This window comes from Citrobacter sp. CK180, assembly GCF_030333655.1.
GTDB classification, from domain to species: Bacteria; Pseudomonadota; Gammaproteobacteria; order Enterobacterales; family Enterobacteriaceae; genus Citrobacter_B; species Citrobacter_B koseri.
Genome location: NZ_JAOWFM010000051.1, coordinates 101,840 through 217,182, shown reverse-complemented (window position 1 = coordinate 217,182; position 115,343 = coordinate 101,840). Strand labels below are relative to the sequence as shown.

106 protein-coding genes (1 of these 106 cut by a window edge) are annotated in these 115,343 nt (G+C 53.1%); 55 read left to right on the top strand and 51 right to left on the bottom strand.

The genetic code is table 11. From position 1 onward, the window contains the following. Positions 1 to 229 precede the first annotated feature (229 nt). The 32 genes from OGV50_RS13610 to OGV50_RS13455 all read right to left on the bottom strand — a co-directional run bounded on the left by OGV50_RS13610 (position 230) and on the right by OGV50_RS13455 (position 31,016). The gene (locus OGV50_RS13610; protein ID WP_032676577.1) at positions 230 to 778 is read right to left on the bottom strand and encodes a restriction endonuclease; all 549 of its coding nucleotides are present in this window, start codon (positions 776 to 778) and stop codon (positions 230 to 232) included. Further along, a complete protein-coding gene (locus OGV50_RS13605; protein WP_115190216.1) occupies positions 775 to 1,305 on the bottom strand; it encodes an integrating conjugative element protein in 531 nt (176 codons plus the stop codon). Before OGV50_RS13605 ends, OGV50_RS13610 begins: the two co-directional genes overlap by 4 nt. Continuing rightward, entirely contained in the window at positions 1,302 to 1,925 is a 624-nt protein-coding gene (locus tag OGV50_RS13600; protein WP_032676575.1) for a transglycosylase SLT domain-containing protein, read from the bottom strand. Before OGV50_RS13600 ends, OGV50_RS13605 begins: the two co-directional genes overlap by 4 nt. Continuing rightward, positions 1,904 to 2,617, bottom strand: coding sequence for a TIGR03759 family integrating conjugative element protein (locus OGV50_RS13595; protein WP_032676698.1), 714 nt, complete (start codon positions 2,615 to 2,617; stop codon positions 1,904 to 1,906). The genes OGV50_RS13600 and OGV50_RS13595 overlap by 22 nt, the downstream gene beginning before the upstream one ends. A gap of 24 nt (positions 2,618 to 2,641) precedes the next feature. Next, a complete protein-coding gene (locus OGV50_RS13590) occupies positions 2,642 to 3,508 on the bottom strand; it encodes a plasmid transfer protein (RefSeq protein WP_115190215.1) in 867 nt (288 codons plus the stop codon). 207 nt (positions 3,509 to 3,715) lie between these two features. Continuing rightward, positions 3,716 to 4,837 (bottom strand): site-specific integrase, encoded by a 1,122-nt coding sequence (locus OGV50_RS13585; protein ID WP_046497123.1) that lies wholly within the window; start codon positions 4,835 to 4,837, stop codon positions 3,716 to 3,718. Positions 4,838 to 6,953: 2,116 nt separating this feature from the next. Further along, the gene (pilV, locus tag OGV50_RS13580; RefSeq protein WP_430381672.1) at positions 6,954 to 8,249 is read right to left on the bottom strand and encodes a shufflon system plasmid conjugative transfer pilus tip adhesin PilV; all 1,296 of its coding nucleotides are present in this window, start codon (positions 8,247 to 8,249) and stop codon (positions 6,954 to 6,956) included. Positions 8,250 to 8,254: 5 nt separating this feature from the next. Next, a complete protein-coding gene (locus OGV50_RS13575) occupies positions 8,255 to 8,923 on the bottom strand; it encodes a prepilin peptidase (RefSeq protein ID WP_000173819.1) in 669 nt (222 codons plus the stop codon). Beyond that, complete coding sequence (locus OGV50_RS13570) at positions 8,920 to 9,399, bottom strand: lytic transglycosylase domain-containing protein (RefSeq protein ID WP_032676569.1); 480 nt, start codon at positions 9,397 to 9,399, stop codon at positions 8,920 to 8,922. The genes OGV50_RS13575 and OGV50_RS13570 overlap by 4 nt, the downstream gene beginning before the upstream one ends. A 4-nt stretch (positions 9,400 to 9,403) precedes the next feature. Then, the gene (locus OGV50_RS13565) at positions 9,404 to 10,000 is read right to left on the bottom strand and encodes a type 4 pilus major pilin (protein ID WP_038162015.1); all 597 of its coding nucleotides are present in this window, start codon (positions 9,998 to 10,000) and stop codon (positions 9,404 to 9,406) included. A 9-nt stretch (positions 10,001 to 10,009) separates the two neighbouring features. Beyond that, complete coding sequence (locus tag OGV50_RS13560; RefSeq protein ID WP_032676566.1) at positions 10,010 to 11,125, bottom strand: type II secretion system F family protein; 1,116 nt, start codon at positions 11,123 to 11,125, stop codon at positions 10,010 to 10,012. Then, positions 11,115 to 12,689 (bottom strand): GspE/PulE family protein, encoded by a 1,575-nt coding sequence (locus OGV50_RS13555; RefSeq protein WP_046497107.1) that lies wholly within the window; start codon positions 12,687 to 12,689, stop codon positions 11,115 to 11,117. Before OGV50_RS13555 ends, OGV50_RS13560 begins: the two co-directional genes overlap by 11 nt. Before the next feature lie 7 nt (positions 12,690 to 12,696). After that, positions 12,697 to 13,194: a type IV pilus biogenesis protein PilP gene (gene pilP / locus OGV50_RS13550; RefSeq protein ID WP_001252747.1), complete on the bottom strand. Its 498-nt coding sequence runs from the start codon at positions 13,192 to 13,194 to the stop codon at positions 12,697 to 12,699. Beyond that, the gene (gene pilO2, locus OGV50_RS13545) at positions 13,181 to 14,461 is read right to left on the bottom strand and encodes a type 4b pilus protein PilO2 (RefSeq protein ID WP_181899699.1); all 1,281 of its coding nucleotides are present in this window, start codon (positions 14,459 to 14,461) and stop codon (positions 13,181 to 13,183) included. Before pilO2 ends, pilP begins: the two co-directional genes overlap by 14 nt. A 3-nt stretch (positions 14,462 to 14,464) precedes the next feature. Then, on the bottom strand, positions 14,465 to 16,138 hold the full coding sequence (gene pilN / locus OGV50_RS13540) for a PilN family type IVB pilus formation outer membrane protein (protein WP_046497099.1): 1,674 nt from the start codon (positions 16,136 to 16,138) through the stop codon (positions 14,465 to 14,467). 19 nt (positions 16,139 to 16,157) lie between these two features. After that, complete coding sequence (gene pilM / locus OGV50_RS13535; protein WP_046497095.1) at positions 16,158 to 16,601, bottom strand: type IV pilus biogenesis protein PilM; 444 nt, start codon at positions 16,599 to 16,601, stop codon at positions 16,158 to 16,160. Position 16,602: 1 nt separating this feature from the next. Further along, complete coding sequence (gene pilL2, locus OGV50_RS13530) at positions 16,603 to 17,952, bottom strand: PFGI-1 class ICE element type IV pilus protein PilL2 (RefSeq protein WP_046497092.1); 1,350 nt, start codon at positions 17,950 to 17,952, stop codon at positions 16,603 to 16,605. Between the two features lie 266 nt (positions 17,953 to 18,218). Then, complete coding sequence (locus OGV50_RS13525; protein ID WP_000155614.1) at positions 18,219 to 18,467, bottom strand: DUF2442 domain-containing protein; 249 nt, start codon at positions 18,465 to 18,467, stop codon at positions 18,219 to 18,221. Beyond that, a complete protein-coding gene (locus OGV50_RS13520; RefSeq protein ID WP_046497089.1) occupies positions 18,451 to 18,693 on the bottom strand; it encodes a DUF4160 domain-containing protein in 243 nt (80 codons plus the stop codon). The genes OGV50_RS13525 and OGV50_RS13520 overlap by 17 nt, the downstream gene beginning before the upstream one ends. Positions 18,694 to 18,771: 78 nt before the next feature. Next, a complete protein-coding gene (locus OGV50_RS13515; protein ID WP_032676553.1) occupies positions 18,772 to 19,320 on the bottom strand; it encodes a single-stranded DNA-binding protein in 549 nt (182 codons plus the stop codon). Between the two features lie 17 nt (positions 19,321 to 19,337). Beyond that, a complete protein-coding gene (locus OGV50_RS13510; protein WP_032676552.1) occupies positions 19,338 to 19,541 on the bottom strand; it encodes a hypothetical protein in 204 nt (67 codons plus the stop codon). A 72-nt stretch (positions 19,542 to 19,613) separates the two neighbouring features. Further along, positions 19,614 to 20,105 carry an STY4534 family ICE replication protein gene (locus tag OGV50_RS13505; RefSeq protein ID WP_032676551.1) on the bottom strand — a complete coding sequence of 164 codons (492 nt, stop codon included), beginning with the start codon at positions 20,103 to 20,105 and terminating at the stop codon, positions 19,614 to 19,616. 628 nt (positions 20,106 to 20,733) lie between these two features. Continuing rightward, positions 20,734 to 22,743: a DNA topoisomerase III gene (locus OGV50_RS13500; protein ID WP_046497084.1), complete on the bottom strand. Its 2,010-nt coding sequence runs from the start codon at positions 22,741 to 22,743 to the stop codon at positions 20,734 to 20,736. 13 nt (positions 22,744 to 22,756) lie between these two features. Further along, positions 22,757 to 23,479 (bottom strand): PFL_4669 family integrating conjugative element protein, encoded by a 723-nt coding sequence (locus OGV50_RS13495; RefSeq protein WP_046497081.1) that lies wholly within the window; start codon positions 23,477 to 23,479, stop codon positions 22,757 to 22,759. A 341-nt stretch (positions 23,480 to 23,820) separates the two neighbouring features. Beyond that, positions 23,821 to 25,053 carry an STY4528 family pathogenicity island replication protein gene (locus tag OGV50_RS13490; RefSeq protein ID WP_115615225.1) on the bottom strand — a complete coding sequence of 411 codons (1,233 nt, stop codon included), beginning with the start codon at positions 25,051 to 25,053 and terminating at the stop codon, positions 23,821 to 23,823. A 78-nt stretch (positions 25,054 to 25,131) separates the two neighbouring features. Next, positions 25,132 to 25,362 (bottom strand): ParE family toxin-like protein, encoded by a 231-nt coding sequence (locus OGV50_RS13485; protein WP_001178480.1) that lies wholly within the window; start codon positions 25,360 to 25,362, stop codon positions 25,132 to 25,134. Beyond that, positions 25,362 to 25,958 (bottom strand): DUF2857 domain-containing protein, encoded by a 597-nt coding sequence (locus tag OGV50_RS13480; RefSeq protein WP_000077899.1) that lies wholly within the window; start codon positions 25,956 to 25,958, stop codon positions 25,362 to 25,364. The genes OGV50_RS13485 and OGV50_RS13480 overlap by 1 nt, the downstream gene beginning before the upstream one ends. 84 nt (positions 25,959 to 26,042) lie before the next feature. After that, positions 26,043 to 26,786: a DUF2786 domain-containing protein gene (locus OGV50_RS13475; RefSeq protein ID WP_000005470.1), complete on the bottom strand. Its 744-nt coding sequence runs from the start codon at positions 26,784 to 26,786 to the stop codon at positions 26,043 to 26,045. After that, positions 26,779 to 27,033, bottom strand: a complete 255-nt coding sequence (locus OGV50_RS13470) for a TraR/DksA C4-type zinc finger protein (RefSeq protein ID WP_046497070.1) — start codon at positions 27,031 to 27,033, stop codon at positions 26,779 to 26,781. The genes OGV50_RS13475 and OGV50_RS13470 overlap by 8 nt, the downstream gene beginning before the upstream one ends. Further along, positions 27,026 to 28,741 carry a ParB family protein gene (locus OGV50_RS13465; RefSeq protein ID WP_046497064.1) on the bottom strand — a complete coding sequence of 572 codons (1,716 nt, stop codon included), beginning with the start codon at positions 28,739 to 28,741 and terminating at the stop codon, positions 27,026 to 27,028. The genes OGV50_RS13470 and OGV50_RS13465 overlap by 8 nt, the downstream gene beginning before the upstream one ends. Continuing rightward, positions 28,738 to 30,105, bottom strand: coding sequence for an SPI-7-type island replicative DNA helicase (gene dnaB-PI, locus OGV50_RS13460; protein WP_000203356.1), 1,368 nt, complete (start codon positions 30,103 to 30,105; stop codon positions 28,738 to 28,740). Before dnaB-PI ends, OGV50_RS13465 begins: the two co-directional genes overlap by 4 nt. Beyond that, the gene (locus OGV50_RS13455; protein WP_000550614.1) at positions 30,102 to 31,016 is read right to left on the bottom strand and encodes a ParA family protein; all 915 of its coding nucleotides are present in this window, start codon (positions 31,014 to 31,016) and stop codon (positions 30,102 to 30,104) included. The genes dnaB-PI and OGV50_RS13455 overlap by 4 nt, the downstream gene beginning before the upstream one ends. A 686-nt stretch (positions 31,017 to 31,702) precedes the next feature. Here OGV50_RS13455 and OGV50_RS13450 point away from each other — a divergent pair. The 11 genes from OGV50_RS13450 (at position 31,703) to OGV50_RS13400 (ending at position 42,962) form a co-directional block, all read left to right on the top strand. Then, the gene (locus tag OGV50_RS13450; protein ID WP_165383406.1) at positions 31,703 to 32,113 is read left to right on the top strand and encodes an ASCH domain-containing protein; all 411 of its coding nucleotides are present in this window, start codon (positions 31,703 to 31,705) and stop codon (positions 32,111 to 32,113) included. Between the two features lie 663 nt (positions 32,114 to 32,776). After that, on the top strand, positions 32,777 to 33,379 hold the full coding sequence (locus tag OGV50_RS13445) for a tyrosine-type DNA invertase (RefSeq protein WP_012134478.1): 603 nt from the start codon (positions 32,777 to 32,779) through the stop codon (positions 33,377 to 33,379). 404 nt (positions 33,380 to 33,783) lie between these two features. Next, the gene (locus OGV50_RS13440) at positions 33,784 to 34,422 is read left to right on the top strand and encodes a tyrosine-type DNA invertase (RefSeq protein ID WP_012134479.1); all 639 of its coding nucleotides are present in this window, start codon (positions 33,784 to 33,786) and stop codon (positions 34,420 to 34,422) included. Between the two features lie 473 nt (positions 34,423 to 34,895). Continuing rightward, positions 34,896 to 35,444, top strand: a complete 549-nt coding sequence (gene fimA / locus OGV50_RS13435) for a type 1 fimbrial major subunit FimA (protein WP_200091116.1) — start codon at positions 34,896 to 34,898, stop codon at positions 35,442 to 35,444. Between the two features lie 72 nt (positions 35,445 to 35,516). Further along, complete coding sequence (gene fimI / locus OGV50_RS13430; protein WP_058668448.1) at positions 35,517 to 36,056, top strand: type 1 fimbrial minor subunit FimI; 540 nt, start codon at positions 35,517 to 35,519, stop codon at positions 36,054 to 36,056. Between the two features lie 56 nt (positions 36,057 to 36,112). Next, entirely contained in the window at positions 36,113 to 36,817 is a 705-nt protein-coding gene (locus OGV50_RS13425; protein WP_047463815.1) for a fimbria/pilus periplasmic chaperone, read from the top strand. An 82-nt stretch (positions 36,818 to 36,899) separates the two neighbouring features. Beyond that, positions 36,900 to 39,524, top strand: coding sequence for a fimbrial biogenesis usher protein (locus OGV50_RS13420; RefSeq protein ID WP_115609730.1), 2,625 nt, complete (start codon positions 36,900 to 36,902; stop codon positions 39,522 to 39,524). A gap of 10 nt (positions 39,525 to 39,534) precedes the next feature. Then, the gene (fimF, locus tag OGV50_RS13415; protein ID WP_049008429.1) at positions 39,535 to 40,065 is read left to right on the top strand and encodes a type 1 fimbrial adaptor subunit FimF; all 531 of its coding nucleotides are present in this window, start codon (positions 39,535 to 39,537) and stop codon (positions 40,063 to 40,065) included. A gap of 12 nt (positions 40,066 to 40,077) precedes the next feature. Next, the gene (fimG, locus tag OGV50_RS13410) at positions 40,078 to 40,581 is read left to right on the top strand and encodes a type 1 fimbrial minor subunit FimG (protein ID WP_012134486.1); all 504 of its coding nucleotides are present in this window, start codon (positions 40,078 to 40,080) and stop codon (positions 40,579 to 40,581) included. Between the two features lie 16 nt (positions 40,582 to 40,597). Further along, positions 40,598 to 41,500 carry a fimbrial protein gene (locus OGV50_RS13405; RefSeq protein ID WP_058668445.1) on the top strand — a complete coding sequence of 301 codons (903 nt, stop codon included), beginning with the start codon at positions 40,598 to 40,600 and terminating at the stop codon, positions 41,498 to 41,500. Positions 41,501 to 41,555: 55 nt separating this feature from the next. Beyond that, positions 41,556 to 42,962: an EAL domain-containing protein gene (locus OGV50_RS13400; RefSeq protein ID WP_200091477.1), complete on the top strand. Its 1,407-nt coding sequence runs from the start codon at positions 41,556 to 41,558 to the stop codon at positions 42,960 to 42,962. A gap of 129 nt (positions 42,963 to 43,091) precedes the next feature. On the opposite strand, the gene OGV50_RS13395 is transcribed toward OGV50_RS13400, so the two are convergent. The 3 genes from OGV50_RS13395 to dcuC all read right to left on the bottom strand — a co-directional run bounded on the left by OGV50_RS13395 (position 43,092) and on the right by dcuC (position 48,436). Then, positions 43,092 to 44,990, bottom strand: a complete 1,899-nt coding sequence (locus OGV50_RS13395; protein ID WP_080750339.1) for a methyl-accepting chemotaxis protein — start codon at positions 44,988 to 44,990, stop codon at positions 43,092 to 43,094. A 356-nt stretch (positions 44,991 to 45,346) separates the two neighbouring features. After that, positions 45,347 to 47,041: an NAD-dependent malic enzyme gene (locus tag OGV50_RS13390; RefSeq protein WP_200091108.1), complete on the bottom strand. Its 1,695-nt coding sequence runs from the start codon at positions 47,039 to 47,041 to the stop codon at positions 45,347 to 45,349. 27 nt (positions 47,042 to 47,068) lie between these two features. Next, the gene (dcuC, locus tag OGV50_RS13385) at positions 47,069 to 48,436 is read right to left on the bottom strand and encodes a C4-dicarboxylate transporter DcuC (RefSeq protein WP_047459531.1); all 1,368 of its coding nucleotides are present in this window, start codon (positions 48,434 to 48,436) and stop codon (positions 47,069 to 47,071) included. A 347-nt stretch (positions 48,437 to 48,783) separates the two neighbouring features. On the opposite strand from dcuC, the gene OGV50_RS13380 reads away from it, so the two are divergent. Further along, positions 48,784 to 49,677: a MurR/RpiR family transcriptional regulator gene (locus OGV50_RS13380; RefSeq protein WP_049010346.1), complete on the top strand. Its 894-nt coding sequence runs from the start codon at positions 48,784 to 48,786 to the stop codon at positions 49,675 to 49,677. Positions 49,678 to 49,714: 37 nt separating this feature from the next. Here OGV50_RS13380 and OGV50_RS13375 read toward each other — a convergent pair whose 3' ends face one another. Then, the gene (locus tag OGV50_RS13375; RefSeq protein ID WP_199971728.1) at positions 49,715 to 51,085 is read right to left on the bottom strand and encodes a class-II fumarase/aspartase family protein; all 1,371 of its coding nucleotides are present in this window, start codon (positions 51,083 to 51,085) and stop codon (positions 49,715 to 49,717) included. 414 nt (positions 51,086 to 51,499) lie between these two features. Between OGV50_RS13375 and OGV50_RS13370 the strand changes: the two genes are divergently transcribed. Continuing rightward, positions 51,500 to 52,537: a porin gene (locus OGV50_RS13370; protein WP_286488586.1), complete on the top strand. Its 1,038-nt coding sequence runs from the start codon at positions 51,500 to 51,502 to the stop codon at positions 52,535 to 52,537. Positions 52,538 to 52,547: 10 nt separating this feature from the next. Further along, complete coding sequence (locus OGV50_RS13365; protein WP_200091106.1) at positions 52,548 to 53,324, top strand: SGNH/GDSL hydrolase family protein; 777 nt, start codon at positions 52,548 to 52,550, stop codon at positions 53,322 to 53,324. Positions 53,325 to 53,445: 121 nt separating this feature from the next. On the opposite strand, the gene OGV50_RS13360 is transcribed toward OGV50_RS13365, so the two are convergent. Then, the gene (locus tag OGV50_RS13360) at positions 53,446 to 55,653 is read right to left on the bottom strand and encodes a TonB-dependent receptor (RefSeq protein ID WP_071257291.1); all 2,208 of its coding nucleotides are present in this window, start codon (positions 55,651 to 55,653) and stop codon (positions 53,446 to 53,448) included. Positions 55,654 to 55,994: 341 nt separating this feature from the next. On the opposite strand from OGV50_RS13360, the gene OGV50_RS13355 reads away from it, so the two are divergent. Continuing rightward, positions 55,995 to 57,062, top strand: a complete 1,068-nt coding sequence (locus tag OGV50_RS13355) for a LacI family DNA-binding transcriptional regulator (protein ID WP_326999281.1) — start codon at positions 55,995 to 55,997, stop codon at positions 57,060 to 57,062. A 38-nt stretch (positions 57,063 to 57,100) separates the two neighbouring features. Here the strand turns inward: OGV50_RS13355 and OGV50_RS13350 are convergent, their stop codons facing one another. The 7 genes from OGV50_RS13350 to uxaC form a co-directional block, all read right to left on the bottom strand. Next, positions 57,101 to 57,520 (bottom strand): RbsD/FucU family protein, encoded by a 420-nt coding sequence (locus OGV50_RS13350; RefSeq protein WP_200091104.1) that lies wholly within the window; start codon positions 57,518 to 57,520, stop codon positions 57,101 to 57,103. Between the two features lie 45 nt (positions 57,521 to 57,565). Continuing rightward, positions 57,566 to 58,330 (bottom strand): SDR family NAD(P)-dependent oxidoreductase, encoded by a 765-nt coding sequence (locus tag OGV50_RS13345; RefSeq protein WP_049011919.1) that lies wholly within the window; start codon positions 58,328 to 58,330, stop codon positions 57,566 to 57,568. Between the two features lie 117 nt (positions 58,331 to 58,447). Beyond that, complete coding sequence (locus OGV50_RS13340) at positions 58,448 to 60,322, bottom strand: TRAP transporter large permease (RefSeq protein WP_200091102.1); 1,875 nt, start codon at positions 60,320 to 60,322, stop codon at positions 58,448 to 58,450. A gap of 76 nt (positions 60,323 to 60,398) precedes the next feature. Beyond that, positions 60,399 to 61,442 (bottom strand): TRAP transporter substrate-binding protein, encoded by a 1,044-nt coding sequence (locus OGV50_RS13335; RefSeq protein ID WP_012134504.1) that lies wholly within the window; start codon positions 61,440 to 61,442, stop codon positions 60,399 to 60,401. Between the two features lie 372 nt (positions 61,443 to 61,814). Next, positions 61,815 to 63,278 carry a mannitol dehydrogenase family protein gene (locus tag OGV50_RS13330; protein WP_200091094.1) on the bottom strand — a complete coding sequence of 488 codons (1,464 nt, stop codon included), beginning with the start codon at positions 63,276 to 63,278 and terminating at the stop codon, positions 61,815 to 61,817. Positions 63,279 to 63,351: 73 nt separating this feature from the next. Beyond that, positions 63,352 to 64,896: an MFS transporter gene (locus OGV50_RS13325; protein WP_047459551.1), complete on the bottom strand. Its 1,545-nt coding sequence runs from the start codon at positions 64,894 to 64,896 to the stop codon at positions 63,352 to 63,354. A 20-nt stretch (positions 64,897 to 64,916) separates the two neighbouring features. Continuing rightward, a complete protein-coding gene (uxaC, locus tag OGV50_RS13320; RefSeq protein ID WP_104867875.1) occupies positions 64,917 to 66,326 on the bottom strand; it encodes a glucuronate isomerase in 1,410 nt (469 codons plus the stop codon). 478 nt (positions 66,327 to 66,804) lie between these two features. Between uxaC and uxuA the strand changes: the two genes are divergently transcribed. The 15 genes from uxuA (at position 66,805) to pmrB (ending at position 84,750) form a co-directional block, all read left to right on the top strand. Next, entirely contained in the window at positions 66,805 to 67,869 is a 1,065-nt protein-coding gene (gene uxuA, locus OGV50_RS13315; protein WP_012134508.1) for a mannonate dehydratase, read from the top strand. 150 nt (positions 67,870 to 68,019) lie between these two features. Next, complete coding sequence (gene hemP, locus OGV50_RS13310) at positions 68,020 to 68,256, top strand: hemin uptake protein HemP (RefSeq protein ID WP_077956852.1); 237 nt, start codon at positions 68,020 to 68,022, stop codon at positions 68,254 to 68,256. A 75-nt stretch (positions 68,257 to 68,331) separates the two neighbouring features. After that, positions 68,332 to 70,314 carry a TonB-dependent hemoglobin/transferrin/lactoferrin family receptor gene (locus OGV50_RS13305; protein WP_115626256.1) on the top strand — a complete coding sequence of 661 codons (1,983 nt, stop codon included), beginning with the start codon at positions 68,332 to 68,334 and terminating at the stop codon, positions 70,312 to 70,314. 45 nt (positions 70,315 to 70,359) lie between these two features. After that, positions 70,360 to 71,388: a hematinate-forming heme oxygenase ChuS gene (chuS, locus tag OGV50_RS13300; protein ID WP_012134512.1), complete on the top strand. Its 1,029-nt coding sequence runs from the start codon at positions 70,360 to 70,362 to the stop codon at positions 71,386 to 71,388. Further along, positions 71,385 to 72,206: a heme/hemin ABC transporter substrate-binding protein gene (locus tag OGV50_RS13295; RefSeq protein WP_286488585.1), complete on the top strand. Its 822-nt coding sequence runs from the start codon at positions 71,385 to 71,387 to the stop codon at positions 72,204 to 72,206. The genes chuS and OGV50_RS13295 overlap by 4 nt, the downstream gene beginning before the upstream one ends. Beyond that, on the top strand, positions 72,206 to 73,198 hold the full coding sequence (locus OGV50_RS13290) for a FecCD family ABC transporter permease (protein WP_047459566.1): 993 nt from the start codon (positions 72,206 to 72,208) through the stop codon (positions 73,196 to 73,198). Before OGV50_RS13295 ends, OGV50_RS13290 begins: the two co-directional genes overlap by 1 nt. Beyond that, positions 73,191 to 73,970, top strand: a complete 780-nt coding sequence (locus OGV50_RS13285) for a heme ABC transporter ATP-binding protein (protein ID WP_200091082.1) — start codon at positions 73,191 to 73,193, stop codon at positions 73,968 to 73,970. The genes OGV50_RS13290 and OGV50_RS13285 overlap by 8 nt, the downstream gene beginning before the upstream one ends. Positions 73,971 to 74,075: 105 nt before the next feature. Continuing rightward, positions 74,076 to 75,029, top strand: a complete 954-nt coding sequence (locus OGV50_RS13280; protein WP_049011927.1) for a nickel/cobalt transporter — start codon at positions 74,076 to 74,078, stop codon at positions 75,027 to 75,029. Between the two features lie 109 nt (positions 75,030 to 75,138). Beyond that, positions 75,139 to 76,770 carry a sensor histidine kinase gene (locus OGV50_RS13275; protein ID WP_024130815.1) on the top strand — a complete coding sequence of 544 codons (1,632 nt, stop codon included), beginning with the start codon at positions 75,139 to 75,141 and terminating at the stop codon, positions 76,768 to 76,770. After that, positions 76,767 to 77,486 carry a two-component system response regulator DcuR gene (dcuR, locus tag OGV50_RS13270; RefSeq protein WP_049011800.1) on the top strand — a complete coding sequence of 240 codons (720 nt, stop codon included), beginning with the start codon at positions 76,767 to 76,769 and terminating at the stop codon, positions 77,484 to 77,486. Before OGV50_RS13275 ends, dcuR begins: the two co-directional genes overlap by 4 nt. A 597-nt stretch (positions 77,487 to 78,083) precedes the next feature. Beyond that, positions 78,084 to 79,424 (top strand): anaerobic C4-dicarboxylate transporter DcuB, encoded by a 1,341-nt coding sequence (gene dcuB / locus OGV50_RS13265; RefSeq protein ID WP_012134520.1) that lies wholly within the window; start codon positions 78,084 to 78,086, stop codon positions 79,422 to 79,424. 86 nt (positions 79,425 to 79,510) lie between these two features. Then, the gene (gene fumA, locus OGV50_RS13260; RefSeq protein WP_058668435.1) at positions 79,511 to 81,157 is read left to right on the top strand and encodes a class I fumarate hydratase FumA; all 1,647 of its coding nucleotides are present in this window, start codon (positions 79,511 to 79,513) and stop codon (positions 81,155 to 81,157) included. 198 nt (positions 81,158 to 81,355) lie between these two features. Continuing rightward, positions 81,356 to 82,999 carry a phosphoethanolamine transferase EptA gene (eptA, locus tag OGV50_RS13255; protein ID WP_200091080.1) on the top strand — a complete coding sequence of 548 codons (1,644 nt, stop codon included), beginning with the start codon at positions 81,356 to 81,358 and terminating at the stop codon, positions 82,997 to 82,999. Further along, entirely contained in the window at positions 82,996 to 83,664 is a 669-nt protein-coding gene (pmrA, locus tag OGV50_RS13250; protein ID WP_200091078.1) for a two-component system response regulator PmrA, read from the top strand. The genes eptA and pmrA overlap by 4 nt, the downstream gene beginning before the upstream one ends. Then, positions 83,665 to 84,750: a two-component system sensor histidine kinase PmrB gene (gene pmrB, locus OGV50_RS13245; protein WP_286488584.1), complete on the top strand. Its 1,086-nt coding sequence runs from the start codon at positions 83,665 to 83,667 to the stop codon at positions 84,748 to 84,750. Here pmrB and pmrR read toward each other — a convergent pair. Together pmrR and proP are read right to left on the bottom strand one after the other, a co-directional pair. Then, positions 84,744 to 84,833, bottom strand: a complete 90-nt coding sequence (pmrR, locus tag OGV50_RS13240; RefSeq protein ID WP_052194426.1) for an LpxT activity modulator PmrR — start codon at positions 84,831 to 84,833, stop codon at positions 84,744 to 84,746. The genes pmrB and pmrR overlap by 7 nt on opposite strands. A gap of 130 nt (positions 84,834 to 84,963) precedes the next feature. Further along, positions 84,964 to 86,466, bottom strand: a complete 1,503-nt coding sequence (gene proP, locus OGV50_RS13235) for a glycine betaine/L-proline transporter ProP (RefSeq protein ID WP_047459579.1) — start codon at positions 86,464 to 86,466, stop codon at positions 84,964 to 84,966. 708 nt (positions 86,467 to 87,174) lie between these two features. Between proP and kdgT the strand changes: the two genes are divergently transcribed. Beyond that, positions 87,175 to 88,173, top strand: coding sequence for a 2-keto-3-deoxygluconate transporter (kdgT, locus tag OGV50_RS13230; RefSeq protein ID WP_012134529.1), 999 nt, complete (start codon positions 87,175 to 87,177; stop codon positions 88,171 to 88,173). Positions 88,174 to 88,190: 17 nt separating this feature from the next. Here the strand turns inward: kdgT and OGV50_RS13225 are convergent, their stop codons facing one another. Both OGV50_RS13225 and crfC read right to left on the bottom strand, forming a co-directional pair. After that, entirely contained in the window at positions 88,191 to 89,084 is an 894-nt protein-coding gene (locus tag OGV50_RS13225) for a diguanylate cyclase regulator RdcB family protein (RefSeq protein ID WP_200091068.1), read from the bottom strand. Further along, entirely contained in the window at positions 89,081 to 91,435 is a 2,355-nt protein-coding gene (gene crfC / locus OGV50_RS13220; RefSeq protein WP_012134531.1) for a clamp-binding protein CrfC, read from the bottom strand. Before crfC ends, OGV50_RS13225 begins: the two co-directional genes overlap by 4 nt. A gap of 431 nt (positions 91,436 to 91,866) precedes the next feature. On the opposite strand from crfC, the gene OGV50_RS13215 reads away from it, so the two are divergent. From OGV50_RS13215 to phnP, 16 genes are all read left to right on the top strand, one after another. Then, positions 91,867 to 92,202 (top strand): zinc ribbon domain-containing protein YjdM, encoded by a 336-nt coding sequence (locus tag OGV50_RS13215; protein ID WP_003031835.1) that lies wholly within the window; start codon positions 91,867 to 91,869, stop codon positions 92,200 to 92,202. 120 nt (positions 92,203 to 92,322) lie between these two features. Continuing rightward, on the top strand, positions 92,323 to 92,769 hold the full coding sequence (gene yjdN / locus OGV50_RS13210) for a VOC family metalloprotein YjdN (RefSeq protein ID WP_047459584.1): 447 nt from the start codon (positions 92,323 to 92,325) through the stop codon (positions 92,767 to 92,769). A 132-nt stretch (positions 92,770 to 92,901) separates the two neighbouring features. Continuing rightward, complete coding sequence (gene phnC / locus OGV50_RS13205; RefSeq protein ID WP_012134537.1) at positions 92,902 to 93,690, top strand: phosphonate ABC transporter ATP-binding protein; 789 nt, start codon at positions 92,902 to 92,904, stop codon at positions 93,688 to 93,690. 23 nt (positions 93,691 to 93,713) lie between these two features. Then, entirely contained in the window at positions 93,714 to 94,730 is a 1,017-nt protein-coding gene (gene phnD / locus OGV50_RS13200; RefSeq protein ID WP_024130817.1) for a phosphonate ABC transporter substrate-binding protein, read from the top strand. A gap of 104 nt (positions 94,731 to 94,834) precedes the next feature. After that, complete coding sequence (phnE, locus tag OGV50_RS13195) at positions 94,835 to 95,614, top strand: phosphonate ABC transporter, permease protein PhnE (RefSeq protein ID WP_012134539.1); 780 nt, start codon at positions 94,835 to 94,837, stop codon at positions 95,612 to 95,614. Between the two features lie 20 nt (positions 95,615 to 95,634). Further along, a complete protein-coding gene (phnF, locus tag OGV50_RS13190) occupies positions 95,635 to 96,360 on the top strand; it encodes a phosphonate metabolism transcriptional regulator PhnF (protein ID WP_024130818.1) in 726 nt (241 codons plus the stop codon). A gap of 4 nt (positions 96,361 to 96,364) precedes the next feature. Beyond that, positions 96,365 to 96,817, top strand: a complete 453-nt coding sequence (phnG, locus tag OGV50_RS13185; RefSeq protein WP_012134541.1) for a phosphonate C-P lyase system protein PhnG — start codon at positions 96,365 to 96,367, stop codon at positions 96,815 to 96,817. Continuing rightward, positions 96,814 to 97,398, top strand: coding sequence for a phosphonate C-P lyase system protein PhnH (gene phnH / locus OGV50_RS13180; protein ID WP_012134542.1), 585 nt, complete (start codon positions 96,814 to 96,816; stop codon positions 97,396 to 97,398). Before phnG ends, phnH begins: the two co-directional genes overlap by 4 nt. Continuing rightward, entirely contained in the window at positions 97,398 to 98,465 is a 1,068-nt protein-coding gene (locus tag OGV50_RS13175; protein ID WP_012134543.1) for a carbon-phosphorus lyase complex subunit, read from the top strand. Before phnH ends, OGV50_RS13175 begins: the two co-directional genes overlap by 1 nt. 46 nt (positions 98,466 to 98,511) lie before the next feature. Further along, positions 98,512 to 99,303 carry an alpha-D-ribose 1-methylphosphonate 5-phosphate C-P-lyase PhnJ gene (phnJ, locus tag OGV50_RS13170; RefSeq protein ID WP_286488589.1) on the top strand — a complete coding sequence of 264 codons (792 nt, stop codon included), beginning with the start codon at positions 98,512 to 98,514 and terminating at the stop codon, positions 99,301 to 99,303. After that, complete coding sequence (gene phnK / locus OGV50_RS13165; RefSeq protein WP_047459591.1) at positions 99,300 to 100,058, top strand: phosphonate C-P lyase system protein PhnK; 759 nt, start codon at positions 99,300 to 99,302, stop codon at positions 100,056 to 100,058. The genes phnJ and phnK overlap by 4 nt, the downstream gene beginning before the upstream one ends. A gap of 107 nt (positions 100,059 to 100,165) precedes the next feature. After that, a complete protein-coding gene (phnL, locus tag OGV50_RS13160) occupies positions 100,166 to 100,846 on the top strand; it encodes a phosphonate C-P lyase system protein PhnL (RefSeq protein WP_047459594.1) in 681 nt (226 codons plus the stop codon). Next, positions 100,843 to 101,979 (top strand): alpha-D-ribose 1-methylphosphonate 5-triphosphate diphosphatase, encoded by a 1,137-nt coding sequence (gene phnM, locus OGV50_RS13155; protein WP_012134547.1) that lies wholly within the window; start codon positions 100,843 to 100,845, stop codon positions 101,977 to 101,979. The genes phnL and phnM overlap by 4 nt, the downstream gene beginning before the upstream one ends. A gap of 2 nt (positions 101,980 to 101,981) precedes the next feature. Beyond that, on the top strand, positions 101,982 to 102,536 hold the full coding sequence (gene phnN, locus OGV50_RS13150; RefSeq protein ID WP_012134548.1) for a ribose 1,5-bisphosphokinase: 555 nt from the start codon (positions 101,982 to 101,984) through the stop codon (positions 102,534 to 102,536). Next, positions 102,523 to 102,957, top strand: coding sequence for an aminoalkylphosphonate N-acetyltransferase (gene phnO / locus OGV50_RS13145; protein WP_114848691.1), 435 nt, complete (start codon positions 102,523 to 102,525; stop codon positions 102,955 to 102,957). The genes phnN and phnO overlap by 14 nt, the downstream gene beginning before the upstream one ends. A gap of 8 nt (positions 102,958 to 102,965) precedes the next feature. Next, positions 102,966 to 103,724: a phosphonate metabolism protein PhnP gene (phnP, locus tag OGV50_RS13140; RefSeq protein ID WP_049011829.1), complete on the top strand. Its 759-nt coding sequence runs from the start codon at positions 102,966 to 102,968 to the stop codon at positions 103,722 to 103,724. Between the two features lie 55 nt (positions 103,725 to 103,779). On the opposite strand, the gene yjdP is transcribed toward phnP, so the two are convergent. Together yjdP and rpiB are read right to left on the bottom strand one after the other, a co-directional pair. Further along, a complete protein-coding gene (gene yjdP / locus OGV50_RS13135; protein WP_012134552.1) occupies positions 103,780 to 104,112 on the bottom strand; it encodes a DDRRRQL repeat protein YjdP in 333 nt (110 codons plus the stop codon). A gap of 69 nt (positions 104,113 to 104,181) precedes the next feature. After that, complete coding sequence (gene rpiB / locus OGV50_RS13130; protein ID WP_024130821.1) at positions 104,182 to 104,631, bottom strand: bifunctional allose-6-phosphate isomerase/ribose-5-phosphate isomerase RpiB; 450 nt, start codon at positions 104,629 to 104,631, stop codon at positions 104,182 to 104,184. A gap of 359 nt (positions 104,632 to 104,990) precedes the next feature. Here rpiB and OGV50_RS13125 point away from each other — a divergent pair, with 359 nt between their 5' ends. The 6 genes from OGV50_RS13125 (at position 104,991) to alsK (ending at position 111,192) form a co-directional block, all read left to right on the top strand. Continuing rightward, positions 104,991 to 105,881 carry a MurR/RpiR family transcriptional regulator gene (locus tag OGV50_RS13125; RefSeq protein WP_012134556.1) on the top strand — a complete coding sequence of 297 codons (891 nt, stop codon included), beginning with the start codon at positions 104,991 to 104,993 and terminating at the stop codon, positions 105,879 to 105,881. A 53-nt stretch (positions 105,882 to 105,934) separates the two neighbouring features. Then, on the top strand, positions 105,935 to 106,870 hold the full coding sequence (gene alsB, locus OGV50_RS13120) for a D-allose transporter substrate-binding protein (RefSeq protein ID WP_012134557.1): 936 nt from the start codon (positions 105,935 to 105,937) through the stop codon (positions 106,868 to 106,870). A gap of 226 nt (positions 106,871 to 107,096) precedes the next feature. After that, entirely contained in the window at positions 107,097 to 108,629 is a 1,533-nt protein-coding gene (alsA, locus tag OGV50_RS13115; RefSeq protein WP_286488583.1) for a D-allose ABC transporter ATP-binding protein AlsA, read from the top strand. After that, positions 108,608 to 109,588 carry a D-allose ABC transporter permease gene (gene alsC / locus OGV50_RS13110; protein ID WP_012134559.1) on the top strand — a complete coding sequence of 327 codons (981 nt, stop codon included), beginning with the start codon at positions 108,608 to 108,610 and terminating at the stop codon, positions 109,586 to 109,588. The genes alsA and alsC overlap by 22 nt, the downstream gene beginning before the upstream one ends. Positions 109,589 to 109,598: 10 nt before the next feature. Beyond that, on the top strand, positions 109,599 to 110,294 hold the full coding sequence (alsE, locus tag OGV50_RS13105) for a D-allulose-6-phosphate 3-epimerase (RefSeq protein WP_047459608.1): 696 nt from the start codon (positions 109,599 to 109,601) through the stop codon (positions 110,292 to 110,294). Further along, entirely contained in the window at positions 110,278 to 111,192 is a 915-nt protein-coding gene (gene alsK / locus OGV50_RS13100; protein WP_200091066.1) for an allose kinase, read from the top strand. The genes alsE and alsK overlap by 17 nt, the downstream gene beginning before the upstream one ends. A 14-nt stretch (positions 111,193 to 111,206) precedes the next feature. Here alsK and OGV50_RS13095 read toward each other — a convergent pair whose 3' ends face one another. Next, the gene (locus OGV50_RS13095; RefSeq protein WP_130028472.1) at positions 111,207 to 113,477 is read right to left on the bottom strand and encodes a hybrid sensor histidine kinase/response regulator; all 2,271 of its coding nucleotides are present in this window, start codon (positions 113,475 to 113,477) and stop codon (positions 111,207 to 111,209) included. Positions 113,478 to 113,591: 114 nt separating this feature from the next. Between OGV50_RS13095 and OGV50_RS13090 the strand changes: the two genes are divergently transcribed. Further along, a complete protein-coding gene (locus OGV50_RS13090) occupies positions 113,592 to 115,112 on the top strand; it encodes a sugar ABC transporter ATP-binding protein (RefSeq protein WP_012134564.1) in 1,521 nt (506 codons plus the stop codon). Further along, positions 115,109 to 115,343, top strand: the beginning of a protein-coding gene (locus tag OGV50_RS13085) for an ABC transporter permease subunit (protein WP_049011261.1). It continues 761 nt past the right edge of the window; only the first 235 of its 996 coding nucleotides appear in the window; its start codon is at positions 115,109 to 115,111; its stop codon lies off the right edge, out of view. Before OGV50_RS13090 ends, OGV50_RS13085 begins: the two co-directional genes overlap by 4 nt.

Genomic DNA, 115,343 nt, shown 5'->3' with positions numbered 1-115,343 from the left:
ATAAAAGCCCTCCCCTGGAACAGAGCAAAAGTTTTATCATTGAGTTTGAGGAATAAATGAGCAGAATCTGTGGCCTTGCGGAATACGGCTAGAAATAAATAAAAGAAAAGAAATAACCCAAACATCAGCAAAGAAATCAATACAGACCGGAATATGAAAATCCGGAAAGAAACCAAAAGCCACACCGAACCAATAAACGGTAATGTTGATGTGGAAAAATTCATCTGTATTACCTCTTTTTTAATGGCCGGAGAACATGTTCAACGGATTCACCAGACAGCAGTAGCAAAAGGGAAGACCCGCTTATGAGCAAAATTTCCGGGTAATCACTGAAATACTTAAAACTGATAAAACCTGTTCGTCCTGTGTGTACAAACAGACCTCTGCATTTTTCTTGTCGGACTAACTCACCAAACTGGCGGACATGTTCAGGACGAACAGCACTGGCAAATCGTTTAGCCTGGACAAGCCACCTTTCCTGACCAATCCAGAACTGACCATCAATACCACCATCACCGCTGTAACTCGGATTACGCCTGACCGGTATTCCTCGCCGCTCTATGGCGGTCAGAATCATCTCCTCGAAAACATAGGGATTAATCTTCCGTAAATATAAAACCTGCTGCCCCGCTTTCAGCTCAGGCAGTTTTAGCAACACCCTGTTAGCCGTCTGTCGATTACGCTGATGTCTGCGGACACGGGCACTTCTTGTATTACACCGCAGCCAAAAAGCTGTGAGTGAAATGAAAGCCAATAATATGAAAACCACTGTGGTCATTGCGCTAATCCATCAGCGGTAATCAGGACAGGGTAATGCGTCAGATTCAATCGCTTTGCCAAATCACCGCCGCGAACAGGGACCATCTCAGTACCTGGCAAGAGTCCTCTAAGCGTGTTGAGCGCACTTTCAGTCGTAACATTCACTACCATTCCTGTGGCGCCCATCCCTTTCAGTTCAGCACCACGCTGCCGCAGCCAGGCTCGGGAAATATCATCATCGCCAATCACAAAAACAGGGGGCAAACCGGGTAACTGCAGAGGGCGAGACGTCACCTTTCCGGGTGTCATTTCCGGTGTATTAACGGGCAACATATCGGAAATAGACAGCGATGACGGTGGTTCAGGCAAGGAAGAAACATCGGACAAATGCGACTCCTCACCTGAATTAATCGCCTCGAATAATGGTCTGGTTGACTCCCCGCCCAGATCCCCGACCACTGTCAGCGAAGCAAAACAACTAAACGCTGCTGTAAGCAGTGATACACAAAAGATGCCATTGAAATATTTATCGATATTTTTTTTCATTGAGGTTCAACCCAGGTTAATGAGTGACTGGCCAGAGCAACCGGCCCCCCTTCAGGGACCTTAATATCAGGTGCGATCTGACTTAGCTTGCGGCGTACGATAGCCATATATTTTGCTGCCGGCTTACCACCGGCCGGGTGGTGATAACAGCCAGCAGCTTTAATCCAGCTTCCAGGCTGAGCGTCATAGCAGGCACGGAGAATTCGGGCCGCTGCACGAAGATTTGTGTAGGGATCAAAAGCATCACGAAAGGATGGGAAAAGATGCCCGTTCCACCCAAGATTGACCTGGGCTACACCGACATCGATACGCTTGAGAGGGTAGCGCTGCATAAATCCAAGAAGTGCCGCAAAGGCCTCCTCGCGGGTTTCAAAGTGGTATCCTTTCCCTGCTACATTAATAGTCCAGGGCCATGGTTTAGACCCCCATGCGGTTTTACGGGTGCTTTCGGCCATCGCCAGCGAGTAAAGCGATTCTGCCGGAACGCGCTCGGCAGCAGCAATGACCCGATAAGCCTGCGGAACTACCTGAACACTGCTATTTACATTCACGACCGCCAGGCAACCAGTGCTGACAAACCATAAACAGCAAGCCAGTTTCAGAATGCGGCAATTTGCCATCCCTCTTCTCCCTGCTGCAAAATAACTGGCATCTGACCTTGCCCATAGCGCTGCCACAAACCGCGATCATGATTTAGGGTAATTTGCCGATTACGCACTTTTTCGACTGGTATGCCATGGCTTATTGCCCATGATCTGATTTTTTCGTCGCTCACGTCATTTCCGACAAGGTAAATATCTACCGGTCTGTTGTCGGCGATAACAGCAGCAAGCCGGGCATCACAGCGTGAACATGACTCTTTGACAAATAACGCCAGTCTTCCTTGTGTGTCATGAGCGATACCCGCGGCATTCCCCATATTCACGGCCAATGTTTCAGGATAAAGACGAAGCCAGGCAGTGTTTATTTCTCGTTGAAATGCGAGTTCTTTCTCGGTACGGGCGTATTCGTGTTTTACCCACAATTCAGCCAGCCGACGGCGCTCAGATGAATTATCTGTCTCGACGCCCAGGGCAGTAAGAGGATCAAGACCAGGGGACATAATGCCTCTGGCTCCTTTCATCAACGACTGATAGCGACTCCAGTCCTCATCTGAAAGCCCCCATTGTTGACCCTGTTGCTGCGTCTGAACCTGGTTTGCTGATGATGCCTGCAGGGATGTTTGCTGACTCTGATTCGATTGAGTGGTAACTGTTGATGCCGCCACACACAGCGGCAAGGAAAGTACACCTGCCATCAAAATTCTTCTCATCTGATGCTTCATATGTCTGGTCTCTTATTGAACCTGTAAACTATGTTGGGTACCGTTCACGCTGAAAACAGCAGTACCACTGTCCTGGATAGAACGAAGCGTCCACCCCAGCATCCCGTCTCCCGGTGAAAGCAACCGCATATCTGATATTTGGGAATTTCCACGGGGGATGACGACTGCGAACATCTGCCCGCCGCGCCGCTCAATGCCGGTCAGTACAAACGGTGCTTCAACAGCTGCGCGCCTGACTGACCGCTCAGGCTTTTTTACGATCTGGCCTGTCCCGGATTTTGAAGATGTTTTGCTCTTAGTGACTGGTTGCTGGTTCTGCTTCGATTCTTTCTGAGAAGTGTTGCTTTCAGCTTTGCTCAGCCCGGCAACTCGCGATTCAACCTGTGACAACCGTGAGTTAATGTCATCAATACGTTCAGAGTGTTCGTCTATCGCGGTACGCCGCGCCAGGGCTTCTGAGGAAAGTTTGTTAATGCTTCCTGTTAATTTTGAATGTTCCCCCTGAAAATCAGCTAACTGGTTTTGTACTGATTCAAGCCCTGATGAGACAGACTCGAGCTGCTTCTCGTGTTTCCGGCTTTGAGCTTCGAGCGAAGTAACCGAACCAGACAACTGGCTCATCTGACCGCTGCGAAAAGCGGCATCCAGGGAGTTCACCCGAATACTCAGATCAGAGATTTGCTGTGCCATGATCACAATCGTGGCCACAGAACCAACAAGAGAAACAATGAGGAATCCCAGACCTCCAATCCGGACTATTTTTTTCAGGTTAATGGGAACCAACCGGCGAGCCTCTGGCTCAGCAGGCACAACTTTCGAAGAAGTAACCTCTGGATTTTCAGGTATAACTTCTTCCGGGACGACTTGACTGACTGACATTTCAAAATCCTTATAGCTGCGCAGAACAGCCATAAGGTGCAAAAAACGTCATTCTATGGCGATGATTAACTCATCTGCCATTTCTGAAGTTTTTTTCGGCGGGGAAACCAGGTCGGAGGGGATCATCTGGAAAGGCCACTATCATAATAGCGCTGTCTAAAAACGTCCTTGTTTTAGATGTGTTTGAATCCAGGGGTTCGCAAAATTTCAGAGCGGATTAATGAGCACACGAGTTGGGTCATTAGCTTTGATATTGCCTGGTGGAGGGAGTCGTTCTCCAGAACGAGCAGCAAGAGCCTGAATTCTGAGAAGCTCAAAAGAGGCTTTCTGGATAACGTCTTCCTTTGTTTGCGCTTCAAGTGAAGGATGTTCAAGATCAGAGAAGCGTAAAACAATACCGTTATTGCTGCTCTCAAGTTCAGCAGGATACGGAACAAAGATCGCCGCCAGTTTCTGCGTCTGTCGTTTACGTATATCAAGTTTACTAACCAGCTGCGTCGCACGAAGGTGGGTATAGCGTTTTAGCATCGTCAGGCTCTTGTGTCCTGATATCGCTGCAATTTCCATGACATTCAGTGTTCCGAGCTCAAAAAGACGGCTTATAGCTTCGTGTCGTAGATCATGAAAATGCAAATCGACAATGCCTAAAGCCTGTATAACTTCTCGCCAGGCGCTTTTAAACCCATTGGATGTATAACTGAAAACAGGTCCGGATAGAGGGCCGGAATACTCTCTTAATACCTTTCTTGCTTTAAACGACAACGGAACATCCCGTACGCTCCCATTTTTAGTGAGAGGTAAATGAGCGATGCCAATGTGCAGGTCGATATTCTCCCAGCGAAGTGAGAGGATCTCCCCCTGACGCATAGCCGTTTCAAGGGCCAAATGAAAAATGGCTGCCAACTCGATATTTCGTTTTGCCAGCGCCCTGCCAATCTTTCGCTCCTCCTGAGATGTCAATCTTCGGGTTCGCCCTTTGGAGGCCGGTGGTTTTCGTACATGCTCAACAGGGTTATGAGTACATGTTCCCCATTCAATTCGAGCAAGGTTATAAAGGGCAGATAGCAACGCAAGTTCAAGTCGGACACTTGCAGGGCTATTAGTTCGCCCCGTTTTACTACTTACTTCAGAGAGTCGCTGATCACGGTATTCTGCAATATCAACCGAAGTAATCTCATGCATGTATCGCCTGGCAAGAGCTGAACGCTTTATAACATTTATCCGATAAAACTCCTGCAGATGGCCCCGCTTTTGCACAGATGCACAACCGTAATATTTATCAAGAGCTACACCCAGCTCCATTTTCTTAATTCGCTGTCTGAGTTGCATCGCATATTCCTAAAAAGATTAGAAATATATCACATACCACTGTCAATCCGGTGCGTGGACTGGAGCTGGAAAAATCAATAATTCTTCCTGTAAATGGGTTTCCGCTCCAAATGCCAATGATAACATTGGCGGTTATAAAACGGCTTCATGCCCTGCGGGATGGATAGTTCAATCTGTCCGTTGGTTTCAGATTCCATCCTATGTTGATGATGAGCATGTCGATGCGTTTTGCTGCCCATTTAGCTAACTGTCAATCCGGTGTGTGGAAATCATTCCAAAACAAGTTCTCGATACAGGCTTTCGATGTGGGGAAAAATGTCACTAACAGTGATATTGGAATCCATGCTTATTGCTCATGGACGAACTTAAATGGTTCACCTTTTGGTGGATTTCAGAAGGTATATGCAGATAGTTCAAATCGCTGGTTTGTTACCAATACGCGATGGGGTGATTACGAATCAGGAGGGACAATCACTGTCACTTGCTTAAATCTACCTGGTGCCGGAATTTGACTGTCAATCCGGTGTGTGGGCAGCCGCATCAAAAATCAAAATGCAAACCGTTTTTGGCGAAACCACCTGTGCCAATAAAGCGGTTGCGTCTGCTTATTGTCCGTCCGGTACAGTGGCTATAGGTGGTTCTTACACTTTAAAAAGTTGGTCTGATGGTTCCAATCATAACTCACCCGATTCCATGGCTCTTGATCCTGTAAATGACCGGTTCTACATCGTCTTACCGAACAATTCAAAAGGTGCAGCGTGCTTCCAGGCTATAGCAAACTGCGCCACTAATTAGACGCCAAATCCTGTGTGTAGTGAACTCAAGGGCTTTGATGTGCCTGACTACACGCCGGATGGAATATCAGTCTACTGCGCATTTCTTCAGTACGATTCTGACGGTATAGCTCCCATAGATTATGAGTATATAGCAAGGCTAAAACTCCCTGGAGAGCATCCATAAGAGGGTAACGGGCTAGACATAACAGTGAAGGAAGAGCCTGCCGGTACGATAAAATTAATCGTACCCGACTTACTCCAGCTTGAATTAGCTGTACCCGCGGCGGTGATAACGCGCCCATCAACACTACCTGACAAAGCCCATGTGTTTCTGCAATTGTCACCATCCTCGACGTGCCGGTTCACTGTGGATACTCCCCCAGATGCATATACTGTCATGGGCTTACCGGTGGTATTGATAGCTGTGTAAGCTGACACAAATGAGCCAAGTGAAGAATAATTCCCGCTGTAGTTTCCGCCAGATACCCACACACCGGATTGACAGGTTTATTTAATTGCTAATGCACGCCACGCAATGTTGTTGCTGCGGCTTGAATCTTTGTTTTTTACGCAAACGCGAAATTGGCTTCCATTTATGACTGTAAAGTAAGCAGAGGTTACTCCAGCATTAGCCAGAGAACTAAGATCAGATACACTTCCTGTAAGCGATAGAACCTGGCTTACCAGTACCGGAAATCCGCTGTTGACACAGCTATCGTCGCCAATACCGTATATGGTTCCGAACATTTCTACATGTGATCCATAGTCAATATATCCTGGGTAAACAGTAGAAATTTCATTTCCTTGCCACACACCGGATTGACAGTCAAATTCCCGCCCCCGGAAGGTTAAGACAAGTAACCGAAACCGAAGAGCCAGTTTGGTATCCATTATAAGGGGTATTGGTGACTCTCCAGCCATTGTTCCCGTCGCTATAGACCTTTTGAGTTCCTCCCAACGGGGCGCTGAAAAGATATGTCCAGGAGCAGTACGCATGTATTCCGATATACTGATCAATAACATTTTGTCCGATGTTATAGGCCTGTGTGGTGAACTTGACTTGGCCCGATCTCCACACACCGGATTGACAGTCAGTTGTCAGAAACACACGGCAACGCAATTTGCTTGCCCATTACCAACCTTTGGAGCCGACAACGTCCATGTGCCATTTGCGTTTCTAACCAAAACGCACGCTCGGTAATTGTTGTAATCGAATCGCGCCTGAGACAATGCACAATATTTATGTTGCCCAATATTACGTGATTGACCGGAGCTGATATCAGGAGAGAAGAACAAATCACCGATTTCAGCATTGCCTTGCCACACACCGGATTGACAGTTCAGTAGTCGAGTATGATTTTCATACAACTGCAATATCCGTTTGGTGTTTGACCTGGATTAATAACAGGGCAATTGTCATCGGTGCGAGGGGTATAACCTACGTAATCATCTGAACGTCCTTTATCGAAGGAAGTCCTTCTACAGTAATATCCTGACCGTCCTTTTCCTGGGCTAATCCACACACCGGATTGACAGGAAAGTATGGCTCCAGTGGCGTCGCGGCTTACAAGGCCGTTTGGTGAACAAACTGCGCCAGCAGTATTGACTCCGTCGAGCTGCAAAACTTCTCCTGTAGAAAGTCTTCCATCAGCCCGCACACTTCCACCACGAACCTGACCGCTTGTATAAATATTCTTATTATTTATGACTCTAACCCAGTCATTATCTGACATATAAAAACCGCCGCCATACGTTTCATTTAGCCATCCCTTACTCCCTCGAGTTATGAACCAGCCATTATTTGAACGTATGTCGTTGTTAGCCGTTATTGTATTTCCTGCGGTGACGTTTGAACCGGCAGTAACATTCTGTCCTGTAACAGTTCCATTCGCAGTTATATTTCCAGTGGCCGCCACATCGCCACTGAAATTACCCGTTACGGCATTAATCGTGCCTGCGTTATTAAGATTGTTACCTCCCATATCAATACTGGTATGCATCGTGTTGAGGTCTGGCTTGCCGGTTACCGAAAAACGATAAAGGCGATCATTTTCACCGCGAGCAGCGCCCAGTTCATCTGTGGTCAGTAAAGCCGCAATATGTCCCTGAGTTGTACTTATCCCAAACTGTGAAAGAGGAATAGTCCAGCTGCCCATAGCGCCGGTAGCAGTTCCTGATGTCCATATATAGCCGCCCATACCAGAGGTGATATCCATTGATATCTGGCGCAGTGCGAGAAAAGGCAGTGCCGCGCCGTTTTGAGTGTAAACCAGTGCCTGCAGCTGATCTGTATTAGTGGCATTACGAACAACAGCAGCCAGGTAAGCCTGTCCGTCTACTGTCGTCTCGCTGAACCCCTGCTCCAGAAATCCGGTGTTTTTCAGCATAGCGGGTGTAACCGTAACCGGGGTCGTGGTGGTGGCACTTGAAAGCAAAGTATCGTAATAACGGCCAGTGTAGCTCTTCACAGCTTGTGTGAAGCGAGATACCTGTGACGCGGTATTCAGCCAGGTCCGTTTTTGCATCCAGTCACTGATAAGGGTAAAGCCCCAGACGCTGACCACCAGGAGAATAATCAATGAAGCACCAGTGCTGAGGATAGCCCAGCCCCGGTCAGTCGTTTTATATGTGAACACAGGCATCACCATGTAATAAGCGGTTGATACAATTTAAACAGGGTCACAGAAATCGCGCCGGCGCACAGCCAGGGTCCCATCGGCCCTCCTTCAGTTATGCGACGAACAGATATCTGCCAGAGCACAAAGAGCACCACGCCGATCAGCAGAGCATAAAGCCCCTCTCGCCCTCCCAACCAGGCCGCAATAGCACCGGCCAACCAGACATCGCCAAGCCCCAGACACTCACGGGCATGAATCCTAAAGGTGACATAACGCCAGACGCCAAAAATCACCAGCGCAGTGGTAGCTGTGAGGAAGTGCCCTATAAAGCCGGGAGCGATAAGAGCGGAAACAAGACCGGCAATAAGACACCTTATCGTCAATTCTCGGGGCAGAAATCCTGTGAACGCATCGGTAAGCGTCAACCTGAAAAGAAAGAGGCAGAACAACAGAGACATCAGTCGCTCCAGTAGCGGCACAGGGGACAGCATCATGCCAGTTGCCGCTGTAGCGTAAAGCCAGATGAAGCCGGTGGATGCAGGGGCGAAAAAAACAGCAAACCATTCCTGATCATCATCCAATATCATCAGGCTGAGACGAACCAGGCTCCTCATAAAACTGAATAAGCTGAGGCATAGAGGAAAAATGATAATGACAGTTGGCCAGGGCATACTCAGCGTCAGCAGTGTCACAGTTTTATTCCCCGTTCATTAAGTAAAAGCCGACGATAAATGGCATAAATCCGGTTGGCATAGGACTCGCGAGTTTCATGCCGGTCCTTACGAAAACCTGCGTTATAAGAGCCAAGACAGTTCCAGCTTATGCCGCATACCTGAAAATGCTTCGCCAGTATCCAGGTACCTATCTGAACGTTGAGGCACGGACGGTTCAGGAGGTCCTGTGAGCTGCGAATGTAACCCTGCGCTATCAGCGAAGCGATATGCGATGAATTGACCTGCATCAGTCCATAATCGGTACTGAGTGCCTGCCCGGTCTTTTTGTCACGATTAATATTTGTGACATCCGGTCGCAGGCTGCTTTCACCTATGGCTATTGCCTTAACCAGTAGCGGGTCAATGTGGTATTTAGCGCCCGCCGATTCAAAGCAGAATGCATCCACCCGTGGGCAAACCAAAATCAGCAGCAGAAAAGCGGACAGGCGCAGCATGTCATCAGCCGTTATGGGTGAAGACCAGTGTATTGTTACCTGTCATTCCGCTGTCTGATGAGCAGGTTTTGCCTGCCTCTTCTGCACTGACCAGACCGTCACTGTAATCAGTACTGTTAATGGTGATAGCACTGAATGCTCCACCGGAACCGAGCTGTGTAGTGATAGAGATGCAGTCTGCCTGCGGAACTTTCTGCGTTGTAACTGAAAATCCATTGTTAAATCCATTCGATGCCACAGGAGCCAGAACGACCTGACCACCATAACCGTTCCACATCGTAGCGGTACCGGAACTGGCTGTTCCCTGGATAGTCCAGCCAGCCTTTGGTGCGCCCCCCTGCTGGATAAGCGTTCCCGTCATAGTTGTACCGCTCGTAAAGTTATATCCCCCCTGCGCCTGCTTAAGCGACTGCGCGTTTGTCACGACGGTCTGGAGATTTGAAACCTCAACGGCAACGGACTTTTTCCCCCAAAGACTCCAGACCAGAGCACCAACCAGAGCCAGTACGATAATCGTCCCGATCGCAATGGTACCGTGTTCAAGAATGCCCCAGCCCCGGTCAGGCTGATGTTGGCGATGTGGTAATGTCTGAGCTGACATGGCGGTTCCTTAATGTAAGTTGAAAGTGTTCATGTCCTGAATCTGCATCACCATCATCAGGATGAGTAAGAAGAAACTCATAATCAGAACGAGAGAAAAGAGTTTGGTGGCATTCGCCCGACGCGCGACGCGCGCGAGCGCCTGCTCCAGCCAGCGGTCCGCATAATTGGTGATGAGCGAAGCAGCACCATCCCCCTTATCCAGAAGAGAGAGATAGTTCACAGCCTCACGGCTCGGAAAATCATATCCGCTGTTACGCAGAGCTCTGCCAAGTGAATCGCCTTCACTCATGCACTCCATCGCGGCCTCGATGCGTTCCTGCAGCCAGGGCGGTGCAAAACCGTTAAGGATCTGCAAAGCTTTGAGTTCCTGGACACCCGAACCAAGAAGCGCGCCAATATTCATAAGAAATACAGCTCCCTGCAGGTCTTTATAAACAGACCATGGTAGTAACCAGTCAGCACAGCGCCTGAGACGGCCGCGCCAGCGGGGCAGCGACCAGAAAGACAGCAGCACAAGCCCTGCGGCTGTAGCGGCAGAAGCAACACCCCACTCGGAACTCCACTTCGCTACTCCATTCATAAACCCGAGTGCACCGGTCCAGCGAGCTGGATCGGACATTTTGCTCATGGTGGGAACAAGTGCGAGATTGTTGGCCAGTAGTAGCCCCGTACTCAGGATGGCAAGCGCGGCAGGAAATACTGAGGCAAAAATTACCTGCCCAAGAATTCGCCGACGGGCAACAATCAACTTATCAGCCTGCATCAGCGCGGCAGGAATATTACCGGTTTCCATCCCGGCGCTGATAAGCGCGGCCTCTTCGTAAGGTGCCCAGGCAGCCAGAACATCCTGCAGCGCGCGGCCAGGACGGTTGTCGTTCACACCCTCGATGCAGTCCTGAACAAGTTCATAATAAGGATGCCAGCGCCTGCCAAAATCAGTATGTACATCGCCGATCATGGTCAGCGCGTCTTTCAGGGCCTTACGGTTTTCAAGAAGAAAGCGCAGCGTTTCGTAAAATGGCTGGCGGTATTTCCCAGTAAAAGTGGCTCTGACAAGCCGGTAGCGAATCCTTTCAGGGAACGACATTTCCCGGGATGGATAAAAATGGCTGTCACTTTCCATCAGGCACCTCACAATCCATGATGTCATCCTCATCCAGCGGACAGATGAGATCGCCTTCCAGCGGATCAACAAGACCCTCTGCCAGATAACGCAACAGATGCATGCGGCGAGTAATCCCACCCTGGTTTACCCAGTACTTTCTGGCAACTGAAGGCCCATGTGAAAGCCAAAGTTGCATCAGGCGAGCATCTGTCCGGACAACTTCGGCAATAGCTGTTCGCCCTGTAACGCCACGACTGATAATGCGTCCGGTCAGTGGTACCGTTTTCCGGCAGTGTTCACATCCCTCATAGTTGCGGAAGAAGAGATTTTTCGGTTCGCACAAGCCCGCGACAGAACAATATTTTTCGAGACGCGCGCGGGTTTCTTCATCAAGCTCAGGGACTTTGACTTCCCACGGTACCCGGCAGTGTTCACACAACAGCGGCACCAGACGCTGGCCAATCAGGCCAGTGATGAGTGCAGCATCCGCCAGAAGGTGGCGATCAATACCGAAATGCTCCATACGACGCAGGGAGCCGATAGGGCTCTGGGTGTGCAGGGTCGACAGCACCAGGTGGCCGGTTTCACTGGCGAAAATGGCGGCGAGAAGGGAATACAGGTCACGGATCTCACCGTTCAGGATGGCATCCGGATCGAGACGAAGTGCAGAGGCGTTTCCGTTACTCCAGGCGCGGCTGATGGCCTCCGGTGAATTGTCTTCCGGCATAACGGGGGTCTGAATACCACCCGGAATACGCCCCTCGGGCGGGTTTTCCAGCGTGAGCAGGCGCTTTTTACCGCCGGTCAGTTTCAGCCAGATATCACTGAACACGCGCAACGTGGCGCTCTTCCCTGAACCAGTAGGCCCGGTCAGCAGCGTCATGCCTTCCGGCATACGCAGGATCTGCAGGATGAGCTTAATCTGCTCAGGCAAAAAACCCAGTTGCGGCAGCGTCGGTATATTGTCCCCGTCATCCGGGATCAGACGCATGACCACTATCAGCCCATCCGGAGTAGGACGGTGTTCGTAGCGGGCGCCATAGAGGCCGGCGCGGCGGGCGAACTTTGCATCGATGCGCCCTGACTGCTCACGACCGGCAAAGAATGACTGCTCGCGCACGTCGCACATGGAAAGATAAGATGTGGAGGCCAGCGTCATACCCTCCACATCTTTCACTTCATCCACCACCTCCAGCTCGCCGTGAATACGCAACTGAACGATGCAAATCTTGCGATCACCGCTTATTTCCATATGAATATCAGAGGCATTAAAGTCGTTACCCAGCCTCATATAGCTGATGACCTTATCCTGCGACACACTGACGTCACGGTTACTTAGATCCGCCTCGCTCACACCCTGGTTAAGCCCACGGCCCTGACGTTCTGCCACTTCACGCCGCCGGTTCAGTTCGCTGAGTGTAACAAACTCAGTTTTTGCATCAGCCCATGTCCGGGTGACATCCATAACCCAGCGCTGTATGCCAGGGTCTTTTCGCCGGTTGCCGTCGATGAGTAGCGTAACCCCTCCAGACGGATGCTGCTCGGCAAAGACAAAATCCATGATTTCTTTATCAGAAGACATCATCACCTCAAAATGAAAGTTCAGAATTGTCGCTGAGGCGTACGATCGTGGAGGTAACCTCCGTGACCCGCTTTGAGGTTCCGGGAAGCTGATCGCCTTTTGCTACTTCTGTGACTCCGCCATCCGGCAGAACAATGCGTGCACGCAACTGCGAGCCACGGCCGTAAATCTCCTGAAGGCGCACACCACCGGTCCGCTTTTCACCGACTGCACTGGCAGTCTGTTGTGAAGGAGCTGGCTGCGCCATAAGCGGCATGGCAGGCTGGGCGGCAGTAGACAGATAATTCCTGTCAGTACTCTGTCCGGACTGGCTTTCACGCAGCTGCTGCTCCAGACGCGCCGTCTGCACTTTCTGCTCCAGAATGAGGTTGCGCGCCTGAGCTGCTTCAAGTTCGCCAAGCGTAACGTTCGGCGGAAGCGCATCACTGGTTACGGTTGCCACTGCCTGCCCGCAGAACAGAGCGGACAGCAGCAGGCCCGTTCCCGCGGGATTAATTCTGCGCATAAATGCTCCCCTTCATGGTGTAGTCGAACTGCCCCTGCGGGCTCATGGTGATTGACACGCTGTTCAGGCGGAGCCCGGTCGCATCAAAATCCTGCAGCAGACGTTCAGGCTGCAAACGCGAGCTGACAGTAAAAGTGAATTCGCGCCAGTCCTGTACGGGCATGGTTTTCTCTTGTCCTGGCGCGACCGCTGGCGGTTTCACTTCACTGAACTTGACTTCCAGGTTGCGGCGCTGCAGGTGCGAAATGAAACGTATCAGTTGGGCATCCGCGCCAGGCAAGGCCTCGTCGGTATACTCACTTACGCTGTATTTCCGGAAGGGAATGAATACGTCGCCGTTTTTACCTCCTTCCTGAAGGTTGAAAACAGCAGAATGCCCAAGAAGCACCCTTGCGCGGTGGGAGAAATCCTCCACCGTCGCACCAGGTGTGGCGAGGTAACGCAAGCGCAGGCCTTCAGGGACACATTCACCGTCCGTAAAGCGCCAGCCAGCCACCGAGGCGAAAAGTGGTTCGCGTGTCAGCCAGCAATTACCAAGTAAAAGCGAAACTGGTGGCTGAGAGGCCCACGGATGCGGCGCTCGGGCTGGCGCAGCTGGCTTATCAGCAGACATCGCCATTCGGGCGCGAAACTCTGCCATTGCAGCAGCCTGTTCCGCTTTTTGCTGAACGTCGTCGTACCAGTAAATTCCTGCTGCTGCCACGAGTGTAATAAGCGCAGCAGGCATAATGAGAGACATCGTCGTCAGGCGCTTACCCAGGCGGCAACGCTTCAGTTGCGAACGGTTCAGCCTGTCAGTGAGCGAGGTTGCATCACAATTATCATCTGCGGTTGCAGCACAGCGCAGACCCGGTGTATCAGCATCGTTAAAACGCAGGAAGTTTTCTGCTGCTGATTCTATCTTCGCGCGTGAACCGGTCACATCACCCATGACAGAAAGTTGCCCACCGCTGGCTGCAAAGAAAACCCAGAGATCTTCGTTGTGGCTGAGACGGTATATCCCCCATGTATTTCCCCCTTCAGACAGCAGGAATGCTACTGCAAGAGAGTAAGGGCTCCGTCGCACACGCCCGGGGGAAACGACCCCCATCATTGATGCGTTACGCCTGCCGGCAACTACTACATGCGTGTCAGGTGAGGCTTTTCCCCGGAATCGCGTTAACAGTGCGCTCCGCTGCTGCTCCCAATGAAGTCCTGCCATCCAGTCGCGACGGTGGTGGGTGACTCGAATGCCGCTACGGAGTGAAGATTTTTTCTTTGATGACATGGATTACCTCAGCAGAACAGGGGTGATCATAATCACGAGCGTGTTACGACCGCGCGTACCGTTCTGGCCACCGCCCAGGATAAAGTTGTCGGGTGTGAATGTTCCCTGCTTGTTTGCAGAAAGGTTCTGTTGCTCAGATCCGGTTAATACCAGTGTCTGGCCTGAGCGCAGGTTAACTTTACGTGCCAGCCCCTGTGTCGAGGTATTCGGTATATCGTTACGGGTATTCCCGTCCCTACTGATAAATTTCTCTATCTGCGGTGGACTGGTATAGCTAAAAGCGAACTGCAGTTGCACGTCACCGTTTTCCTGGATGAACGGCAGCATGGTCATGAACAAACCGGTGGTGATTGTGGTTACGGTCTGTGAGGAAGTAACCCCGACGTTAGCTGTTGCAGTTGAACTGGAACTTGTCAGAACGCCCTGTTGGTTTGAGAGCTGATAAGCTACCGGCGTCAGATTTGCTGTTGGGTCGGTCTGGTTCAGCGCCATGCTGACGTTGCCCTGCTCGGAAAGCGCTTTAATCAGCAGGCTGGAGCCGGAAAATTTGGCGGCATTGCCTGTTGCCGTGTCGAGAATCGAAATGCCGGCACTGCCTGCTGAAGTCGAAGCATTGGCCATTGAACCGGTCAGAGTGGCGCCAAAATTGTGCAGGGATTTGTATACGAGCCCCCAGTCAAGACCCAGTTGCTCATTACGCGTCTGGTTGACGCTGACAATCTGTATGTTGAGCTGGACCTGCCTGCTTAGAACCTTATTCTGATACTCAATGTAACGACCAATACGATCCAGAACGTCCGGTGTGTCAGTAACACTCAACGTGCCAGTAGCTGCTGAAAGCCAGAAACGACCAGATTTTGGCGTCAGCATCTGCTCGATGGTTTTACGAATGTCGTCGTACAGGTCGCTGTTCATGCCATAATCGGTCTTCTGATTAGAGCTAATGTCTCCGCTCGTCCCCCCCGATGTGCCGCCACCGCTGCCCAGCTGATTGCCAGAGCCGGAGTTAATTGATGCGCTACTGTTTACTTTCGTATTCAGGATAACGAGCTGAAAAGTGCGGGTATCCTGTCGATAAAAATAAACTCCGTTTCCGTCACTGCGCCATGACAGCCCGTACCCGCTGGCTTCGACATCGAGCAGATCACGAACATCTCCCTGGAATTTAAGGCCACGCATGAGCGCCGGTGATGGCTGAACGGAGACGGGCTGAGCTGACGTAGCCCCCATCTGTGCCAGGGGAACCCGACCATTGTCATCCGGCGCCGGCAGTTGACCACTCATCTGAGAAGTTACCACGCTGCCGGTACTCACGTTGCTCAGCGCAGCAAATGCATCTGGTGTGATGGAGACTCGTATACCACATAGCGCAGTGATGCGCTGTCCCAGCTCAGGCAGTGAAATGCCGTCAGGACGATTAATCGTTATCTGACAGGGAGGCAGATTCTTTTCGTCCGGAGTGGAGACCACCGGCGTGACTGGCTGCAGGTTTACCCAGGGCTTATCCATCCAGACAACAGTTGGTTGTGATATGGACTGACGACTCTGCAACACTCGCTGAGCCGTATCGGCCTGCCCAACGGCTTCCTTGTCTATTTTGCTGATTTCATTCAGCGAACATGATGACAGCACAAACGCAGCGGTAAGTACTGTCAGGCAGAAAGGTATACGCGGCATCCGCAGCTCCCTGATTCTGTTAGTTAAGATAAACAATGCTGCCTTCCGTCACACCGGACGGCAGAGACAGGTTCATATCAGTGCCATCCGCCATCCGCAGATGACCGCCGCTTACGGTCAGGGCAAGCGCAGAAGTCACTGAGCGGGCGCGCAACGCGGCATAAACACCGTCTGTTTCAGGTACCCAGATCCACAGGCGACCGTTCTGAATAATGCTTTTGATGCGACTGTCTGGTAACGGCAGCATTCCAGTCAGTGCGGTTGATACGGGGCCATCTGTTATGGACCGCCCGTGACGCCAATTATTTACGACATCAGCAGTCCGAAGCATGTCTGCTGCAAGCTGTTCAGGCTGAGTCTGCTGCAGCGCAAGCCGTACATGCTCTGATGAGTGGTGCTGTGCATCACCGGCTATCAAGATGATGACAAGACAAAGCGCGAAAACTGGCAGCGCATATCCCATATCATTTCCCGTCCTGAATCGGCTTATCGTCCACGAATACCAGGCACTGAAGACGATTTGGTGCTGCATAGAGGGGTTTTTCTGCAGGGCGATATAACCTAAACAGCTGCACGATAATCGACTCGAAATTACCGCGCAGCGTAAATGGTACATCGATGCGGTAGTTCACAGGCGTTGGCCAGATAACTACCCAGGTAGGACTACTGCCACTCTCACAGCGAACCGATGTAGCCCATTGGATCAGAGTCTCTTTTAACGTAGTGCCTGCCTGCGCGGTCCAGGCCTGTCCGTCTGGTAACGAGGAAAGCAATGCTCCCGGAGTGAAAACAGTTTTTCCGCTGACCGGAGCAGTAGGAGAGATGACAGTGGACGGTGGATTACTGTTCTGAACCGTTCCACCTGGTTTCACTGCACCAGATGGAGTTAAAGGCACACCAAGTGCAGCTTTATTCAGAGGTGTTGACGCAACTGACAATGCTGACGGCGCAGGCGCAGGAGCCAACTCTGTTGATGGTTTTACCTTGCCAGATGTTAACTTAGCTGCGGGACCTGCCTGTGTTTTCTGCACCGGAACCGTAGATTTTTCCCCAGGCTCGCTGGCAGAGAACGGGTTACGAGGTGTTTTTGCTGTCGTTGCAACAGATAAAGGGGAAACAGCTTGAGAGGTAACTTTTGGTGTCCCTGGTGACAAAATGGAACTTTCTGGCCGAGCCGGAGGCAACGGATAGCTATTATTTCCAGTACCAGAAAGTCCCTTAGAACTGTTAAGTAGTGTGCCTGTAGAAGCAGATTTCCCTGTTCCATGACTTGCTACACTCGCCTGCAAGGGACCTGTTGTTGAGAGGGCAAGATGTCGATATTCATCACGCAGAACAAAACAAATTTCTCGATTCAGGTCATCTACGCGCATACGCCAGGCAGGCCCGGCGAGGATTTGTAAAGCATCTCCAAGCTTCACAGGTCCTATTGAACGCTGCACAGCCGGTAATGGTTTAACGAACAATTCAGAGAATACACCCGGTTCGCCTGAACACAGTGAATAACCTGATTCAAGCATCACGTATCGCATACCTTCCCCAATGGTATTCACCATCTGCAAAGGCATCCTGATATCGATAATCTGATTCAGTGGGTCACGCTGAGCATCTACAGGTCGCGTACTCGCAAGTATGTAACGATCGTATCGAACAACTTCAGGGGAACGGTTTTGATAAAGATCCTGAACACGGGGAGAGCCCTGAAGCCTGCTCATGGGTTCAGAGCGAGAACTAAAGTCTGTGCAGCCAGCGGCAAGCAGACAAAGCGTGATGGCCCCAAGCCGATAACGTGTCTGCAGGTTTATTTTTACCATCAGGAATCCCCAGGAGTTGTCCGAAACAAGTCGGATATTCTGGCGGGGATGCCTTTTCGGACAATGCAAAACTATTACTGCGAACTGAAGAAAATTTCCTCGGTGGGGCAACCGCGAAAGACCAGGATATCCAGTTTCAAGGGTTATCACCGTATTCGGGCGCAGGGAAAGGAGCTACACGAGACCGATTTATCCAGCCAGTTGGCAATACCTTAAAAAGAAAAGCGCCGGAAAATCCGGCGCCTTAGTCTGCGACTTTATGATTATCAGGCTACGCGATGTGGAACATGGGTCACGTCACCACGGCCAGCGAGCAAGCCATCGACTGAGATATCCTCATCGAGATTATCCCAGTGAATACCACGTTTACTCAGTTCATAGTCATTACGTTCTTTGTCTGTGGCATTCAGCAGACGAGGAAACCAGGCGATTGGTACGCCCATCACCCTGCCATCGTTTAATTCGACCCACATGGTGGTCTCATCAAATCGTACATTTTTAGCTGAAATAGTCATTCCAGGCCTCCACAAACATCGTCTGGTTATGTTGAACCATCTTAGTCAACTCTTTAAGAGTCCGGGCATCGAAGCCATCGTTCCTGCTCAGTTTAACTTCATTTTCAAGCCAGAATTTCGCTTCACCATCAGCGTTACGGACATGAATATGAGCGGGTTCTAGAGGATTTCCCTCGTTCGAGTAAAAGAAAAATTTGAATCCGTTAATTCTCAGTATAACTGGCATTAAAAAAGTACCCCGCTCCTGCCATGATTATCTTGAATAAAAAAGCGCCAGTCAAACTGGCGCCTCTGTAAAATCCAATCAGGAAATGGCGTAGATCGCTTTTCGGCAGATCCCATAACCATGCCCCAGAAACGGTATGTCATCATCAAAATCCATCGGAGGTTCATTAGCAGGATTGTGTGGCGCAGCTGACTGCTGAGGCTGAGGCTGCTGAGGCTGCCCCCAACCTCCTTGCGCCGACCCAGGCTGCTGAGCATTACCGGTACCTGCTGGAGCATTACGACTACCCAGCATCTGCATCGTACCGTTCACACCAACCACAACTTCTGTTGTCCAGCGTTCAACCCCGCCGTTATCAGTCCATTTGCGGGTCCGCAGATGGCCTTCAATGTATACCTGTGAACCTTTTTTCAGATATTCACCGGCTATTTCGGCGAGTTTGCCAAACAACACAACGCGATGCCACTCAGTGTTTTCCTTCATTTCACCGCTTTGTTTATCACGCCATGACTCCGACGTTGCAATACTGAACCCTGTAACAGCTGTGCTATTGGGCATATAACGTACTTCGGGGTCCTGACCGAGATGGCCAACGAGAATAACTTTGTTAATTCCGCGACTTGCCATGATGTAATCTCCTGTACCTAATCATATTCACGCTGCGTCCATTCCCCTTTTTCAAGAGCAATATCGGCCTGCAGACTGGTTTTGTAGTATTCGACTGACTCACGGGACACGGGTCCCATTTCGTTCGCGGTTCCGATATAAAAACCGCGCTGACTGGACAGAACCTGGATCTGTAATTGATACCCAGCTTCTGAAGCCAGTAAACCGAATGGATTTCCCATGCGAGAGCTCCGTTACGTTATCGAGAGAGGTAAATCTCCCGAAAGAGATTTACCGGATGTAAGAAAAAAGAATTAAAACGAGTTCGGATCGTAGTCTTTAGGAGCCGCAGAACCTTGTTCCGGGGTTTGAGATGCATTTGGCGCTGTGTAAACGACTTCCTGGCCTTTCTTAATGAACTCGACCTTAATCAGGCGAGCCTTCAGAGAAGGTCTGGATTCACCGGAATGTTCACCCGACTGAAGGGTAAACACGTCAGCTTTCAGGCCGCTCAGCACAAACCCCAGCAATACTTTTTCCTCTTCATCCACGGCCTTCTGGCAGCGGTTGATGAGTTTTGTAGCCTCTGGGCCCGCAACAGTGACATCGAAACGAGTGTATGACGCATTGTCGGTAGGACCAGTCAGGGCATTAATGACAGCGCAGGTAAATTCACCGTTTTGGCCCTGTACACGACGAATCGAGCTCAGGTAGCCGATACCGCTTACGTTAAGATTGAAATACTCTTTTTTCTGGCTGGCAGAGGAAGAGGTGGTGGAAGAAGATGCAGTTGTAGTAGCAGTCATGATGTTATCTCCGGAGTAAAAACTAAACTGGTAGCGGAGAAACATCTATCCCTTGCGGGATAACGTTTCCCGCAGGGAAGTCAGCAAATTATTGCCGACTGGCTGTATTTGTGAAATGGACCTCAACTCGCCAGGAGTACCTGTTCTCAGAGGTTAAACAGGTTTACCACCCGAAGGCGCCACTCTCAGGTTTTATGTGGCATTGGCATGTGATTACCCGAAGGCGCCCTTCTCAAATCACCAGGGCATTGGCAGTTGTCGATGACAACGATTAGCCTCTTTATCATTTATTCAGACGCAGCAGATGTCAACGCCGGTGTGCGTAAAAAATCATCAATGCCAAAAAATAAAAAAAGCGGCACCTTTCGGCACCGCCTGTGAGGTCTGCACCATTAGACCTGATGTTGACCTGCTTACGCAGTTGCTCCGGGGGTGTGTTCAGGACCCGGCACGGTTTCACGGAGTTTTGTGCCTTTTTGACTCACGTTCAGGTGTGGACGCGGCCAACAAGACTGTATCCTGCAAGCACTGCATTTGATGCTCACAGGACCCGCAGTCACGAGGTGCGGCTTCAGAGCCGTCGCAACAATAGCAAAGGCATCCTGTCCCCGCAATGAGAGACAAGGAATTAATTATTCTTTGGTTTTACAGCCTTAGAGCTACGCGCGCTTTTACGTTTCTGGGTGTCGTTGTTGATGATTCCTTTGCAATCAGGATAACGAGTACACCCCCAAAACTCTCCTTTCTGTCCTTTTTTTAGGCGAGTTTTCCCCCCACATAAAGGGCACGATGGTGTGGGTGGTATTCTAATGCTCACCCGCTGCTGTCCTCCCATGCTGACAAGGTTACGGGTCCATCCGACCTGTCGCTGCAAAAAATCATTCAGGGTAAGGCGTCCTTCTGCTACTTCATCCAGAGCCTGTTCCCAAAGTGCAGTCATTCCGGGGTCGGTTAACTGCGAGGGCAGAGCATCAATGACATCAGCACCAAGATCAGTCGCGCGAAGCTGCTTACCTTTACGCACAATAAATCTGCGGTTCAGCAGTTGCTCAACGATACCAGCGCGGGTGGCTTCCGTGCCTAATCCGGCGTTGTCCTTCAGTACCTTACGAAGAGCAATATCGGTAACAAACGCTGACGCGTTCATCATAGCGCCGATGAGTGTTGCGAAAGTATAGTGAGCCGGCGGACGAGTCATTTGCTGCACGACCTCTGCACCGTTTACTCCGCAACGGTCACCCTTCCTGAGAGGAGGAAGTTCAATACTGAGATCATCATCCCCTGCACTATCCTCTTCCTCCTTACTGAACAGGACCTTCCAGCCCATTACAATCTCCGTCCTTCCTGTTGTGCGGAACAGTTGCCCGCCAATGTCAAACTGCAGACGAGTAATATCAGATTCGTGCAGGGGAAGAAATTGTGCCAGATAATTTCGGCGGATAAGGGTGTATACCCTTCGCTCTGCCTCACTTAACGCAGAAAACTTAAACGCGTTTCGGGTAGGGATAATGCCATGGTGAGCTGTGATTTTTTTGTCGTTCCATATACGCGAAACAAACGAAGTATTTAGACCTGAAAGAAGAGAACTACACTCTGGATCAGACAGACCAATAGCGGAAAGAACCGAGGGGATTTCCTCACGCATAGACTCAGGAAGGTATCCACAATCAGTTCGTGGATAAGTGGTTGCCTTGTGTTTCTCATAGAGGCTCTGTGCAGTGTCAAGCACCTGCTGGGGTGACATATCCCAGAGCAGGCCACAGGCCTGTTGTAAAGTGCCGAGCGAAAAAGCCAGCGGCGCTGCCGCTTTTTCACGCTTCGTCTCACATTCTGTTACGGTCGCTGCTCCAGCCTGCCGGCAAAGATGCGCTACCTGCTGCGCTATATTTTGGTGTACACAGCGTTTTTCTTCGTCGGTATAAACCTTTGCAGGTACCCATTGCGCCGGAAAAGTTCTCCCTCCCGCACTCAGAAGCGCCTTAACCTGCCAGAAAGGTTTTGGGACGAATGTCGCTATCTCCCGATCACGCCGGACAACCAGTGCCAGGGTGGGAGTCTGCACCCGCCCGACAGAAATCACACAGTCGAATCCTGACTGTACTGCAAGCAGTGTATACAGACGGGACAGATTCATTCCAATGAGCCAGTCGGCACGAGCGCGACCAAGTCCCGCATGATACATTCCAAGAGTTTCGGCACCCGGTCGCAGATCCTGGAGAGCTGCACGGATGCTCATTTCATCAAGGGCAGAAAGCCAAAGCCGCTGTACAGGACCGTCCCAGCGGCAGTATTCCAGCAATTCACGGGCAATTACTTCTCCTTCCCGGTCCGCATCAGTGGAGATAACCACATCATCGACCTGGCGCAGCAGCCGCTCAATAACCTTGAACTGAGACTGCGTCTCCTTTTTTACCACCACCTGCCATGGGGAAGGCAGGATCGGCAGAGCAGAGAGCGACCATGGTTTGCCATACTGTTGACCGTATGCTTCAGGCGGTGCGGTCTCCAGCAAATGCCCTACTGCCCAGGTAACAGTGACGCCAGGGCCAGTTAGAAAACCGTCGCCACGTCGGGTGGCACCCAAAACATTCGCAAGATCTCGCCCCTGTGATGGCTTTTCGCAGATAAACAACCGCATGGTGGTTCCCCGGTCAGGCAGCCCGATATCGCATACGAAGCAGGTTTACGCTCGATTCATTAACCGGCGGTGAGAAAGCTGAGCGCTTTTCACCAAGAAGAACAGACAAATCTGGCTCTCCCGCCACCTCGCATGCTTGTTTCCATGTTTCGTTGTTTTCCACAGCATCAAACCGGGTAGCATCAATACGGCGATAAGATAAAACAGAGCCATAGATCTGACGAATTAATCTGCCACCTTCGCTAAGATGATGATCACGGCGAGAACGTGTAATTAATCCATAATGCGATGCTTGTAGTGCCTTTTTCGCAAACTGATCGAATCCTACTAACAGAAACACACACCTGTAACCCAGAGGGGTTCGTGTAAATACCTGGATATCGAGTGGCTCAACAGATGCAACTTCTGTCAATGTAATACCAGGCGGCAACATTGACATCTCAGCATCAAGTTGCTGTATCAAAGCAGTCATAGAATCTGATGCAACCTTGATCTTTTCTTCCAGGTTAAACATAGCAACATCAGCCCATGGATTATTTCGCAGGGAATCCTGGTTAATCAGAGTCGCACGGTGGAAAAACTGAGGCATACCGATAATTCCATGCCTTGCAGGCTTTTCACCGTCCTGTTTTTCAGGCTGACGCCCCTGCCATAGCCCGATTGCGTAATTCGTATGCAGTGCGATCGTCATTTCAGACTGCAGCGCACCAGTTCTTTTCTCATTTTTTTCTGCCATCGTTGTCACCTGTGCTCAGTTAAGATGAGCAGGCATAGTCCTGAAACACCGGTATCTCCAACAACGCGAAACTCATAATTCCAAGAACGAAATTGTAAGTTGGTTAAAATTTGTACTTGCTGCGCCCCGCAGCAAGCTCGTTTTTTAACCAACAGCAATACTTTCCCGCAAGACCCCAACCACAACACATCGAAACCTGATTCTTTTTTGTACTTGTTGCGCCCCGCAACAAGGTCATTTTTTAACCACTATTGCGCCCAGTAGTTCTGCTCATTTTTTGTACTTGCTGCGCCCCGCAGCAAGCTCACTTTTTAATCAAAAACAGATTTTTGATGCCATAATCATTTCTGGACCTGTTGCCGAATAGCCGCAATCATAGCCCTTACCTGCCCCTGAGACGGGCGTTTCGCAGGTTGAACAGGGACGTTGGCTGTGGGTACAGTACGTGATTCAACCGGGTGGGAAATTGTTCCACCAGAACTGGCAGTCTCCGTATCCTCTGAAATTTTCAGCTCACCACTTCGCGCCCTGCGAAGCATAGAGAACATCCAGCCCACCGGATTGTTGAGCCTTCCAAGGGCCTGTTGCTCACGCAGCATGTCAGCAAGGGCCTTTGCCATTGTCTCCGGAAGCGAAGCCATCTGCGTACTCAGCATCTGCCTGTCTTCACTGTTCAGAGCGTTCAGAAAATCATCTGGCAGGAATTGCTCACCACACGGTACGTACGTTTTTTTATTCACACTGTGTGTGAAAGAACGTACGTTACAGTCCGAATTTCGGACTCCGGCGTAAGTCCTTGATTTTTTACTGAGTCCATTTTCCGGATTCTGTGAATTATCAGGTTTAAGGGAACTGAGTCCGTTTTCCGGACTCAGTGAATTCGGGCTGTTTTTTATGCGTTTTTTACTGAGTCCTGATTTCGGACTCGGTTGCACAGCCTGTCGCTGACGAGCCATTTGTTCTGGTGTGGCAGGTGCACTTAGCCGGCTCTCAATAATGGCCAAGCGGCTGTGACGGTGGCGCATTCCCGGATCATGAAGGATGTCATTGACTACAGCCAGCGCCGTCATACGGACGGCTTTATTCCTGCTCAGGCAACTCTCTTCAACAAGGGTCAGCCAGCCCGGATCAAAAGTCTCAGCATCACGGTAGCCCAGCGGCTCATCATGCTGTGCATAGATATTGCCCCGCACACGACCATGGTCGTCGCGAACACGCTTACACAGGCTGAGCCAGCCTGTAAGACGCAGCATCAGCAGAACGCGGCTGACCGTATCTCTGGAGGCCTTCTCTGAATGTGCCGACGCCAGTTGAACCTGGAGCTCATCATAAGTCGGGAAAACAGCACCTTCATTCTGCTGTGCATACAACCGGATCATCACCCAGGCGGTTTTATCCAGTGGCGAAAGACGGGTATCCAGAAACAGCTGTCGGGGAAACGCATCATGTACATTTCCCATAAAAAGAAGCCCGCTGCGCTCCTGACCGACATCACCAGTGTCTGTACGCCGTTCGAGACTACGCTGCATCCTGGACAGTGTATGAGCAACTATGCTGTCTGCCGGAATGGTCATTTTCTGCTCTCCTCTTCAACCTGAGACAGCACAATGCCGGGACAAACCCGGCACTGTACGGTCAGCAGCGGCATTCCGTTACCGCCGTATTTCACGGTTATAGGTCTCATGATCCATAAGCCACCAGTGTTTACCTCCATCCTTACTGAGGATGCGCCAGAACGGCCCAACATCTATCTTGAGATAGCCGTTCATCGTCAACCGACGGAACACCTTCTCACCGCAGCACACTGCGCTGAACAGCCGTTGCGCCCTGCGACGAACCGAGGGGGAAACGTACTGACGTGAAGAAAAGTCGGTCATCTGCATCATGCTTCCTTGCGCTGTTGTGATTCACTCTTGCGGGATGGAGTTGTCTCCCGGCACCACTGGCAGACCCTGCTCCAGACTGCGGTCAGTGACAGGCCATGCTGCTCAGCGGCAAGCATCATCGCTTCCAGAGCCTGATGAGAGTCCGGGGATGATAGCCCGGCAGCCTTCCACTCGATCCATAGTGCCGAATCCTGTGGCTCCGTCAGAGACTGTGTGCGGCCCTGGCGAGACTCTATCCCCATCAGACGACGCCGTGCGCTAACCTCTGATGGAGACAGGCCGAAGTATTTATCAATCAGTTCCATTGAACCGCCAAGCTCAAGCGCCCGGTCTATCATCAGCATTCGTTTCTGCTCATTACGTGCCTGGTTGAGCATCAGCCAAAAATTTTCGTGATTCAGGCTAACATCAAGCACAGAAACGTGTGACTGGCTCAAATAATGCAGCTCATCAAGGCTCAACTGACTCAGTGCGCGTATCTCCTCGAGTGACATTCCCAGCGACTCACAGCGGCGAATATTGCCGTTTTTAACATCCATCAGCAGTGATGAAAGGATGGCCGTGGTGGCCTGTGAAAGGTTGTGCTGGCTCATAGGGCCCCTCCTGATATCATCTGATCGGCAACAAGCAGAACATCAAAAAGCCAGCCCGACAGGCAGGCACTCCATAAAATAATGTTACTCATGTGTACAGCCTCCCGCCGTAATCTGCTGTTGAGCCTGCGCACCAGTCAGGCCTTGATGAACTTCGGTATCCCGCCCCGCGAGCCAGCCCGCTACGCGTGCTGCTCTGTCGCCACGGCATTTACCGGCCACCCTGACGTTTACAGTCCCCAGGGTGTCGCCGGTGTGACGCTGGGCAAGCCAGCGCTGAAGCATGGAATTCTCACATTCTGAAGGCGCGAATGACTGCAGTACCTGCCAGACGCCAGATACCCACCCTTCACGAAACTGATCGGCTCTGCGACGAAGCGTGTTCTTAAGAATACGGCGCTTCCGGTATCCGGCAATCTGACCGTCAGTGTCTGCACGAAGTTGCCGCTGTAAAACGGTATAGATATAGAGCGCAACTTCGGCTCTCCCGCTGAAACCATAAAAGTGCAGAGATCGGCGAACGCTTTTTACACCACTGCAACTAGTGTGAATATGCCAGCCAAACCAGCAACGGCAGCCCGTGGCCATGCATACCACTGTTGCGAGTGAACTTAGCCAGGCTGGCACTTTTTCTGCATTACTGGTCAGGTTCTGACAGACGGATTCCTGGATATCATGAAGAGAAAGCATGTCAGGGGTCAGGCCATGACGCTGCATCAGCCGTTGAGCCAGAGCCACTGCACGGGCCGCCTCGTGTGGATTACTGTTCCGGGTACCCAGCGCCATCAGTCGCCGGATACGTGCAATCACTTTTGTAGTTTCAGACATGGTGTAGCCCCCTGCAGCCGGCAGCACGGTGAACATCCTGCTTCTCCTTCACATCCTGACAAGCAGCACACAACTCTACGCCCGGCACTGCCAACTGACGGGCAGCGGGAATGTCCGCGCCGCAGCACTCACAAATTTCTTTTGACGGGCGTAACGAGTGCACTTTTGCCCTGATAGCATCGATGCCGCGCTGGGTGAAAATAGCGGTACTGGCCTGAGCCATTTCATCATTCAGGTCCTCAGACATTTTCCCCTCCCTTCACAGCCAGACGCTGCAGCTCACGCAGACGCCGTATAACGCGGATAAGGCGCATTGTTTTTACAACAGTGACATCATCGAAAACGGCAGTATCTGCAGGTTCCTGAGAGCCAAAAAAATTCAGGCAGAACATGAACATATTGAACTGTTTGTTAGGCAGTGAACCTGATAGCCCGGCGAGGAAAAGAGTAAACTCGCTGGCGTTCTCTGAAATGGAGAAACCAGCTGAATGATGGTCTTTATCCTCCCGAACACAGTCCGCGCAGCCCATCGCTTCGGCAATTTCGAAAGTAAGCCGATAAGCCATATCCTGCAGGTGCTCGATGTCGTCCTGTAATGCGGAGATGTGCCAGATATCATTGACCGGTTCCAACCCGGTTGCGGCGAAGGCCACTGAGCTAACTGAAGGTGTGGAAGTTTCATCCTGTTCGCCAAAAGCAGAAACGAGCGCGTTGGCATTAACATCTGACTTAAATTGCCACTCTCCATCGTTATCAGGATTCTCTGTCTGACCGGTAATCACAGGATTTCCGCCAAACAGGTCATTCTGAACTTCACGACGCGGCTCACTTCCAACAGACATACCGCCGGGAAGTGCAGTATTGTCCTGAAGTTCTGGTACAGCTTCCGGACGCCCTGGAGTAGTCAGCGTACCGCTACGCAGACCAGTAACAGGGGGCTGGGATGAAGTATCTGCTGGCAGAGTCGTAACTGGTGGTGTTGTGCGTTCCCGACCACCTGACTGTTCAGACGCGGGTGTAGGTGCTGGCAGTGGAGGCGGCTCGCCAAACTGTTCCCTGCGTTTTTGCTCACGAGGATCAAGTTCAATTAACCAGCGGTCATAATTCAGGCTTGGATGGGGAAGAGCCTTAACCAGTTGACCGATAAACTCATCCCTAAAAATATCAAGGGCATAGCTTTCAGGTTCATCAAAACACCGGCAAACTGCACCAAACACATCATCAAGAGAACATTCTGGGTTTACGTCACCGCTGAAAGATTTCCAGACCTTCATAGCTGAAGAACGAAGGCTCAGGAGTGGTGTTGCCTGACCACGGCTCATGCCACTCTCAAGCAACTGGGGCATATGTGGATACAGGTAATTAAGCGTATCTTCCATCCGGCTTACGCTGGAGTTATCAATAGGATAACCTTCCTTACCCAACAGATCCGAAAGTTCTCGTAAGGTAACACTCCGGCCCAGTTGCTCTTCATAAATTACACGCGCTTTATGAACACCGAATGCCTTTTCTATATAGGTAAGATCCCCCCTGACCTCATTCTCAGCCAGGTGACCAACCAGACATTTTAGACGTCCAGGCCAGGGTTTGAAGATCGTGTGAACGCGATAAAAACGTTCATCACCAGTCTCCTGCCAGAGATCGCAGAGTATCTGATACCGGGTATTTCCCCCGTCACTAAAGATATAAACATCATCACCATCCGGATCACGGGTCACTTTTGGAATCGAATCCAATCCTCGTGCACGGACGGAAGCTTTAATTTCCTCAAAACGAGGATTGCGTCCTTTGCGCGGGTTATCCGGATTCGGGCGAAGCTGGTCAAGGGTAAGAACCATTGCCATTTCGTTTACTGGCTGGGTAACGGTGGGAGTATTATTATCAGCAGCCTGAGCCGGTGATTTTCCACGCTGCAACATGGCGTCGCCAAGGTTAAGACTACGGACGTTGCTCATGCAAACCTCCCGGTATGACCAGGGTTAGCAGAAAAACGCGTATAACGGCCTTCGTATTGCAGTCGGATCGTACCAATCGGTCCCTGACGCTGTTTGCTGACAATAATTTCAGCAACCCCCTTGTCTTCAGTGTTTTCGTGATAGACCTCATCACGATAGATAAAGACAATTACATCAGCATCCTGTTCCAGGGCACCGGAATCACGAAGATCGCCATTGTTCGGCCGTTTATCAGCACGACTCTCTAGTTGACGATTCAACTGCGAAAGGGCAACAACCGGACAACCCATTTCTTTCGCCAGCGCTTTGAGTGACCGCGAGATTTCAGCAATTTCCTGTGTGCGGTTCTCCTGATCCGGACAACGCATCAGTTGCAGGTAATCAAGACCGATGACTGAAGGGTGACCATAACGGCGGGCGTTACGACGGGCGCGAATTCTGAGCATGGCGGGGGTCAATGAGCCAGTGTCATCTATGATGAGGCGGTCTTTAAGGTCACCCATCAATAGTGAAGACGCGTTTGAAACACGCGCCCAGTCCTCATCATCCATCTGGCCATTTTTTAAATGTGTTAAATCTACACTGCCAAGTGAAGCGACCATACGCATGAGGATCTGCTCGGTGGGCTGCTCAAGGCTGTAAAACTGCGCATGTGTATCGGCTTTTTTCAGAAGTGAATTCAAAATCAGGCTGATCAGAAAGGCAGTTTTCCCCATTGAAGGCCTTGCTGCTATAAGTATCAGATCAGCTGCCTGCAGCCCGCTGGTCATGGCATCAAAATCTTCAAATCCCGTAGGCGTACCAGTAATACCATCGGGCACATTGCAACGACGTTCCAGCTCTGTAAGGAGTTTTTCCATGCCGTCAAGCAGCGTCACGGCCTGCTGTGGTTCTGAACGTTCTGCCAGCCGGGTAATTTTTTGCTCTGCGGTTTCCATCACCGCCCCGATATCAGCACCGGATGCCTTAACAGTTTCGGTTATCTCAGCACCAATGGCGACCAACTGTCGCCCCTGGCTGTACCTGGCAACAATGTCACAGTAAGCGACGATATTGGCCGCACTTGGAGTATTTTTTGAAAGTTCGGCCAGATAGGCGAATCCGCCAAGTTGCTCAAGCGCATCCTTACCACGGTTTTCAATGCTCTCAGCAAGTGTGATCAGGTCAATCGGACGCCCTGCTGCAACCAGACGCGCCATTTCATGAAAGATGACCTGGTGAACCTTGAAATAAAAATCATCGGTATCGAGACGGAGCGCCACTTCATCCCAGCAGTCGTTATCCAGCATCAGGCCACCAATGACGCTCTGCTCAGCATCCTGAGAAAACAGCCCCGAAACATTTCTGCGGTTGTTAGAGGTCATTCCTCGCCCCCCGCATTAGCTAACGCATCAAAATTCGTTTTCCACTCTGGGAAAAGTTCACAAGCCAATTGATACATTGACGTAAACGCTGAGTCGCTTTTACGTCGGGTATTTTTTTCAAGACGATGTACCGGTACGCCCTTAACATGCCCAAGAACATAGACAGTCAGGTCATAGATACATGTCTCCAGCAGGTCGATATGAATTTTGTCTGCATGGGCGCTGTAGCGTTTATCTTCAACGATCGCTTTGACTTCAGCGAGGGTCTCAACAGACAGATTGTCGTATTCCATACAGTTGATGAGCAATTTTGTGACTGGAAGCTGAATGCCAAACGCACAATAAGGCAGCAATTCTTCCATCAGCGCGACTGTTCCGCGCATGAACTCCCTGACATCAGGAAGAATCGGTTTGGCAATACCCACCATGGTTCCGGTGGAGGCCAGGATAATTAACTCAGACATCACTGACCGTGAGCCTTGTGAATCGACAATAATCACGCCATATGAATTAAAAAGGGGATGTGAAAGAGCATTTCGGAGGCGAACTCGCCCATCAGGCGCATTCAGCATTGCAGTTGGGAGAAAATTACGAGGATCGTTGGAAACGATAATGTCCAGATTATTGATCGACGTACGGGAGATCAGATTATCGGGATTTGAGAGATCAACTGTCTGCATCAACAGTTCGTACAAACCACCAGGGGCTTCATATTCAAGCGGGAATATACTGCTGGCCGTTGGCTGAGCATGGTCGCCATCAATCAGAAGTGTTTTGATACCTGCATCGGCCAGAAATCCTGCAAGATTAGCTGACTGAGTAGACTTACCCTCGCCCCCCTTAGTGGAAACAACAGGTATAATACGAGGCTTAACACCCAACGTTGGATAATCGATTGATTGTAAATGCATTTTAGCACCTGAAAATTAATCAGGATGCGATTCAACAAATACCGATCATTCTTCTATGGAATTTAACATTTTGTCACAGGGATTGAAAATCCCCGTGTCCTTGGTTCGATTCCGAGTCCGGGCACCACTATTTAAAGAAACCAGCCTACGGGCTGGTTTCTTGCTTTCTGGCGTTCCGGTAGATTTCTGGTCATTGCAGGACGTTATTTGCTTGCTGGATTTCTCGCCATTTTCTTAGATGTTCGTTGCATTTAAAGGCATATATACCCTCTGACAAGCCTATCTCTTACTTCCAGCTACGGTCTTTCTACGGTCAGCTACGGTTCTTTTCATTTCTAACTGTTCATAATGATGCAAAAACACGGGGGAAACGGGGGAATCTGACAACATACGCCCTCCACTAGTCATATGGGGGTCTTCACAAGTCCGTCCACCTGCAACATACACTTCTTTCCCTTTCACGTCTTACCATTACCAGAATTCCCCGCCCTCCACGCCATCATAAAATGATTTATCAGTAGTAATACTACTTGAGCTGAACGTATTGCATTATTAAACCTGAGTATCCGCTCTGAGCGATAAGCGGACCACATTATCTGAAGAAAGGCATCACTGATAATGTCGGGACAGCTCATACTAAAAAATGTATAACTTTTCTTTTCATCGACGATTCAGAAGGGATTTTAATGGTTTCGGTTGAGGAAATAAAAATGAAGTATCCAGGCGCAGATGCCTGGCAAATGGGTGACAGCCCGGAACTGGCTAGCGAGCTTGCGGACTTGATCAAAAAAGGGATCAAAACGGCCTCTTGCGGATCTTTTGCCTCTTACCAGCAGGAGGAATCTGCCCCGAGGATTGGGAGTTATAACATTATCCTTGATGGCCAGAATGTTCCGGTCTGCGTGATCAGACTGGTTTCAATGCGACTGGTGCGTTTTTGTGATGTGACTGAGGCGTTCGCCCGCAAAGAAGGTGAAGGCGATTTAAGCCTTGAATACTGGCAGAAAGAGCATCAGCGATTTTTCACCCGCGAAGGTCATTTTTCTGAAGATATGGAGTTGATCGCAGAAGAGTTTGAAGTGGTTGAGATGCTGTAAAACGAGATAAACGGCTGATGTTTTATCAATTGCCATTTATAACAATGTCCGCTTCAGGCACAGAGTTGCCTGTCAGATTAGATTAAACTCTGTATTGTGACAAAGCCAGATCAAGTCTGAGCTAATACATATGAAGAGTGTATACAGGCTTCGCACCGCAGTAAACCGTTCTGACTTAATGGTAGATATCAAAGCGAGAAAGATTGAAAGACATATACAAACTGAAGAAAACCTGCAACCCCGGTAAAAATGAACTGTGTGAAAGAGTGAAATAGCTTCTTGAAATAACAATACACTGCACACGCCGAAAAAATCAGTCCATTAAAAATAATATATTTATGTAGAATCTTATGTGGTTCATTCACCTTATCTTTTCGCCATTCAACTATCCTTAAGTTAAATTTATCATATTACTATATGATAACTACAGCGATAGTCCCGTCATTACGGATATGTAATTCATCTACGATATCAAAAAACAAATTAGTTCTGCATATGACTAATTATTCATTTGTGACTCTACATAAATTTAAGAACATATCATTATTTTTAACTACACCTGGTTATTTCCTGAAGAAAAAGCTATTATTCGGCAGATTTTAATCCATTAGAAGAGAGTCAGGTATAAGCGGAATGTCGGCAAAATAAAGGATAACAGGTGATATGAAAAATAATAATGGACTAGAGAAACGCAGGTTTATGACACAAAATGAAATCAATTTAATTCTTAATGCTGTTAGTACAGGAACCTATGCAGTGCGTAATCGCTGTCTGGTTTTGCTGTGTTTTATTCATGGGTTAAGGGCAAGCGAAATATGTCGTCTGCGTATCTCAGATATTGACCTTAAGGATAAATGTATACATATTTACCGATTAAAAAAAGGATTCTCAACTACCCATCCCTTACTTGAAGAGGAAATTCGTTCGATAAAGTCCTGGCTGAAAATTCGCCTTACAAGCCAACATTCAGAAACTGAATGGTTATTTTTATCACGTAAAGGCAATCCCCTTTCAAGACAGCAATTTTATCAGATAATCGCCAGAGCCGGGAAGAAAGCAAAACTTGCAATTTGTGCCCACCCGCATATGCTTCGCCATTCCTGTGGGTTTGCTCTGGCAAATATGGGGATAGATACCCGCTTGATTCAGGATTACCTTGGCCATCGCAATATTCGTCATACTGTCTGGTATACTGCCAGTAACGCTGGTCGTTTTTATGGCATCTGGAATAAAACAAAAAACAGAGATGTCTGTAGCAGACTGTAAGGAAAGAAAAATATAGACAGTAAATAAGTCTGAATAAAGCTATGTGCCATGGATGGCACTGTAATAGTCGCATTAGCTGTATGGTTATCTATTTTATGTTTCTACACTATATCCTGTGTTATTTTTTCTGGCCAGTATAATTGACACCTCTGACATGGTCTGAATAGTTATTCCCCCGCTGAATACGTTTTTCCCCTCTGAGAATATACGGAATAGTCTTCTTGTGATGTCTGATGAAATCTTTAGAATGAAGTCGCCCACTGACATGGGGCTTTGTGAGCTTCATAGAATAAAATGGGATAGTGGTCAATATGTGCAATTAATAATACATCCCTAGCTTTAGCTATCAGTTATTCGTATCACTGGAGCTGACTCTTTATCATTCTGATACCAGGAGAAATATTATGAACCGACGCCGTTTTCTTACTGCCAGAGAAGTTCAGGCCATGATGAAAGCCGTACGTCATGGCCAGACAGGAGAGCGAGATTATTGTCTTATCCTGCTGGCCTTTCGTCATGGAATGCGTATAAGTGAACTACTGAACCTGCATTACCGGGATTTTGATCTTTATGAAGGTCGGATCAATATCCGCCGACTGAAAAATGGTTTTTCTACTATTCATCCCCTCATGCCGGACGAGTGTGAAGCCATTGAATGCTGGAGCCGGGTTCGTGCGAGTTGGAAGGGAGCGCAGAAAATAAACGCGGTGTTTATTTCCCGCAAAGGCTCACAACTTTCCCGCCAGCAGGCATACCGTATAATACGTTCTGCTGGCCAAAAGGCCGGAACCAGCACCACCACACATCCGCATATGCTGCGACATGCATGTGGTTATGAACTTGCTGAAAGAGGTACAGATACACGTCTAATCCAGGATTACCTTGGTCACCGAAATATTCGCCACACCGTACGTTATACAGCCAGTAATGCCGCCCGGTTTGCAGGATTATGGGAAAGGGTAAATCCGCTAGAGGAAAAGCTACTAAAACAGAAGATCAAAAATGATGAACTATATAGTTCATTGATAACTAAGGAAAAATAAGACATTGAACAAGTCAATTGGGACCAAACTGTCTATATCGTAGAGGAATTTTGTAATTTTCTGCAACCTGTAAGTCCATTTTTTTTGCGAAAAAAAAATATCCAACTGATTTAAAATTGTTTTTTTACTCACATTTTTTTACGTTTCATACATCCTCACCTTTTTTCCGCACCTTTTCTCCGCACGTCGAGTTCTGCTTTCCACTTGTCTTGTTGATATAACTCACGATCACCTCAGATATATTCATCTATAGAAAACCAAAAAATAAGAATTAAATTCCAGAACAACGCATAAAAAAACGAAATTAAGAAATTTATTGCGACGAGTCAAAATGGTCCCAATTGACTCATCAGTTGGGTAAAAACTGCGCAAGATCGGCAGTCGAACTATTCGGCTTAAACCTGAAATGCCAGGAAGGTACAACGACTGCCAGTTTCGGTTCGTAATATCGACATTGTTTAAAGGAAAACCGCATGAAAATCAAAACACTGGCAATCGTTGTTCTGTCAGCACTGTCCCTGAGCTCCACAGCAGCCCTGGCCGACACCACCACGGTAAACGGCGGCACCGTGCATTTTAAAGGGGAAATCGTTAACGCCGCTTGTGCAGTTGATGCCGGTTCTATCGATCAGACAGTTCAGTTAGGCCAGGTTCGTTCCGCCAAACTCGCTGCTGAAGGCAACACCAGCTCCGCTGTGGGTTTCAACATTCAACTGGATGATTGCGACACGACCGTTGCGACCCAGGCTTCCGTTGCGTTCACAGGTACTGCTGTTGATGGCGCCAACCCTACCGTTCTGGCGCTACAGGGTTCCGCATCAGGCGGCGCGACTAACGTCGGCGTACAGATCCTCGACAAAACTGGCACCGCTCTGGGGCTGGATGGCGCGACCTTCAGCAGCGCTACCACGCTGAATGACGGTACTAACATCATTCCTTTCCAGGCTCGTTACTACGCAACTGGCGCAGCAACTGCCGGTACTGCGAACGCAGACGCAACCTTCAAAGTGCAATACCAGTAATTCAAACGTCTGACAGGGAAGCATTCCGGGCCAGGATGGCCCGTTATCCATAACAGGACAGGGGTGATAACGATGCAAGGAGTGAGATCAGGTCTGCTGATATTTCTGTTTCCGTCGCTGGCACTGGCTGGCAATCACTGGAACGTGACGTTGCCCGGGGGAAACATGCGTTTCCAGGGTGTCATTATTGCCGAATCCTGCCGCGTTGAAGCAGGAGATCAACAGATGACGGTCAATATGGGGCAGATCAGCAGTAATCGGTTTCATTCGTCAGGGGAAGATGCCAACCCCGTGCCATTCGATATTCATCTACAGGATTGCAGCACTGCCGTGAGTCAGCGCGTAGGCGTGTCATTTCGCGGAGTTGCCGACGGCAAAAACCCGGAGGTGCTTTCAGTTGGCGAAGGGCCGGGAATAGCAACCGGCGTAGGCATCGCTTTATTTGATAAAGACAATCAATTGATTCCACTCAACAGCCCGCCGGGTGCCTGGACGCAGTTGTATAGCGGCCCCACCACGCTTCATTTCGTGGCGAAGTATCGGGCAACCGGGAAGCAGGTCACCGGGGGAGCCGCCAATGCTCAAATCTGGTTCTCTCTGACCTATCAGTAATTAGCCAGCAGGTATGCCGGAAACAGGAAACAACGGTGAGTACGAAAGGGGAAAATGTGAAAAAAACACTGGAGATGACACGCGGCTTACTGGCGGGCTTTTTGATGCTCGCCGCAAGCGGTTTTTCCGCCAGCACTGAAGCAGGCGTGGCGCTGGGCGCAACCCGGGTTATCTATCCGGCCGGACAAAAACAGGTTCAGCTGGCGGTGACCAATAACGACAATAACAGTACCTATCTGATTCAGTCATGGGTTGAAAACGCCGATGGCGGCAAAGATGGTCGTTTTGTCATCACCCCTCCGCTGTTTGCGATGCAAGGTAAGAAAGAGAATACCTTGCGCATTATTGATGCCACTAACAACCAGTTACCGCAGGACCGGGAAAGCCTGTTCTGGGTAAACGTAAAAGCCATTCCTTCGATGGATAAATCAAAGCTCAGCGATAACACCTTACAACTGGCGATTATCAGCCGCATCAAACTCTACTACCGCCCAACGAAACTGGCTCTGCCACCGGATCAGGCGGCGGAAAAACTGACCTTTAACCGTGACGGTTCATCGCTGACGCTCAACAACCCGACGCCGTATTACCTGACGGTGACCGAACTCAATGCCGGTACGCGCGTGCTGGAAAATGCGCTGGTGCCGCCAATGGGTAAAACCTCGGTCAAGTTGCCACCTGATGCCGGTAGCAACATTACCTACCGGACGATTAATGACTATGGCGCACTGACCCCGCAAATGAAGGGCGTTCTGCGTTAACACAGGGGCCGTCCACCAACAGGACTCCCCCGCACATTACAATTAAGAACTGACAGCCGGGCGACTTCGGACCGGAGGGACTATGTCACATCTCAAATACGGACTGGACCGTTTGGGTTCCCAACGCGCCCGGCGCAAAGCATTCTCTATTTTTGTCCTTGCGCAGATACCATTGGCGCTTTGCCTCGCGGGTTTCGCGCGGGCAGATCTCTATTTTAACCCCCGTTTCCTGGCCGACGATCCCTCGGCCGTTGCGGATCTCTCTGGGTTTGAAAACGGGCAAGAGGTGCCGCCTGGCGCCTATCGCGTGGATATCTATCTGAACGATGGCTTTATAACTACCCGCGACGTCACGTTTAACGCTGGCGCAAACGGTCATCGACTGGAACCGTGCCTGACCCGCAGCCAGCTCGCTGGTATGGGGGTAAGCACGTCGGCCATCACCGGTATGGATACGCTGGCGTCCGACGCCTGCGTACCGTTGACGGAAATGGTCAAAGATGCCACCACCCGCTTCGATGTCAGCCAACAGCGCCTGTACCTGAGTGTCCCGCAGGCTTTCATGGGCAATCGCGCGCGCGGTTATATTCCACCGGAACTCTGGGATGACGGGATTAACGCCGGTTTGCTGAACTATAACTTTACCGGCAACAACGTACATAACGATGCCAGCGACAGCAGCAATTACGCGTATTTAAACCTGCAAAGCGGCCTCAACCTTGGCGCCTGGCGTCTGCGTGATAACACCATCTGGAGCTACAGCAGTGGCGGTAGCGCGTCCAGTAATGAGAATAAATGGCAGCATGTGAACAGCTGGCTGGAGCGCGATATTACCCCCCTGCGCGCCCGCCTGACGCTTGGCGACAGCTACACCAACGGCGATATCTTCGACGGGATTAACTTCCGTGGCGCCCAGTTAGCCTCTGACGACAATATGCTGCCGGATAGCCAGAAAGGCTTTGCGCCGGTCATCCACGGCATTGCGCGCGGCACGGCGCAGGTCTCGATCAAACAAAACGGCTATGAAATCTACCAGAGCACGGTGCCGCCGGGCCCCTTCACAATTAACGATCTCTACGCCGCAGGCAACGGCGGCGATCTCCAGGTCACCATCAAAGAGGCCGATGGCACCAGCCAGGTCTTCAGCGTGCCGTGGTCTACGGTGCCAATGTTACAGCGTGAAGGGCACACCCGTTATGCAGTGACCGCTGGTGAATACCGCAGCGGCAACGACCAGCAGGAAAAACCAAAGTTCTTCCAGAGCACCCTCCTGCACGGGCTCCCGGCAGGCTGGACGCTGTATGGCGGCACCCAACTGGCCGACAACTATCGCGCCTTCAATTTAGGGGTCGGTAAGAACATGGGCGAGTTCGGCGCGGTTTCGCTGGATGCAACTCAGGCCAACGCCACCCTGCCTGACGACAGCTCTCACCAGGGGCAATCGATACGCTTCCTTTATAACAAGTCGCTCTATGAGACCGGCACCAACGTCCAACTGGTGGGATACCGTTATTCCACCCAGGGCTATTACAGCTTTGCCGACACCACTTACCGCAGGATGAGTGGCTATGACGTTGAAACCCAGGATGGCGTGATTCAGGTCAAACCCAAATTCACCGACTACTACAACCTTGCTTATAACAAGCGGGGCAAGGTTCAGATGAGCATAACGCAGCAGTTGGGACGCACTGCCACACTGTATGTGAATGGCAGCCGTCAAACTTACTGGTCAACCAACAAGGCCGACGAACAGCTACAGCTGGGGTTAAATGCCGCCGTTGACGATATCAACTGGACGCTGAGCTACAGCCTGACCAAAAACGCCTGGCAACAGGGCCGCGACCAGATGTTAGCGTTCAACGTCAATATTCCGTTCAGCCACTGGCTGCGTTCCGACAGCAAATCCGTCTGGCGGCACGCAAGCGCCAGCTACAGCATGTCGCACGACCTGGATGGCCGGATGACTAACCTGGCCGGTCTTTACGGCACGCTGCTGGAAGACAATAACCTGAGCTACAGCATGCAAACCGGTTATGCCAGCGGTGGCGAAGGCAACAATGGCGGAACCGGCTACGCGGCGATGAACTATCGCGGCGGCTACGGCAACGCTAACGTGGGCTACAGCCACAGCGATGGATTTAAACAGCTGTACTACGGGATGAGCGGCGGTGTACTCGCCCATGCCAACGGCATCACCTTAAGCCAGCCATTAAATGACACGGTAGTGCTGATTAAAGCACCTGGCGCCGGAGACGTGAAAGTCGAGAACCAGACCGGCGTACGTACCGACTGGCGCGGTTATGCCGTCATGCCGTACGCCACTGAGTACAGGGAAAACCGCGTCGCGCTGGATACCAACACCCTGGCGGATAACGTCGATCTCGATGATGCGGTGGTCAGCGTCGTGCCGACCCACGGCGCCATCGTCCGCGCCGAATTTAAAGCCCACGTCGGGGTAAAAATCCTGATGACGCTGACGCACAACGGCAAACCCGTGCCATTCGGCGCTATGGTCACTTCCGGCGATAACCAGAGCGGCAGCATCGTGGCAGATAACGGCCAGGTCTACCTGAGCGGCATGCCGCTGGCGGGAAGCGTTCAGGTGAAATGGGGCGAAGGCCCAGGGGCCAACTGCATGGCCCGGTATCGCCTGCCGGAAGAGAGCCAGAAACATGTGCTGAGCCAGCTCTTTGCAGAGTGCCGTTAAGGAAGGAATGATGATGAAAAAACCACTGTATTTCCTCGGCGCTGTGCTGACGCTGGCCTGCGTCAATGTCTTCGCCGCCGACAGCACGATTACGATTAGCGGCTACGTCCGCGACAATGCATGCGCTGTCGCGGGAGAGTCAAAAGATTTTACCGTTGACCTGATGAATAACGCTGCCAAACAGTTTAATGCGGTGGGGGCGACAACCCCGCTCGTCCCATTCCGTATTGTCCTCTCTCCCTGCGGTAACTCGGTTACGGCAGTCAAAGTCGGCTTTACCGGCACGGAGGATGGCAGCAACACCAGTCTATTGAAGATCGATAGCGGTGCCTCGGCAGCCGCAGGCATGGGCGTGCAGATCCTCAATAACCAACAGACGATGCTGCCGCTCAACGCCGCGTCATCATCCATCGCGTGGACCACGCTCACGCCTGGGCAGACCAACATCCTCAACTTTTATGCACGCCTGATGGCTACGCAGATTCCGGTCACCGCCGGGCACGTCAATGCCACAGCAACATTCACGCTTGAATTTCAGTAACCGGAGGCTGAGATGAAACGCAACTATGTAGGGTGGCTTCTGGCAAGCGTACTGACAGCGGCCTCTTCAGGGCTTCAGGCCGCTGATATCACGATTACCGTCAACGGGAAGGTGGTGGCGAAGCCGTGCACGGTGTCTACCACCAATGCCGCCGTTGACCTCGGTGACCTGTATACCTTCAGCCTGGTAACCGCAGGTTCGGCTTCCGCCTGGCACAGTACCGCGCTGGAACTCACTAACTGTCCGATCGGCACCTCCCGGGTCATCGCAACCTTTAGCGGAACCGCAGACAGCACCGGTTATTACAAAAACCAGGGGACCGCCGGCAATATTCAGCTCGAATTGCAGGATGACGCAGGCACCACGTTAAACAATGGCGCCACGAAATCCGTTCAGGTGGATGACTCAACGCAGTCCACCCGTTTTCCGTTACAGGTCAGAGCGTTAACGGTCAACGGCGGTGCCACCCAGGGAACTATTCAGGCGGTGATTAGCGTCACCTATACCTACGCCTGAGTCAGGAGAGTTTGTCATGAAAAAAATCATCGCGCTATTCACCACACTGCTGCTGATGGGTTGGTCGCTGGATGCTGCGGCATTCACCTGTAAAGTCAATGATACCGGGCAGACCATGACCTCAGGGTCAGCGAATGTCTATGTAAACCTGACGCCATCTGTTGGAGTGGGTCAAAACCTGGTCGTAGATTTATCCTCTTCAGTTTCCTGTAAAAACGACTCCTCCGGCGGCTCTATCATTGACTACATCAATTTAACCAGCGGTTCCGCCTTCGGTGGCGCGCTTGCGGCGTTTACGGGGAGCGTTTACTGGGCGGGAAATACGTATCCTTTGCCGATGAACGGTAATTCATCCGTCTATACCATCACTCATACGGATTATCGCGGATTGCCGCTGCGCATGTATCTGACCGCTACCGGAGCAGCGGGAGGCGTCGTCATCAACTCTGGCGAACTCATCGCGCAATTGAATATGCATAAAGTGGCCAGCGACGGAAACCCGAATAATTTCATCTGGAATATTTACGCCAACAATAATGTTGTTGTCCCTACTGGGGGATGCGACGTATCAGCGCGTGATGTCACCGTGACGCTTCCAGACTATCCCGGCTCAATGGCCGTGCCGGTCACTGTACACTGTGCGCAAAACCAGAACCTCGGCTATTACCTCTCAGGTACGACCGTCGATGCCGCCAACTCTATTTTCAGCAACACCGCGTCCTCCTCAGCGGCGCAGGGTATCGGCGTTCAGATGACCCGATACGGTAGTGTTGTTCCCGCTAACAACACCGTAGCACTGGGCACGGTCGGCACATCGCCGGTAAATCTTGGCTTAACCGCAACCTACGCGCGCACCAGCGGCCAGGTCACGGCGGGCAACGTACAGTCGATCATCGGGGTGACATTTGTTTACCAGTAACCCTCCCTCCTCGCTGGAGAAAACAAGGGTGGACTATATCCTGTCTCCCTGTTCAATGGCGGCGGAAGGACTCGCCAGAATGATGACCTGCGGTCAACGGCGACCGGTGCTACTGCAACACCAGACGCAGGAGCGCCTTTCGCTACAGCTAACATCCGAGGTCGGAAGGATTGTCGTTTTTCTCCCTGACGATCCTTACTGGCTGCTGTTTATTCTTAGGGAAGCCGCCTTCCTGCTTGCTGAGGCAGAAACACCGTTGCCCATGCTGATCCTTAGCCGTAGTCCATCCGCCTGGCTATGGCAAACGCTGCTCTACCATGTTCCTGATAAACGGCAACTTACCGCCGTCCGGGCGGTCGCTTCCGACCTTCCTGGGAAACAACTGGCAGCGCTGCTACAGGGTGACTTCCTGCAATACCCGAAACTCCAGCAATTGTCCTTTTTAGACGCGCAGATACAGGGCAAACCGGCAGCGGGGTTAAGTAAAACGGAATTGAGCGCCACCCTCTCTCTTCTGTACGGGTACAGCATCAACACACAGGCGAAGATCCGCGGTGTGAGCCAGAAAACACTTTATAATCAAAGAACGTCAGGACTAAAAAAGATGGTGGCGTCTCACCCGCATCTGATTACCCGCTTTCCTGGAAGCCAGAGCAAGACTCACAACAAGCAGCTCATCGCCGCGCTATCTCCCTTTGAGCGCGAATTTATCCATGCCATTCATAGCCAACAGGTATTCCCGGTATTTCAACCCATAACCGACGGCCACCTGCGGTTGCAGGGGGTTGAAATCCTTTCCCGCTGGAGAAGAGGCGACAACGTATTGCTTCCCGGCGAATTTTTGCCGCAGATCCACGCCGAATACGCCTGGCTTCTGCTCACGGCCTTTGTGCTACAAATAGCAATCCAGAACATTAACCAACACCAGGGTAAGTTCTGGTTCTCAATAAATATTCCACCCTGCATCGCCAACCACGAAAACCTGCTGCGGATGATGGAAACGGCGCGCCAGCAGCTACAGCAGCCGCAATGGTCGGGTAGATTAGTGCTGGAATTTGCAGAAACGGTCGATCTGCATCAGCAAGGAAGAACAGCAGAAAATATGGACAAAATCCAACGGCAAGGCTTTCGCATCTTCCTTGATGACTGCTTTTCACACAGCAGCGTAATGTTTCCCGTCAGGACAATCCGCTTTAGCGGCTACAAGCTGGATATGAGTATCGTGAATGATTTTCAACGCGATCCACATGCACTGGCGCTGATAAAGAGTCTGCTCTATTACTGCCAGTTGACGCAGAGCCGCTGTATTGCCGAAGGCGTCGATAGTCTGGAGAAATTCAATCAGTTGAAAGCGCTGGGAGTTGACCGCTTTCAGGGCTATCTTTTCTCGCCGCCCATCACTCACGATCGTCTGCCGGAGATAATCCAGCAATTTTTACCGAAACATCCCGCACCTCGCTGAACGTACGCTGCGCCTTACTGATTTCATAGAGCGCCGCATGACAGGGGATAACTTTTCTGAGACCGACGTGTTCCACGGTCCGGCGAAGGGCTAACCCCCATCATGCTGCGCGTTTTGTTATACCGCTTTTCAGAGTTTGAAGCTGCCGACCACTTTTTCAAGCATCTCGGTTTGCGATTCCATTGACTGGGCCGCTGCGGCAACCTCTTCTACCAGCGCCGCATTCTGCTGGGTCGCGCTATCAAGCTGAGTAATGGCGATATTAATCTGCTCAATTCCGCGACTTTGCTCATCGCTTGAGGAGCTGATCTCAGAGATTAAAACGCTCACGTCTTCAACCTTCTCCATTAAGCCGTCCATTGTCGTACCCGCCTGGCGAACCAGACCGCTACCTTGCTCAATACTGCTGACCGATTCTTCAATGAGCTTCTTAATTTCCTGCGCGGACTGGGCGCTTCGCTGCGCAAGAGAACGCACCTCACCGGCAACGACGGCAAAACCACGGCCATTCTCACCGGCCCGCGCCGCTTCAACCGCCGCGTTCAGCGCCAGAATATTGGTCTGGAACGCGATGCCATCAATTACGCTGATGATTTCCACCACTTTTGAGGATGAATCATTGATGTTGCTCATTGTGGCAACCACGTCATTGACCACTGAAGCTCCCGCTTTCGCCGCGTCGGAAGCCTGTGTCGCCAGCCTGTTCGCCTGCAACGCATTCTCCGCATTTTGCCGTACGGTGCTGGTGAGCTGCTCCATCGACGCCGCCGTTTCAACAATGGAAGCGGACTGTTCTTCCGTACGGGAGGAGAGATCCAGGTTTCCTCCGGCGATCTGCCGCGAAGCGGAAGAAATTGCCGAGGAGCTGTGCCCAACCTGCTGCATCAAATCCTGAAGGAACGCGATGAATTTATTAAAGTTATTGATGATGGCATTAAATTCCGGGCTTTTACTTTCCACAAGCCGTTGCGTGAGATCGGCGCCGCCGCCGGATAGCGCCTCTATGTTCCTGTTCAGCAGCGTCACATTCCTGAAAATGTTGCGCACAATCAGCATCAGGACAAGGACAATGATAAGGCCGATCACCGTCTGCACGAGCGTGAGTGTTGTCAGTATCGCATTAGACTGGCGCACCAGGTTGCTGCTGGGCGTATCAATCACCAGATACCACGGGCTGCCTTCTATCGACAAAACAAACAGCGAATGGGCGCCGTCTTCGCCGTCATAGCCGCCCTCATATTCCGCTTTTTGCCCCTGGCTCAGCAGATTGAGCAGCGGTAAAGCTGACGGAATATTCAAATCGCGCACATTCATCAATGCGGTATTGCCTTGAGTCGGCGCGCCGTTCCCAACAATTTTGCCATCAGACTCAACAATTAATACGGTTCCCTCGACCGCCTTCCCCATCTCTTTTGCCAGTTGGTTAAAAAAGCCCAACGTCACATCGATAGTGGCGACACCCCAGGCCTTTCCCTCTTTCCAGATTGTCATCGCGCAGTTGGTTCTCGGCTGCGGGCTGGCCGAATCCTGGTAGGCTTTGGCCCATGCACACTCACCTTTTGGCGCAGCCATACCGTCTTTATACCACGGCTGTTCCCAGTATTTTTCTGACTCCGGCTGGTTCCAGACCGTATTAAGCTGGAGCACGCCACCGGCATCGCGCGCATAAAAAGTGCTGAATTTATCGCGGCCCGGCTCGCGCAGCCCGGGTAATGGCCAGATGCCGCCGCCAAAAACATTCAGATCGCCATACTGGTTCACAAACAGCGGCAAGAGCGCGTCAATTTGATCGCTCTGAAGCCCGGAAACCAGTTCGGTGATCGTGCGCTGCTGCGCTTTAACGCGGTTCATTTGCTCTTTTATCGCGTCACTTTGCAGCTCGACCGTGGCTCTTATATTTCTGGTTTCCGTTGCAATAATCTGCGGAGAGACAAATTGTTTGATAACAACAAACGTAACCAACAGTAATATAACAAAAAAACTTATAAGCAGGAGTGTCACTCGGGCTTGAGTTGTTTTCCACATCATGGGGTAGGGTCTCGATCGGTTTGGATAAGTGTTATAACGACATTTATCCGCAATTCTTTACTTATTTCGATCGCTCTGAATAAGGTTTTCCCCACATAAAATAAAAACAGCATTTTAATTAACCGTCGTCCATCTGACCTTGTATAAGGCCGCACATCCGCTTTCAAAAATAATTAAATACATATCATGAAGTTGCACAATCCACGCAATGCATCGCAGGCTAATGAAGTTTTATTTTTCAACTTATGATGTCAGTTTTATTCCTTACCTTTATTTTTTATCGCCTTGTATTTTTTATTAATACGCCCGGCCCCGCTCCGGCGCGACTGCCGAAGCGGAGCATTCATAGCCAAAAACTAGATAGCACGGCGTTTATAAGGACGATAGTGCGGTAGCCAAAAATGCGCCGTAATGCGCTGTGTCAGCACTGCATCATCCAGCGCATCCGCTACGCCGGACAGCTGCGCCGCCTTCCCCACCGCAAAGGCAATACGGCGGGTTACATCGCATATCATATTGATTTCCGGCAGCAATCCTCCGCCATGATGACGCACCAAAGGCGAGGCGTCGGCAAGCGCGCGGCTCGCCGCCATCAGCATCGTTTCCGTGATCCTCCTGGCGCCGCTGGCAATTGCGCCAAGACCAATGGCAGGAAAGATATACACATTATTACACTGCGATACCGGTATCGTACGTCCGGCAAAATCTACCGGCTCACAAGGGCTTCCCGTTGCGATAATCGCCTGTCCATCAGTCCAGCGGATAAGATCCTGCGGCCGGGCCTCCATTCTGGAGGTCGGGTTAGACAACGGCATAATAATCGGGCGCTCGCAGTGGCGATACATCGTACGCACCACCTCTTCAGTGAACAGCCCCGCCTGCCCTGAAACGCCCAACATCACGCCAGGTTTCGCGTTATGAATGACCTCCAGCAAGGATGGCGTCGCGCCAGCGTATGCCCATCCAGATAGCATTTCAGGAGGCTGCGCCAGCGGAACCTGAAAATCAGCCAGCGACGAGGCGGTGGTCATCACCAGGCCGTCGCGATCCACCATGAAAATCGTTTTGCTGGCCTCTGCGGCGTCCATACCTTCGGCCACCCGGCAGGCGATGATATGGCGGGCAATGCCGCAACCCGCCGCCCCTGCGCCAACGATGACCATCGTCTGCTGATTAAAATCACGCTGGCTGGCGCGGCAGGCCGCTAAAATTGTCGCCAGCGCGACCGACGCCGTTCCCTGAATGTCATCATTAAAACAGCACAGCTCATCACGATAACAATGCAGCAAAGGAACCGCAGTATGCTGGGCAAAGTCCTCAAATTGCAGCAATACATCCGGCCAGCGACGTTTCACCGCAGCGATGAACATACCGATAAACGCAAAGTAGTCTTCACCGGTGATGCGCGGATGCCGCCAGCCCATATAGCGGGGATCGTCTAATAATCGCGGATTGTTTGTCCCGACATCCAGCATAACGGGCAACGTATGCGCCGGATTTACCCCGCCGCAAACGGTATACAGAGACAGTTTGCCAATCGGTATCCCCATTCCCCCAACGCCCTGATCGCCCAGTCCCAGAATGCGTTCCCCGTCCGTCACCACAATCACTTTGATATCGTGTCTCGGGATATCATGCAGAATATCGTCAATACGTTCGCGATCGGGCCACGAAATAAAGACCCCTCTGGCGCGACGGTAAATCCCGGAAAACTTTTCACAGGCCGCGCCAACAGTCGGGGTATAAACAATCGGCAGCATTTCCGGGAGATGTTTTTTCAGCAGGTAATAAAATAGCGTCTCATTCGTATCCTGGATATTACGCAAATAAATATGCCGCGCGTTATCAGACTCCGCCTCCAGATATTGTTGGTAAGCGCGTTCCGCTTGCTCATCAATATTTTCGATAGCGCAGGGCAACAATCCATTAAGATTAAAATCATTCCGCTCTTGCTGAGTAAAACTGCTCCCCTTATTCAATAACGGCGATTCCAGTAACAGTTTCCCCGTAAACGGGACGTATAAAACATCGTGTGTCACGTTGCTGTCCATGAGTTAAACCCGGTAATAAGAAAAGCGTTAAATCAGCACATAGTTGGCAATCAACATCGCGGCAATCCCCGCCAGCGCCGGGAGCAGCGTTCTTCTGACGATCATAAACGGTGAGCATTCGCCCGCTTTGCTCACGGCGATAATGATACCCGCAACCGGAGAAATAGAGCGCCCCATTCCCGCCATCAGCTGCATAGGCAGAATCATATTGACCGCGCTTTCACCAAACTTCGCCGCGATAGAGGGCGCCAGCCCGGAAAAGGAGAAGAATGCCGCCACGCCAGAACCGGTTAATACCGCGGTAACGCCTACCAGCGCCGTCATCACCAGCGTCATACTGGTAAAGCCCAGACCAGCGCTTTGTACAGACTGAAGGAGATAGTCCACTGCGCCGATTTTCTGTAGCCCCTGGGCATAGATATCCGCACAGACCAGTAAAGAAACGATACTGGTAAACATGCTTCCCATTCCTTTGAAAAATACCTGCAACCCTTTGCAACAGGCGCGGAAATCACGCGTGGTGAACAGCTCGAAGAAAAAAGCGACCACCGCCCCGAGGATCATCGCCGTCACAACGTCAATTTTGATGGATGCGATCGCCAGCGGGCTGAAAACCAGAACCAGAATGACGGGCAATACAGGCAGCAGCGCATAAATGGCGGGCACTTTGCGTCCTTCTTCTTCCGCTTCAGCAACCTCTTCCGTCCCCGGAACAAACCCATCTTTTTTATCGAAATATTTGGCGGTAAAGAAAATCACCACCGCGACGGCCAGCATAACCACAACCGCCACCGGCATCTGATAGTGCGCAAAGTAAATCGCGCTTTCCATTCCGGCATGTTTGGCCGCAAGATTCGCCGTTCCAACCGCCGGGCCAAGATCCATAAACGCGCACAGGCCGATCATCGCGGCAGCGGACGCTTTACTGACGCCCAGCCGCACCAGAACGGGAAAGAACGTCACCAGTAATAACATCGCCAGCCCGGCAGCGCTGGAGATCGCCACATGCAGAAGCTGCGCGCAAATGTAGCCCAGCGCAAGAATAAGATAAGGCGCTTTAATGACCTGCAAGGGACGAATACACATATTCACCATCGCATTCGAGGCTTTGATGTGATCCATATAACTGGCGAATCCCCCCGCCGCCATAATAATTAAGCCGATACCCGCGATTTGCGTGGTTAAAGACTCTTTTGCAAAACTGAAGATATCCAGCCAGGTTGACCCGGTAGATTTTGCTTTACCATAAAGAATACTATTCTCTGGGTAAAACAGAACGGTAACTGTTAATAACGCCAGCCCCGCGAATAATAACACAGTTTGCGGCTGGTAATTTTTCACAATTAACCACGCGGCAATTACTGTTATCACTATTGCTATAATAAATGCAGTCATAACAACAATCCCTATACCATACAAATCAGAGATGTCAGCCTTATGCAAGCAGCATTTTCACCAACAGCTAAAAACCTGCTCATACATATTGCCATGAGAATATGTCCGTCAGTTCACGGTATTAAATAATTGCACTGTCGATTTAATCGTAATAAACCACCGTGCTATAAAATATGGGAAAGGGCTTTTCCCATATTTTTTTGTGAGTAAGATCGCATCTTATCTACATGGGGCGCGATCCCGCAGAAAATAAGACGTTTTACTAAATTGCCAGCCACGGAATGATTGACGGCAGAGGTATCTTTTCATATAACAATCTCAATATAAAACGTCACCGGGTACTACACATGTACAGAAAAAACACATTAAGTCTGGATGAGTATAATTCACTCACCCAAAATATTGGTGACCTGACCGAGTCTGAATGTCGGCTTAATGACTATATTAATAAACACTTCAGCGAATTACCTTATCATGGGATTGTCGATCTTTCCCAGAATGCCGCCGTGAGCAAAGCAACCATCGGGCGCTTTCTGAATAAAGTCGGTTTTACCGGCTATGCGGCTTTCAGAAGAGCGCTGGATACCACGCTGTCAAAAAACAAAATCGCCGCGCCTTTTGAGAAAAACAGTCGCCAGCGGCCTAAAAACACCACCAAAACAGAACAGATTGTTGATACCTTTAATAATAAAGTCACTTCATTATTTAATGGTTTTAAACAGACCATCAGCATCGATAGCCTGAATAAATTCATCGAACTGGTACTCAACAGCCAGCGCCATATTTATGTGGTCGGCCCTTCCTCCTCCCATGCGATGGCGCTGCATTTTTGTACGTTGTTAAAGTACTTTCGCAGCAACATCACTCTTCTGCCTACCGACATCAGCGAGTTGCCCAAGTGTCTGATAAACATCGAACCAGATGATGTTCTGATCGTATTCTCCTACTATCGCTTTAACCGGGTCGCACTCAATATCGCGAAATGGTTCAGAAAGAAAAATGCGACCGTCGTGCTGATCACCAATTCTGATGCCAATCCTTACGGTAAATTCTGCGATCTTCAGTTTGTCCTGCCAAGCGACGTGGAGTCCATTTTTCAAAGCCGAATTCTCGGTTTCTTTTTTATCGAACTGATTCTGCATCTGGCCTATGAGAAGAGTGACAATGAAGGCAACTTTGCCCAACTGGAAGAGTTGTTTCTCTTCTTTGAGACATTTTCCGCTTCTTCACATAATACCTGACCAGCAGAGTCGGGAGGGACGCTCCCGACATAAAGCGCTACGCAATATCGATGACTTTCATTTCATCAAACCGCGCGAGGGTCTCGGCAATCAGCGCATCGTTGCAACCAATATAAGACAACGGCTCGCAGGCATCGGCAATTTCTTCTGCGGATAACGACGCCCGAATTTCCGGGCTGGCGTGGACAATGTCGATAAGACTTTGCTCACCATTCGCCTGACTGAGCAGCGCTTTAACTAAATTATAAGCGGGTTCTCGCCCTATTTTGTTCGCCAGACTCATCGTAATCGATTCCGACATAATGAAAGATTTCGAGCAGTCAAAATTAGCGCGCATTCGGTCTTCATTCACAATAAGGTGGGAAAGCAGCTTTTTGGCCCGGCTAAGGCTGACCGATAAGGCGTTCGACGCCTCGGGTAGAATAGTCCAGTTCAATACTCTCATCGACGCCGCGCGCACATCCTGCTGATCCAGCATCGCAGGCGCGCCGGAGGCGTACATCCAGCCCATCCTCGCCAGCGTCTGAATCATATTGCTGGCGCGCGGATTAGCCTTGTGCGGCATGGTGCTGGAGCCTCCGCCGCCCTCACCTTCAAGCACTTCCGCGATGGGGGTGCGTCCCAGGGTTTCCACGTCATTCGCCAGACGGCAGAGCGTACCGTGAATCAGCGCAAAGCATTGAACCACTTCAACAATTGCATCCTGGCTGGCATTGTTTATACCACAGGGAACGTTTAGTCCCAGCGCCCGCATCAACCGCTCACGCGTCGCCATTCCCTGAGAACCGACGGAGGCAAGGTTCCCCACCGCGCCGCCAAACAGACCCGTAATCGCCCGGGGATAGAGCTGTTGCAGCCGGTTCAGATGCCGATTCACCTCCGCCAGATAGCCGGAGACATGCAGCCCCCAGGTCGTGGCGGATGCATCAACCGAATTGGTGCGCGCAACCATAACGGTGCGGGCATGCTTTAAGGCCATGCCCTTCATCTCTTCCCCTACCTCAATCAATTGCTGATATACCCGTTGCAGCGTCTGCTGTAATCGCATCGCCACGCCGGAGTCCAGCAGATCCTGGGTGGTGCATCCCCAGTGGAGATAGCGGCTAACCAACGGAGAGCCAGCAGCCGAAATCTGGTCGATCAAGGGCTTAATCGCCATGCCTACCGTTTGCGTTCCCTGGGCTAAAGCAGGCCAGTTTATCTCGATGTTCTGACATACCTGCTCGATTTCAATCGCCGCCTGTTCAGGAATAATGCCCAGCTCGCTTTGCACGCGCGCTACCGTTGCTTCAAACGTCAACCAGCAGCGAAGCAGATTGTCGTCAGACCAGATTTCCCGCATCCGACTCTCGGTAAAGAGCGATGAATAGAGGTCAGAATCAAATACTGTTGTTTGCTTACCGTACATACTGCGACTCTCCGGCAATATAAAGCATCTTAATATAAAAGGTCGTGAATGAATCTTGCGGGATCGGCCAACTGATTAACAGGGGAAAATAAAATTCCCATTCATAAAATACGTCATGAGAATTTTGTTTTCCCTTTTTAACACCCGAAAAACACAAAAATGAGATAGCTATCACAATGAGTTGCCTTGTTAGTGCAACGCGTATTTCGCTTTGCTTTAACTTTTCGCAAATAATCACCATTAAATTTAGCAACACGATAAAACAGGACATCGTTATGCGCTAAAAATCACATTTTGTAATGAGAAAAAATAATTCCCATATCATGACTTTCCTTTTTTCCAGAACAATCCCCCCTGCGATAAACCGCTCACTCGAACAGACAAATAAGCTAACTATTGTTTTCTGGGGATGCTATGAAAATAAAAATTATTTCACTCATTCTACTGATGGGGATGACAACCTCCTCATATGCGATGAGTATCTATAATAAAGATGGAAATACGCTGGATATTTATGGCCGTGTAGAAGGTAAAATTGCCAGCGGAGAAAACTCTTATGCCGGAAGCGAAACACGAACGAATCTGGGTGGCCGTCTGGGGATTTACCTCACCCGGGATTTGGATTTTATCCCCGAGACAAAGATCGTGGGCCGTCTGGAATGGCAGGTGCGAACCGAAAAAAACGACAGCAATACCGGGGATAGCGATTTAAAAGCGCGCTACTCCTATATTGGTTTGTCCAATAAAACCTGGGGCGAACTGATTGTCGGCAGGACTAAAAACCCGTTGTATCAGGTCATGAAAATGACTGATAAATATAAAAACTTTACGCCGAATATTTACAGCTACGGCATCACCACCATTGATGACTCCTACCAGTTCAACCGCCAGGACGGCACCGTACAATGGAATGCTAAATTTGCAGGCAATGAGATACAGCTGGCGTGGGTCGCGGGCAATGGCAGCAGTAATGAAGCTCTGGATTATGGCGCAATGGCCAGTTACAGAAACACGCTCAGACTGGGGGATTTCAGACTCACACCGGCGATTGCCGCCAGCCGTTATAAACGCCAGGATGGTGTAAAAACCACCGATGGCCGGAATCAAAACGACCAGATCATGGCAGGCTTGCAGCTCAGCTATAAGAACGTTGAAGCCGCCGTCACCGCATTACGCACATCCATTGCGCGCGATAATAAAAGCGACAATGACTTTAAAGGCATGGATTCATTACTGTCCTGGAAATACGGTAAATTTAAATTCCTTACCGGTTACAGTTTCCTGGATGAGAAAGATAAATCCGTCTATGAAAAAGAGGACTGGCGTGTCGAAACACAAATAACATTAGCCGATGATACCTGGTTATCATTTACTTACGATAAAGCCTTCGCCAATAAAAACCAAAAAGTCAATGATGACGCGCTCATCGTTGGACTCCGCTATGACTTCTGACAGGTGATTTATGAAAAGAATAATGCAGTTATCCCTTGCATCAACTTTTTTATTTGGCAGTTTATGTGTGCATGCTGATGCGCTATTAGCGCCCTCACCCTATGCAAAAATAGAGGGGGATAATAAAATTGTCGCGCTGTATGGCAACTCGTTTACGTTCTATAACAACAATATTAATACCCGGTTGCGGGATCTGACGCGCTCTTTACTGCCGAATCACGCGAAAGGGTATAAATATCGGGGGATCACCATCTCAAGCGGTCATTTAGGCTGGCAAATTCATAATCTCGCCTATCAGAATACATTGCAAAAATGGGACGTTGTCATCTTGCAAGGCAACTCCACGGAGACGATCTCACAGAAAGAGAGCACCCGGCAGAATTTCATCGAATCCGCGACAAAAATGGCGGATATGGCGCATCAGGCAGGTTCAAAAGTCGTGTACTTCATGACCTGGGCAAAGCGGGATCAACCAGAGGATATACAGAAACTTGCTGACGCCTATGTTTCCATTGCGCAGAAAACTGGCGGCTATGTCGCGCCGGTCGGCCTGGCTTTTGAAAAAGCGCGTAAAGCACACCCGGAAATTAATCTTTATTACCACGATGGCGTACACCCTTCCATCGCAGGAACCTATTTAGCCGCCTGTGTGTTCTTTGCCACGCTGTATAACCAGTCGCCAGTGGGCGGAGCGCTGCCCGTAGACACGGATATGACCCCTGCCACCACAAAAGCATTGCAGCAGATTGCGTGGGAAACCGTCAGCGAATTTCAGAAATCATCATAGCCGGTTGCCCGATGGCGCAAGCTTATCGGGCCTACAATCTCACCACACCGTAGTACCGTAGGCCGGATAAGGCGAAGCCGTCATCCGGCATTACTACCGGGCATCCCTGCCCGTTTTTAACTCAGAAGTCGTAATTAACAGACAGCTTCAGGGTACGCGGTTCGCCACGGAACACATACACGCCATCGTAGTCGGATACACCAGACCAGTATTGCTCGTTGGTGACGTTATCCACCCCTAAACGCCATACCATCTCATTCTGCTCCTGGTTTACGCGCATCCGGTAACGAACGCCGAGGTTAAGCGTGGTGTAACTGTCCAGCTTCTTCTCATTGGCGGCGCCGTCATACTGCGAGCCGGTGTGATTCAGTCGCGCGGTAGCGGTCAGCCCATCAACCTGCCGGATATCATATTCAGCACCGAGAACGGCGGTGAAACGTGGAGTACCGGAAGCATCATTCCCCTGGTTGACGCCATCCTGCGTTTTGGTCAGTTTCGGCTGTAACCAGGTCGCACTGCTGTTCAGACGCAGACCGTAAACCGGCTCACCAAACAGGTTAACTTCCACACCCCGGTTACGCTGCTCGCCATCGGTCGAATATTCCTGCGTCGTCTCGTTCTTAATCACAGACGGTTTCTTAATCTCAAACAGCGCCAGGCTACCGCCGACAGTGCCGAAATCAATTTTCACGCCCACTTCATTTTGCTTAGAGTGCAGAATACCGATGCTTTTACCGTAATCCGGCGACTCCTGATCGGTAATGTTTTCACCCGGCTGTAATGCCTCGGTGTGGTTGGCATACAGTGACACCGTGTCCCACGGCTTATATACGATACCGTAGGTCGGCATCCATCGACTTTCCGTATAGCGAGAAGCGGTGTCTTCTTCACCGGTCGCATTGCTGTAGTTACGCACCACCACTTTCTGATTACGCGCGGCAACGGTCAGCAGCACCTGGTCATCAAAGAATCCCAGCGTATCACTGAGGAGATAACCCTGAGTACGGTTTCGGGAGGTTGTCAGCGGATCGTGATAGTTGCCGCCGGCGAGATCCCACTGCGGCATTGGCACATCATGGTTGTCATAGATATTGGTCATGGAGCCAGGGTTAGCCCAGTTCATACGCCATGCCGTTTTATCGCGTTTGATCACCGCCGAATAGCCCAGGTTCACCTTATGGCTGACCGACCAGGTATCAAATTCGCCGCGAATACCCGCCATACTGCTGAACGCGTCAATAATACGGTTGGTATACAGCACATTGACGACAGCATCACCCGATCTGTCCAGTAATTTTGGCGCGGTATAAATCCCGGTTTCATGCGCATGTTGCGCCCCGGCGCCGCCGTAGACCGTCCAGTTATTCAGGATGTCGTATTCAGCGCGCGCCATACCGAACTGGTTAGTGATATCACTGTAGCCCCACTTCTGGCTGTAGTTATCCGTGTTGTTCGGTACATCCGGCACGAAATCGACGCCGCTTAAGTTAATTCCCATCGTCCCGCCGTGGAACGTCTTTTTCTGGGCGGCAACATCCAGCGAGGAGCGCAGTTTATCGCCGCGATAATCCAGCCCGAGGGCGGCCAGCGTCGTGCGCTTTTTCTCGTTATCAACGGCGGTTTCGCCTTCACGATGCAGAATGTTTACTCGCGCGCCAAACTGATTGTTATCGCCAAAACGACGACCGGCATCCAGCGTGGCGCCTACCTGAGTTGAAGAGGTGTAATCCACTCCCAGGCGCGTCAGCGGCAGGTCATCAGCATGTTTCGGCTCCATGTTGACCATACCGCCCACGCCGGAACTTGCTGCGCCGTTCACGAAAGAACTGGCGCCTTTAAACACTTCCACGCGCTCAAACAGCGAAGCATCCACAACCTGACGCGGCAGCACGCCAGCCAGACCGCCCCAGGTCACGTCATCCCCCGCCAGCTCAAAGCCGCGAATACGATAGTTTTCTGAGAAGTTCCCGTATCCCTGTACGGGCTGTACTGCGGCGTCGTTTTTCAGCACCTCGCCGATGGTCTTCGCCTGCTGGTCTTCCACCAGTTTTGAGGTGTAACCGATAACGTTAAACGGCACATCCATCGCTTTTTGTTCGCCCAGAACCCCCAGTCGTCCTCCGTGGGCAACCTGCCCCTCCAGGAACGCGGGCACCTGCGCGTCGCCACCGGCTTTAAAACCACTGTTTGCGGATTTGGCCTCAACGACCATCGTATCTTCTTTCCCGGTAGTGTCTTCTGCTGCGTAAACACCGTGAGCGGCGGCACCAATCGCGAATGCCAGCAAGGATTTTTGCAGAGAATAATTATTTTTTGCGCTGCTTTTCATCATTAATCTCATGAATACAAGGACACGAAAAAACCCGTTTAAAATGGGGTTTTATTGAATGAAACCCGAACAAAAATGCTCGTTTTATGTATGGGAAGGGTTTTCCATATATATGTTCTGTGTCCATCCTTGATACGAAGAATAATCACCGAAACCCGCACAGCCAACATGATAATGAGAGTAAAACTCATTATCAATGTTATTTAGATTTTTCATTGTGTGAACAACGGTTACGGGATTTATGGCATTGACACGATTAGCTGTAACGTTACACTAAACCGTTGTAGTTTATACTCTGCTATCCAGATGGCGATACTGAATGAGCCGCCATTCACAGATTGCTGCAAAGGAGATGTATGGCAAACATTCGAGATGTCGCAAAGCATGCGGGAGTTTCCGTCAGCACGGTGTCCAATGTGCTTAACGGCCGCGCCGATCAAATGCGCCCGGAAACGCTGGCGCGCATTCAGCAAAGCATGCAAACGCTCAACTATTTCCCCAACCGGGTCGCCCAGCAGCTCAAAACGGGGCAGGCAAAAATGATCGGGTTGCTGGTGCCATCCATCGTGAACCCCAGCTTTGCGGCACTGGCGCGTGAAGTGGATCTGGCCGCCAAAAAACACCTCTACCGCGTGCTGATCGGCAACACCTATCGCCAAATCGAAGAAGAAGAAGCGTTTCTGGAAGATATGTTTGCTCATGGCGTTCGCGGGATTATTGTGGCCGCCTGTGATATCGAAAAGCCGCATTTCGCCCGCGCGGCGGCGCAGGGCATGATAATGGTGAACTACGATGGCCGTATGCCCGCAAGCGTTGACTCTGGCGGTTTCGCGCTGGACAGCGTGTCGATGGATAACGTTGAGGCGGGCCGAATGGCGGCAGAGCATCTTATCGCGCGCGGGTGTCGCCGCCTCGCGTTTGCGACCGTCGCAGGGATGACCCCCAGCCGCGCGCATAAAATAGAAGGCTTTCTCAGCGCGGTACGCCAGCACAACATGTATCGTGAAGGGATGATCATCGAAGGAAAAGCGATGGCCGCCTACGGAGATACGGAAATGACCGAACTGGGCCGTTCTCTGGCGCAAACCCTCTGCCAGCAATCCCTTCGTCCTGACGGCATCGTCGCCATTAACGATGCGCTTGGCATTGGTTTGATGAGTGGTTTGCACGAAGCCCGTATCCGCGTGCCGGAAGAGATCTCTCTCGTCGGTATCGACAATATTTCACTCTCTGGCCTGGTTTACCCCGGCCTGACCTCTATTATGCCGCCGCTCACGGAGATGGCGGACGTGATGGTTGAGCGCCTGATCGCCCGAATAGAGACTCCGGCAATCCCTCCCGACGAGTTTTTGTTTCCCCCTTCCCTGGTATGCCGACAATCGGTGCGGGAAGCGGAAAATATACGATGAGAATAACGCGAGAAGAACGTCGCGTTCTTCTCGTCTTCTCAGAGTAATGTCGGGCCGACGGTGAGGAGAATATTGGCAAAACGGCGGGTTTCGCCCGACGCGATCACCAGCAGCGTATCCGATGATTTCGCCAGCGCGTAAAACGCATTTCGCTCAACATGAGAAAGTTCCGTCATTTCTGAAAGCAGACCACGGTATTCACGCTCAATCGTGTTATCAAATTCAGCCGGGCTCGTCATTAACGTCGCTTTCTCTGCGTTAATATAGCCAAGAATTTTCTCCAGAATCATCACGCTGCCAATTAAGCCGGGAGAAAAGTTAAGCCAGATAATACGTGCCTGCGGTGACGAGTTGGTCAGGAAAGAGTAATTCGCATCCGCAATCAGAATATTGGCTTTATGACCGCACTGCGCCAATGCCTGTAATAAATCAGGATGAATAATATCTGACTTTATCATAAAGAGTCCCTTTTAACTCAGGCGGGTTTTACAACCCGCCCGCTTTTACGCCCGATAAATACCGCCATTAATATCAATCGTCGCACCGGAGACGAAACCATCATATTCAGAGGCGAGGAAACAGATTACCCGGGCGACATCTTCAGGCGTACCGGCGCGCCCCAAAGGAATAGCCTGAATCGTCTGGTCGGCAGACGCCTGCGTCGTATGCTGATTATGAAAACGGGTGCCCAGAATCAATCCTGGGGCCACGGCGTTCACCCGAATGCCAGATTCGCCCAGTTCGGCGGCAAGTGAGCGCGTCCAGGTCAAGACGGCGCCTTTCGTGGTGGAATAAACCAGAGAGCCCGCATGGCCGCCGGAACGACCGGCTAATGACGCCAGATTCACAATGCTCGCCCCATCTGGCGAGGCTTTCAGCCAGGGTAACGCCTGCTGGGTGACATTGAGCATCGTGGTCATATTCACGTCAATAACGGTACGCCAGAACTGTGGTTCGATCTCGCCGAGCCATTTTCGGGCGATAATTCCACCAACGTTATTCACCAGAATATCAATGCCGCCAAGAAACGCCGCGCCCTGTGCAACGCACCGCGCGGCATCTTCCTCATTCGTTAAATCAGCATAACCGCAAGCCGCCCGGCTTCCCTTTTGTTCTGCGATGGCCATTAATTCTCGTGGGCCTTCTTCGCCGCTGAAATAATGAATATAGATATCACATCCGGCCTCAATTAATTTTCTGGCCGTTTCTTTACCAATACCCTGTTCCGCACCGGTAATAAAAACTTTTTTACCCACTAATGATCCCATTTCATACTCCACTTATTCAGATTTAAACATCGCCAGGCGATAACCTGTCGCGTTACTGCTATTTTCAGCGCGCGGACATCCCCGCCACTGAGCGTGGCGAATATCCGTAATGAATAATCAGTAGCCTGCCAGTCCAGGCAACCAGGTGGTTAATGGCGGCGCCATCGCCACAATGATGATGCCGACGAAAACAACCGCCAGATATTTCGCCATTGGCCGAATAACATGTTTCATCTCCACGCCACAGATGGCGCAGGTGGTATACAGCCCTAATCCAATCGGCGGTGAAAATAAGCCAAAGCCCATCGCCAGAATCATGACAATACCGAAATGCAGCGGGTTAAACCCAAGCTGAATGGCGATTGGCACCAGGATAGGGGCGAAAATGATCAACGCTGGCGCACCTTCCAGAACCGCGCCAAAGATAATCAGAATCACAATGGTCAACAGCAGGAACAGCCAGGCGCCCTGCTTCATCCCAATCCCCACCAGCAGTTCAGCGATTTGCTGCGGAATCATCTGTATCGTCAGCGCATAAGAAAGGCTGGTCGCGCAGGCGACGATGAACAGCAGTACGCCGGACATGGCCGCGATATCAATAAACATTTTTACCGTCGCTTTCAGCGTCAGCTCGCGAAACGCCAGGCGACCGACAACGATGGCGTAAATCACCGCAAAGGCAGAGATTTCTGTCGAGGTGGCAATCCCCATCATCACCCCACGGCCAATCATAAAGATCATGACCAGCCCCACGGCGGCGCCAAGGTAGAGCTGCGCACGCGGGCGTAAAACCGGGTAAGCCTCGCTGACGTTAATTTTTCCGCCAAAACGGTTGGCCGCGATCATCAGCAGTACCAGCAGGCAGACGGCGGGAACCAGGCCGGCGATAAACAGCGCGCCGATGGAGATATTCGCCACAAACCCCATGACGATCAGGTTTACGCACGGAGGAATGGTCTCCGCCATCACCGCCGATGCGGCGAACACCCCTGCGGCCTCTTCGCTGTCCTGCTTAGCGCGACGCACCGCAGGCATCAAGACACCGCCCACTGCGGCGACATCCGCCAGTTTGGAACCGGAAATCCCGGAGAAGAAGGCCATCGACAGCACGGTCGTCATGTTTAACCCGCCGCGAAAGCGCCCCATCCCGCGCACAATCAGCTCAACCAGACGCGTTGACATCCCGTTGATTTCCATTGCCGCCCCGGCAAGTAAAAAGAACGGAATCGCCAGCAGAACAAAGTGATCCACCCCGGCGGCAACCTGCTGAGAGAAAAAGACAAACGGTAACGACGGATCGCAAATAAAGAACACCATTGCGGACATGCCCAGCGTAAACGCGATAGGCACACCGGCCAGGATACCCAGCGCAAAACAGATCAGCATCAGCCCCGCCGCCGCGCTGGCCGGATCGGCCATCAGCGAGAGTTTCAGATACCCCAGCGCCGCCAGCACCAGGATTCCGCCGCCGCTGAGCAGAACAACCCGCGCGCGTTCATGCAGCGCATGTTCCAGCGCGGCCACCATCATCACCACGGAACCGATCAACACCGGGATAACGTAAATCGTCTGCGGCAGGCCGGTCTCGGTCGTTTGTACCCGCGCGGCCTGCACCAGGTCATAACTGGAAATCACCAGCCCCACCGACACCAGAAACAGCACCCAACGACTGGCATGGATAACATAAGGGCGCACCTGCTCGGGCAAAAAACGCAGGAACAGATCGACGCCAATATGCCCGCCTCTGCCTGTGGACGTGGCCACGCCAAAAAAGACGAGGGCAATCATCAGCGCACGCGCCACCTCTTCCGCCCAGTGAATCGGTGAATGCAATGCGTAGCGCCAGATAACGGATGCGAATACCACCAGTACGTTGATAAACAGCACCAGTGCCCCGGCCCAGGATGTTAAGGTCGTTAAGCCTCTGCTCAGTCGGCCTAACAGCATCAGCAAAGCATTTTCATCCTTTGCTTTCATAGAAATATCTGCCATGTTGGACTCCTTTCATGGGCTTACCGGGTGATACCGCCGACCCACCCCAAAACCGGCTGAATCGGCGGCTCACGTATTACGACTTATCGCCTGGCGCCGCGGCGGTAATCTCATCAACAATCGGTTTCATATCAGGATATTGATCGAGGAATGCCTTCCAGACCGGCTGCACCTGCTGCGCAAAGTACGCGCGATCGGTCTCGCGGAATGTCACCCCTTTGGCTTCCAGATTTTTAATCGCTTCCTGCTCTTTCTGGCTTGCCTGCTGGCGCTCGTACTCTGTGGCTTCCTGCGCCGCCGCAAGGACGTCGGCCCGCAGCGCTTCTGGAATTTGCTCGAAGCTCTTCTTATTCATGGCAATCATCAGCGGGTTAAAGCTATGGCGGGTCAGGGTGCCATTCTTGATAATTTCATAATATTTGCTGGAGTAGATGGTCGGCGCATCATGTTCAACGCCGTCGATAACGCCCATTTGCAGACTGGAATAGACCTCGCCGCCCGGCATCGGAATCGCCACCGCGCCCATATGATTCAGCGTGGCGATAAAGTTAGGCACTGGCAGAACGCGGATTTTCAGATTCTTTAAATCTTCAGGTTTTTCAATGGCCTTTTTGGTATACACATTACGCGCGCCTAAGTTATAGCCATAACCCAGCACCATAACGTTGGCTTTATTCAGCATTAACGCAGAAAGCTGCTCGCCCGCTTTTCCGTCCAGCGTTTTGCCAACCTGGTCGTAATCTTTAAACAGATAACCCAGATCCAGAACGCCGATTTCAGGCACCAGCGTGGCCCAAATCGAGGTGCCGGAGATCATCATATTGATTGCGCCAATGCGTACCTGCTGCGTGGCATCGGCCTCTTTTCCTAACATCCCGTTGGCAAAATAGTTGAGCTTAATTTGCCCTTTCAATTTTTCGTTTTTGTTCAGGTTCTCCTGAAAACGGGTAAACCAGATATAGTGCGCGGAGGAATCATCCCCGGGCAAAGAGGAGTAAACGCGAAAATTAAGCGCTGCCTGAGCAAAAGAAGTCACCACACTGCCCGCTATCAGCGCGGTACTTAAGCAAGCTAAAGCTAAAAAACGTCTGGTCGAACGAAGCTGTTTTATTTCCATCATGATTGTCCTTCCACATACCATTAGGGTAGCGATAACGCCGTCTGGCACCGCTAAATCGCCAGGAGAGTAAATGAGAAAAACTGCTGTATGTTTCTTCTGTAACGTTTTAGTGTAACGTTACAGAAACTATCCGCCTCCCTGTACAAAAGCAAGTCGCTTCCTTTCATCAGTGGGAGTGATATGTGAATTTTGTGGCGGACATCGCTAATTCGCGCAGGTGCGTTACATCGTTAAAACGACATCATTGCTGTTTAGTCACTGTTTAGCGCAGAAGGAAGCGACGGGAGAGAAAAAAGAGGAAAAGGGTTGGTGAATGGGGGGCGTCAGTCAACGCAGGAGTGCCGTCGTTATCTGGCGGCACTCCTTTACGCTTTACCGTTCAGAGATATAGCGGGCGACCGTCGCTTTCGCGCCGTTTTCCAGCAGCGACAGGTAAGCCTGCGTTACCTGCGCCACAAACAGCGGCTCATGCGGTAATTCGTTCCCGAAAATGGCCTCCACGCCCAGCAGCGCTTTTACCCGCTCCTCGCCTTCCGCGCTCTGCATCACCGCATTCTGCAAGACCGACAACAGCGGATCGCTAACGTCAATACGGTTTCCCTGTTCATCCACCCCGCCGACGTAACGCATCCAGCCCGCGACGCCCAGCGCCAGCAGATCGAAACGATGGTGGTGAACCAGGTGCCAGCGAACGGAATCCAGCATGCGCTGCGGCAGTTTCTGGCTGCCGTCCATTGCAATCTGCCAGGTACGGTGACGCAGCCCCGTGTTGCTGTAGCGCGCAATCAGCATATCGGCATAGCGGGTGAGATCCACCCCCGTCACGTTCAGCGTCGGCGCCTGCTCTTCCAGCATCAGCGCCCTCGCGGCGCGTCGGAAGTGCTCATCTTCCATACACTCATTAATGTGCTGATAGCCGGAAAGATAACCCAGATAAGCGAGGAAAGAGTGGCTGCCATTAAGCATACGCAGCTTCATCTCTTCAAACGGCAGCACGTCAGCCACCAGTTCGGCTCCGGCCTTTTCCCATTCCGGGCGGCCTGCGACAAAGTTATCCTCGATAACCCACTGACGGAATGGCTCGCAGGCCACGCCTGCCGGGTCGCGCACGCCGGTAAGCTGTTCAATCTTATTCAGCGTTTCCGCCGTCATCGCCGGGACGATACGATCCACCATCGTGGAGGGGAACGTCACGTTCTGCGCAATCCAGGCAGCCAGCCCGGCATCAACGGCTTGCGCATAGGCGCATATTACGTTGCGCATAACATGACCGTTTTCCGGCATATTGTCGCAGGACATCACGGTAAACGCCGGGAGACCCGCCGCTCTGCGGCGCGCCAGCGCGGCGACAATAACGCCCGGCGCTGATTTTGGCTGCTGAGGGTTTTGCAGATCGGCAACGATAGCCGGGTGATCGAGCATCAACTGGCCGGTAGCCGGAGAGTGGCAGTAGCCTTTTTCCGTGATCGTCAACGATACAATGGCAACCTGCGGCTCGCACATGGCAGCCAGCACCGTTTCCAGACCATCCACCTGCGCATGCAGCGCGTTCTTCACTACGCCAACCACGCGGGCGGTCCAGGCATCGGCCGACATTTCCGCCACCGTATAGAGGCGATCCTGATTTTTCAGATCGGCGATCTGCTGCTCGCCGCCAATCAGGTTAACTTCGGTGTAGCCCCAGTCGCTGCCGTGTTCCGCAGCCAGAATATCCGCATAAACGGCCTGATGCGCACGATGAAACGCGCCGAATCCCAGGTGAACAATTCGCGGAACCAGCGCGTTGCGATCCCAGTTCGGAACGGTGGCTTTCGCGTGTAATAGCTTATTTTGCATCTTTCTACTCACTGTATAAAAAGAGGGATTGGCGGCAGCAGGCCTATTGCGCCCTTGCTGCCGCCAGGCTGTATCAGCTCAGTATGGAGGTGGGTTCAGCGGGCTTTACCCGTTCAGGCGCGCTTTGACACCAGAGCGAGTCATAGCTGTAACCCGTCAGGTCTTCCACAATATGGCGGGCTTCCGGCGTCACATCCTGTTTAAGACCGTCCGCTTTGAGGCGTTCAATTTCATCCACGAAAATTTTGTGCGTGCGCTTATTCAGATGGAAGGTCAGCGCTTGCCACAGTGCAATGATCAGAAGCCCGGCCGTACCAACGAACAGCAGCATGGCAATGGTCGTGATCGCTTCCTGCGGCTGCGTCTGGCTGCCTTTCACGAAGCCGCCGCTTTGCAGAAGCAGGCCCACGGCAAAGGTCGCAATAGCTACCGTTGTCTTACGGGAGAACGTCATGACGGCGGCAAACAGCCCTTCACGGCGCTGACGGGTGATCATTTCGTCAATGTCCGGGATGAACGGGAACACGTTCCACGGCGTGAACTCCAGAATGCAGCGCCCGACCTGGTAAACCCCGGCGAGAATCACCAACAATACGATTTTGTTGTCGGTCGGGAACTGGTAAACCAGGAAGAACCCGCCCAGGCACAGCATCATCAGGCTGTAGGAGAAGACATAGAGGCGAGAAGGGCCATATTTAATAATCGCCACGCCCGCCGCCAGCGTGACCGGCAAGCCGACGATACTCATCGACAGCAATGTTCCCGCCAGCGAGGATGAAACATTCAGGCAGTAGACGCAGAAAAAGACGAATACGGTGTTGTAGACATCCTTGGCGGTAAAGGAGAAGAGATAGATCGCCAGATGTTTACGGAACGCGCGTACTTTTAACGTTGAGGCATACTCTTTGAACAGGTTGCCAAACGCCGCCAGTTTTTCGCCAGCGGTCATCGGCTGACGTTCTTTTTCCATTTCCGCCAGCATTTCCGGCGTCAGTTCACGTTCCCAGGTCACTTTCCAGGAGATAAACACACAGACCGTAAACAGCACGGCAAATACAACGCCGTTGATCAGATACGCATCCGCGTTGTTTTCACCCAGCCAGCCGATCAGCAGGCCCGGAATAAAGGTGGCAAGGAACGTCCCGGATGCCGACAGGAACATGCGGCACGTTGACAGTTTGGTACGGTCATTGAAGTCTTTGGTCATCTCAGACGGCAGCGTTTCCCACGGGATCAGCACCATAGCGGCGATAATCTCAAAGGCCAGGTACACAGCGAGATAGAACCAGAAGTTCATGCCGTTCATCCATAACAGGATGTAAACCAGCATGAGTGGCGCGCCAATGAGCAGGAAGAAACGGCGGCGGCCAAATTTCTTGCCCAAATAATGCTTATAGAAATGGTCCGTGAAGCTGCCCATAAACAGGCTCACGATCGCATCGACAATACGCGCGATCGCCACAATAGACGCCGCTTCAATCGGCGACAGACCAACAAAGGTGGTATAGAAGAAAAGCAGCCAGGCACCGATAACGGTAAATGCGCCGCCCCCCATGATATCCGTCAGGCCGTAGCCGATACTGACGGGAATGGTGACTTTTCTGTTCTTACGGGTCATCGTTTATTCCTGCATCAGTCTTATCGAAAACGGAAATAGCGGCGGGCGTTATCCACGCAGATGCCACGAATCATGTTATTGAGGATCGCATCGTCCTCCGGCACTTCCCCTCTTTCGACCCACCCGCCAATCAAATCACAGAGGATTCGGCGGAAATAATCGTGTCGGGTATAGGAGACAAAGCTACGGGAATCCGTCAGCATACCAATAAAGTTAGAGAGTAATCCCTGATCGGCAAGCGCATTGAGCTGATTCACCATGCCGCGTCGCGTATCGTTAAACCACCAGCCGGAGCCAAATTGCAGCGGGGATTTCACACCATCTTCACCGCTCTGGAAATTAGCGATGGTGGAGGCAACCACATCGTTATAGCTGGCGTTGAGGTTATAGAGGATCGTTTTCGGCAGACCGTTGTTTTCCGCCATTGCGTTCAGCAGACCATTCAGGCTTTCCGCAAGGTGCGTCTGATCGCCAATGGAATCAAAGCCACAGTTAATGCCGATTTTTTCGAACATTGGCGTGTTGTTGTTGCGAATCGCGCCAAAGTGAATCTGCATTGCCCAGTCGCGCTGTTTGTACATTTTGGCTAAGGCGACAAAAATAAGGCTATCCCAGGCCTGAAGTTCATCTTCAGTCAGCGCATCACCTGCCAGTCGGCGCTGGAACAGCGCGGCCTGCCCGGCAGCATCAAGCGGGCGAAAACGAACGGCCAGCGGCCCATGATCAGACACCCGGCAACCCGTGCTGTGGAAAAAATCGACGCGCGCTTCAAGCGCCGCGAGAAACTCATTCAGAGTGGTAATGGTTTTTCCGGTTTTCTGCGACAGGCGGGAAACAAACGTCAGGAAACGATCGGGATGCGTTTCAAACAGTTCATCGGGACGGAAGGTCGGCAGCACGAGCGTTGAAAAATCACGCTTTTCCGCCAGTCGCTGATGATATTCCAGATCGTCAAGCGGCCCATCGGTTGTGCAAAGCGCTTCAACATTTGAACGGGTAATTAACGCCTGCGGTAAAAAATCATCGCGACGTAATTGTTCATTACACTGCGCCATAATCGTGCGCCAGTTCTTACTGTTTAGCGTTTCCTCAATCGCGAAATAATATTTCAGTTCAAGATGAGTCCAGTGATACAGCGGATTACCAAAACTGGCCTCAACGGTTTGCGCCCACGCTTCAAATTTTTCCTCTGAAGAGGCATCGCCGGTAATTTTCCGCTCGGGTATGCCATTGGCACGCATCGCCCGCCATTTATAATGGTCCCCTTCCAGCCAAAGCTGGGTAATATCGGCAAAAGGTTTGTTTTCCCAAATCGCTTTCGCTTCAAGATGGCAGTGATAGTCAATAATAGGTAACGTCTTAGCCAGCTCAGAATACAACCGCTGACCCGGTTCGTTATTTATCATAAAACTTTGATTTATCATGGACATAATTACTCCGCACAAGGGGATGGCTTTTGCTAAAACGTCCCCAGGTTGAGGCTAAAATCGGTGTATGACAGGTACTTAATAGCCCCGACATTACCCCTCCCGCCCATTTAAAGTCTACTACCATACAAGTGTAATTAAGAAATTTGTGACTTAAATCATGTTATGCAACTTTCAATAAAAAAATCACTTTCAGTCGTAATGGCGTGTATTAATCCCTGTGCTATAGCGGTTATTTTCACGATAAACGACAAATAAGAACAAACTGATCATTATATTTTACAAAATTAAAACACTTACCGGAAATAAGCTTTCCAGTAAAAGCTTCCCCTTAACGGAAATGTATATTCCTGGCAGCATTTAATCTTTTTTCTACGGTAAGGTTGATCAAATTGTCATTACTGAATATGCTAGTCAATACTAGTATGGTATGAAGTCAAATATACGAAATACGCAATAAGATAAGAAAGGCGGACAAAGAATGCAGATGACAATGCGCTGGTTTGGGCCACAGGAAGACAAAATCCCGTTGGAATACATTCGCCAGGTGCCGGGTGTAGAAGGCGTCGTCGGGGCGCTCTATGATGTCGCCCCTGGAGAAGTGTGGCCGGTTGAAAAAATTAAGGCGCTGGTTGAGCAGGCGCACGCTGCGGGCCTGAAGATGGAAGTCATCGAAAGCGTCAATATCCACGATGACATCAAAATCGGCACCCCGGAACGCGATCGCTATATTGAGAATTACAAGCAGACGATCCGCAACCTGGCGGGCTTTGGCATAAAGGTCATCTGTTATAACTTCATGCCGGTCTTCGACTGGATGAAAACGGACATGAACTACGTCCTGCCGGACGGTTCTCTGACGATGGCCTTTGAAAAACATGGCATTGATAAGACGCTGGAAGAGGTCGTAAAAGAGGTTCTGGATAACTCCAACGGTTTCGCATTACCGGGATGGGAACCTGAGCGCCTGGCTAAAGTGCAAGAATTATTCGCGCGCTACAGTGGGGTGGATGACGACAAGCTGCGGGAAAACCTGTTTTATTTCCTCCGGGAGATTATTCCCGTGTGCGAAGAAGTGGGCGTGAAAATGGCCATTCACCCGGACGATCCGCCGTATTCTATTTTCGGCCTTCCGCGCGTGGTCAAAAACCACGCCGACCTGGCGATGATTTGCGATGCCGTTGACTCTCCGGCGAATGGCATCACCCTCTGTACCGGTTCGATCGCGGAAGATCCAGAAAATAACGTCTATGAAATCCTGGCTGAATTCACGCGTCGCAAGCGCCTCCATTTTGCGCACGTACGCAACATTAAGCTGATCAAAGATAAAGACTTCTACGAGTCGGCCCACCCTTCGCAGTACGGTTCGCTGGACATGTACCGCGTAATGCAGGCGCTCCACGATAACGGCTTTGATGGCTATATCCGCCCGGATCACGGTCGCTTTATCTGGGGAGAAACGGGACGCCCAGGCTATGGTCTTTACGACCGCGCGCTCGGCGTCACTTACCTGTCAGGTCTCTGGGAAGCGCTGGAGAAAAAATAAAGTCCGTTGTGAATCACGATGTAACGAGATAAAAAACCCGCCATTTTGCGGGTTTTTACTTGCCGTACCCCTCAATATCACCGCTTTTCTCACCAAAGTTGATCCAGACGCTATTTTACGAAAAAACGCTTGATGCAAAAATTGATCTTGATGATAATCATTCTTGTTATCATGTTTATTATCATTTTCATAACGGATGCGCCCGCTATGCATAACACTATGGCTGCAATAATAAAAAACAACGCTCCGCTTTCTCCTTCAGGCACCAAACGCCAGATAGACAGCAAAGTATTGCTCGGCGAAGAAGGCTGGGTACTGATTGAGCATAAGGGTGAACATTATCTGCTCCGCCAGACGCAATCCGGGAAACTGATCCTGACTAAATAAATAACCAATTTCGCCAGCCACCCAGGTCTCCCCCCAGGCAGCCAGCACTTTTCAATTTCCTTATGGAGAGTTGTTATGTTACGCCTGCAATCTGCCTCCTTGCGCCCATCTCTGCTGGCGCTGGCAATCGTTAGCACCCTGCCAGGAGCGGCTTACGCGACCACAGACGATATCACCGTCACTGCGACCGGTAATGCGCGCAGCACCTTTGAAGCCCCCATGATGGTGAGCGTTATCGATACGTCCGATCCCGAAAACCAGACCGCCAGCTCGGCAGCCGATCTGCTGCGTCCTGTTCCAGGGATCACCCTGAGCGGAAGCGGGCGAACCAACGGCCAGGATATCAGTATGCGTGGCTATGATCGTCGCGGCGTACTGATTCTGGTGGACGGCGTTCGTCAGGGAACCGATACCGGGCACCTCAACAGCACCTTCCTCGATCCGGCGTTGATCAAACGTATTGAGATCGTTCGCGGCCCTTCCGCACTGCTGTACGGCAGTGGCGCGCTGGGTGGCGTGATCTCTTATGAAACCGCCGATGCGAAAGATCTGCTTCAGGAAGGCCAGAACAGCGGTTTCCGCGTCTTTGGTACTGGCGGCACGGGCGATCACAGTCTGGGAATGGGCGCCAGCGCCTTTGGCCGAACCGATAACCTTGATGGACTGGTGGCATGGTCCAGCCGCGATCGTGGCGACCTGCGCCAGGGCGACGGCTCCACGGCGCCAAATGATGAATCGATCAATAACATGCTGGCAAAAGGCACCTGGTATATTAACGATGCGCAGGCGCTGAGTGGGTCATTACGTTACTACAACAACGACGCGCAAGAGCCGAAGAACCCGCAAACGATTGATGCCTCCACCAGCAACCCTCTTGTGGATCGCTCGACCATCCAGCGCGACATGCAGCTCTCTTACAGGATCGCGCCGCAGGGCAACGACTGGCTGAATGCCGATGCCAAAGTGTACTGGTCTGAAGCGCGCATCAACGCCCAGAACGTCGATAACACGGGAGAATTTCGCAAACAAACCACCAAAGGCGGAAAAGTTGAAAACCGCACGCGTCTCTTCAGCGACGCTTTCGCCTCTCACCTGCTGACGTATGGCGGAGAGTATTACCGCCAGGAGCAAAAACCCGGCGGCGTGACAACCGGCTTCCCGGAAGCAAAAATCGACTTCAGCTCCGGCTGGTTGCAGGATGAAATCACCCTTCGCGACCTGCCCGTCACCCTGCTGGGCGGCACGCGTTACGACAACTACCGCGGCAGCAGCGACGGCTATGACGATGTTGATGCCGATAAATGGTCATCCCGCGCCGGGTTAACCGTCAGCCCGACGGACTGGCTGATGCTGTTTGGCTCTTACGCCCAGGCATTCCGCGCGCCGACAATGGGTGAAATGTATAACGATGCAAAACACTTCTCCATTGGCAACTTCTACACTAACTATTGGGTGCCAAACCCTAACCTGCGCCCGGAAACCAACGAAACGCAGGAGTACGGTTTTGGTCTGCGTTTCGACAATCTGATGCTGTCCAACGATGCGCTGGAGTTCAAAGCCAGCTACTTTGATACCAAAGCAAAAGATTACATCTCCACGACCGTCGATTTCGCCGCCGCGACCACCATGTCTTACAACGTCCCGAACGCCAAAATCTGGGGCTGGGATGTGATGACGAAATATACCGCTGATCTGTTCAGCCTCGACGTGGCCTACAACCGCACCCGTGGGAAAGACAAGGATACCGGAGAGTATATCTCCAGCATTAACCCGGATACCGTCACCAGCAAGCTGAATATTCCCGTCGCGCAGAGCGGCTTCTCCGTTGGCTGGGTAGGAACGTTTGCCGATCGCTCAACGCATATCAGCAGCGAATACAGCAAACAGCCGGGTTATGCCGTCAACGACTTTTACGTTAGCTACCAGGGACAGCAGGCGCTGAAAGGCATGACCACCACGCTGGTGTTGGGTAACGCCTTCGATAAAGAGTACTGGTCGCCGCAGGGCATCCCGCAGGACGGGCGCAACGGCAAGATTTTCGTGAGCTATCAATGGTAATCACCCGCCCCGGTTCGCCGGGGCAAATACTGGAAGGAAGAGACAATGAACCACTACACACGCTGGCTTGAGCTAAAAGAACAACATCCTGGTAAGTACGCGCGTGACATCGCTGGTTTACTGGGGATCAGCGAGGCGGAGCTGACGTTTGCCCGCGTCGGCCATGACGCATGGCGGCTGCGCGGCGACACGCGTGAAATTTTCGCGGCGCTGGAATCCGTTGGCGAAACAAAATGCATCTGCCGCAACGAGTATGCGGTACACGAGCAGGTCGGCGCATTCACCAATCAACACCTGAGCGGTCACGCCGGGCTGGTACTGAACCCACGCGCGCTCGATCTGCGCTTATTTTTAAATCAATGGGCCAGCGTGTTCCACATTAAAGAAGCGACCGCCCGCGGCGAGCGCCAGAGCATTCAATTCTTTGATCATCAGGGCGATGCGCTCCTGAAGGTGTATGCCACAGACAACACCGACACCGCCGCCTGGGACGAGCTTCTGCAACATTTTATCGTGACCGAGAATGCGCCGCTGGCGCTGAAAGCGGCTGAAACCCCTGTTAACGAAACGGCTGCCGATGCCGTGACCGTTGACAGAGAGTGGCGCGCGATGACCGACGTTCACCAGTTCTTCACGCTGCTCAAGCGCCATAACCTGACCCGCCAGCAGGCTTTTGAACGGGTCGCTGACGATCTGGCCTGCAAGGTGCCGAATGGCGCGCTGGCGCAGCTCCTCGACGCCGCCCTTAAAGACGGCAATGAAATCATGGTGTTCGTCGGCAACAGAGGCTGCGTGCAAATTTTCACCGGCGTGGTCGAAAAAGTCGTGCCGATGAAAGGCTGGCTGAATATTTTCAACCCGACGTTTACGCTGCACCTGCTGGAAGAGACGATTGCCGAGACCTGGATAACCCGCAAACCTACCGCGGACGGCCACGTCACCAGTCTGGAACTCTTTGCACATGACGGCACGCAAATCGCTCAGCTTTACGGTCAGCGTACGGAAGGCGAACCAGAACAGACACAGTGGCGCAAACAGATTGAGGCGCTGATGCCAAAAGGGCTGGCGGCATGAAAAAACTGCTTGCCCTGATTGCCGCCCTGCCGCTGACGGTTCTTGCCGCGAAACAGGATAAGATCGTCGCGCTCGGCGGAGATGTCACCGAGATCGTGTACGCACTCGGCGCACAGTCTTCGCTGGTCGCCCGCGACAGCACCAGCCAGTGGCCGCCGGAGGCCACTGCCCTGCCGGATGTGGGGTATCTGCGCCAGCTAAATGCCGAAGGTATCCTCGCCACGCGTCCCGATCTTGTGCTGGCAAGCAGCCAGGCTCAGCCCTCGCTGGTACTCAAACAGGTCGAGCAAAGTCATGTTCGGGTCATTACCGTACCGAGCCGCAACGACCTGCGCGTCATCGACGAGAAAGTGCAGGTCATCGCCAACGCCACCGACCGGGTGGCTGAAGGCGAGGCGCTGCGCCAGACGCTGAATAAAGAGATCTCCGCGCTGCCGACCACGCCGCTCAATAAGCGGGTGCTGTTTATTCTTAACCACGGCGGAATGAGCGCGATGGCCGCCGGACAGCAAACGGGAGCGGATGCCGCCATTCGCGCGGCAGGGCTACAAAATGCGATGCAGGGCGTCTCCCGCTATCAGCCGCTCTCACAGGAAGGCGTGATCGCCAGCCAGCCCGATCTGGTGGTGATTCCCCAGGAGGGATTAACGGCGATGGGCGGCGAAGAGAATCTCTGGAAGTTACCGGGACTGGCGCAGACCCCTGCCGGGCGCAATAAGCAGGTGTTCGCGGTCGATGATATGGCGCTGCTCGGTTTTAGCGTGCGTACGCCTCAGGCGATTCAGCAGCTACGCGCGAGAGCGGAGTCATTGCCCTGATGCCACGGCGGATCACGCTTTCTCTGTATACGCTGGCGCTGATGCTGGCAGTGGTGACGGTAGTGGCAAGCGGTTTTGGCGCATTACGCCTGCCGCTCAGCCTGCTCTGGCATGACGGCGACGACGCGTTACGCCAGATCTGGTTCAACATTCGTCTGCCCCGGGTTCTGCTCGCGCTGGTAATTGGCGGCTCGCTGGCGCTGGCCGGGTGCGTGATGCAGGGGCTCTTTCGCAACCCCCTCGCCGATCCGGGACTGCTCGGCATCAGCAGCGGCGCGGCGTTAGCCGTTGCGCTGTGGGTCGTCCTTCCGCTCACGCTGCCTCCCCTGATTATGCTGTATGCGCCGATGCTGGCGGCATTCATTGGCGCGCTCATCGCAACGGTCGTTATTTTCCTGCTCAGCCGACAGCGGGACAGTTCGCTCTCCCGGCTGCTGCTGGTCGGCATCGCCATTAATGCGCTATGCGGCGCGGCGGTGGGCGTGTTGTCGTGGATCAGCAATGACACCCAGCTACGCCAGCTCTCGCTATGGGGAATGGGCAGCCTTGGCCAGGCGCAGTGGTCAACGCTGCTGGCGGTCGCCTCTTTGATGATCCCAACGGTATTTCTCATCTGGCGTCTTGCTGGCGCGCTTAACCTGCTGCAACTGGGAGAGGAAGAAGCGCATTACCTGGGCGTCGATGTCCGGGTTGTTCAGCGAATCCTGCTGATCTGTAGCGCGTTGCTGGTGGCGGCGGCTGTCGCCGTCAGCGGCGTGATCGGGTTTATCGGTCTGGTCGTGCCGCATCTGATACGGATGTGGCTAGGGGCGGACCATCGTGCGGTGATCCCCGGCTCCGTGCTGGCGGGCGCCTTTCTGCTGCTGATTGCCGATACCATCGCCCGAACGCTGGTTGCCCCGGCTGAAATGCCCGTCGGGCTGCTGACCAGTATTCTGGGCGCGCCGTGGTTCCTGTGGCTTATTTTCCGCCGGGGAGGTCAGTATGGCTGAACGTTTTCTCGCTGACAGCGTCAGCTACGCCGCTGCGGGCAGAACAATTATTCGCGATATCTCGCTCTCCCTGCCCCAGGGAGAACTGCTGGCATTAATTGGCCCCAACGGTGCCGGGAAATCGACGCTGTTAAGGCTGCTCACCGGTTATCTCACTCCGGCAGACGGGCGTTGCCTGCTGGCCGGCAAACCGCTTGAGCAATGGCCTGCGCAGACGCTGTCCCGCTACCGCGCGGTCATGCTTCAGCAAACGCGAATGGGGTTCGACTGGCCCGTTGAGGCCGTAATCGGCATGGGGCGAATGCCCTGGACGCAGCAGCCCGAAGCGGCGGTGATCCATCAGGTGATGCAGCTTACCGAATGTTTGCCGCTGGCGGGAAGACGCTACGCTTCCTTGTCCGGCGGCGAACAGCAGCGCGTACAGCTGGCGCGCGCGCTGGCGCAGCTATGGTGCGACGGCTCCCCACGCGGCTGGCTTTTTCTTGATGAGCCCACCTCCGCGCTGGATCTGTTCCATCAGCAGCATTTACTGCGGTTGCTGAAAACGCTGACCCGTAAGGGCCATTTGCATGTTTGCATCGTGCTGCACGATCTCAACCTGGCGGCCCTGTGGGCGGATCGAATCGTATTGCTGCATGGCGGCAACATCGTTGCCGAAGGCGCACCCGCCGAGGTTCTGCAAGCCGGTACGCTAACCCGCTGGTACGGCGCGGAAGTCCACGTCGGAACACACCCGACAAGCGGCGGGCCGCAGATCTTCCTCGCGCCTTAACCGGAAAATGCCGGATAACGGCTTCGCCTTATCCGGCTGACAATTCTGCGGAGAATCGCTTTCCTCAGGCTATACTTTCCGCAAAACTCATTACCAGGCGGAATCATGATCGCACCAAAACAGCTTCCCTCCCTGCGTTTACCGCTGGCAGGACTTCTGATGTTGACGCTGCTGTGGGCAGGTTTCACCGTGCACAGCCATTGGGAAGCGTTTATCCAGTGGTGTCTCGCCGCCCAGATCACCCTGCACCGCTATCTGGTCATGTATTTGCTGCAACTCAATAACCACCAGTACACCGGCGGGCTATGGCTGCTGACCGGCGCGTTCTTCTATGGCGTACTGCATGCGATTGGGCCGGGGCATGGGAAATTTATCGTCACCACCTGGCTGAGCACGACGAAAGAGAGCCTGCTTGCCGCGCGGGTCGTGCCCTTTATTGGCAGCCTGATGCAGGGCGTCAGCGCCATACTGTTCGTGTTTATTCTGGCGGTCGGCTTCAACCTGGCCGCCGGCGATCTCAGCACCAGCCGCTGGTACGTCGAGAAAATCAGCGCCGTCCTGATTGGCGCGTTCGGGCTATTTATCATCTACCAGGCGCTAAAAACCCTGCGTCCAAAGCCCATTTTCTCGCGTTTCTCCCAGCCGCACAGCCACGACGAACACTGTGGCTGCGGGCATCACGGCGTGGGCGCAGAACTCACCGACGGCAACTGGAAAACACGCCTCGGCGTGATTCTGGCGACAGGCGCCCGCCCCTGTAGCGGGGCAATCATGATTTTACTGTTCTCCAACGCGCTCGGTATTGTCAGTTGGGGGATTGCCGCCGTCATGACCATGTCCTTCGGCACGGCGCTGTCGATTATGGGGCTGTCGCTGGCGGTACGTTACGCCCGCAACCAGACCCAGGCGCTGTTTGCCGGGAACCATGCCCCCCTGCGCTGGCTGGGGCCGGTTATCCGTATCATCGGCGGGCTGGCGCTGGTACTGTTTGCCCTCATTCTGTTTCTGACGGTGATCCCCATCAGTGCGAACGGTGATTATATTGCGGCGGGGTGTTAACCTGTTTGCCGGGCGATAGCGTGCTTATGCCCCTGTCTTTCCCTACCTCCTTTGAATTACCCGTCCCATCAGGGATAATACCCACACAATGTGTAATCTCAGGATCGCGATGAAACATTCTCTGCAACGCCGCGCTGGACGAAAACGCCAGATGAAACTCGGCACGACCGTGATATTGATGGTCAGCGCCGTGTTGTTCTCCGTGCTGCTCGTCGTCCATCTGATTTATTTCTCACAGATCAGCCACATGACGCGCGACGCGCTGGCAGACAAAGCGCTGGCGGTCGCCCGTACGCTGGCGGACTCCCCGGAAATTCGCCAGCGTATGAAGCAAAAGCCGACAGAGAGCGGCATTCAGGCGATCGCCGAGGCGGTTCGCAAACGCAACGATATGTTATTTATCGTAATTACCGATATGAAAAGCATTCGCTATTCGCACCCGGAAGCGCAGCGAATCGGCCAGCCGTTTAAAGGCGACGACATCCTGCTGGCGCTACAGGGGCATGAAAATGTCGCCATCAATCGCGGTTTTCTTGCCAAAGCGCTGCGGGTTTTCACGCCCATTTATGACGACAATCATCAGCAGATCGGCGTCGTGGCGATTGGCCTTGAACTCAGCAGAGTAACGGAGCAGATCAACAACAGCCGCTGGAGCATCATCTGGTCGATTCTGTTCGGCGCACTGGTGGGATTGCTGGGCACTTACGTGCTGGTGAAGGTGCTCAAACGCATCCTGTTCGGCCTGGAGCCGTATGAAATTTCCACGCTGTTTGAGCAGCGCCAGGCGATGCTGCAATCCATCAAAGAGGGGGTGGTCGCCGTTGACGACGGCGGCGAGGTGACGTTAATCAACCAGGCGGCGCAGGAACTTCTCGATTACCGCAAATCGCAGGATGACGCGCACTTATCCTCGCTTAGCCACGCCTGGTCGCAGGTAGTGAATCTGAACGACGTGCTCCGCGACGGTACGCCGCGCCGGGATGAAGAGATTACCGTTAAAGATCGTCTGCTGCTTATCAACACCGTTCCGGTACGCAGCAATGGAAAAATCATCGGCGCGATCTCCACGTTCAGGGACAAAACAGAAGTCCGCCAGCTCATGCAGCGTCTGGACGGAATGGTCAACTACGCGGATGCACTCCGTGAACGATCCCACGAATTTATGAACAAATTACATGTCATTCTGGGATTATTGCATCTGAAGAGTTATAAGCAGCTTGAAGATTATATTATTAAGACGGCTAATAACTATCAGGAAGAGATCGGCTCACTGTTGGGGAAAATAAAGTCGCCCGTTATCGCAGGCTTTTTGCTCAGTAAGATTAATCGCACCTCCGATTTAGGGCACAGCCTGGTGATTAGCAATGAAAGTCGATTACCGGACAGCCGTAATGAAGATCAAATCACCGTATTGATTACCATTCTGGGCAATTTAATTGAAAACGCGCTGGAGGCGCTAGGTCAACAACCCGGCGGTGAAATCAGCGTATCCTTGCATTATCGGCATGGCTGGCTGCATTGTGAAGTCAACGATGACGGGCCGGGAATTGACCCCGAACGCATAGAGCAAATTTTTGACAAAGGCGTCTCGTCAAAGGGAACGGAGCGTGGCGTCGGTCTGGCGATAGTAAAACAGCAAGTTGAGAGTATTGGCGGCAATATTACCGTCGAATCGGAACCCGGGATCTTCACACAATTTTTTGTTCAAATACCCTGGGACGGGGAGAGGACCAGCATATGATCAATGTTTTAATTGTCGATGACGATGCGATGGTAGCAGAGTTAAACCGCCGCTATGTTGCGCAGATCGCTGGCTTTCACTGCTGCGGCACCGCGTCTACGCTGGAGAAAGCAAAAGCGTTTATCTTCGATGGCGAAAACCATATTGATCTGATTTTACTGGATATTTACATGCAGAAGGAGAACGGGCTGGACCTGCTGCCCGTCCTGCACAGCGCCGGATGCAAATGTGACGTCATCGTTATCTCCTCCGCCGCCGACGCCACCACCATCAAAGATTCGCTCCATTACGGCGTGGTCGATTATTTGATCAAACCGTTTCAGGCTTCCCGCTTTGAAGAGGCGCTGACCGGCTGGCTGCAAAAGAAAACGGCGATGGAGAAACACCAGTATTATGAACAATCAGAGCTGGATCGGCTGATTCACGGCAGTTCATCCAATGAGCCAGATACCCGACGCCTGCCTAAAGGGCTGACGCCGCAAACGCTGCGCACCCTGTGTCAGTGGATCGATGCGCACCAGGACCAGGAATTTTCAACTGACGAGCTGGCGAATGAGGTCAATATTTCCCGCGTTTCCTGCCGTAAATATCTTATCTGGCTGGTCAATTGCCATATTCTGTTTACCAGCATCCATTATGGCGTGACCGGCAGACCGGTTTACCGTTATCGTATTCAGGCCGAACATTATTCTTTACTTAAGCAATATTGCCAGTAGAAAAGAAGCCGCTTCGCATTATGCGTTATATAAAGGTAACAATTATTACAATAATGAAAAATAACAAAGGCACAAGTTACACCCTCAAAAATAGAGAATTTGTGCCAGATCAAATATGAACACAAATATGTTTTAATTCATCAGGTTATTATTCAGAAGCGTCACGTTGTTTTTAATTTCAAAAACGGTAACAAAAGTTAATTAAGTATTATGTGACTCGTAGAGTGTGTATTTTTAACTATAAAGGAGTAGTCTGGGATTCACCGGACACATAAAAAAAATTAAAATAACGCTATTTTTGTGAGCAGACGATATGTTCCTGAAATTCAGTAACATAGAATAAAAAACACACAACCTGCCCTGCTCTTCTTTGTTAACCAGCCCATCGCCAGGGAGCTTCGTTCTCTGAATACGCCATAAACAGAAGCCAAGAATGACTCATGATTTACTGAAAAATTCTTATTTCATGTTTAGAGATTAATCATCAATACAGACAAAGCGAATATTCGTCAGGCTCTGAGGACAATTCACAAAAAACAGAACATGACTGTGATCTATTTATCAAAAATTAAACAGGTTTATCGCGAGGGTAGATAAATGTTATTTAGTATACAACTTATCATAATATTAGTGTGTTTGTTTTATGGCGCCAGAAAAGGCGGTATCGCGCTGGGTTTATTAGGCGGTATCGGTCTGGTCATTCTGGTCTTTGTTTTCCACCTCCAGCCGGGTAAACCGCCCGTCGACGTGATGCTGGTGATCATCGCCGTGGTCGCCGCCTCCGCCACGCTACAGGCCTCCGGCGGCCTGGATGTGATGTTGCAGATTGCCGAGAAGCTGCTGCGTCGCAACCCCAAATACGTCTCCATCGTCGCCCCGTTTGTAACCTGCACGCTGACCATCCTGTGCGGTACGGGCCATGTGGTGTACACCATTCTGCCCATCATCTACGACGTCGCGATTAAGAACAATATTCGCCCGGAACGTCCTATGGCAGCCAGTTCTATCGGCGCGCAGATGGGGATCATCGCCAGCCCGGTTTCTGTGGCGGTCGTTTCGCTGGTCGCGATGCTGGGTAACTTCACCTTTAACGGTAAGCATCTGGAGTTCCTTGACCTGCTTTCCATCACCATTCCATCGACCCTGCTGGGTATCCTGGCTATCGGTATTTTCAGCTGGTTCCGTGGTAAAGATCTGGATAAAGACGAAGAGTTCCAGAAGTTCATCTCCGTCCCGGAAAACTACCACTACGTGTATGGCGACACCGCCACGCTGCTGGATAAAAAACTGCCGAAAAGCAACTGGCTGGCCATGTGGATCTTCCTGTCGGCCATCGCCGTTGTCGCTCTGTTAGGCGCTTTCTCTGAACTGCGTCCGGTCTTCGGCGGCAAACCGCTGTCGATGGTGCTGGTCATTCAGATGTTCATGCTGCTGACCGGTGCGCTGATTATCATCCTGACAAAAACCAATCCTGCTTCTATCTCAAAAAATGAAGTCTTCCGTTCAGGTATGATCGCGATTGTGGCGGTGTACGGTATTGCCTGGATGGCGGAAACCATGTTCGGCGCGCACATGACTGAAATCGAAAGCGTGCTGGGCGAAATGGTGAAAGAGTATCCGTGGGCCTATGCGATTGTTCTGCTGCTGGTCTCCAAGTTTGTAAACTCCCAGGCGGCGGCGCTGGCGGCGATCGTTCCGTTGGCACTGGCTATCGGCGTAGACCCGGCTTACATCGTGGCGTCAGCACCGGCGTGCTATGGCTACTACATTCTGCCGACCTACCCGAGCGATCTGGCCGCGATTCAGTTCGACCGTTCCGGCACCACCCACATTGGTCGCTTCGTCATTAACCACAGCTTTATTCTGCCCGGTTTGATTGGCGTAAGCGTCTCCTGTGTATTTGGCTGGATCTTCGCCGCCATGTACGGGTTCCTGTAACAGCACCTTGCGTGCCGCCCGTTATCGCGCGGCACGCCATCTATACAATTCAAATAATTCAGGATAATTAAAAAGGCTGGAAGCATATGTCGAATAAAGAATTTATATATCAGGCGCCTTTCCCGATGGGGGAAGACAAAACGGAGTATTATCTCCTGACCTCCGATCACGTTAGCGTTGGCGAATTTGAAGGAGAGTCGATACTGAAGGTTGAGCCACAGGCCCTGACGCTCCTGGCCCAGCAAGCCTTCCACGATGCCTCCTTTATGCTCCGCCCGGAGCACCAGCAACAAGTCGCCTCCATTCTCCATGACCCCGAAGCCAGCGAAAACGATAAGTACGTCGCGCTGCAATTTTTACGCAACTCCGAAATTGCCGCTAAAGGCGTTCTGCCGACCTGCCAGGATACCGGCACGGCGATTATCGTCGGTAAAAAGGGCCAGCGCGTCTGGACGGGCGGCGGCGATGAAGCCGCGCTCTCCAAAGGCGTGTTCAACACCTATATCGAAGACAACCTGCGCTATTCGCAGAACGCCGCGCTGGATATGTACAAAGAGGTCAACACCGGCACCAACCTGCCCGCGCAAATCGACCTCTACACGGTTGATGGCGATGAATACAAGTTCCTCTGCGTGGCAAAAGGCGGCGGCTCGGCGAACAAAACCTATCTGTATCAGGAAACCAAAGCGCTGCTAACGCCCGGCAAGCTGAAAAACTTCCTCGTTGAGAAAATGCGCACCCTGGGCACCGCAGCCTGCCCGCCATACCACATCGCGTTTGTGATTGGCGGGACATCGGCGGAAAGCACGCTGAAAACCGTGAAGCTGGCCAGTACGCATTATTACGACGGTCTGCCGACTGAAGGTAACGAACACGGCCAGGCCTTCCGCGATATTCAACTGGAACAGGAACTGCTGGAAGAGGCGCAGAAGCTCGGCCTCGGCGCACAGTTTGGCGGTAAATACTTCGCGCACGATATCCGGGTAATCCGCCTGCCGCGTCACGGCGCGTCCTGCCCGGTCGGCATGGGCGTCTCCTGCTCGGCTGACCGCAACATCAAAGCCAAAATCAACCGTGAAGGGATCTGGATCGAAAAACTGGAGCACAATCCCGCGCAGTACATCCCGGAATCCCTGCGTCAGGCTGGTGAAGGCGAAGTGGTGAAAGTTGACCTCAACCGGCCGATGAAAGAGATCCTCGCCCAGCTTTCACAGTACCCGGTATCAACCCGCCTGTCGCTGAGCGGCACCATCATCGTCGGTCGCGATATCGCCCATGCGAAGCTGAAAGAGCGCATCGAATCCGGCGAAGGTCTGCCGCAGTACATTAAAGATCACCCCATCTACTACGCAGGCCCGGCGAAAACGCCAGCAGGCTACCCGTCCGGCTCCCTGGGGCCAACCACCGCAGGACGCATGGACTCCTACGTTGACCTGCTGCAATCTCACGGCGGCAGCATGATCATGCTGGCGAAAGGCAACCGTAGCCAGCAGGTCACCGACGCCTGCCACAAATACGGCGGCTTCTATCTGGGCAGCATTGGCGGCCCGGCTGCGGTGCTGGCGCAACAGAGTATCAAGCATCTGGAGTGCGTGGAGTACCCGGAACTGGGTATGGAAGCGATCTGGAAAATCGAAGTGGAAGACTTCCCGGCGTTTATCCTGGTGGATGACAAAGGCAACGATTTCTTCCAGCAGATTGTCAGCAAACAGTGCGCAAACTGCGCGAAATAACCTGCCCGGCCCGGCGATCCTGTCGGGCCGTTTTTCCCTTTATTTACAGCATGGCGGATACGCCGTTTACCCCCCGATGGCGCTACGTTTATCAGTCCTGTGGCGACGATCGCAGGTCGCCCCACAACCTTAAAAACTTAAGGTTGGCTTAATGTTGCTTTGCGAGGATCGGCGCACTTAGTTGATGGACATACCATAATGCTGAAGCGCGTTTTAAAAAGACCGACCCTCGGACACATTACCTGGCTGTTACTCCTTTCATTCTACATCGCCGTCTGTCTGAACATCGCTTTCTACAAGCAGGTGATGCAAGCCCTGCCGCTGGATTCAATGCACAACGTGCTGGTGTTTTTATCCATGCCGCTTGTCGCGTTTAGCGTCATCAATATCGTGCTGACGCTGGCGTCGTTCCTGTGGCTTAACCGCCCGCTGGCCTGCCTCTTTATTCTGACGGGCGCCGCCGCGCAATACTTCATCATGACCTACGGCATCGTCATGGACCGCTCCATGATCGCCAACATGATGGATACCACACCGGCAGAAACGTTCGCGCTGGTCACGCCGCAAATGGCGCTTACGCTGGGATTAAGCGGCTTTCTGGCGGCGGTAATCGCCTGTAGCATCAAAATCAAACCGACCTCTCTGACATTACGCAGCGGCGCGTATCGCGCCCTCAACGTGCTGGCTTCGCTTCTGCTGATCGTGCTGGTCGCCGCCTGCTTCTACAAAGATTACGCCTCGCTTTTTCGCAATAACAAAGAGCTGATCAAGTCTCTCAGCCCGTCGAACAGCATGGTCGCCAGTTGGTCGTGGTATTCACATGAGCAACTCGCCAACCTGCCTTTGGTACGCATTGGCGAAGATGCGCATCGCAATCCCGCGATGCTGAAAGAAAAACGACATAATCTGACCATCCTGATCGTCGGCGAAACCTCGCGTGGGGATAACTTCTCGCTGTCTGGCTATTCACGGCAAACCAACCCGCGTCTGGCGCAGGATAATGTGGTCTACTTCCCGCACACCACCTCCTGCGGCACCGCAACGGCGATCTCGGTTCCCTGCATGTTTTCCGGTATGCCGCGTAAACACTACAACGAAGGGCTGGCGCACCATCAGGAAGGGTTGCTGGACATCATTCAGCGAGCCGGAGTTAGCGTGCTGTGGAACGATAACGACGGCGGCTGTAAAGGCGCCTGCGATCGCGTGCCGCATCAGGATATGACCGCGCTGAAATTGCCGGGTCAGTGCATTAACGGCGAATGTTACGACGAAGTGCTCTTTCACGGGCTGGAGGAATACATCGATAAACTCCAGGGCGACGGCGTCATTGTGCTGCACACCATCGGCAGCCACGGCCCGACCTATTATCACCGTTATCCGCCGCAGTTTGCGCAATTTACCCCGACCTGCGACACCAATGAAATTCAGACCTGTTCGCAGCAACAGTTAGTGAATACTTACGATAATACCGTGCTGTACGTGGACTATATTGTTGATAAGGCAATCAATATATTAAAAGCGCATCAGGATAAATTCACCACCAGCCTGGTCTATCTTTCCGACCACGGTGAATCTTTAGGAGAAAATGGCGTCTATTTGCATGGGCTGCCATACGCCATTGCGCCGGATGCACAAAAGCATATCCCGATGCTCCTCTGGCTCTCGGAGGATTATCAGAAACGTTACCGGACAGACCTGACATGTTTGCAAAAGCGGGCAGCCCAGGAGGATTTCTCGCAGGACAACCTTTTCTCAACCATGCTCGGATTAACGGGCGTACAGACCAGGAACTACCAGGCCGCAGACGATATTCTGCAACCTTGCAGGAGGCTAACTGAATGAAAATTCTGATTGTTGAAGACGATACGCTGTTATTACAGGGACTGATAATTGCTGCACAAACGGAGGGTTACGCCTGCGACGGCGTTTCTACCGCCCGGGCGGCGGAACACTGTCTGGAAACAGGGCATTACAGCCTGGTCGTGCTGGATCTTGGGTTGCCTGATGAGGACGGTCTGCATTTTCTGACGCGAATAAGACAGAAAAAATACACCCTTCCGGTATTGATCCTCACCGCCCGCGACACGCTCAACGACCGCATCACCGGGCTGGATGTCGGGGCGGATGATTATCTGGTAAAGCCGTTTGCGCTGGAGGAGTTACATGCGCGTATTCGCGCGCTGCTGCGTCGTCATCACAATCAGGGTGAAAGCGAATTGACCGTCGGCAATCTGATGCTGAATCTGGGGCGTCGTCAGGTGTGGCTGGCCGGGCAAGAGCTTATCTTAACGCCCAAAGAGTATGCGCTGCTGTCGCGGCTGATGCTCAAAGCAGGCAGCCCGGTACACCGTGAAATCTTGTATAACGACATCTATAACTGGGACAACGAACCGTCAACCAATACCCTGGAAGTGCATATTCACAACCTGCGCGACAAAGTGGGGAAATCACGTATCCGCACGGTGCGCGGGTTTGGTTATATGCTGGTTGCCGTTGAGGAAAACTAAGTGAACCTTACGCGTTTTCTGCACAGACCGATGACCCTTCGTCAGCGTCTGATGCTGACCATTGGCTCTATCCTGCTGGTGCTGCAACTGATCAGCACCTTCTGGCTATGGCACGAGAGCACCGAGCAGATTGAGCTTTTCGAGCAGGCGCTGCTGGAGGACAGGAATAACGATCGGCACATCAGGCATGAGGTTCGCGAAGCGGTCGCCAGCCTGATCGTTCCCGCCGTGTTTATGGTCAGCCTGACGCTGCTGATCTGCTATCAGGCCGTCCGGCGCATCACCCGCCCGCTTGCCGACCTGCAAAAAGAGCTGGAAGCCCGCACGGCCGATAACCTGACGCCCATCGATATTCACAGCTCGACGATTGAAATTGAAGCCGTCGTCTCGGCGCTTAACCAACTGGTCACTCGCCTGACGACGACGCTGGAGAATGAACGCCTGTTCACTGCCGACGTCGCCCACGAGCTACGCACGCCGCTGGCGGGTGTGCGTCTGCATCTGGAACTGCTGGCAAAAGCGCACAACGTTAACGTCACGCCGTTGATTGCGCGTCTTGATCAAATGATGGACAGCGTTTCGCAACTGCTGCAATTAGCGCGTGTAGGGCAGTCGTTCTCATCCGGTAATTACCAGTCGGTGAAGCTGCTGGATGACGTGATCCTGCCCTCTTACGATGAACTGAACACCATGCTGGAAACACGCCAGCAGACGCTGCAACTGCCGGAAAGCACAGCAAACGCCACCGTGCGCGGCGATGCCACGCTACTGCGTATGCTGTTGCGTAATCTTGTGGAAAATGCGCACCGCTACAGTCCGAAAGGGTCAACCATCACCATTATCCTCAATAATGCGGAAAGCGACGCGATGATGGCCGTCGAAGACGAAGGGCCGGGAATTGATGAAAGTAAATGCGGGGAGTTAAGTGAAGCGTTTGTCCGCATGGACAGCCGCTATGGCGGTATCGGGCTGGGATTGAGCATCGCCTCCCGCATCACGCAGTTGCACCACGGGCAATTCTTTTTGCAAAACCGTGTGGGAACGACGGGAACCCGCGCGTGGGTGCTGTTGAAAAGAGATCAGTAAGTCGTAACCCAGACATACAGGAAACTGCTGACAATCAGCATACTGAACAGGGTTGTCAGACTTTCATACATTCGCGTTTTCATCACACTCTCCTCCGATGGTCTGGAGGAGAGTATGCCTGACGAAGATTAAGCGAACATTAAGATTTGTCGACCTGATAAACGCAGTCTGTAGGCCTGATAAGCGCAGCGCCATCAGGCGGTGCGCTAAAGCTTACTCGTCAATACGCGGATGCTGCTGCACTAACCGCGAACGTTTAGCCTGCAACTCCTCAATCTCCTGATCGATATCTTCGATTTTCTGCTCGATATTATCGTAGTGCTCGCCAAGGATTTCTTTCGCTTCCTGGATATCCGAGGCCGCTGGCGTCGCCCCTTTCAGCGGACGGTTGGCGGTCTCTTTCATGGTAATACCGGTAATAAAACCGACGACCGCAATCGCCATCAGGTAATAGGCTGGCATCATCAGGTTCTGCGAGCTTTCCACCAGCCAGGCGGCCAGGGTCGGCGTCAGACCCGCAATCAGCACCGAGATATTAAACGCCGCCGCCAGCGCGCTGTAACGGATGTGCGTCGGGAACATCGCTGGCAGAGAAGAGGCCATCACCCCGGTAAAGCAGTTCAGGATCACCGCCAGCATCAGCAGACCGGCAAAAATCAGGCCGATAATATTACTGTTGATCAGAATAAAGGCCGGAATAGCCAGCGCAAACAGCGCGATACTGCCCATAATCACAAACGGACGACGACCGAAACGGTCACTGAGCAGCCCCATCACCGGCTGCACAAACAGCATCCCGATCATGATGGCGATAATAATCAGCACGCCGTGGTCTTCCGAGTAGTGCAGGTTATGCGACAGGTAGCTCGGCATATAGGTGAGCAGCATGTAGTAGGTCACGTTGGTGGCAATCACCAGGCCGATACACGCCAGCAGACTGCGCCAGTGTTTGGTTGCAATCTCTTTAAAGGAGACTTTTGGCCCTTCCTGCAAACCTTCGCGATCGCCCTGCTCCAGCTTATCCACATGCTGCTGGAAGGCCGGGGTCTCTTCCAGCGCATGACGCAGATAAAGACCAATGATCCCTAGCGGCAGTGCGATGAAGAACGGAATACGCCAGCCCCAGTCGAGGAAGTTCTCCTCGCCGACAACGGTGGAGATCAGCACCACCACGCCCGCGCCCAGCACGAAGCCCGCAATGGAGCCGAAGTCCAGCCAGCTTCCCATAAAGCCGCGTTTACGGTCTGGCGAGTATTCGGCGACAAAGATCGACGCGCCGGTATATTCGCCGCCGACCGAGAAGCCCTGCGCCATCTTACACAGCAGCAGCAGTATCGGCGCCCAGATGCCGATAGAGGCATAAGAGGGAATCAACCCGATACAGAACGTACTGATCGACATAATCACAATCGTGATGGCAAGAATCTTCTGGCGACCATATTTATCGCCGAGCATACCGAAGAATAAGCCGCCAAGCGGTCGAATCAGGAAGGGAACGGAGAAGGTGGCAAGTGCGGCAATCATCTGCACGCTGGGGTCAGCCCCCGGGAAAAATACTTTACCTAACGCGTAGGCGACAAACCCATAAACACCAAAATCAAACCACTCCATCGCATTACCCAGCGAGGCTGCGGTAATCGCTTTACGCAGTTTACCATCATCAATAATGGTCACATCGCGAAGCGTAATCGGTTTTACTTTTTTCCTTTTCAGCATAGCTGTCCTCGTAGACTAAGCCCTGTCTCGCTACATACTGCATTCATTGGCGCACAAAGCGCTAACGTCACCGTCGAGCGTTGGAATCGTGCGGGCACAATTCCTCGTAGAACAAGCGTAGCAGGTTTACTTACACTGACTGGTCAAGGTCTGTACAACCGAACCTGTTGACGCCTGATTGGGCGGTTAATGACCTCTTTACCCTACCAGTGTTTAAATTTGTGATCAACTTCACACATATATTGCCATTTCGTCAGCGAGCGTAAATAAGGGCATTTTTATCTGTATTTTTACATTGTCAGCAAAGCGCATTATTGACAATAAATGGGAGGCGATTTCGTTATTCTTTTCGAAATATCACGTCCGTCACTATTATGCTGCTAGCAAAAAATCCGCCATAACTCTTCACAAACAATTTACAGCATTTTTAATAATCATCGCGTTCCCTGGCCTTTACGCAAAATATGTGATGAAGATAACTAAAACAGTGTTTTATTTTAATTGAATCAATATTCCACTGAATGCAAGATAACACCCGACGCAACATCCCTGAGGATTGTGACAAACAGACGTATGCCACATTCGATTATGTATCACGCAGGGAGAAAGAGGGTTTCCCGCCGTTCTCTTTGTGAAATAACAAATTGAAATCAAATAATATTTATCGACTTGTCCGTTAGTTCCGCGCGACAAGATGTGAGGACTTTTATGAAAATTAAAGCCACGATTGAACGCATCCCTGGCGGGATGATGTTGATCCCTCTGCTGCTCGGCGCAATTTTAAATACCCTGGCCCCGGATACCGGCGCCTATTTTGGTTCATTTACAAAAGGTATGATCAGCGGCACCGTGCCGATTCTGGCCGTCTGGTTCTTCTGTATTGGCGCCTCGATTGATTTGCGCGCTACCGGGACGGTATTACGTAAATCGGGTACGCTGGTTATTACTAAAATAGCCGTGGCGTGGGTGGTCGCGATGATTGCCGCCTCGTTTATCCCGGATACCGGTATTCAAACCGGCTTCTTCGCCGGTTTGTCCGTACTGGCGATCGTCTCCGCAATGGACATGACCAACGGCGGCCTGTACGCCAGCCTGATGAACCAGTACGGCACCAAAGAAGAGTCCGGCGCGTTCGTCCTGATGTCTCTGGAATCTGGCCCGCTGATGACAATGGTGATTCTGGGCTCCGCAGGTCTCGCCTCTTTCGAACCGCATCACTTTGTCGGCGCCGTGCTGCCGTTCCTGATTGGCTTCACATTAGGCAACCTGGACCACGACCTGCGCGCGTTCTTCAGCAAAGCTACGCCGGTGCTGATCCCGTTCTTCGGCTTTGCGCTGGGTAACACCATTAACCTGAGCGTGATTGTCGATACCGGCCTGCTGGGCATCCTGCTGGGTGTCGCGGTTATCATTATTACCGGTATCCCGTTGATTATCGCAGACCGCGTCATTGGCGGCGGTAACGGCACTGCGGGCGTCGCGGCCTCCTCTGCGGCAGGCGCTGCGGTAGCGAACCCGGTGATCATCGCGCAGATTAACCCGGCGTTTGAACCCGTCGCCGCATCCGCCACGGCGCTGGTTGCCGCCAGCGTGATTGTGACGGCGATTCTGGTTCCGATTATTACCGCCCTGTATGCAAAACGTTTCGGCAACGTCCCGGCGCCGGGCAACGCGGAGGCAAACCCAACGGAATCCCTCCATCACTAAACGTCATACGTCCCCTCTCAGCCCACGAGAGGGGACGGCGCAAAAATCTCCTCAATCATCGCATCCACCAGGCGCTGTGCCGAACACAGCCTTGGCATCCCCAACGCCACCGTCTGCCAGCGCTGGGTCACTGACCAGCACACCGGATGTTTATCGGGATCGCACCAGTCGCCAATCCAGCTCAACATGTCATTGTGCTCCCCCGCGCCGGCCACGGCGGGCGAATGAAGCCACTGATGGTAATAATGACGCGTGGTGGGCGCGGCGTGAATACTGTGCGCCAGATAATCGGTAGCCATCGCGCGCAAATTATCTTTCAGCATCGCGACCACTTCCATATTGCCCAACCGACAGGCATCGCCAAACGGCCCCCAGCGCAGCTCCTCCAGCGCGACAAAACAGCGCCCCGGCAATGACCAGCCGTCATAGGCTCCGGCGCGCCAGCGGGTAAAAATCTGCTCGCTGTGTTCGCCCGCCTGCACCGTCAATCCACGCCGGGTCAGCGCCTTCTCTTTATGTTCGCTGCGCCGGGCAAACCCGTCGCACAGCGCCGCTAACTGCTGCGTGATGCCAGGAATAGCTTGCCCTCTGGGGCTTTCCGTCTGTTGCAGAAGGGTCAATTGCCGGGAAATGCGCGTCAGCGCCAGATGGCCGGGATCGAGCATCCCCGCCAGTTTTTCCACCAGCTTAAGACGCATCATCAGATGCTCATTGAATACGCCCGCCATGACCCAGGCGCGAAGCTGCGTCTGGCTCAGAATTTCTTGCGTCAGGCGTTCGCGAAAACGCTGCTGCTGTTGCAGGTTGCCGCCAGGTCGCTTCGGCTCTTCTCCCTGAACCAGATCGACCATAAACTTCGGGTGGATGCATTCCAGCATCCGTCCCGGGCCTTCCAGTAACACGTTCGTCATGAGTGCTCGGCTGCAAAAAGGGTCTGGATATCATCACGTAACAGGCGGGAATCTTCATGAATCCACCGGGTGGCGGAGATACTGTGCTGTAACTGTTGGCTCAGTCTGTTCACAACCGATTCATGTTGCTGGCGCGTCACCAGACTCTCGCGCAAGCTCTCCTGCAATCCCGACAGACACAACGAAAAATCGGCAAAAAAGGTCGCCATACCTGCCGTAACAGAAACATCGACCTGGGCATCTAAAGCTTTATGAATTTGTTGGAAGAAATGGCTGACATGCTGGATCAGAGTGTTATGCAATGCCGTTATATCAATGACATAGCGTGTCCTGGCTTCCACATAATCATTCCATCCCCAGTTCGGTTGATTCAGCCAGCGCGCAAAGGTGTCGCGCACGCCGCCCGCGCGAGGCGCGGCGCCTTCCGGCGGGTTCTCCTGAGCGACCGCCTCGCTAAACAACGGTTGAGTATTGAAGTTAAACATACTGGCATGAAACGTCGGGAAACTGATTCGCGCCCGGAACCCCGCCTGGCTTAGATCGTCTTTTACCCGCGCCTCAATTGGCCGCATCGCGTCATTTAACACCCGGCTTAGCGTCGATTCGAGCTGTTCGAAGCGCAGCGCCAGATCGCGGCTAATGTTCTCCTGCGCCGCCAGTAATACCGCTTCGCATGACGCACGCATTTTGCTTAAAACGACCTGCGCCTGCCTTTCGTTATGCAGCACCAGCGTTTCGCCCTCGACCACCGCCTCCTGCTCAGGGGAAAGCGGATCGCGCGGCAGCCACGCCACCACGCTCTCTTCGCGAAAAAGCGGCGCGATACGGTGCAAAATATCGGCCTGCTGCTGGCTCAGGAACGTGTTCGCCGCCTCCATCATCCGTTCAACTTCATGGCCGACCTCATCGCTCACGCGATCCTGGCTCACCTGAAGCTGTCGCATATCTTCTTCGACGCGGGAAATATTGACCTGCAACGCGTCATGCGCCACCGTCAGCCCGTGATAGCGAAAATCCAGATATTCACGCGCGCGCTGTGCGTAATTCAATAATTTATGCGACGCCGACCGGAGCGCATACAGTGAGGCGTTGGCGTAAGCGGCGTGAATCAGCCGCTGTACGGGCTGTTCAAATAGCGAATCTTCCCACAGCAGATCGGCGGCATGACGAATATGTTCGATATCATCAAGATCGGCGCTCCGCCAGCGCCTGCCGAGCGCGGCCTCGGCAAAATCCTGCACCCAGCGCTGTTCCTGATGATCCGGCAGCCGCCCGTGCACCCGCAGTTCGTGACGCGCGCGGTTCGCCAGATATCCCCACATGGAAGAGACCGGAAAAATTTGCCCGGGCGTAATGCTGCCATTCATCAGCGTGCCGGAAATCAGCGCGCGAACCTGTTCTTCATCGTCGCTGTTGCGGTCTTTCTGATCGAACTTATTCACCAGTGCGTACAGCGGCACGGATTTCCCCACCGCCGCAATGGCCTGGCGCACCTCTTCATCCGAAATGGATTTCAGTTGGGTGTAATCCATCACCGCCAGTACGGCAGAAGCGCGCGCCAGCTGTTCATTAAGCATCTTTTGCAGGTGCGGTTGCCCGGCTTCATTAGGGCCGGGCGTATCCAGTAGCGTCAGTTGCCCCGGATAGTTCTCCAGCCCCGCCAGATGCACAAACTCCACCTCAATCACCGGAATATGTTCAATCGCGGCATACGCCGCAAAAGGAAAATCGACCCCCAGCGCTTTTGACAAGCGCACCAGATCGTTCAGGCTTTTCAGACAGTGGAAGATGGGCTGCGCGCCCAGGTAATGACGCTCAAAAGCCACGCCCTTTTCAATTCGCTGGAGCAGCGCATTCATGTCTTTATCGATTTCCAGCACCTGGGTCAGATGCTGGCGATCGCACGCCTGCATACGCTGTTGCAGCGTTTGCATGAGCGTATCAATCGGCGCGACGTGAGAAAAATGCAGCACCGGCTCTTTCTGCCCTGGCGTATGGCGAATCAGCGTCGGTAACGCCGTCATCGGCCGATTACGGTTGGGCAGGACTTCGGTTCCGACAATGGCGTTAATTGTCGTCGACTTCCCAGCCTTCATCGTCCCGACAATCGCCAGCACCATCTCCAGGCGCGTTATTTTACGTAGCTCATTATTGAGCGTGCCGTGCTGAGCCTCCACGTCACGCCCGCTAACATGCTGAGGCCGGGTATTTTCATTCCCTTCCCCACCTTCCTGAGCGGCGTCATCCAGCGAAGCCACAGGCAGTTGTTGCAATAACCGGAGATGTTCCAGAGAAAGCAGCAACAATCTTTCCGCTTCCTGGCTTAATTCATATATTGTCTGTGTGTACATGGAAAATCTTTCCTTAACGCAAACTTTATTACTTTTATTTAGCCGGATGATTTTATTTGTTTGCTTCTCGGCTTTTATAATTACGTGTGGAAATAATTTTATTAAAATAACTTATTGTTAATATTAGAGATATTTTTATCAACCACACCTGTCTCTCTTACTGTGTAAAAGTAAGAGGGTTAAAGATTTATAACGCGTCTGGTCGTTCCTCTCACCTTATCTTAAATAGTAAAACGTAGCAATTTCCCTTAAAAAAATAGTCATGACATTTTTCTTTCCCTGGCGGCAACCTTCAGCCACAGGTTGTCGTATCCTTAAATTGCGAGTAGTCCCGACAACGTTAAGGATTTTGTGTATAATTGCGGCCTTTTTCGGCAATCTGCCATTTTTTGGGCGCTTTTGCCCCTGCTGACTTTTTTGAGGAAATCGACATGTCATTACCCCATTGCCCACAATGCAACTCCGAATATACCTACGAAGATAACGGCATGTTCATCTGCCCGGAATGCGCCCATGAATGGAACGACGCAGAACCGGCGCAGGACAGCGACGAGCTGATCGTAAAAGATGCCAACGGCAACCTGCTGGCAGACGGCGACAGCGTGACCGTTGTTAAAGATCTGAAAGTAAAAGGCAGTTCTTCCATGCTGAAAATTGGCACCAAAGTGAAGAACATCCGTCTGGTTGAAGGCGACCACAACATTGATTGCAAGATCGATGGCTTTGGCCCGATGAAGCTGAAATCTGAGTTCGTGAAAAAGAACTGATTTTTCCAGGCCCGGTAAGGCGTTTACGCCGCCATCCGGCATTTATTGCCCGGTGGCGCTTCGCTTACCGGGCCTACGATAACTACACTTAACTGGCTTCTCTTACCTGAGGTCACGATTATGCCGTTAAGTCCCTACATCTCTTTTGCCGGTCACTGTGCCGACGCTATCGCGTACTATCACAAAACGTTAGGCGCGGAACTCCTCTATAAAATCACCTTCGGTGAAATGCCCCCGCCAGAGCAGGGCAGCGAAGACGGTTGCCCGTCAGGCATGCAATTCCCTGATACCTCCATCGCCCACGCCAACGTGCGCATTGCAGGCAGCGACATCATGATGAGCGACGCCGTCGCGTCGGGGAACGCGAGTTACTCCGGCTTTACGCTGGTGCTCGACACGCAGGATGTCGCCGAAGGGAAACGCTGGTTTGATAACCTGGCCGCACAGGGACAAATCGAAATGGACTGGCAGGAAACCTTCTGGGCGCACGGTTTCGGGAAAGTGACCGATCAATATGGCGTACCGTGGATGATCAATGTGGTGAAACAGCCGCAGCCGACAGAGTAAACCGACGGGAGGCGCGCCCTCCCGTGCTGTCATCGAAGCCCCTTCAATTCTTCATCGTCAAGTAACCATCCCTTAACTAAAACGTCACATTAATCCGCCACGATGGGGCCACTTTTTTAGGGAGGCCGCATCATGCAAACGGTTATTCGCGTCGAGAAACTCTCCAAAACGTTCAATCAGCATCAGGCGCTGCATGCGGTTGATCTGAACATCTCTTCCGGTGAGATGGTGGCTCTGCTTGGGCCTTCCGGTTCCGGCAAATCCACCCTTTTACGTCACTTAAGCGGTTTGATTACCGGCGATAAAGCGCCGGGCTGCCATGTCGAGCTACTGGGCCGCACGGTACAGCGTGAGGGCAAACTGGCGCGGGACATCCGCAAAAGCCGCGCTCACACCGGCTACATCTTCCAGCAGTTCAACCTCGTGAACCGTCTGACCGTACTGGAGAACGTGCTGATTGGCGCGCTCGGCAGCACGCCGTTCTGGCGTACCTGTTTTAGCTGGTTCACCCAGGCGCAGAAGCAGCGCGCGTTACAGGCGCTGACCCGCGTCGGGATGGCGCACTTCGCGCATCAGCGCGTATCGACGCTTTCCGGCGGACAGCAGCAGCGCGTTGCTATCGCCAGGGCATTGATGCAGCAGGCGAAAGTGATCCTCGCCGATGAGCCGATCGCCTCGCTGGACCCGGAGTCGGCGCGCATTGTGATGGACACCCTGCGCGACATTAACCAGACCGACGGCATCACCGTGGTCGTCACGCTGCATCAGGTGGATTACGCCCTGCGCTACTGCGAACGCATTGTGGCGCTGCGTCAGGGGCATGTGTTCTATGACGGCAGCAGCCAGCACTTTGATAACGATCGTTTTGACCATCTCTACCGCAGCATGAACCGCGTCGAACAGAACGCGCAGGCTGCTTAACATCCCCACAATGAGGAATGGAAATGAGCTACAAAGCCGTTGCCGCGCTGGCGTTCACCAGCATGTTCAGCATCAGCACCTTGTTAAGCCCGGCACATGCGGAAGAACAGGAAAAAGCACTGAACTTTGGCATTATTTCGACCGAATCACAGCAAAACCTGAAGCCGCAGTGGGACCCGTTCCTGAAGGACATGGAAAAGAAACTGGGCGTCAAAGTGAACGCCTTCTTCGCGCCTGACTATGCGGGCATCATTCAGGGAATGCGCTTCAACAAAGTGGATATCGCCTGGTACGGCAACCTCTCGGCGATGGAAGCCGTGGATCGCGCTAACGGTCAGGTATTTGCCCAGACCGTCGCCGCAGATGGATCGCCGGGCTACTGGAGCGTGTTGATCGTCAACAAAGACAGCCCGATCAATAACCTGGACGATCTGATCGCCAAACGTAAAGATCTCACCTTCGGCAATGGCGATCCGAACTCCACCTCTGGCTTCCTCGTCCCCGGTTATTACGTCTTCGCCAAAAACGGCATCTCCGCCAGCGACTTCAAACGCACCGTTAACGCCAGCCACGAAACCAACGCGCTGGCCGTCGCCAACAAGCAGGTGGATGTCGCGACCAATAACACCGAAAACCTCGACAAACTGAAAACCTCCGCGCCAGACAAGCTGAAAGCACTGAAGGTTGTCTGGAAGTCGCCGCTGATCCCGGGCGATCCGATCGTCTGGCGTAAAAATCTCTCCGAAACCACCAAGGACAAGGTGTACGACTTCTTTATGAATTACGGCAAAACAGCGGAAGAGAAAACCGTGCTGGAACGCCTGGGCTGGGCGCCATTCCGCCCCTCCAGCGACCTGCAACTGGTGCCGATTCGCCAGCTGGCGCTGTTTAAAGAAATGCAGGGCGTGAAGGACAACAAAGGGCTGAACGAGAGCGAAAAAACCAGCAAAACCTCCGCGATTAAAGCGCAGCTGGACGATCTCGACCGCCTGACCGCCGCGCTGGGCGCGATGACCAGCGTCACCAAAGCGGTGCAGTAAACCTGAGGCCCGGTGGCGCTTCGCTTACCGGGCCTACGATGTTCTGTAGGCCGGATAAGGCGCAAGCGCTGCCATCCGGCAATAACCGACGCACGGAGCTAAACATGCAAAGCATCACCGTCGCCCCGCCAAAGCGTAGCTGGTTCTCGCTCCTGAGCTGGGCCATCCTTCTCGCCGTCCTGGTCGTTTCGTGGAAGGGCGCCGAAATGGCCCCACTCACGCTAATTCAGGATTCCGGCAACATGGCGACCTTCGCCGCCGACTTCTTCCCGCCGGACTTCAGCCAGTGGCAGCACTATCTGGGCGAAATGGCCGTCACCCTGCAAATCGCCGTCTGGGGCACTGCGCTGGCGGTCATTCTGTCAATTCCCTGCGGCCTGATGTGCGCCGATAACCTCGTGCCGTGGTGGATTTACCAGCCGATGCGTCGCCTGATGGACGCCTGCCGCGCGATTAACGAAATGGTTTTCGCCATGCTGTTCGTGGTCGCCGTTGGTCTCGGGCCGTTTGCCGGGGTCATGGCGCTGTTTATCCACACCACCGGCGTGCTCTCCAAGCTGCTTTCCGAAGCGGTGGAAGCCATTGAACCCGGCCCGGTTGAAGGCATTCGCGCCACCGGCGCCAACAAAATTGAAGAGATCCTCTACGGCGTGCTGCCGCAGGTTATGCCGCTGCTCATCTCCTACTCGCTGTACCGTTTTGAGTCCAACGTCCGCTCCGCCACGGTGGTCGGCATGGTGGGCGCAGGCGGCATCGGCGTCACGCTGTGGGAAGCGATTCGCGGCTTTCAGTTCCCGCAGACCTGCGCCCTGATGGTGTTAATCATCATTACCGTCAGCCTGCTGGATTTCCTCTCCCAGCGTTTGCGTAAGCACTTTATCTGATTAGCGAGGCATTGATGGCTATGCACTTGTCTACACATCCGACCAGTTACCCAACGCGCTATCAGGAGATTGCCGCGAGACTTGAGCAGGAGCTTCGCCAGCATTACCGCTGCGGCGATTACCTTCCGGCGGAACATCAGCTTGCCGCCCGCTATGAGGTGAACCGCCACACGCTGCGCCGCGCCATCGACCAGCTCGTGGAGCGCGGTTGGGTGCAGCGTCGCCAGGGCGTCGGCGTGCTGGTGCTGATGCGCCCGTTCGATTACCCGCTCAATGCCCAGGCGCGCTTTAGCCAGAATCTACTGGAACAAGGCAGTCATCCCACCAGCGAAAAACTGCTGGCGGTGCTGCGCCCGGCATCCAGCCACATCGCCGATGCGCTGAGCGTCAAAGAGGGCGATAACGTCATCCACCTGCGCACCCTGCGCCGGGTAAATGGCATCGCCCTGTGCCTGATCGACCATTACTTTTCCGACCTCGCCCTCTGGCCGCTGTTGCAGGGCTTTAACCACGGTTCGCTGCATGACTACCTGCGCGAGCAGTGCGGTCTGGCGTTACAGCGCACCCAGACGCGCATCAGCGCCCGCCGTGCGCAGGCCAAAGAGAGCAAGGTGCTGGAAATTCCCAACATGGCGCCGCTGCTGTGCGTGCGCACGCTGAACCACCGTGACGGCGAGGAAAACGCGACGGAGTACTCCGTCAGCCTGACCCGCGCCGACATGATCGAATTCACTATGGAGCACTGACGGAATGCACTTCGATACCGCCACTCGCCAGCGCTGGATGCGCGCGCTGGCTTACAGCAACGCCGACGCGCTTAACGTGAAAATGCAGGCGCTGAAACTCACGCCGGAATACGAACTGATTCGCGCCCCGGAAACCGGGCTGATGCAGATTCAGGCCCGCATGGGCGGCACCGGCAACCGCTTTTTCGCCGGAGATACCACGCTGACCCGTGCGGTGGTGCGTCTTAAGAGCGGCACGCTGGGCTACAGCTACCTGCTGGGGCGCAACAAACACCACGCCGAGCAGTGCGCCGTCATCGACGCGCTGTTGCAGGAGCACACTCACTTCCAGACCTTAATGGAAACCTTAATTGCCCCGCTGGAGGCGGAACGCGACGCACACATTACCGCTCGCCGCGCCGAAGTAAACGCCAGCCGGGTCGACTTCTTTACGCTGGTACGCGGAGATAACGCATGACCCTACAAACCGCCTTTACCCTGCCCGTTCAGGACGCGCAACAGAGTTTTCGTCGCCTGCTGAAGGCGATGAGCGAGCCGGGGGTGATTGTCGCCCTGCATCAACTGAAGCACGGCTGGCAGCCGCTGAATCTGGCCACCACCAGCGTATTGCTCACTCTGGTTGACGGCGACACCCCGGTATGGCTCGCGCCGTCCATCAACAACGACATTGCCAGTCAGAACCTGCGCTTTCACACCAGCGCGCCGCTGGTTGAACAGCCGCAGCAGGCCGCCTTTGCCGTCGCCGATGAACGCATCAGCAGCGAGCAGCTAAACGCCCTTTCCGCCGGAAGCGCCGTCGCGCCGGAAACCAGCGCCACCCTGATCGTCCAGGTCGCCAGCCTGAGCGGTGGACGTATGCTGCGCCTGACCGGGGCGGGTATCGCCGAAGAACGCATGATTGCCCCGCAGCTGCCGGAGTGCCTCATCCATGAACTGACTGAGCGCCCGCACCCGTTCCCGCTGGGGGTCGATCTCATCCTCACCTGCGGCGAGCGACTGCTGGCGATTCCGCGAACCACCCATGTGGAGGTGTGCTGATGTATGTAGCCGTCAAAGGGGGCGAAAAGGCGATAGCCAACGCCCACGCGTTGCAGGAAAACCGACGCCGGGGCGACGACACCCTCGCCGAGCTGAGCGTGGCGCAAATCGAGCAACAGTTGAACCTGGCCGTGGATCGCGTGATGACCGAAGGGGGCATCGCCGACCGCGAACTGGCCGCGCTCGCCTTAAAACAGGCCAGCGGCGATAACATCGAAGCCATTTTCCTGCTGCGCGCATACCGCACCACGCTGGCAAAGCTGGCGGTCAGTGAGCCGCTGAACACCGCAGAGATGCGTTTAGAGCGCCGTATCTCCGCCGTCTACAAGGATATTCCCGGCGGGCAGCTGCTGGGGCCGACCTACGATTACACCCATCGCCTGCTCGATTTTACCCTGCTGGCGAACGGCGAAACGCCGCCGCTGCGTACCGCTGACGCCATGCAGGACGCCGCGCCGCACGTTTTTTCTCTGCTGGCGAACCAGGGGCTGGCAAAGCGTGAAGAAGACAGCGGCGCCGTGCCGGATGACATCACCCGCACGCCGCCAGTTTACCCTTGTTCGCGCTCCTCACGCCTGCAACAGCTGATGCGCGGCGACGAAGGGTATCTGCTGGCGCTGGCGTATTCCACGCAACGCGGCTACGGGCGCAACCACCCGTTTGCCGGTGAGATCCGCAGCGGCTACGTCGGGCTGGAAACGGTGCCGGAAGAGCTGGGATTTGCCGTGAACGTCGGCGAATTGCTGATGACGGAATGCGAAATGGTCAACGGTTTTGTCGCACCGGAAAACGACGCGCCGCACTTTACCCGCGGCTACGGACTGGTGTTCGGCATGAGCGAACGTAAAGCAATGGCGATGGCGCTGGTGGAAAGAGCCCTACAGGCACCCGAATACGATGAAACGGTCACGGGACCGGCGCAGGACGAAGAGTTCGTGCTGGCGCATGCGGATAACGTCGAGGCGGCGGGTTTTGTTTCGCACCTCAAACTCCCCCACTACGTCGATTTCCAGGCTGAACTGGAACTGCTCAAACGCCTGCAACAGGAGGCCGCCCGTGACGACTAACCTCTCCGGCTACAACTTTGCTTATCTCGACGAGCAAACCAAACGCATGATCCGCCGCGCTATTTTAAAAGCGGTGGCGATCCCCGGTTATCAGGTGCCGTTCGGCGGGCGTGAAATGCCGATGCCCTACGGCTGGGGAACGGGCGGCATTCAGCTTACCGCCAGCGTGATTGGCGAGCCAGACATTCTGAAAGTGATCGACCAGGGGGCGGATGACACCACCAACGCCGTGTCGATCCGCAACTTCTTTAAGCGCGTAACCGGCGTGAACACCACCGAACGCACCGAAGACGCGACGCTGATCCAGACCCGTCATCGGATCCCGGAAACGCCGCTGACCGAAGATCAGATCATTATCTTCCAGGTGCCGATCCCTGAACCGCTGCGTTTTATCGAACCGCGCGAAACCGAAACCCGCACCATGCACGCGCTGGAAGAGTACGGCGTCATGCAGGTGAAGCTGTACGAAGATATCGCCCGCTTCGGCCATATCGCCACCACCTACGCCTACCCGGTGAAGGTCAATGACCGCTACGTCATGGACCCGTCGCCGATCCCGAAATTCGACAACCCGAAGATGAATATGATGCCCGCGCTGCAACTGTTCGGCGCGGGGCGCGAAAAACGTATCTATGCCGTGCCGCCCTGGACCCGCGTGGAAAGCCTCGATTTCGACGATCACCCGTTCACCGTACAAACCTGGGATGAGCCCTGCGTCATCTGCGGTTCAACGCACAGCTATCTCGACGAAGTGGTGCTGGATGACACCGGCAAACGGATGTTTGTCTGCTCCGACACCGATTATTGCCGCCAACAGAGCGAGGCACTCAGCAAATGACGCAACCGCTGCTTTCAGTCAATAACCTGACCCATCTCTACGCGCCGGGCAAAGGCTTCAGCGATGTTTCTTTTGACCTGTGGCCTGGTGAAGTGCTGGGCATTGTCGGGGAGTCCGGTTCCGGCAAAACCACCCTGCTGAAATCGATCTCCTCACGCCTGACGCCGCAGTCCGGCGACATTTTGTACCAGAACCGTTCACTGTACGGCATGAGCGAAGCCGACCGCCGCCGCCTGCTGCGCACGGAATGGGGCGTGGTGCATCAGCATCCGATGGACGGACTGCGCCGCCAGGTCTCGGCGGGCGGCAATATCGGCGAACGCCTGATGGCCACCGGCGCGCGTCACTATGGTGAAATTCGCGCCACGGCGAAGCGCTGGCTGGAGGAAGTAGAAATTCCGGCCTCGCGCATCGACGACCTGCCGACCACCTTTTCCGGCGGGATGCAGCAGCGTTTGCAGATCGCCCGCAACCTGGTCACTCACCCGAAGCTGGTGTTTATGGACGAACCTACCGGCGGGCTGGACGTTTCCGTACAGGCAAAGCTGCTGGACCTGCTGCGCGGCCTGGTGGTGGAACTGGATCTGGCAGTGGTGATTGTCACCCACGATTTGGGCGTGGCGCGCCTGTTAGCAGACCGTCTGCTGGTGATGAAGCAGGGTCAGGTGGTGGAAAGTGGATTAACCGACCGCGTGCTCGACGATCCACACCACCCTTATACCCAGTTGCTGGTGTCGTCGGTATTGCAGAACTGATTTTTTGTTTTGCCGGGTGGCGCTTTGCTTACCCGGCCTACAAAAAGCGCACCTGTAGGCCGGATAAGGCGAAGCCGCCATCCGGCAATCAGAATTAAGAGGCCAAAATGATTCGCGTAGAAAACGTCAGTAAAACCTTTGTGCTGCACCAGCAAAATGGCGTGCGCCTGCCGGTGCTGCAAAACGCCTCTCTGGAGGTACAGAACGGTGAATGCGTGGTGCTGCACGGCCACTCCGGGAGCGGTAAATCGACGCTGTTGCGCTCGCTATATGCCAACTATCTGCCGGACGAAGGGCACATCCACATTCGTCATAGCGATGAGTGGATCGATCTGGTGCAGGCCCCGGCGCGCAAGGTGCTGGAAGTGCGTCGCTCGACGATCGGCTGGGTAAGCCAGTTTCTGCGCGTGATCCCCCGGATCTCCGCGCTGGATGTGGTGATGCAGCCGCTGCTGGATCTGGGCGTCGCCCGCGAAACGTGCGCCGCGAAAGCCGCGAACCTGTTGACGCGCCTGAACGTCCCGGAACGGCTATGGCATCTCGCGCCCTCCACCTTTTCCGGCGGCGAGCAGCAGCGCGTGAATATCGCGCGCGGGTTTATCGTCGATTACCCGATCCTGCTGCTTGATGAACCCACCGCCTCACTGGACGCCAAAAACAGCGCCGCCGTGGTCGCGCTGATTGAAGAAGCCAAAGCGCGCGGCGCGGCGATTGTCGGCATTTTTCACGATCAAACCGTACGCGATCGCGTAGCGGATCGTTTGCATCTGATGGGAACCACATCATGATTATCAACAACGTAAAGCTGGTGCTGGAAGACGAAGTGGTGCAGGGATCGCTGGAAATGCAGGATGGGATTATCCGCGCCTTTGCGGAAAGTCAGAGCCGTCACCCCGAGGCGCTGGATGGCGAAGGCGGCTGGCTGCTGCCGGGTTTAATTGAGCTGCATACCGATAATCTCGACAAATTCTTCACCCCACGCCCGAAGGTGGACTGGCCCGCCCATTCCGCCATGAGCAGCCACGACGCGCTGATGGTCGCCAGCGGTATCACCACCGTGCTGGATGCCGTTGCGATTGGCGATGTCCGCGACGGCGGCGATCGCCTGGAAAATCTGGAAAAGATGATCAATGCCGTCGAAGAGACGCAAAAACGCGGCGTTAACCGCGCCGAACACCGTCTGCATCTGCGCTGTGAATTACCCCATCACACCACCCTGCCGCTGTTCGAAAAGCTGGTGGATCGCGAGCCGGTAACGCTGGTCTCGCTGATGGATCACTCGCCGGGTCAGCGCCAGTTCGCTAACCGCGAGAAGTACCGTGAATACTATCAGGGCAAATATTCACTCAATGATGAGCAGATGGCCCACTACGAAGAGGAACAGCTTCAGCTTGCGGCGCGCTGGTCGCAGCCGAACCGCGCCGCCATCGCGCAGATGTGCCGCGAACGTCATCTCGCGCTGGCGAGCCACGATGACGCAACGCCCGATCATGTGCTGGAATCGCATCAGCTTGGCAGCGTGATCGCCGAATTTCCCACCACGTTCGAGGCGGCAGAGGCGTCACGCAAGCATGGGATGAACGTACTGATGGGCGCGCCCAACATCGTGCGCGGCGGTTCGCACTCCGGCAACGTGGCGGCGCATAAGCTGGCAGAACTGGGGTTGCTGGATATCCTCTCCTCCGACTATTACCCCGCCAGCCTGCTCGACGCGGCATTCCGCGTGGCGGACGACGAGGCCAACACATTTACGCTGCCGCAGGCAATGCGCCTGGTGACACGCAACCCGGCGCGCGCGCTGAATCTCGACGATCGCGGCATCATCGCCGAAGGCAGGCGCGCCGATCTGGTGCTGGCGCACCGTAAAGGCGATCACATTCATATCGACCACGTCTGGCGTCAGGGTAAAAGGGTGTTCTGACTATGGGAAAACTGATCTGGCTGATGGGGCCGTCCGGCTCCGGTAAGGACAGTTTGCTGGCGGCGCTCCGCCAGCGGGAACATACGCAGTTGCTGGTTGCGCACCGCTATATCACGCGTGCGGCTAACGCGGGCAACGAGAACCATATTGCGCTGAGCGAGCAGGAGTTTTTCACTCGGGCAGGGCAAAATTTACTGGCGCTGAGCTGGCACGCTAATGGCCTGTACTACGGCGTTGGCGTGGAGATCGATCTGTGGCTGCACGCCGGTTTTGACGTGGTGGTTAACGGCTCACGCGCCCATCTGCCGCAGGCGCAGGCCCGCTACGGCAAAGCGCTGCTGCCCATCTGTTTGCAGGTCTCTCCCGATATTTTGCGCCAGCGTCTACAGGCGCGCGGGCGTGAAAGCGAAACCGAGATTGCCGCTCGCCTGGCGCGCGCGGCCCGTTACGCCCCTTTTAACTGTCATATCCTCAATAATGACGGAAGTTTGCTACAGTCAGTCGATACCTTATTAACGTTAATGGGCCGCCAGGAGAAAAGCCATGCCTGTCTGTGAACTACGCCGGGCCACGCCGGACGATACCGACGCGGTGTATCAACTGATCTGCGAACTGAAACAAGCGGAGTTCGATCGCCAGGCCTTTCGCGCTGGGTTTGCCTCAAATTTGCAGGATCGCACGATACGCTACCAGCTGGCGCTGCGCGACGGGCAGGTTGTCGGGATGATCGGCCTGCATATGCAGTACCACCTGCATCACGCTAACTGGATCGGGGAGATCCAGGAACTGGTGGTGATGCCGCAGGCGCGAGGTCTGAAAGTCGGCAGCCAGCTGCTGGCATGGGCGGAAGAAGAGGCCCGCCAGGCCGGCGCGGAGATGACGGAGCTTTCCACCAGCGTGAAACGCCATGATGCGCACCGGTTTTATCTGCGTGAAGGGTATGCGCAAAGTCATTTTCGTTTTACCAAAGCGCTTTGAGGTGACTAATGAGCCTGACGATTACGCTAACAGGTACCGGCGGCGCACAGGGCGTGCCAGCATACGGCTGCGATTGTCTCGCCTGCCGTCGGGCACGCTTACAGGAGCAGTATCGCCGCCGCCCCTGTAGCGGCGTCGTCAAATTCAATGACGCGGTAACGCTGCTTGATGCGGGCCTGCACGATCTTACCGATCGCTGGCCCGCCGGATCTTTTCAGCAGTTTCTGCTCACGCATTACCATATGGATCATGTTCAGGGGCTGTTCCCCCTGCGCTGGGGCGTGGGCGCCGCGATTCCGGTTTATGGCCCGCCGGATGAACAGGGCTGCGACGATCTGTTTAAACACCCTGGCATCCTTGATTTCAGCCACACCGTCGAACCGTTTGTGGTCTTCGATCTCCAGGGATTACAGGTAACGCCGCTGCCGCTTAACCATTCAAAACTGACGTTTGGCTATCTGCTGGAATCTGCGCACAGCCGCGTCGCGTGGCTGTCGGACACCGCAGCGCTGCCGGACAAGACAGTAAAATTTCTGCTGAATAACCAGCCGCAGACGATCGTCATCGACTGTAGTCACGCGCCACGCGCGGAAGCGCCGCGTAATCACTGCGATGTAAACACGGTTATCGCACTCAATGAGGTGATTCACTGCCCACGGGTCATTCTCACCCACATCAGCCACTCGTTCGACGTATGGCTGATGGATAACCCCCTGCCGGGCGGCATTGAAGCCGGATATGACGGGATGGAGATTGTGCTGGAGTAGCCTTACGCCGGATGGCGGCGCATTGCGCCTTATCCGGCCTACGATTGTCGCGCGGTTAACGATCGTACTCGTCTTCCATTCTGCGCTCTTCATCTTCCAGTTGACGACGTTCTTGATCGAGCTGGCGTTGGCGATCGTCCAACTGGCGACGCCGATCTTCAAACTGACGGCGTCTGTCGTCATATTGTCTGCGGCGATCGTCGCTCATCTGGCGCTGCCATTCTTCATCACGGCGGTCATCCTCATAATCCCGCCCGTTGTCAGATTTATACGCGTCATTGATCGCCTGCTGAATATTACCGATGGTGTCATCAACAATATCGGCATGCGCAGGAAGCGTCGTCAGCGACAACAGGCCCAGAGCAATGAGCGTAGAATAGCGTTTCATAAAACCAGCCTCGCAGAGATCTTCCCCTCACGGTAGCGAATGGCCTGTTCGACGTGTAGCGGAGGAATCTCATTTGCCCTGCTGTTCTATCGCCATAATCGCCTCCACGCGCTTTTGATGGCGCCCCCCTTCAAACCCCGCATCCAGCCAGGCATCCACGATCATTTTTGCCAGCTCCAGCCCAACAACCCGCGAGCCAAAAGCCAGCACGTTGGTATCATTATGCTGGCGCGAAAGCTGTGCCGAATAGGGTTCGCTGCAAACGACGGCGCGGACTCCGGCAAACTTGTTTGCCGTTATCGAAATCCCCACACCGGTGCCACACACCAGAATACCGCCATCAACCTCGCCAGAGACAACGGCTTGTGCCACCTCGCTGGCATAATGCGGGTAATCCGTGCGCTCCGGCGACCAGGTTCCCTTATCAATCACCGTAATACCGCGCTGGGTTAAGTGCGTCAAAATATCCTGTTTCAGGATAAAACCAACGTGATCACAGCCAAATGCTATCTTTTTCATACTCATTCTCGCCCCGGTCAAACTTTACGAATAAAAAATATTTGTGATTTAAATGAATTTAAAAGAACAATAAATCGACAGAAAGACGCTGTATGGGCCTGTTCTACACACCTCCGTTCGGCAAAGCAAGAGCGACAAATACCCGACCTTGATGCTTACACAGGCTGCGCCTGAACAAGTCAAAACTATAATTCATTGTTTTATATTGACTTATTTTCATTCCGTATTTTTATCAACGTTATTAAATTCACAAAATGACAAACTTTATAAATTTAACTATTTTGTGAAGTAGTCAGCATCTTTTCTGTTCCTGCTGTGGTGATATAGTGGCGTCTTCATTTCAAGGACAAGAGAACGTAATGAGTCAGTCAGAATTTGATTCAGGGCTTCCAAACGGCATCGGGCTTGCGCCTTACCTGCGCATGAAGCAGGAAGGCATGACGGAGAACGAGAGCCGTATCGTCGAGTGGTTACTCAAGCCGGGTAATCTCAGTAGCGCGCCAGCCATTAAAGATGTCGCAGAGGCGCTGGCGGTATCTGAAGCCATGATTGTTAAGGTATCGAAACTGCTGGGATTCAGCGGGTTTCGCAACTTACGCAGCGCGCTGGAAGACTATTTTTCTCAGTCTGAGCAGGTATTGCCTGCCGAACTGGCCTTTGATGAAGCGCCGCAGGATGTGGTGAATAAGGTATTCAACATTACCTTACGCACCATTATGGAAGGTCAGTCAATCGTCAACGTGGATGAGATTCATCGCGCCGCACGCTTCTTTTATCAGGCGAAGCAGCGTGATTTGTATGGCGCTGGCGGGTCGAATGCCATCTGCGCGGACGTACAGCATAAGTTCTTACGCATCGGCGTGCGCTGCCAGACTTACCCGGACGCGCACATCATGATGATGTCCGCATCGCTATTAAAAGAAGGCGATGTCGTGTTGGTAGTGACCCATTCCGGGCGCACCAGTGATGTAAAAGCCGCGGTTGAACTGGCGAAAAAGAATGGTGCCAAAATTATCTGTATCACCCACAGCTACCATTCACCTATCGCCAAATTGGCTGACTATATTATTTGTTCGCCAGCACCAGAAACACCGTTATTAGGGCGTAATGCTTCCGCACGCATATTACAACTCACTCTACTGGATGCATTTTTTGTTTCCGTCGCCCAACTGAATATCGAACAGGCAACCATTAATATGCAAAAAACTGGCGCAATTGTTGATTTCTTTTCACCAGGCGCGCTGAAATAAAATGCTCGTTGCTCTCATTTTCGGGAGCAACACCCTACACTGAGAATACTGCTATGAATAAATATCTGAAATATTTCAGCGGTGCGGCTATGGGCTTAATGTTGTCCACCAGCGCATTTGCCGCCGCCGAATATGCCGTAGTATTAAAAACATTATCCAATCCATTCTGGGTGGATATGAAAAAAGGTATTGAAGATGAAGCAAAAACGCTGGGTGTCAGCGTCGATATTTTTGCCTCGCCTTCGGAAGGCGACTTTCAGTCTCAGTTGCAGCTATTCGAAGATCTCAGCAATAAAAATTACAAAGGTATCGCCTTTGCGCCATTATCCTCAGTAAACCTGGTGATGCCCGTCGCCCGCGCGTGGAAGAAAGGGATTTATCTGGTCAATCTCGATGAAAAAATCGATATGGATAACCTGAAAAAAGCGGGCGGTAACGTCGAAGGGTTTGTCACCACCGATAACGTCGCCGTGGGCGCCAAAGGCGCGGAGTTCATTATTGAGAAACTGGGCGCCGAGGGCGGTGAAGTCGCCATTATTGAAGGTAAAGCCGGTAACGCCTCCGGCGAGGCGCGCCGCAATGGCGCAACCGAGGCTTTCAAAAAGGCAAGCCAAATCAAGCTGGTCGCCAGCCAACCCGCAGACTGGGACCGAATCAAAGCGTTAGACGTTGCCACCAACGTGCTGCAACGCAACCCGAATATCAAAGCGATTTATTGCGCTAACGACACCATGGCGATGGGCGTCGCCCAGGCCGTGGCTAACGCCGGGAAAAGCGGAAAAGTGCTGGTAGTGGGTACAGACGGTATCCCGGAAGCCCGCAAAATGGTGGAGGCCGGACAGATGACGGCGACAATCGCTCAGAACCCTGCGGATATCGGCGCGACAGGGCTCAGGCTGATGGTTGATGCCGCGAAATCAGGTAACGTGATCCCGCTGGATAAAGCGCCGGAATTTAAGCTGGTCGATTCCATCCTGGTCGCAAAGTAAGTCCGTAAATCTGCCGGATGGCGACGCGAACGTAGGCCTGATAAGCGTAGCGCCATCAGGCAATGGCACTGATTTAGTCAATATTTTTCTTACACAAAATCATTCGAGATGCATCGAGGCGGCAACTGAGTAAATCCCCAGGAGCTTACATAAGTAAGTGACTGGGGTGAGCGAAGGTAGCCAACAAAGAGGCAGCTTGAAGGATGAAGTGTAAAAGAGGTTAATTATGGTCACGCCATATATCTCGATGGCGGGGATCGGCAAATCCTTTGGTCCGGTTCACGCATTAAAATCGGTTGATTTAACGGTTTATCCTTATGAAATACACGCATTATTAGGAGAAAATGGCGCCGGTAAATCAACGTTGATGAAGGTTCTGTCGGGAATACATGAACCGACCAAAGGCACCATTACGATTAATAACGTTAATTACGACAAGCTGGATCACAAATTAGCGGCACAACTCGGCATTGGCATTATTTATCAGGAACTCAGCGTGATTGATGAATTAACCGTGCTGGAGAATTTATATATTGGTCGTCATCTGACGAAAAAAGTCTGTGGCGTCAATATGATTGACTGGAAAGAGATGCGCGTACGGGCCGCCATGATGTTGCTGCGCGTCGGTTTAAAAGTCGATTTAGACGAAAAGGTGGCGAATTTATCCATCAGCCATAAGCAAATGCTGGAAATCGCCAAGACGCTGATGCTCAACGCCAAAGTGATCATCATGGACGAACCCACCTCCTCGCTCACCAATAAAGAGGTGGACTACCTGTTTCTGATCATGAACCAGCTACGCAAAGAGGGCACCGCCATCGTCTACATCTCGCATAAGCTGGCGGAAATTCGCCGCATCTGCGACCGCTATACGGTGATGAAAGACGGCAGCAGCGTTTGCAGCGGGATGGTGAGCGACGTCAGCAACGACGATATCGTCCGCCTGATGGTTGGCCGCGAACTGCAAAACCGCTTTAACGCCATGAAAGAGAGCACCGGCAACATCGAGCGCGATACGGTATTCGCGGTGAAAAACGTCACCAGCCGCGACAAGAAAAAGGTTCGCGATATCTCCTTTAGCGTCAGCCGGGGCGAAATTTTAGGCTTCGCCGGACTGGTCGGCTCCGGGCGCACCGAGCTGATGGATTGCCTGTTCGGCGTCGATAAACGCGCAAGCGGCGAGATCCGTCTGAACGGGAAAACCATCTCCCCGCGCTCCCCCCTGGATGCGGTGAAAAAAGGGATGGCTTACATCACCGAAAGCCGCCGGGATAACGGCTTCTTCCCCAATTTCTCTATCGCCCAGAACATGGCGATCGGCCGCAGCCTGAAAAGCGGCGGCTTTAAGGGGGCGATGGGCCTGTTCCACGAAGGCGACGAGCAGCGTACCGCCGAAGCGCAGCGCGAACTGCTGGCGCTGAAGTGTCATTCCGTTAACCAGAACATCACCGAACTCTCCGGCGGAAACCAACAGAAAGTGCTGATTTCCAAATGGTTGTGCTGTAACCCGGAGGTGATCATTTTCGACGAGCCGACCCGTGGTATCGACGTCGGTGCGAAAGCCGAAATTTATAAAGTGATGCGCCAGTTGGCGGACGACGGAAAAGTCATCCTGATGGTGTCATCTGAACTTCCTGAAATTATCGCCGTCTGCGACCGCATCGCCGTGTTCTGCGAAGGACGACTGACGCAAATCCTGACCAATCGCGATGACATGAGCGAAGAGGAGATTATGGCATGGGCATTACCACAAGAGTAAAAGGTGACGTGAACGGGAAGAAACCGTTCAACTTTGCGCTGTTCTGGGATAAATACGGCACCTTCTTCATCCTGGCGATTATCGTCGCCATCTTCGGTTCGCTGTCGTCAGAATATTTTCTGACCACCAACAACATCACCCAGATTTTTGTCCAGAGTTCGGTAACGGTGCTGATCGGCATGGGTGAATTTTTTGCCATCCTGGTCGCCGGTATCGACCTCTCCGTCGGGGCGATTCTGGCGTTGTCCGGGATGGTGACGGCCAAACTGATGCTGGCAGGCGTCGATCCGTTCTTTGCGGCGCTGATTGGCGGCGTGCTGGTCGGCGGTGCGCTGGGGGCGATTAACGGCTGCCTGGTGAACTGGACTGGCCTGCATCCGTTCATTATCACCCTTGGCACTAACGCGATTTTCCGTGGTATCACGCTGGTGATTTCCGACGCCAACTCGGTATACGGCTTCTCATTCGACTTCGTGAACTTCTTCGCCGCCAGCGTGTTAGGTGTTCCCGTACCGGTCATCTTCTCGCTGATTGTCGCGGTGATCCTCTGGTTCCTCACTACCCGCATGCGGCTTGGGCGCAACATCTACGCGCTCGGCGGCAACAAAAACTCGGCGTTCTATTCCGGGATTGACGTGAAGTTTCACATCCTGGTGGTGTTTATCATCTCCGGCATTTGCGCGGGACTGGCTGGCGTGGTTTCTACTGCGCGACTCGGCGCCGCAGAACCCTTAGCCGGAATGGGTTTTGAAACCTACGCCATCGCCAGCGCCATCATTGGCGGCACCAGCTTCTTCGGCGGCAAGGGACGCATCTTCTCGGTGGTAATTGGCGGCTTAATCATCGGCACCATCAACAACGGTCTGAATATTTTGCAGGTACAAACCTATTACCAGCTGGTGGTGATGGGCGGATTAATTATCGCGGCTGTCGCCCTTGACCGTCTTATCAGTAAGTAAGGAATGGATCATGAAAATCTCTCCCTCTTTAATGTGTATGGATCTGCTGAAGTTTAAAGAACAGATCGAATTTATCGACAGCCATGCAGACTATTTTCATATTGATATTATGGATGGCCACTTTGTGCCGAATCTGACGCTGTCCCCCTTCTTCGTCAGCCAGGTCAAGAAACTGGCGAGCAAACCTCTTGATTGTCATCTGATGGTGACGCGTCCGCAGGATTATATTGGTCAACTGGCGCGCGCCGGTGCGGATTTCATCACGCTGCACCCGGAAACCATCAACGGTCAGGCATTCCGTCTGATTGACGAAATCCGCCGCCACGGTATGAAAGTGGGCCTCATTCTCAACCCGGAAACACCGGTTGAGGCGATGAAATACTATATCCATAAGGCTGATAAAGTGACGGTGATGACCGTCGATCCCGGCTTTGCCGGGCAACCGTTCATCCCGGAAATGCTGGATAAAATCGCCGAGCTGAAAGCCTGGCGCGAGCGTGAAGGGCTGCATTACGAAATTGAAGTGGATGGCTCCTGCAATCAGGCCACCTACGAAAAATTAATGGCGGCAGGTGCGGATGTCTTTATCGTCGGCACCTCCGGGCTGTTTAACCACGCGGAGAATATCGACGACGCATGGCAAGTGATGACGGCGCAGATCCTGACGGCGAAAAACGAGGTACTGCCTCATGCAAAAACAGCATAGCGTTGTGGCGGGTGTGGATATGGGGGCAACCCATATCCGTTTTTGCCTGCAAACGGCAAGCGGTGAGACTCTGCACTGTGAGAAACAGCGTACGGCGGAGGTGATTGCGCCCGGCGTGGTGGCCGGTATTGCGCAGATGATTAGCGAACAGATCGCACGCTACGAGGCGCGCTGCCGTGGTCTGGTGATGGGATTTCCGGCGCTGGTCGGCAAAGACAACCGCACCATCATTTCGACACCCAATTTGCCGCTGCAACCTGAAGAAGTGCATGACCTCGCGGGAAAACTGGAGGATGCGCTGGGCTGCCCGGTCGCGTTTTCCCGCGACGTTAACTTACAGCTGTCGTATGACGTCGTGGAAAATCATCTCACACAGCAGCAGGTGCTGGCCGCCTACCTCGGCACGGGAATGGGCTTCGCGGTGTGGATGAACGGCGCGCCCTGGACCGGAGCGCATGGCGTGGCGGGCGAACTGGGGCACATTCCCCAGGGCGACATGACGCAGACCTGCGCCTGCGGCAATCCAGGTTGCCTCGAAACGGTCTGTTCCGGGCTGGCGCTGAAACGCTGGTACGAACAACAGCCACGGGATTTCGCGCTGGACGCACTGTTTGTCCACGCCGGCGAGGTGCCATTCGTCCAGGCGCTACTGGAAAGCGCCGCCCGCGCGATTGCCACCAGCATAAATCTGTTCGATCCCGATGCGGTGATTTTGGGCGGCGGCGTGATGGATATGCAGGCTTTCCCGCGCGAACAATTAATTACCCTGATCCAAAAATACCTGCGCCGACCGTTGCCGTATCAGGCCGTACGTTTTATTGCCGCCTCGTCTTCCGCGTTTAACGGCGCGCAGGGCGCGGCAACGCTGGCGCGCTGCCGTTTTCTGTCATCGCGGTGATATCGCGACGCTTATCAGGCCTGCACATGCGCCGCCCGCAGCGCCTGCGCGAGCTGCGCCCGGGTAAATGGTTTACGCAGCAGCGCCACATCCGGCAGCGCGGGGTTATGCGCCGGGCGTAAATCCTGCCCGCTGATAAGCAGCAGCGTCAGGCGGGGATAATGCTTGCGGGCATGGTTGATCACCTCCACGCCGCTCAGGCTGCCTGGCAGCATTAAGTCGCTGATAAGAACATCAATCTCGCCGGATGACGCCAGCATCTGCATCGCCTGCTCGCCGTTGGCGGCCTCCAGCGTCAGATACCCCAGCAGATGCAGTTGCTCGCACAACGTCTGACGAACATCCGCCTCATCTTCCAGTACCAGCACCAGTTTCTCGACGCTGGCGGTACTTTGCACCGCGACCGGCTCCAGGTTTGCCACCGCAGGCGCGATGGCGCGGGGAAGCTGCAATCTGACCGTCGTCCCCTGCCCCGGCGCGCTCTCAATTTCGACACGACCGCCCGACTGGCGCACAAAGCCGTAAACCATCGATAACCCAAGCCCGCTGCCGCTGCCGGTCTGTTTGGTGGTGAAGAACGGCTCGAACACCTGCGCTTTCACCTCCTGCGACATACCGCAACCGTGATCGATCACCTCCAGCGCCACCATATCCTGACGACGTCCGTCACTGCGCGTAACCCGCTGGTTCCAGGTGCGGATTTTGATTGTCCCTGTCTGCCCTTCCATCGCATCGCGGGCGTTCATCACCAGGTTGATGATCGCGTTCTCCAGTTGACTGACGTCTATCCATGCGGCCCAAGCGGGCGACTGGGCTTCTATCTCCAGCGTCAGCGTGGCCGGTAGCGAGTGACGCATCAGTTCGCTCAGGTTTTCCAGCAGCGTTTTCAGTTCCACCGAGTGCGGGTGCAGCGACTGTTTACGGGAGAACGCCAGCAGGCGTTGCGTCAGCAGCGCCCCGCGCTCGGCGGCCTTCAGCGCGCGGGTAATGCGCGGCGCATCCGGCGAGTCGGGGCTGACCAGCTCCAGACTGCCGATAATCACCGCCAGCAGGTTGTTAAAATCATGCGCCAGCCCGCCCGTCAGTTGCCCTACCGCTTTCAGTTTCTGGCTGTGCAGCAGCGCCTCTTCCAGCCCCTGACGCTCCGTTCGGTCGATCTCCATCTGGGAGGTCTTTTCTTTCAGCAGGCGGGAGGTGCGCTCCAGCGACGCCGTATTGCGGGCAAAAACGTTAAACGCGCGCGCCAGTTCCCCCAGCTCGTCCCGCCGCTGCAAGGCGGGGACGCTGACATCCGATTCGCCGTGCGCCAGCCGGGTCATGGCGCGCGAAATCGCCGTCAGGTTAGAACCGAGGTTGCGGTAGATATACCACCCGGCAAAACCGGTAATCACCACCGCCAGCAGGGCGAAGGTCATGATAAACAACGCGCCGGAGCGCAATTCCTGATGGCTTTGCGCCACCCGCTGTTCTGAGATGATCGCCACCTGCGCCGCATACTGATTGATGTCGCTGTTTAAAATCGCCACCAGCGCTTTGATGTGGAACATGTACCAGCTGATGGCCAGGTCGCTTTGCTCCAGCGCCGCCGAGAGCGGTTCAAGTTTGCGTAACTCCTGGTTAAAGTCAGACAGAATCACGTTCACCAGCGGATCGGCATGTTGCTCAGGCAGAGCGCGCATCACGCCATCCAGCTGTTTAATGACGGCGCGCGGCGTCGGCGTTTCGATGGCGGCGCGAATCAGGCGATCCATTTGACTGAACAACGCCGCATCCTGCGCCGCATCAAGCTGTTGCAGATGACGCAGGTAACTCTGATTCTGATACAGCGAACTCAGCAGCGTATTACGTTCCAGATGCCGCCGCTGCCCGCGCTGCAACATGCCCGCCACGCTGGTCTGCAACTCGTTGCTGCGTTGAATAATGCGGGCCACCAGCCCCGGTTCCTGCTGCGCCAGCGGGGCGGTCGCCAGCTGTTCGAGTGAATGCCTGAGCGCCCGCTGAGTCTCTTGCAACCGCTCCGCTTCGCCCTTGTACTCCAGCGCGCCGACCACCTGCGACAGCCGCACCGCTGCCGTCGCCACGTTCGCCGTATCGCGCGCCAGGTTCATACTGCCGGTCATGTCATCGACGGTTTGCTGCTGCACCTGCTCCTGTATTTGACTCGCATGCTGAAAACCCAGCACCGCCACGCCGCTCACCATCAGCGTCACCGCCACTACCAGCAGATTAAAAAACAGCAGTCGCCCGCGCGCACTGGCGAAAAAGTGACGTCTGTGCTGCGGCATATCACGCTCCATGAAGAAAAATCGCAATATGACAAATATGAACGGCTTCTGACATTTTGCATTTACTTTCCTGTGATGGAGTGCTGATATCGCTAACCCCGCAGGAGATCCGCCATGAGCAGGACACCGGTTCTGGAGATGCGCAATATTGCCAAAGCGTTTGGCAAATTTTACGCGCTGAAAGGGGTCGATCTGACAGTATACCCCGGTGAAATCCACGCGCTGATGGGCGAAAACGGCGCCGGTAAAAGCACCCTGATGAAAATTCTCGCCGGTGCATATACCGCCACCAGCGGCGAGATTCTGATCGACGGTCAGCCCTTTCATATTCGTGGGCCGAAAGATGCCCTGAGCGCAGGCATTACTCTGATTTATCAGGAGATGCAGCTTGCGCCTAACCTTACCGTCGCCGAAAATATTTTCCTCGGCAGCGAACTGTCGCGCGGCGGCATCGTGCAGCGTAAAGAGATGGTGTTGCAGGCGCAAAAGGTCATCGACCGGCTCGGCGCGCAGTTTAAAGCCAGCGATCGGGTAATGCGGCTGACCATCGCCGAACAGCAGCAGGTGGAGATCGCCCGCGCCCTGCATCGCAACAGCCGTATCCTGGTGATGGATGAACCTACCGCCGCCCTCTCATCTCGTGAAACCCACCGTCTGTTTGAGCTGATCATGCGCCTTCGCGATGAAGGGATGGCGGTTATCTATATCAGCCACCGCATGGCGGAGGTGTATGAGCTGTCCGATCGCGTCAGCGTCCTGCGCGACGGACAGTACGTCGGCAGCCTCACCCGCGACAAACTCAACGCGTCCGAACTGGTGCGCATGATGGTGGGACGTCCGTTAAGCGACCTGTTCAACAAAGAACGCGACATCCCGCTCGGTAAACCGCGCCTGAACGTTCATCACCTTACCGACGGCGGTAAAGTGCAGCCGTGCAGCCTGCTGGTACGTTCCGGCGAAATCGTCGGCCTGGCCGGACTGGTCGGCGCCGGGCGTTCCGAACTGGCGCACCTGATTTTCGGCGTGCGTAAAGCCACCGGCGGGATGATCGAGGTGGATGGCGAGCCGGTGGTGATCCACTCCCCGCGTGAGGCCATTGAGCACGGTATTGGCTACCTCACCGAAAACCGCAAAGAACAAGGGTTGTTTTTAGAACTGGCGGCGGCAGAGAACATTACGATGGCGACGCTGGAGCGCGACGCCAACTGGGGGATGCTGAACCGTAAAAAAGCCCAAAGCATCTCCGATGACGCCATTCAGTTACTCAACATTCGCGTGCCGCATGCCCAGGTTCGCGCCGGAGGTTTGTCCGGCGGCAATCAACAAAAGCTCCTGATCTCACGCTGGGTCGCCATCGGCCCGCGCATTCTGATTCTGGACGAACCGACGCGCGGCGTGGATGTCGGCGCGAAAAGCGAGATCTATCGCATCATGAACGAAATGGCGCGTAAGGGCGTGGCGATCCTGATGATCTCCAGTGAATTGCCGGAAATCGTCGGCATGAGCGATCGCGTCTACGTCATGCATGAAGGCAGCATTGCCGGGGAATTGCACAGCCAGGACATTACACAGGAAAACATCATGCGGCTGGCGACCGGCGTAAACGACTCCCACCTTGAGGCGGTGAAATCATGAATAACCCAACCACTCCCCAGCAGGTGGCGAAGTCCGCCTCCGCAAAAAAGATGTTGATGAGCGATCTAATGCAAACGGTCGGTATTTTACCGATTTTAGTGCTGATCGTGGCGGTATTTGGCTTTATCGCACCTAATTTTTTCACTGAAAGCAACCTGCTGAACATCACCCGCCAGGCGTCGATCAACATCGTGCTGGCGGCGGGGATGACGTTCATCATTCTGACCGGCG

Bases quoted from the DNA above. Each gene is read 5' to 3' on its own strand.
- OGV50_RS13610 (WP_032676577.1), bottom strand. From the start codon at position 778: ATGACCACAGTGGTTTTCATATTATTGGCTTTCATTTCACTCACAGCT.
- OGV50_RS13605 (WP_115190216.1), bottom strand. From the start codon at position 1,305: ATGAAAAAAAATATCGATAAATATTTCAATGGCATCTTTTGTGTATCA.
- OGV50_RS13600 (WP_032676575.1), bottom strand. From the start codon at position 1,925: ATGGCAAATTGCCGCATTCTGAAACTGGCTTGCTGTTTATGGTTTGTC.
- OGV50_RS13595 (WP_032676698.1), bottom strand. From the start codon at position 2,617: ATGAGAAGAATTTTGATGGCAGGTGTACTTTCCTTGCCGCTGTGTGTG.
- OGV50_RS13590 (WP_115190215.1), bottom strand. From the start codon at position 3,508: ATGTCAGTCAGTCAAGTCGTCCCGGAAGAAGTTATACCTGAAAATCCA.
- OGV50_RS13585 (WP_046497123.1), bottom strand. From the start codon at position 4,837: ATGCAACTCAGACAGCGAATTAAGAAAATGGAGCTGGGTGTAGCTCTT.
- OGV50_RS13570 (WP_032676569.1), bottom strand. From the start codon at position 9,399: ATGCTGCGCCTGTCCGCTTTTCTGCTGCTGATTTTGGTTTGCCCACGG.
- OGV50_RS13565 (WP_038162015.1), bottom strand. From the start codon at position 10,000: ATGTCAGCTCAGACATTACCACATCGCCAACATCAGCCTGACCGGGGC.
- OGV50_RS13560 (WP_032676566.1), bottom strand. From the start codon at position 11,125: ATGGAAAGTGACAGCCATTTTTATCCATCCCGGGAAATGTCGTTCCCT.
- OGV50_RS13555 (WP_046497107.1), bottom strand. From the start codon at position 12,689: ATGTCTTCTGATAAAGAAATCATGGATTTTGTCTTTGCCGAGCAGCAT.
- pilP (WP_001252747.1), bottom strand. From the start codon at position 13,194: ATGCGCAGAATTAATCCCGCGGGAACGGGCCTGCTGCTGTCCGCTCTG.
- pilO2 (WP_181899699.1), bottom strand. From the start codon at position 14,461: ATGTCATCAAAGAAAAAATCTTCACTCCGTAGCGGCATTCGAGTCACC.
- pilN (WP_046497099.1), bottom strand. From the start codon at position 16,138: ATGCCGCGTATACCTTTCTGCCTGACAGTACTTACCGCTGCGTTTGTG.
- pilM (WP_046497095.1), bottom strand. From the start codon at position 16,601: ATGGGATATGCGCTGCCAGTTTTCGCGCTTTGTCTTGTCATCATCTTG.
- pilL2 (WP_046497092.1), bottom strand. From the start codon at position 17,952: ATGGTAAAAATAAACCTGCAGACACGTTATCGGCTTGGGGCCATCACG.
- OGV50_RS13525 (WP_000155614.1), bottom strand. From the start codon at position 18,467: ATGACTATTTCAGCTAAAAATGTACGATTTGATGAGACCACCATGTGG.
- OGV50_RS13520 (WP_046497089.1), bottom strand. From the start codon at position 18,693: ATGCCAGTTATACTGAGAATTAACGGATTCAAATTTTTCTTTTACTCG.
- OGV50_RS13515 (WP_032676553.1), bottom strand. From the start codon at position 19,320: ATGGCAAGTCGCGGAATTAACAAAGTTATTCTCGTTGGCCATCTCGGT.
- OGV50_RS13510 (WP_032676552.1), bottom strand. From the start codon at position 19,541: ATGGGAAATCCATTCGGTTTACTGGCTTCAGAAGCTGGGTATCAATTA.
- OGV50_RS13505 (WP_032676551.1), bottom strand. From the start codon at position 20,105: ATGACTGCTACTACAACTGCATCTTCTTCCACCACCTCTTCCTCTGCC.
- OGV50_RS13500 (WP_046497084.1), bottom strand. From the start codon at position 22,743: ATGCGGTTGTTTATCTGCGAAAAGCCATCACAGGGGCGAGATCTTGCG.
- OGV50_RS13495 (WP_046497081.1), bottom strand. From the start codon at position 23,479: ATGGCAGAAAAAAATGAGAAAAGAACTGGTGCGCTGCAGTCTGAAATG.
- OGV50_RS13490 (WP_115615225.1), bottom strand. From the start codon at position 25,053: ATGACCATTCCGGCAGACAGCATAGTTGCTCATACACTGTCCAGGATG.
- OGV50_RS13485 (WP_001178480.1), bottom strand. From the start codon at position 25,362: ATGCAGATGACCGACTTTTCTTCACGTCAGTACGTTTCCCCCTCGGTT.
- OGV50_RS13480 (WP_000077899.1), bottom strand. From the start codon at position 25,958: ATGAGCCAGCACAACCTTTCACAGGCCACCACGGCCATCCTTTCATCA.
- OGV50_RS13475 (WP_000005470.1), bottom strand. From the start codon at position 26,786: ATGTCTGAAACTACAAAAGTGATTGCACGTATCCGGCGACTGATGGCG.
- OGV50_RS13470 (WP_046497070.1), bottom strand. From the start codon at position 27,033: ATGTCTGAGGACCTGAATGATGAAATGGCTCAGGCCAGTACCGCTATT.
- OGV50_RS13465 (WP_046497064.1), bottom strand. From the start codon at position 28,741: ATGAGCAACGTCCGTAGTCTTAACCTTGGCGACGCCATGTTGCAGCGT.
- dnaB-PI (WP_000203356.1), bottom strand. From the start codon at position 30,105: ATGACCTCTAACAACCGCAGAAATGTTTCGGGGCTGTTTTCTCAGGAT.
- OGV50_RS13455 (WP_000550614.1), bottom strand. From the start codon at position 31,016: ATGCATTTACAATCAATCGATTATCCAACGTTGGGTGTTAAGCCTCGT.
- OGV50_RS13450 (WP_165383406.1), top strand. From the start codon at position 31,703: ATGGTTTCGGTTGAGGAAATAAAAATGAAGTATCCAGGCGCAGATGCC.
- OGV50_RS13445 (WP_012134478.1), top strand. From the start codon at position 32,777: ATGAAAAATAATAATGGACTAGAGAAACGCAGGTTTATGACACAAAAT.
- OGV50_RS13440 (WP_012134479.1), top strand. From the start codon at position 33,784: ATGAACCGACGCCGTTTTCTTACTGCCAGAGAAGTTCAGGCCATGATG.
- fimA (WP_200091116.1), top strand. From the start codon at position 34,896: ATGAAAATCAAAACACTGGCAATCGTTGTTCTGTCAGCACTGTCCCTG.
- fimI (WP_058668448.1), top strand. From the start codon at position 35,517: ATGCAAGGAGTGAGATCAGGTCTGCTGATATTTCTGTTTCCGTCGCTG.
- OGV50_RS13420 (WP_115609730.1), top strand. From the start codon at position 36,900: ATGTCACATCTCAAATACGGACTGGACCGTTTGGGTTCCCAACGCGCC.
- fimF (WP_049008429.1), top strand. From the start codon at position 39,535: ATGATGAAAAAACCACTGTATTTCCTCGGCGCTGTGCTGACGCTGGCC.
- fimG (WP_012134486.1), top strand. From the start codon at position 40,078: ATGAAACGCAACTATGTAGGGTGGCTTCTGGCAAGCGTACTGACAGCG.
- OGV50_RS13405 (WP_058668445.1), top strand. From the start codon at position 40,598: ATGAAAAAAATCATCGCGCTATTCACCACACTGCTGCTGATGGGTTGG.
- OGV50_RS13400 (WP_200091477.1), top strand. From the start codon at position 41,556: ATGGCGGCGGAAGGACTCGCCAGAATGATGACCTGCGGTCAACGGCGA.
- OGV50_RS13395 (WP_080750339.1), bottom strand. From the start codon at position 44,990: ATGATGTGGAAAACAACTCAAGCCCGAGTGACACTCCTGCTTATAAGT.
- OGV50_RS13390 (WP_200091108.1), bottom strand. From the start codon at position 47,041: ATGGACAGCAACGTGACACACGATGTTTTATACGTCCCGTTTACGGGG.
- dcuC (WP_047459531.1), bottom strand. From the start codon at position 48,436: ATGACTGCATTTATTATAGCAATAGTGATAACAGTAATTGCCGCGTGG.
- OGV50_RS13380 (WP_049010346.1), top strand. From the start codon at position 48,784: ATGTACAGAAAAAACACATTAAGTCTGGATGAGTATAATTCACTCACC.
- OGV50_RS13375 (WP_199971728.1), bottom strand. From the start codon at position 51,085: ATGTACGGTAAGCAAACAACAGTATTTGATTCTGACCTCTATTCATCG.
- OGV50_RS13370 (WP_286488586.1), top strand. From the start codon at position 51,500: ATGAAAATAAAAATTATTTCACTCATTCTACTGATGGGGATGACAACC.
- OGV50_RS13365 (WP_200091106.1), top strand. From the start codon at position 52,548: ATGAAAAGAATAATGCAGTTATCCCTTGCATCAACTTTTTTATTTGGC.
- OGV50_RS13360 (WP_071257291.1), bottom strand. From the start codon at position 55,653: ATGAAAAGCAGCGCAAAAAATAATTATTCTCTGCAAAAATCCTTGCTG.
- OGV50_RS13350 (WP_200091104.1), bottom strand. From the start codon at position 57,520: ATGATAAAGTCAGATATTATTCATCCTGATTTATTACAGGCATTGGCG.
- OGV50_RS13345 (WP_049011919.1), bottom strand. From the start codon at position 58,330: ATGGGATCATTAGTGGGTAAAAAAGTTTTTATTACCGGTGCGGAACAG.
- OGV50_RS13340 (WP_200091102.1), bottom strand. From the start codon at position 60,322: ATGGCAGATATTTCTATGAAAGCAAAGGATGAAAATGCTTTGCTGATG.
- OGV50_RS13335 (WP_012134504.1), bottom strand. From the start codon at position 61,442: ATGATGGAAATAAAACAGCTTCGTTCGACCAGACGTTTTTTAGCTTTA.
- OGV50_RS13330 (WP_200091094.1), bottom strand. From the start codon at position 63,278: ATGCAAAATAAGCTATTACACGCGAAAGCCACCGTTCCGAACTGGGAT.
- OGV50_RS13325 (WP_047459551.1), bottom strand. From the start codon at position 64,896: ATGACCCGTAAGAACAGAAAAGTCACCATTCCCGTCAGTATCGGCTAC.
- uxaC (WP_104867875.1), bottom strand. From the start codon at position 66,326: ATGTCCATGATAAATCAAAGTTTTATGATAAATAACGAACCGGGTCAG.
- uxuA (WP_012134508.1), top strand. From the start codon at position 66,805: ATGCAGATGACAATGCGCTGGTTTGGGCCACAGGAAGACAAAATCCCG.
- hemP (WP_077956852.1), top strand. From the start codon at position 68,020: ATGATAATCATTCTTGTTATCATGTTTATTATCATTTTCATAACGGAT.
- OGV50_RS13305 (WP_115626256.1), top strand. From the start codon at position 68,332: ATGTTACGCCTGCAATCTGCCTCCTTGCGCCCATCTCTGCTGGCGCTG.
- chuS (WP_012134512.1), top strand. From the start codon at position 70,360: ATGAACCACTACACACGCTGGCTTGAGCTAAAAGAACAACATCCTGGT.
- OGV50_RS13295 (WP_286488585.1), top strand. From the start codon at position 71,385: ATGAAAAAACTGCTTGCCCTGATTGCCGCCCTGCCGCTGACGGTTCTT.
- OGV50_RS13290 (WP_047459566.1), top strand. From the start codon at position 72,206: ATGCCACGGCGGATCACGCTTTCTCTGTATACGCTGGCGCTGATGCTG.
- OGV50_RS13285 (WP_200091082.1), top strand. From the start codon at position 73,191: ATGGCTGAACGTTTTCTCGCTGACAGCGTCAGCTACGCCGCTGCGGGC.
- OGV50_RS13280 (WP_049011927.1), top strand. From the start codon at position 74,076: ATGATCGCACCAAAACAGCTTCCCTCCCTGCGTTTACCGCTGGCAGGA.
- OGV50_RS13275 (WP_024130815.1), top strand. From the start codon at position 75,139: ATGAAACATTCTCTGCAACGCCGCGCTGGACGAAAACGCCAGATGAAA.
- dcuR (WP_049011800.1), top strand. From the start codon at position 76,767: ATGATCAATGTTTTAATTGTCGATGACGATGCGATGGTAGCAGAGTTA.
- dcuB (WP_012134520.1), top strand. From the start codon at position 78,084: ATGTTATTTAGTATACAACTTATCATAATATTAGTGTGTTTGTTTTAT.
- fumA (WP_058668435.1), top strand. From the start codon at position 79,511: ATGTCGAATAAAGAATTTATATATCAGGCGCCTTTCCCGATGGGGGAA.
- eptA (WP_200091080.1), top strand. From the start codon at position 81,356: ATGCTGAAGCGCGTTTTAAAAAGACCGACCCTCGGACACATTACCTGG.
- pmrA (WP_200091078.1), top strand. From the start codon at position 82,996: ATGAAAATTCTGATTGTTGAAGACGATACGCTGTTATTACAGGGACTG.
- pmrR (WP_052194426.1), bottom strand. From the start codon at position 84,833: ATGAAAACGCGAATGTATGAAAGTCTGACAACCCTGTTCAGTATGCTG.
- proP (WP_047459579.1), bottom strand. From the start codon at position 86,466: ATGCTGAAAAGGAAAAAAGTAAAACCGATTACGCTTCGCGATGTGACC.
- kdgT (WP_012134529.1), top strand. From the start codon at position 87,175: ATGAAAATTAAAGCCACGATTGAACGCATCCCTGGCGGGATGATGTTG.
- OGV50_RS13225 (WP_200091068.1), bottom strand. From the start codon at position 89,084: ATGACGAACGTGTTACTGGAAGGCCCGGGACGGATGCTGGAATGCATC.
- crfC (WP_012134531.1), bottom strand. From the start codon at position 91,435: ATGTACACACAGACAATATATGAATTAAGCCAGGAAGCGGAAAGATTG.
- OGV50_RS13215 (WP_003031835.1), top strand. From the start codon at position 91,867: ATGTCATTACCCCATTGCCCACAATGCAACTCCGAATATACCTACGAA.
- yjdN (WP_047459584.1), top strand. From the start codon at position 92,323: ATGCCGTTAAGTCCCTACATCTCTTTTGCCGGTCACTGTGCCGACGCT.
- phnC (WP_012134537.1), top strand. From the start codon at position 92,902: ATGCAAACGGTTATTCGCGTCGAGAAACTCTCCAAAACGTTCAATCAG.
- phnD (WP_024130817.1), top strand. From the start codon at position 93,714: ATGAGCTACAAAGCCGTTGCCGCGCTGGCGTTCACCAGCATGTTCAGC.
- phnE (WP_012134539.1), top strand. From the start codon at position 94,835: ATGCAAAGCATCACCGTCGCCCCGCCAAAGCGTAGCTGGTTCTCGCTC.
- phnF (WP_024130818.1), top strand. From the start codon at position 95,635: ATGCACTTGTCTACACATCCGACCAGTTACCCAACGCGCTATCAGGAG.
- phnG (WP_012134541.1), top strand. From the start codon at position 96,365: ATGCACTTCGATACCGCCACTCGCCAGCGCTGGATGCGCGCGCTGGCT.
- phnH (WP_012134542.1), top strand. From the start codon at position 96,814: ATGACCCTACAAACCGCCTTTACCCTGCCCGTTCAGGACGCGCAACAG.
- OGV50_RS13175 (WP_012134543.1), top strand. From the start codon at position 97,398: ATGTATGTAGCCGTCAAAGGGGGCGAAAAGGCGATAGCCAACGCCCAC.
- phnJ (WP_286488589.1), top strand. From the start codon at position 98,512: ATGATCCGCCGCGCTATTTTAAAAGCGGTGGCGATCCCCGGTTATCAG.
- phnK (WP_047459591.1), top strand. From the start codon at position 99,300: ATGACGCAACCGCTGCTTTCAGTCAATAACCTGACCCATCTCTACGCG.
- phnL (WP_047459594.1), top strand. From the start codon at position 100,166: ATGATTCGCGTAGAAAACGTCAGTAAAACCTTTGTGCTGCACCAGCAA.
- phnM (WP_012134547.1), top strand. From the start codon at position 100,843: ATGATTATCAACAACGTAAAGCTGGTGCTGGAAGACGAAGTGGTGCAG.
- phnN (WP_012134548.1), top strand. From the start codon at position 101,982: ATGGGAAAACTGATCTGGCTGATGGGGCCGTCCGGCTCCGGTAAGGAC.
- phnO (WP_114848691.1), top strand. From the start codon at position 102,523: ATGCCTGTCTGTGAACTACGCCGGGCCACGCCGGACGATACCGACGCG.
- phnP (WP_049011829.1), top strand. From the start codon at position 102,966: ATGAGCCTGACGATTACGCTAACAGGTACCGGCGGCGCACAGGGCGTG.
- yjdP (WP_012134552.1), bottom strand. From the start codon at position 104,112: ATGAAACGCTATTCTACGCTCATTGCTCTGGGCCTGTTGTCGCTGACG.
- rpiB (WP_024130821.1), bottom strand. From the start codon at position 104,631: ATGAAAAAGATAGCATTTGGCTGTGATCACGTTGGTTTTATCCTGAAA.
- OGV50_RS13125 (WP_012134556.1), top strand. From the start codon at position 104,991: ATGAGTCAGTCAGAATTTGATTCAGGGCTTCCAAACGGCATCGGGCTT.
- alsB (WP_012134557.1), top strand. From the start codon at position 105,935: ATGAATAAATATCTGAAATATTTCAGCGGTGCGGCTATGGGCTTAATG.
- alsA (WP_286488583.1), top strand. From the start codon at position 107,097: ATGGTCACGCCATATATCTCGATGGCGGGGATCGGCAAATCCTTTGGT.
- alsC (WP_012134559.1), top strand. From the start codon at position 108,608: ATGGGCATTACCACAAGAGTAAAAGGTGACGTGAACGGGAAGAAACCG.
- alsE (WP_047459608.1), top strand. From the start codon at position 109,599: ATGAAAATCTCTCCCTCTTTAATGTGTATGGATCTGCTGAAGTTTAAA.
- alsK (WP_200091066.1), top strand. From the start codon at position 110,278: ATGCAAAAACAGCATAGCGTTGTGGCGGGTGTGGATATGGGGGCAACC.
- OGV50_RS13095 (WP_130028472.1), bottom strand. From the start codon at position 113,477: ATGCCGCAGCACAGACGTCACTTTTTCGCCAGTGCGCGCGGGCGACTG.
- OGV50_RS13090 (WP_012134564.1), top strand. From the start codon at position 113,592: ATGAGCAGGACACCGGTTCTGGAGATGCGCAATATTGCCAAAGCGTTT.